The 115,343-nt window shown below is 52.2% G+C and carries 92 protein-coding genes, 8 tRNA genes and 1 pseudogene (1 of these 101 only partly in view); 59 read left to right on the forward strand and 42 right to left on the reverse strand.

What is annotated here, in order from left to right:
* Window positions 1-313: the 3' portion of a DUF4826 family protein gene (locus tag WKR14_RS08930; RefSeq protein WP_101055829.1), read on the forward strand. 122 nt of this gene lie to the left of the window's left edge; 313 of the gene's 435 nt are visible here — the last part of the coding sequence; its start codon lies beyond the left edge, outside the window; the stop codon is at window positions 311-313.
* A 251-nt stretch (window positions 314-564) separates the two neighbouring features.
* Here WKR14_RS08930 and WKR14_RS08935 read toward each other — a convergent pair whose 3' ends face one another.
* The 4 genes from WKR14_RS08935 to WKR14_RS08950 all read right to left on the reverse strand — a co-directional run bounded on the left by WKR14_RS08935 (window position 565) and on the right by WKR14_RS08950 (window position 4,188).
* Window positions 565-1,470 (reverse strand): ABC transporter ATP-binding protein, encoded by a 906-nt coding sequence (locus tag WKR14_RS08935; protein WP_101096761.1) that lies wholly within the window; start codon window positions 1,468-1,470, stop codon window positions 565-567.
* Window positions 1,467-2,309 carry an ABC transporter permease subunit gene (locus WKR14_RS08940; RefSeq protein ID WP_339087650.1) on the reverse strand — a complete coding sequence of 281 codons (843 nt, stop codon included), beginning with the start codon at window positions 2,307-2,309 and terminating at the stop codon, window positions 1,467-1,469. The genes WKR14_RS08935 and WKR14_RS08940 overlap by 4 nt, the downstream gene beginning before the upstream one ends.
* 150 nt (window positions 2,310-2,459) lie before the next feature.
* Entirely contained in the window at window positions 2,460-3,191 is a 732-nt protein-coding gene (locus WKR14_RS08945; RefSeq protein ID WP_370628790.1) for a YceH family protein, read from the reverse strand.
* Window positions 3,192-3,354: 163 nt separating this feature from the next.
* On the reverse strand, window positions 3,355-4,188 hold the full coding sequence (locus tag WKR14_RS08950) for a CvfB family protein (RefSeq protein ID WP_101055831.1): 834 nt from the start codon (window positions 4,186-4,188) through the stop codon (window positions 3,355-3,357).
* A gap of 276 nt (window positions 4,189-4,464) precedes the next feature.
* Here WKR14_RS08950 and WKR14_RS08955 point away from each other — a divergent pair, with 276 nt between their 5' ends.
* From WKR14_RS08955 to pdxH, 7 genes are all read left to right on the forward strand, one after another.
* Window positions 4,465-4,650, forward strand: a complete 186-nt coding sequence (locus WKR14_RS08955; RefSeq protein ID WP_248952686.1) for a hypothetical protein — start codon at window positions 4,465-4,467, stop codon at window positions 4,648-4,650.
* Between the two features lie 443 nt (window positions 4,651-5,093).
* Window positions 5,094-5,240, forward strand: coding sequence for a hypothetical protein (locus WKR14_RS08960; RefSeq protein WP_093983023.1), 147 nt, complete (start codon window positions 5,094-5,096; stop codon window positions 5,238-5,240).
* 107 nt (window positions 5,241-5,347) lie between these two features.
* Window positions 5,348-6,223, forward strand: a complete 876-nt coding sequence (gene speE / locus WKR14_RS08965; RefSeq protein ID WP_339087651.1) for a polyamine aminopropyltransferase — start codon at window positions 5,348-5,350, stop codon at window positions 6,221-6,223.
* A gap of 28 nt (window positions 6,224-6,251) precedes the next feature.
* The gene (speA, locus tag WKR14_RS08970; protein WP_335917692.1) at window positions 6,252-8,165 is read left to right on the forward strand and encodes a biosynthetic arginine decarboxylase; all 1,914 of its coding nucleotides are present in this window, start codon (window positions 6,252-6,254) and stop codon (window positions 8,163-8,165) included.
* Between the two features lie 52 nt (window positions 8,166-8,217).
* The gene (locus WKR14_RS08975; protein WP_044734378.1) at window positions 8,218-9,147 is read left to right on the forward strand and encodes an adenosylmethionine decarboxylase; all 930 of its coding nucleotides are present in this window, start codon (window positions 8,218-8,220) and stop codon (window positions 9,145-9,147) included.
* Between the two features lie 31 nt (window positions 9,148-9,178).
* Entirely contained in the window at window positions 9,179-10,108 is a 930-nt protein-coding gene (gene speB / locus WKR14_RS08980; RefSeq protein WP_039033398.1) for an agmatinase, read from the forward strand.
* A gap of 121 nt (window positions 10,109-10,229) precedes the next feature.
* Window positions 10,230-10,868, forward strand: a complete 639-nt coding sequence (pdxH, locus tag WKR14_RS08985) for a pyridoxamine 5'-phosphate oxidase (RefSeq protein WP_339087652.1) — start codon at window positions 10,230-10,232, stop codon at window positions 10,866-10,868.
* Window positions 10,869-10,926: 58 nt separating this feature from the next.
* Here the strand turns inward: pdxH and WKR14_RS08990 are convergent, their stop codons facing one another.
* The 7 genes from WKR14_RS08990 to WKR14_RS09020 all read right to left on the reverse strand — a co-directional run bounded on the left by WKR14_RS08990 (window position 10,927) and on the right by WKR14_RS09020 (window position 17,298).
* Complete coding sequence (locus WKR14_RS08990; RefSeq protein ID WP_025009621.1) at window positions 10,927-11,142, reverse strand: cold-shock protein; 216 nt, start codon at window positions 11,140-11,142, stop codon at window positions 10,927-10,929.
* 314 nt (window positions 11,143-11,456) lie between these two features.
* Entirely contained in the window at window positions 11,457-12,596 is a 1,140-nt protein-coding gene (locus WKR14_RS08995; protein ID WP_339087653.1) for a cupin domain-containing protein, read from the reverse strand.
* 123 nt (window positions 12,597-12,719) lie between these two features.
* Complete coding sequence (gene purB, locus WKR14_RS09000) at window positions 12,720-14,090, reverse strand: adenylosuccinate lyase (RefSeq protein WP_096141855.1); 1,371 nt, start codon at window positions 14,088-14,090, stop codon at window positions 12,720-12,722.
* 28 nt (window positions 14,091-14,118) lie between these two features.
* Window positions 14,119-14,736: a high frequency lysogenization protein HflD gene (gene hflD / locus WKR14_RS09005; RefSeq protein WP_028781430.1), complete on the reverse strand. Its 618-nt coding sequence runs from the start codon at window positions 14,734-14,736 to the stop codon at window positions 14,119-14,121.
* A 3-nt stretch (window positions 14,737-14,739) separates the two neighbouring features.
* Window positions 14,740-15,855: a tRNA 2-thiouridine(34) synthase MnmA gene (mnmA, locus tag WKR14_RS09010; RefSeq protein WP_096141856.1), complete on the reverse strand. Its 1,116-nt coding sequence runs from the start codon at window positions 15,853-15,855 to the stop codon at window positions 14,740-14,742.
* Between the two features lie 167 nt (window positions 15,856-16,022).
* Window positions 16,023-16,475: an NUDIX hydrolase gene (locus WKR14_RS09015; protein WP_286998513.1), complete on the reverse strand. Its 453-nt coding sequence runs from the start codon at window positions 16,473-16,475 to the stop codon at window positions 16,023-16,025.
* A complete protein-coding gene (locus WKR14_RS09020) occupies window positions 16,468-17,298 on the reverse strand; it encodes a pseudouridine synthase (RefSeq protein ID WP_226565561.1) in 831 nt (276 codons plus the stop codon). Before WKR14_RS09020 ends, WKR14_RS09015 begins: the two co-directional genes overlap by 8 nt.
* Window positions 17,299-17,624: 326 nt before the next feature.
* On the opposite strand from WKR14_RS09020, the gene WKR14_RS09025 reads away from it, so the two are divergent.
* Complete coding sequence (locus tag WKR14_RS09025) at window positions 17,625-19,850, forward strand: NADP-dependent isocitrate dehydrogenase (RefSeq protein ID WP_226565559.1); 2,226 nt, start codon at window positions 17,625-17,627, stop codon at window positions 19,848-19,850.
* A gap of 99 nt (window positions 19,851-19,949) precedes the next feature.
* Here the strand turns inward: WKR14_RS09025 and cspD are convergent, their stop codons facing one another.
* Entirely contained in the window at window positions 19,950-20,156 is a 207-nt protein-coding gene (cspD, locus tag WKR14_RS09030; protein WP_025011178.1) for a cold shock domain-containing protein CspD, read from the reverse strand.
* 397 nt (window positions 20,157-20,553) lie between these two features.
* Here cspD and clpS point away from each other — a divergent pair, with 397 nt between their 5' ends.
* Both clpS and clpA read left to right on the forward strand, forming a co-directional pair.
* Entirely contained in the window at window positions 20,554-20,862 is a 309-nt protein-coding gene (clpS, locus tag WKR14_RS09035; RefSeq protein WP_025011177.1) for an ATP-dependent Clp protease adapter ClpS, read from the forward strand.
* Window positions 20,863-20,896: 34 nt separating this feature from the next.
* Window positions 20,897-23,155, forward strand: a complete 2,259-nt coding sequence (gene clpA / locus WKR14_RS09040) for an ATP-dependent Clp protease ATP-binding subunit ClpA (RefSeq protein ID WP_101055839.1) — start codon at window positions 20,897-20,899, stop codon at window positions 23,153-23,155.
* A 191-nt stretch (window positions 23,156-23,346) separates the two neighbouring features.
* On the opposite strand, the gene infA is transcribed toward clpA, so the two are convergent.
* From infA to aat, 3 genes are all read right to left on the reverse strand, one after another.
* On the reverse strand, window positions 23,347-23,565 hold the full coding sequence (infA, locus tag WKR14_RS09045) for a translation initiation factor IF-1 (protein WP_005500725.1): 219 nt from the start codon (window positions 23,563-23,565) through the stop codon (window positions 23,347-23,349).
* 80 nt (window positions 23,566-23,645) lie between these two features.
* Window positions 23,646-24,356: an arginyltransferase gene (locus WKR14_RS09050; protein ID WP_339087654.1), complete on the reverse strand. Its 711-nt coding sequence runs from the start codon at window positions 24,354-24,356 to the stop codon at window positions 23,646-23,648.
* Entirely contained in the window at window positions 24,346-25,056 is a 711-nt protein-coding gene (aat, locus tag WKR14_RS09055) for a leucyl/phenylalanyl-tRNA--protein transferase (protein ID WP_101055841.1), read from the reverse strand. Before aat ends, WKR14_RS09050 begins: the two co-directional genes overlap by 11 nt.
* A gap of 53 nt (window positions 25,057-25,109) precedes the next feature.
* Between aat and WKR14_RS09060 the strand changes: the two genes are divergently transcribed.
* Window positions 25,110-25,589, forward strand: coding sequence for a glycine zipper 2TM domain-containing protein (locus WKR14_RS09060; RefSeq protein WP_101055842.1), 480 nt, complete (start codon window positions 25,110-25,112; stop codon window positions 25,587-25,589).
* Window positions 25,590-25,665: 76 nt separating this feature from the next.
* Here the strand turns inward: WKR14_RS09060 and WKR14_RS09065 are convergent, their stop codons facing one another.
* Window positions 25,666-26,019, reverse strand: coding sequence for a hypothetical protein (locus WKR14_RS09065; RefSeq protein WP_101055851.1), 354 nt, complete (start codon window positions 26,017-26,019; stop codon window positions 25,666-25,668).
* Window positions 26,020-26,256: 237 nt separating this feature from the next.
* On the opposite strand from WKR14_RS09065, the gene WKR14_RS09070 reads away from it, so the two are divergent.
* On the forward strand, window positions 26,257-27,009 hold the full coding sequence (locus tag WKR14_RS09070) for a Nif3-like dinuclear metal center hexameric protein (protein WP_101055843.1): 753 nt from the start codon (window positions 26,257-26,259) through the stop codon (window positions 27,007-27,009).
* Window positions 27,010-27,204: 195 nt separating this feature from the next.
* Here the strand turns inward: WKR14_RS09070 and WKR14_RS09075 are convergent, their stop codons facing one another.
* Genes WKR14_RS09075 through WKR14_RS09090 form a run of 4 tightly spaced genes read right to left on the reverse strand, consistent with a single transcriptional unit; the run spans window position 27,205 to window position 32,314 of the window.
* A complete protein-coding gene (locus tag WKR14_RS09075; protein ID WP_025890142.1) occupies window positions 27,205-27,525 on the reverse strand; it encodes a YdbL family protein in 321 nt (106 codons plus the stop codon).
* Between the two features lie 30 nt (window positions 27,526-27,555).
* Window positions 27,556-27,729, reverse strand: a complete 174-nt coding sequence (locus WKR14_RS09080) for a YnbE family lipoprotein (protein ID WP_224866993.1) — start codon at window positions 27,727-27,729, stop codon at window positions 27,556-27,558.
* Window positions 27,730-27,767: 38 nt separating this feature from the next.
* Complete coding sequence (locus WKR14_RS09085) at window positions 27,768-31,442, reverse strand: YdbH domain-containing protein (protein WP_339087655.1); 3,675 nt, start codon at window positions 31,440-31,442, stop codon at window positions 27,768-27,770.
* A gap of 23 nt (window positions 31,443-31,465) precedes the next feature.
* Window positions 31,466-32,314, reverse strand: coding sequence for a D-hexose-6-phosphate mutarotase (locus WKR14_RS09090; protein WP_339087656.1), 849 nt, complete (start codon window positions 32,312-32,314; stop codon window positions 31,466-31,468).
* Window positions 32,315-32,519: 205 nt separating this feature from the next.
* On the opposite strand from WKR14_RS09090, the gene WKR14_RS09095 reads away from it, so the two are divergent.
* The 6 genes and pseudogenes from WKR14_RS09095 to WKR14_RS09120 all read left to right on the forward strand — a co-directional run bounded on the left by WKR14_RS09095 (window position 32,520) and on the right by WKR14_RS09120 (window position 44,575).
* The gene (locus tag WKR14_RS09095; RefSeq protein WP_339087657.1) at window positions 32,520-34,319 is read left to right on the forward strand and encodes an acyl-CoA dehydrogenase C-terminal domain-containing protein; all 1,800 of its coding nucleotides are present in this window, start codon (window positions 32,520-32,522) and stop codon (window positions 34,317-34,319) included.
* 112 nt (window positions 34,320-34,431) lie between these two features.
* A complete protein-coding gene (locus WKR14_RS09100; RefSeq protein ID WP_165564965.1) occupies window positions 34,432-35,769 on the forward strand; it encodes an IS4 family transposase in 1,338 nt (445 codons plus the stop codon).
* A gap of 83 nt (window positions 35,770-35,852) precedes the next feature.
* Window positions 35,853-36,278, forward strand: coding sequence for an HIT family protein (locus WKR14_RS09105; RefSeq protein ID WP_189577836.1), 426 nt, complete (start codon window positions 35,853-35,855; stop codon window positions 36,276-36,278).
* A 780-nt stretch (window positions 36,279-37,058) separates the two neighbouring features.
* Window positions 37,059-39,611 (forward strand): annotated as a pseudogene (locus WKR14_RS09110) (TonB-dependent receptor plug domain-containing protein).
* Between the two features lie 1,247 nt (window positions 39,612-40,858).
* Window positions 40,859-43,411, forward strand: coding sequence for a TonB-dependent receptor plug domain-containing protein (locus WKR14_RS09115; RefSeq protein WP_234556633.1), 2,553 nt, complete (start codon window positions 40,859-40,861; stop codon window positions 43,409-43,411).
* A 141-nt stretch (window positions 43,412-43,552) separates the two neighbouring features.
* Window positions 43,553-44,575 (forward strand): IS110 family transposase, encoded by a 1,023-nt coding sequence (locus tag WKR14_RS09120; protein WP_226565805.1) that lies wholly within the window; start codon window positions 43,553-43,555, stop codon window positions 44,573-44,575.
* A gap of 252 nt (window positions 44,576-44,827) precedes the next feature.
* Here WKR14_RS09120 and WKR14_RS09125 read toward each other — a convergent pair whose 3' ends face one another.
* Window positions 44,828-45,745 carry an IS5 family transposase gene (locus WKR14_RS09125; RefSeq protein WP_248952531.1) on the reverse strand — a complete coding sequence of 306 codons (918 nt, stop codon included), beginning with the start codon at window positions 45,743-45,745 and terminating at the stop codon, window positions 44,828-44,830.
* A gap of 864 nt (window positions 45,746-46,609) precedes the next feature.
* On the opposite strand from WKR14_RS09125, the gene WKR14_RS09130 reads away from it, so the two are divergent.
* The 4 genes from WKR14_RS09130 to WKR14_RS09145 all read left to right on the forward strand — a co-directional run bounded on the left by WKR14_RS09130 (window position 46,610) and on the right by WKR14_RS09145 (window position 51,545).
* Complete coding sequence (locus WKR14_RS09130) at window positions 46,610-47,122, forward strand: fimbrial protein (protein WP_226565804.1); 513 nt, start codon at window positions 46,610-46,612, stop codon at window positions 47,120-47,122.
* 113 nt (window positions 47,123-47,235) lie between these two features.
* On the forward strand, window positions 47,236-47,919 hold the full coding sequence (locus WKR14_RS09135; RefSeq protein WP_226565803.1) for a fimbrial biogenesis chaperone: 684 nt from the start codon (window positions 47,236-47,238) through the stop codon (window positions 47,917-47,919).
* A gap of 75 nt (window positions 47,920-47,994) precedes the next feature.
* Window positions 47,995-50,523, forward strand: a complete 2,529-nt coding sequence (locus WKR14_RS09140) for a fimbria/pilus outer membrane usher protein (protein ID WP_339087658.1) — start codon at window positions 47,995-47,997, stop codon at window positions 50,521-50,523.
* Window positions 50,514-51,545, forward strand: a complete 1,032-nt coding sequence (locus WKR14_RS09145; protein ID WP_248952534.1) for a fimbrial protein — start codon at window positions 50,514-50,516, stop codon at window positions 51,543-51,545. Before WKR14_RS09140 ends, WKR14_RS09145 begins: the two co-directional genes overlap by 10 nt.
* Before the next feature lie 194 nt (window positions 51,546-51,739).
* Here WKR14_RS09145 and WKR14_RS09150 read toward each other — a convergent pair whose 3' ends face one another.
* Window positions 51,740-53,833 (reverse strand): hypothetical protein, encoded by a 2,094-nt coding sequence (locus WKR14_RS09150; RefSeq protein WP_339087659.1) that lies wholly within the window; start codon window positions 53,831-53,833, stop codon window positions 51,740-51,742.
* Window positions 53,834-54,420: 587 nt separating this feature from the next.
* Window positions 54,421-56,163, reverse strand: a complete 1,743-nt coding sequence (gene ggt, locus WKR14_RS09155) for a gamma-glutamyltransferase (RefSeq protein WP_287590204.1) — start codon at window positions 56,161-56,163, stop codon at window positions 54,421-54,423.
* Between the two features lie 92 nt (window positions 56,164-56,255).
* On the opposite strand from ggt, the gene WKR14_RS09160 reads away from it, so the two are divergent.
* Window positions 56,256-57,437: a GNAT family N-acetyltransferase gene (locus tag WKR14_RS09160; RefSeq protein WP_339087660.1), complete on the forward strand. Its 1,182-nt coding sequence runs from the start codon at window positions 56,256-56,258 to the stop codon at window positions 57,435-57,437.
* Here the strand turns inward: WKR14_RS09160 and WKR14_RS09165 are convergent.
* The 3 genes from WKR14_RS09165 to WKR14_RS09175 all read right to left on the reverse strand — a co-directional run bounded on the left by WKR14_RS09165 (window position 57,434) and on the right by WKR14_RS09175 (window position 60,470).
* Complete coding sequence (locus WKR14_RS09165; RefSeq protein WP_025011125.1) at window positions 57,434-58,048, reverse strand: LysE family translocator; 615 nt, start codon at window positions 58,046-58,048, stop codon at window positions 57,434-57,436. The two genes, WKR14_RS09160 and WKR14_RS09165, sit on opposite strands and share 4 nt — an antisense overlap.
* Before the next feature lie 149 nt (window positions 58,049-58,197).
* Window positions 58,198-59,238 (reverse strand): 4-hydroxyphenylpyruvate dioxygenase, encoded by a 1,041-nt coding sequence (gene hppD / locus WKR14_RS09170; protein ID WP_159353072.1) that lies wholly within the window; start codon window positions 59,236-59,238, stop codon window positions 58,198-58,200.
* A gap of 71 nt (window positions 59,239-59,309) precedes the next feature.
* On the reverse strand, window positions 59,310-60,470 hold the full coding sequence (locus tag WKR14_RS09175; RefSeq protein ID WP_339087661.1) for a homogentisate 1,2-dioxygenase: 1,161 nt from the start codon (window positions 60,468-60,470) through the stop codon (window positions 59,310-59,312).
* 244 nt (window positions 60,471-60,714) lie between these two features.
* Here WKR14_RS09175 and WKR14_RS09180 point away from each other — a divergent pair, with 244 nt between their 5' ends.
* Window positions 60,715-61,629, forward strand: coding sequence for a LysR family transcriptional regulator (locus tag WKR14_RS09180; RefSeq protein ID WP_208135882.1), 915 nt, complete (start codon window positions 60,715-60,717; stop codon window positions 61,627-61,629).
* Window positions 61,630-61,747: 118 nt separating this feature from the next.
* A complete protein-coding gene (locus tag WKR14_RS09185; protein WP_039033374.1) occupies window positions 61,748-62,542 on the forward strand; it encodes a TIGR00266 family protein in 795 nt (264 codons plus the stop codon).
* A gap of 160 nt (window positions 62,543-62,702) precedes the next feature.
* On the opposite strand, the gene WKR14_RS09190 is transcribed toward WKR14_RS09185, so the two are convergent.
* Together WKR14_RS09190 and WKR14_RS09195 are read right to left on the reverse strand one after the other, a co-directional pair.
* Complete coding sequence (locus WKR14_RS09190) at window positions 62,703-63,023, reverse strand: hypothetical protein (RefSeq protein ID WP_039033373.1); 321 nt, start codon at window positions 63,021-63,023, stop codon at window positions 62,703-62,705.
* Window positions 63,020-63,484 carry an EVE domain-containing protein gene (locus WKR14_RS09195; RefSeq protein ID WP_101057052.1) on the reverse strand — a complete coding sequence of 155 codons (465 nt, stop codon included), beginning with the start codon at window positions 63,482-63,484 and terminating at the stop codon, window positions 63,020-63,022. The genes WKR14_RS09190 and WKR14_RS09195 overlap by 4 nt, the downstream gene beginning before the upstream one ends.
* 143 nt (window positions 63,485-63,627) lie before the next feature.
* On the opposite strand from WKR14_RS09195, the gene WKR14_RS09200 reads away from it, so the two are divergent.
* Together WKR14_RS09200 and WKR14_RS09205 are read left to right on the forward strand one after the other, a co-directional pair.
* Window positions 63,628-63,978, forward strand: coding sequence for a DUF6508 domain-containing protein (locus tag WKR14_RS09200; RefSeq protein ID WP_101057050.1), 351 nt, complete (start codon window positions 63,628-63,630; stop codon window positions 63,976-63,978).
* A 331-nt stretch (window positions 63,979-64,309) separates the two neighbouring features.
* A complete protein-coding gene (locus WKR14_RS09205) occupies window positions 64,310-66,031 on the forward strand; it encodes an AMP-binding protein (RefSeq protein WP_101057048.1) in 1,722 nt (573 codons plus the stop codon).
* Window positions 66,032-66,093: 62 nt separating this feature from the next.
* On the opposite strand, the gene WKR14_RS09210 is transcribed toward WKR14_RS09205, so the two are convergent.
* Entirely contained in the window at window positions 66,094-67,083 is a 990-nt protein-coding gene (locus WKR14_RS09210; RefSeq protein ID WP_101057046.1) for a cytochrome-c peroxidase, read from the reverse strand.
* A gap of 345 nt (window positions 67,084-67,428) precedes the next feature.
* Here WKR14_RS09210 and WKR14_RS09215 point away from each other — a divergent pair, with 345 nt between their 5' ends.
* From WKR14_RS09215 to WKR14_RS09225, 3 genes are read left to right on the forward strand one after another with little or no spacing between them, the layout of a single operon-like run.
* Entirely contained in the window at window positions 67,429-68,196 is a 768-nt protein-coding gene (locus WKR14_RS09215) for a substrate-binding periplasmic protein (protein ID WP_101057044.1), read from the forward strand.
* A gap of 52 nt (window positions 68,197-68,248) precedes the next feature.
* Window positions 68,249-69,277: a M14 family zinc carboxypeptidase gene (locus WKR14_RS09220; RefSeq protein ID WP_229839785.1), complete on the forward strand. Its 1,029-nt coding sequence runs from the start codon at window positions 68,249-68,251 to the stop codon at window positions 69,275-69,277.
* Window positions 69,270-70,046, forward strand: coding sequence for an alpha/beta fold hydrolase (locus WKR14_RS09225; RefSeq protein ID WP_224866959.1), 777 nt, complete (start codon window positions 69,270-69,272; stop codon window positions 70,044-70,046). Before WKR14_RS09220 ends, WKR14_RS09225 begins: the two co-directional genes overlap by 8 nt.
* Window positions 70,047-70,111: 65 nt before the next feature.
* Here the strand turns inward: WKR14_RS09225 and WKR14_RS09230 are convergent, their stop codons facing one another.
* Complete coding sequence (locus WKR14_RS09230) at window positions 70,112-70,519, reverse strand: YccF domain-containing protein (protein WP_101057038.1); 408 nt, start codon at window positions 70,517-70,519, stop codon at window positions 70,112-70,114.
* Window positions 70,520-70,867: 348 nt separating this feature from the next.
* Between WKR14_RS09230 and WKR14_RS09235 the strand changes: the two genes are divergently transcribed.
* The gene (locus tag WKR14_RS09235) at window positions 70,868-71,806 is read left to right on the forward strand and encodes a 1-aminocyclopropane-1-carboxylate deaminase/D-cysteine desulfhydrase (protein WP_165564974.1); all 939 of its coding nucleotides are present in this window, start codon (window positions 70,868-70,870) and stop codon (window positions 71,804-71,806) included.
* Window position 71,807: 1 nt separating this feature from the next.
* Here the strand turns inward: WKR14_RS09235 and WKR14_RS09240 are convergent, their stop codons facing one another.
* Complete coding sequence (locus tag WKR14_RS09240) at window positions 71,808-72,044, reverse strand: hypothetical protein (protein ID WP_339087742.1); 237 nt, start codon at window positions 72,042-72,044, stop codon at window positions 71,808-71,810.
* 315 nt (window positions 72,045-72,359) lie between these two features.
* Entirely contained in the window at window positions 72,360-72,533 is a 174-nt protein-coding gene (locus WKR14_RS09245; RefSeq protein ID WP_100145745.1) for a hypothetical protein, read from the reverse strand.
* A gap of 513 nt (window positions 72,534-73,046) precedes the next feature.
* On the opposite strand from WKR14_RS09245, the gene WKR14_RS09250 reads away from it, so the two are divergent.
* Window positions 73,047-74,618: a mechanosensitive ion channel family protein gene (locus tag WKR14_RS09250; protein WP_248952541.1), complete on the forward strand. Its 1,572-nt coding sequence runs from the start codon at window positions 73,047-73,049 to the stop codon at window positions 74,616-74,618.
* 85 nt (window positions 74,619-74,703) lie between these two features.
* Here the strand turns inward: WKR14_RS09250 and ilvN are convergent, their stop codons facing one another.
* The 3 genes from ilvN to WKR14_RS09265 form a co-directional block, all read right to left on the reverse strand.
* Window positions 74,704-75,201, reverse strand: coding sequence for an acetolactate synthase small subunit (ilvN, locus tag WKR14_RS09255; RefSeq protein ID WP_039033365.1), 498 nt, complete (start codon window positions 75,199-75,201; stop codon window positions 74,704-74,706).
* Window positions 75,201-76,922, reverse strand: a complete 1,722-nt coding sequence (locus WKR14_RS09260; RefSeq protein WP_224866963.1) for an acetolactate synthase 3 large subunit — start codon at window positions 76,920-76,922, stop codon at window positions 75,201-75,203. The genes ilvN and WKR14_RS09260 overlap by 1 nt, the downstream gene beginning before the upstream one ends.
* Window positions 76,923-77,407: 485 nt before the next feature.
* On the reverse strand, window positions 77,408-78,574 hold the full coding sequence (locus tag WKR14_RS09265; RefSeq protein ID WP_189577801.1) for a multidrug effflux MFS transporter: 1,167 nt from the start codon (window positions 78,572-78,574) through the stop codon (window positions 77,408-77,410).
* A 601-nt stretch (window positions 78,575-79,175) separates the two neighbouring features.
* On the opposite strand from WKR14_RS09265, the gene WKR14_RS09270 reads away from it, so the two are divergent.
* Window positions 79,176-80,963: a SulP family inorganic anion transporter gene (locus tag WKR14_RS09270; protein WP_045283769.1), complete on the forward strand. Its 1,788-nt coding sequence runs from the start codon at window positions 79,176-79,178 to the stop codon at window positions 80,961-80,963.
* 55 nt (window positions 80,964-81,018) lie between these two features.
* On the opposite strand, the gene WKR14_RS09275 is transcribed toward WKR14_RS09270, so the two are convergent.
* Window positions 81,019-81,663, reverse strand: a complete 645-nt coding sequence (locus WKR14_RS09275) for a glutathione S-transferase (RefSeq protein ID WP_248952542.1) — start codon at window positions 81,661-81,663, stop codon at window positions 81,019-81,021.
* Window positions 81,664-81,969: 306 nt separating this feature from the next.
* On the opposite strand from WKR14_RS09275, the gene WKR14_RS09280 reads away from it, so the two are divergent.
* From WKR14_RS09280 to WKR14_RS09290, 3 genes are all read left to right on the forward strand, one after another.
* Entirely contained in the window at window positions 81,970-82,950 is a 981-nt protein-coding gene (locus WKR14_RS09280; RefSeq protein WP_248952564.1) for a rhodanese-related sulfurtransferase, read from the forward strand.
* Window positions 82,951-83,250: 300 nt separating this feature from the next.
* Window positions 83,251-84,753: an alkaline phosphatase gene (locus tag WKR14_RS09285; RefSeq protein ID WP_146508158.1), complete on the forward strand. Its 1,503-nt coding sequence runs from the start codon at window positions 83,251-83,253 to the stop codon at window positions 84,751-84,753.
* Window positions 84,754-84,767: 14 nt separating this feature from the next.
* On the forward strand, window positions 84,768-86,405 hold the full coding sequence (locus WKR14_RS09290; RefSeq protein ID WP_101057259.1) for an alkaline phosphatase: 1,638 nt from the start codon (window positions 84,768-84,770) through the stop codon (window positions 86,403-86,405).
* A 3-nt stretch (window positions 86,406-86,408) separates the two neighbouring features.
* On the opposite strand, the gene WKR14_RS09295 is transcribed toward WKR14_RS09290, so the two are convergent.
* Window positions 86,409-86,588: a hypothetical protein gene (locus WKR14_RS09295; protein WP_101057261.1), complete on the reverse strand. Its 180-nt coding sequence runs from the start codon at window positions 86,586-86,588 to the stop codon at window positions 86,409-86,411.
* A 57-nt stretch (window positions 86,589-86,645) separates the two neighbouring features.
* Between WKR14_RS09295 and WKR14_RS09300 the strand changes: the two genes are divergently transcribed.
* Complete coding sequence (locus WKR14_RS09300) at window positions 86,646-87,527, forward strand: hypothetical protein (RefSeq protein ID WP_208191726.1); 882 nt, start codon at window positions 86,646-86,648, stop codon at window positions 87,525-87,527.
* A gap of 44 nt (window positions 87,528-87,571) precedes the next feature.
* On the opposite strand, the gene ppx is transcribed toward WKR14_RS09300, so the two are convergent.
* Both ppx and ppk1 read right to left on the reverse strand, forming a co-directional pair.
* Window positions 87,572-89,062, reverse strand: a complete 1,491-nt coding sequence (ppx, locus tag WKR14_RS09305) for an exopolyphosphatase (RefSeq protein WP_257580045.1) — start codon at window positions 89,060-89,062, stop codon at window positions 87,572-87,574.
* A 16-nt stretch (window positions 89,063-89,078) separates the two neighbouring features.
* Window positions 89,079-91,214: a polyphosphate kinase 1 gene (gene ppk1, locus WKR14_RS09310; RefSeq protein ID WP_373296840.1), complete on the reverse strand. Its 2,136-nt coding sequence runs from the start codon at window positions 91,212-91,214 to the stop codon at window positions 89,079-89,081.
* 475 nt (window positions 91,215-91,689) lie between these two features.
* Here ppk1 and yegD point away from each other — a divergent pair, with 475 nt between their 5' ends.
* Complete coding sequence (yegD, locus tag WKR14_RS09315; RefSeq protein ID WP_101057266.1) at window positions 91,690-93,063, forward strand: molecular chaperone; 1,374 nt, start codon at window positions 91,690-91,692, stop codon at window positions 93,061-93,063.
* A gap of 37 nt (window positions 93,064-93,100) precedes the next feature.
* Window positions 93,101-93,592, forward strand: coding sequence for a CreA family protein (locus WKR14_RS09320; protein ID WP_101057268.1), 492 nt, complete (start codon window positions 93,101-93,103; stop codon window positions 93,590-93,592).
* Window positions 93,593-93,715: 123 nt separating this feature from the next.
* On the opposite strand, the gene WKR14_RS09325 is transcribed toward WKR14_RS09320, so the two are convergent.
* Entirely contained in the window at window positions 93,716-94,135 is a 420-nt protein-coding gene (locus WKR14_RS09325; RefSeq protein WP_101057270.1) for a hypothetical protein, read from the reverse strand.
* A 553-nt stretch (window positions 94,136-94,688) separates the two neighbouring features.
* Here WKR14_RS09325 and WKR14_RS09330 point away from each other — a divergent pair.
* The 17 genes from WKR14_RS09330 to WKR14_RS09410 all read left to right on the forward strand — a co-directional run bounded on the left by WKR14_RS09330 (window position 94,689) and on the right by WKR14_RS09410 (window position 104,467).
* Entirely contained in the window at window positions 94,689-96,866 is a 2,178-nt protein-coding gene (locus WKR14_RS09330) for a prolyl oligopeptidase family serine peptidase (RefSeq protein WP_101057272.1), read from the forward strand.
* Window positions 96,867-96,994: 128 nt separating this feature from the next.
* Window positions 96,995-97,396 (forward strand): tol-pal system-associated acyl-CoA thioesterase, encoded by a 402-nt coding sequence (ybgC, locus tag WKR14_RS09335; protein ID WP_025011952.1) that lies wholly within the window; start codon window positions 96,995-96,997, stop codon window positions 97,394-97,396.
* Complete coding sequence (tolQ, locus tag WKR14_RS09340) at window positions 97,386-98,075, forward strand: protein TolQ (protein ID WP_025011953.1); 690 nt, start codon at window positions 97,386-97,388, stop codon at window positions 98,073-98,075. Before ybgC ends, tolQ begins: the two co-directional genes overlap by 11 nt.
* Entirely contained in the window at window positions 98,072-98,509 is a 438-nt protein-coding gene (tolR, locus tag WKR14_RS09345) for a protein TolR (protein ID WP_071237975.1), read from the forward strand. Before tolQ ends, tolR begins: the two co-directional genes overlap by 4 nt.
* Window positions 98,510-99,469 carry a cell envelope integrity protein TolA gene (tolA, locus tag WKR14_RS09350; RefSeq protein ID WP_101057274.1) on the forward strand — a complete coding sequence of 320 codons (960 nt, stop codon included), beginning with the start codon at window positions 98,510-98,512 and terminating at the stop codon, window positions 99,467-99,469.
* A gap of 9 nt (window positions 99,470-99,478) precedes the next feature.
* A complete protein-coding gene (gene tolB / locus WKR14_RS09355; protein WP_071237977.1) occupies window positions 99,479-100,804 on the forward strand; it encodes a Tol-Pal system beta propeller repeat protein TolB in 1,326 nt (441 codons plus the stop codon).
* Between the two features lie 24 nt (window positions 100,805-100,828).
* Entirely contained in the window at window positions 100,829-101,368 is a 540-nt protein-coding gene (gene pal / locus WKR14_RS09360) for a peptidoglycan-associated lipoprotein Pal (RefSeq protein ID WP_071237978.1), read from the forward strand.
* Between the two features lie 26 nt (window positions 101,369-101,394).
* Complete coding sequence (ybgF, locus tag WKR14_RS09365; protein ID WP_071237979.1) at window positions 101,395-102,123, forward strand: tol-pal system protein YbgF; 729 nt, start codon at window positions 101,395-101,397, stop codon at window positions 102,121-102,123.
* A 137-nt stretch (window positions 102,124-102,260) separates the two neighbouring features.
* Window positions 102,261-102,336, forward strand: a tRNA-Lys gene (locus WKR14_RS09370).
* A gap of 27 nt (window positions 102,337-102,363) precedes the next feature.
* Window positions 102,364-102,439 (forward strand) — tRNA-Lys (locus WKR14_RS09375).
* Between the two features lie 34 nt (window positions 102,440-102,473).
* A tRNA-Lys gene (locus WKR14_RS09380) sits at window positions 102,474-102,549 on the forward strand.
* 37 nt (window positions 102,550-102,586) lie between these two features.
* Window positions 102,587-102,662 (forward strand) — tRNA-Lys (locus WKR14_RS09385).
* Between the two features lie 29 nt (window positions 102,663-102,691).
* A tRNA-Lys gene (locus WKR14_RS09390) sits at window positions 102,692-102,767 on the forward strand.
* 36 nt (window positions 102,768-102,803) lie between these two features.
* Window positions 102,804-102,879, forward strand: a tRNA-Lys gene (locus WKR14_RS09395).
* Window positions 102,880-102,907: 28 nt separating this feature from the next.
* Window positions 102,908-102,983, forward strand: a tRNA-Lys gene (locus tag WKR14_RS09400).
* 19 nt (window positions 102,984-103,002) lie between these two features.
* Window positions 103,003-103,078: transfer RNA gene (locus WKR14_RS09405), tRNA-Lys, on the forward strand.
* A gap of 219 nt (window positions 103,079-103,297) precedes the next feature.
* Window positions 103,298-104,467, forward strand: coding sequence for a DcaP family trimeric outer membrane transporter (locus WKR14_RS09410; protein WP_339087662.1), 1,170 nt, complete (start codon window positions 103,298-103,300; stop codon window positions 104,465-104,467).
* Window positions 104,468-104,909: 442 nt separating this feature from the next.
* Here the strand turns inward: WKR14_RS09410 and acs are convergent, their stop codons facing one another.
* A complete protein-coding gene (gene acs, locus WKR14_RS09415) occupies window positions 104,910-106,862 on the reverse strand; it encodes an acetate--CoA ligase (protein ID WP_248952548.1) in 1,953 nt (650 codons plus the stop codon).
* Window positions 106,863-107,189: 327 nt separating this feature from the next.
* On the opposite strand from acs, the gene WKR14_RS09420 reads away from it, so the two are divergent.
* Window positions 107,190-110,618, forward strand: coding sequence for a PAS domain-containing hybrid sensor histidine kinase/response regulator (locus WKR14_RS09420; RefSeq protein WP_339087663.1), 3,429 nt, complete (start codon window positions 107,190-107,192; stop codon window positions 110,616-110,618).
* A 70-nt stretch (window positions 110,619-110,688) separates the two neighbouring features.
* Here the strand turns inward: WKR14_RS09420 and WKR14_RS09425 are convergent, their stop codons facing one another.
* On the reverse strand, window positions 110,689-111,471 hold the full coding sequence (locus WKR14_RS09425; protein WP_339087664.1) for a phosphatase PAP2 family protein: 783 nt from the start codon (window positions 111,469-111,471) through the stop codon (window positions 110,689-110,691).
* 330 nt (window positions 111,472-111,801) lie between these two features.
* Here WKR14_RS09425 and WKR14_RS09430 point away from each other — a divergent pair, with 330 nt between their 5' ends.
* Window positions 111,802-115,026, forward strand: coding sequence for a S41 family peptidase (locus WKR14_RS09430; RefSeq protein WP_339087665.1), 3,225 nt, complete (start codon window positions 111,802-111,804; stop codon window positions 115,024-115,026).
* The last annotated feature ends 317 nt before the right edge of the window (window positions 115,027-115,343 follow it).

The raw sequence follows: 115,343 nt of genomic DNA on the forward strand, positions 1-115,343 counted from the left end.
CAAAGTGGTACCGGCAGAAAGCCGTTATCTGGCGCCTTATGTAGCCATGTGGAAAATCGAATCCAAACAGCCCAGCCACAAGACCTATTGGGTGATGTCCGGTGACTTGCCTTCCGACTATGTTGATGTCAGCGTAGCAGCCACTGCCCGTGAAGCCTTGCGTCACTTTTCGCTGACCTGGCAGCTCAAGGCCGAGAACTTAGTGCAATCCGGTGCCACCAAAGACCCAACCCAGGCCAAGTTTGCCCAGTTGCTGGTCTCCAGAGCCGAGAGCCTGTACAAGATCCAAGCGGACGATAAGCTCTGGGGGTGATGTCGCAATCAATTTCTCACTCTCGACTTTGACGATGAACTTCTGATAGTCATAGTGACGCCAATAGCCTTGGCAGACTGTTGCTCCCTTCCCTGAGAGGTGTTTCTGCAGAAGTTCGAAAATGCGGTGGCAGATGTGGGGAACTACCAGTAAATCTGTGTCTTAGAGGCTGCTTTTGGATACCCCTAAAACAACAACCCAGCCTATGCTGGGTTGTTGTTTATCAAAGAGAGCTTCTAAGTTCAAAGGCGTCAGGCTGCGCCGTCGAACAGGGTATCTTCCAGTGTGCGGCCTCGCATCAGGCTGCGATATTGCCAGCCATTCTGCTTGAGTAGCTGCAGCAGTTCGATATCCAAGGTGTCCTTTTCCGGTTGGTAACGGATAAGGTAGTTTTGTTTGCCCTTGGCCGAGACCTCGTAAACACCTTCAAGGGCGTAGAGTGCCTCCAGCAGTTTTTCCTGATCACAGTGTTGCATCTGCAGCGTCAGATAGGCTTCGGCGCTGCTCTGCTGCATGGTGACCGACTGGCTCAGTTTACCTTTGTCCAGATACAGCACTCTGTCACAGAGCTTTTCCAGTTCATCCAGATTGTGGGAGCTGATAATAAAGGTAGTGTCTGCGCTCAAGGATTCTACCAACTCGCGAATTTTGCGGGCGTTGGCGGGATCCAGTCCGGCCGTGGGTTCATCCAGCAGCACCAGCTTGGGGTTGCCTATCAGCGCCTGAGCTATCGCGGCGCGTTTCCCCATACCATGACTCAGAGAGTTGGGTTTTTGATTGGCGACGTCCTCAAGGCCTACCAGCGCCAGCACCCGCATGGATTCAGCTTTGGCAGCTTCAGCGCCCATACCCTGCATGCGGGCAAACAGGCTGAATTGAGTCAGCAGGCTGAAGCCGGGATCCAGGGCGGCGTCCTGGGGCAGGGCCGAGATCTGTCCTAAAAGTCCGGTGCTGCCCGGGCGCTGTCCCATCACAGTGATTTCACCACTACTTGGACGTATATAACCCAGCAACAGGCTCATCAATGTGGTCTTGCCGGCACCGTTTGGGCCGACCAAGGCGATGGGACTACCGGGCTCCAGTTGCAAGTCGACGCTATCCAATGCCCGCTTGCTGCCGTAGAGTTTGCTCAGGCCGTTACAGTTAATCAGACTCATAGATCACCTCGCTGCATCATGGTGCGGCCTATTGCCAATAATCCAATGGTTTGCAGCAGTGGCAACCAAGCACTTGACAGTGCCGTTAGCGGCTGGGCATTGAGCATGGCATCTATCTGTGCGCCGGGCACCAGATAACCGATGAAAGAGAGCATGGGCAACTGGGCATTAATAGTTGCCATTACTATCATCATGACGGCAAAGAAAAGCACCGCGAATACGCTGGCTAGTCTGGCCGAGCTGGCCCAGAGTGAGAATAGCGCCATCAGGGCGGTGTAGGGCAGCAGGATCAATACCAGATTGAGCGTCATCATCAAGCCGGAAGTCAGCGCGGGTAGCACCAATGCCATATCCCGGCTCATGGTCAAAAATACGGTTGCTATGACTGTGATGGCAACCAACAGCAATTGGATCAACATCATGCCGAGGAAGCGGCCGAAGAAGAGGGCATCGCGGCCCGAACGCAGGCAGAGAAAGCGCAGTGTGCCGCGGTTTTTGTCCGAGGCGAACTGATCGCCGCAGATAAGAATGCTGAACATGGGGAACAGGTAGAGACTGATGACCCAATAGACGGCTTGCTCGGCAACCGGCCAGGCAAACAGTTGATCCAACGTGCCTTCACCGAAGGCGCCGGTAACAAAATGCTTGAAGTCCGGGTTCAACAGAAAGCTGGCGGCACCTCGGACCGGATAGGCGAGGATCAGCAGCCACACCAGGGCGAAAGCTATCATCGCCAGGGTGCCACGGCGGTGGAAAATCAGTTTATAGAGTTCAAATCCCGCGAGTTGCAGGGCGTTTTTCAGCCCTCCGGGATGAGTGCTGTGAGTTGCAGTTGTCATGTGGTTCCTTGTTTTGCTCCAAATATGGAGTCCTTGCAGCGACAGGTGCAAGCACTGGGTTGCCGATAAGACGCCAGCCTAACACCATGAGGCCAGGCAGACCAACGCCTGGCCGCTATTTCAAGCCGTAGCTGTCGTTTTTACGGTCAATTATGCCAGTTGCGCCTTAAGCTCGGCCAATTCCTGTTTTAGTAAAGCCAGCTCTTGCTTGATTGTCGTCAGCTCTAGCTCAAGCAAGGCTATCCGGCTTTGGCTCGCCGTTTCTGGCTCACTTTCGCACTTTCTTTCGCGTTCACCTTCACGGTGAGCTGCAGCTTGATTGGCAATCTGAGAGGTATCTGCGCCGCCGGAACTTTCAGATACACCATCATGCTCGGTGAAGTTCTCGGCAAAGCGTATCTCACGTTTGCCCGGCTCCCTGGCCAGTTGGCGGATAAAGCCTTTGTCTTTCAACGCTAGCAGGGTTTGCTCCACTTGTGGCAGGCCGTCAAATTCAAACAACCGCTGAGCCCGGCTTCTGAGCTCACCAGCGGTTTGGGCGCCGCGCAGCAGCAACAAACACACTATCGCCAGCTCTGCGGGGGAAAACTGCAGCTCGCCAAATTCTGTGTTACAGAATCTGTGGCGGTATTTAATGACCCGGCTGCCAAAGCCGGATTGCTCACTCAGCAGACGTTTTTTACTCAGGCTGTCCAAGGCTTGCTGCACTTCAGATTCGTTCAGTTCCATCACGGGATCGCGGCTGGTCTTTTGATTGCAGGCTTGGGTCAGTGAGTTGAGAGACAAGGGATAAAGATCCGGAGTAGTGACTTCTTTTTCCAGCAGGCAGCCAATCACTCTGGCTTCGATGGCATTGAGTTGCAACATAATTGACAGTTCCATTCAAGGCAGATGTCGGCCAACTGACCGACATTTTACTCAGTGTTTTTGAGTTATATCAGAGCCTTGAGCAGATGTCGCGGTTTTCCTCGGCTGCGCCTTTCCTGAATAGGGCAGGCGCGTTATTTTTGCTCAATTCTTTGCCAGTGCTTTGTCAGTTCTTTGTTCAATTACTGGCGTGGATACCGTCATCTTCGATGCGCAGTTTTCCGGCCTTGAACAGGCCGCCGATGGCTTTCTTGAAGGCCTTCTTGCTCATGCCAAGTTCGGCGTAGATCACCTCGGGCGAGGTCTTGTCGCTGTAGGGCAGGAAACCGCCGGCCTGGGCCAGCTTCTTCATGATCCGCTGTGATTGCTGATCCAACTCCTGACGGTCAGCCTTTTGCAGGGTCAGATCCAGTTTGTTGTCGTGACGCACCTGCTTGATATAACCCTTGAGCTTTTGGCCAAACTTCAGCTTACGGAACACTTCATTTTGATAGATGACGCCCCAATGCTTGTTGTTGACTATCGCCTTGTAGCCGAGATCTGTGGTACCTGCAATGATAAGGTCAACCTGTTGACCATTCTTGTACCAAGCCGGGCTCTTATCGACAAACTTATCGATTTTGGACGAAGCGACAATCCGTTCGTCGGCGCGGTTACGGTGAACATAGACCAGGTAACTGCGGCCTTCTTCTGCCTGCTTGTGCTGCTCACCGAAGGGCAGCAGCAGATCTTTTTCCAGTCCCCAATCGAGGAAGGCACCGACCCGGCCAATGGAAACCACCTTGAGATAAGCAAACTCACCCACCTGAGCCAGGGGCTTTTTAGTGGTTGCGATAGGCATGTCGTTGGAGTCCAGATAGAGGAACACCTCCAACTTGTCGCCAACCTGACAACCCTTGGGCACCACTTTATTGGGTAATAACACCTGTCCCAACTCATGAGCGTTGAGGTAAACCCCGAAATCAACCTGTTTGACCACTTCCAGGGTGCAACTTTGACCTATTTCTGCCATCTGTTTTTGAACCTGATTAACTTTGTTTCAGCTGCGGCGGATTATAACGGATTGCGCCCACCTATGCCCGTGCCTTTTTTTAGGGAAGGTACGAATAAGTCCTCGTGGCCTTCTCTTTTGTAGGGCGTGGCTTGCACAGCAATTGGCGTTCAAGGCATCTGACTGAAGGCATGCCGGGGCCTGTCGAAGTCAGACTTCCCTAAGTTTAAATAAGACTAAAGTTAGCGCTGCTTTTTGCAGCAGAACTGGTTAAGCTGAAAATAAAAACCTTTGCCTATGTTCTCTATCTGGTCCGTCAGCCTGCTGGCACTCTTGTATCTCGCGCTGTTGTTTATCATCGCCTGGTGGGCGGATAAATATAAGCCCAAACGCTTTCGGGCGCTGTTTTACAGCCTGACACTCGGCGTCTACTGCACCTCCTGCGTCGTGGTACTTTGTCCAGCTTCTATTTGGTTGCCGTGATTTGCGCTCGAATCGCCAGGCTTCACGATAACAACCCTTTGTTTGAGGGTGAGTTTTCACCCTCAAATTCCCCAAGGGGGCTGCATTGAATCAAACTAGGTACCCAAAGCGGTATCTGGCCATCAAAATAGGGGGCCTGTGTATTTAAAAAATCTTGAACAGATAAAATCGGCTTTCAAAGCTCAATTTATTGATATAAATCGAAAAAAGCTCGCTTAAATGGCATGGGTGAACATCGCAACTGTAGTTTATATTTCAAGGCCTTGGATAAACTGTGATTCGTGCTTGCATTATGGGGCACAGCAAGGTTTAATTGCGCCGTTTTGAAGGTACATTCAGTCCTGACAGGCAAACGTGAGTAACAGGGTTATTATGGTTCACGAGTCATTAACCGTGTAAATGAACAAAGCACCATTTACACGGGGTTAAGAGGGTTTTAGCTAATGCACAGCCATTCATTTGCCGCACTGGTTCGCCAAGTGCCACAACACAGGTTTTCAACCATTGTCAGCTATGACAATACCGGCTTGAAACATCTCACGTTAATCCGCATCAATTCCGGCCGCGAACAGGCCAATAGTCCCAACTGAGCCCGTCGTCCATCTACGACGATACATTCACTCGGCATTCATTTTTGAATCGCCGAGGACGGGTTATTTGTCCACCCTTACATTCAACACCAAGAGTTTTAGGTTAAATGCAAGCCAAGAATATTTACTACGAGACACTGCATCCGGCATATGGGCAGTATTTTGAGGTGGAAAAGGTGCTGTTCGAGCAAAAGACCGAACAGTGGCACCTGAGCATTTTTGAAAATGCCGCTATGGGACGGGTCATGGCGCTCAATGGTGCCATCCAGACCACTGAGAAAGATGAGTTTGTCTATCACGAAATGTTGACCCATGTGCCTATTCTGGCCCACGGCGACGTCAAGCGGGTGCTTATTATAGGCGGCGGTGACGGTGGCATGCTGCGGGAAGTGGTCAAACATAAACAGATTGAATCCATTACCATGGTGGAGATTGATGCCGCCGTGGTGGAAATGTGTAAAAACTATTTTCCAAACCATTCCCAAGGTGCCTATGATGACCCCAGAGTCAACTTGGTGATCAGCGACGGGATGGATTATGTTAGGCAATCACAGCAAAAATTTGATGTGATTATCTCTGACTGCACAGATCCCCTTGGTCCGGGAGAAGTGCTGTTCAGTTCCGACTTTTACGAGGGCTGTAAGCGTTGTCTCAATGAAAATGGGATTTTTGTCGCTCAGAACGGCGTGCCTTTTATGCAGCTGGATGAAGTGCAAAATACCGTCAGACGCATGAGCTCTTATGTGAAAGAGTGTCGGTTCTATATGGCGGCCGTGCCTACCTATGTGGGTGGCAGCATGGCCTTTGCCTGGGCAACCGATGATCTTGAGGCGCGTCAGCATAGCCTGGCGACTCTCGAAGAGCGTTTTGAGCGGGCCGGTATTACCACCCGTTATTACACGCCGGCTATCCATCAGGCAAGCTTTGCGCTGCCGGCGTTTGTCGAACAGGCGGTCGCGTCAGCGATGACGGTTACCGCATAACCCATTTTTTGATAACAGGCTAACGAACATGAGTGATTGGTCTATTGACGATGCCCGCGTCGGCTACAACGTCGCATACTGGAGCCAGGGATTTTACGGGATCAGCGATCAGGGTGAGGTGACAGTGTCACCGGATCCTTTGAATCCGGACAGCAAAATCGGCCTGAACGAACTGGCCAAAGACATGGTGAAGGCCGGTGTTAACCTGCCTGTGCTGGTCCGTTTCCCGCAGATTTTGCACCACAGGGTCGATAGCCTGTGCCAGGCCTTTAATCAGGCGATTCAAAAGTATGAGTACAGCGAGGACTATCTGTTGGTTTATCCCATCAAGGTGAACCAGCAGCAGACAGTGGTTGAGGAAATCCTCGCCAGCCAGGTCAGCAAAGAAGCCCCGCAACTTGGGCTTGAAGCCGGCAGTAAGCCTGAGCTGATGGCGGTACTGGCCATGGCACAAAAGGCCAGCTCAGTCATAGTCTGTAACGGCTACAAGGATAAAGAATATATCCGCCTGGCACTGATAGGCGAAAAGCTGGGCCACAAGGTCTACATAGTGCTGGAGAAGATGTCCGAGCTTAAGATGGTACTGCAGGAATCCCGCGAGCTGGGGGTTACTCCGCGTCTGGGTCTGCGCGCACGCCTGGCGTTCCAGGGCAAGGGAAAGTGGCAGGCCAGTGGCGGTGAAAAGTCCAAGTTTGGTCTGTCTGCTGCGCAGGTGCTGCGGGTGGTCAACGAGCTCAAGAGTGCCGATATGCTGGATTCGCTGCAGTTGCTGCACTTCCACCTGGGTTCGCAAATCGCCAATATCCGCGATATTCGCCACGGTGTGGGTGAAGCGGCGCGCTTCTACTGTGAGCTGAGAAAACTGGGGGCCAAGGTCAACTGTTTCGACGTGGGCGGCGGCCTGGCAGTGGACTATGACGGTACCCGCAGCCAAAGCAACAACTCAATGAACTATGGCCTGAGCGAATACGCCAACAATATCGTCAGCGCCCTGAGTGATGTCTGCGCCGAGTACGAGCAGCCGGTGCCGAGGATTATCTCTGAGTCCGGCCGCTTCCTGACGGCGCACCACGCCGTACTTATCACGGATGTTATCGGTACCGAGGCCTATTCCCCTGAGAATATCCAGCCACCGGCAGAGGATGCCCCACAGCTGCTGCAAAACATGTGGCAGTCCTGGAGCGATATCCGCGGCCGCGCCGATTCCCGTGCCCTGATTGAGATTTTCCACGATACCCAATCGGATCTGGCCGAAGCTCACGCTCTGTTTGCTCTTGGGCAACTTAGCCTGGAAGAGCGCGCCTGGGCGGAGCAGACCAACCTGCGTGTCTGTCACGAGCTGCAGGGCTTGATGAACAACAAGAACCGTTATCACAGGCCCATCATTGATGAACTCAATGAGAAACTGGCCGACAAGTTCTTCGTCAATTTCTCGCTGTTCCAATCGCTGCCGGATGCCTGGGGTATAGATCAGGTGTTCCCTGTGTTGCCGCTGACCGGGCTGGATACCGCGCCAGAGCGCCGCGCCGTGATGCTGGATATCACCTGTGACTCGGACGGCATGGTGGATCAGTATGTGGACGGGCAGGGGATTGAAACCACACTGCCGGTTCCTGCCTGGAGTGCCGAGAGCCCGTATCTTATCGGTTTCTTCCTGGTGGGGGCTTATCAGGAGATCCTCGGTGACATGCACAACCTGTTCGGTGATACCAACTCGGCTGTGGTGCGTCTCGATGAAAGCGGCCTGGCCAACATAGAGTCTGTGCTGTCCGGTGACACTGTGGCCGATGTGCTGCGCTATGTGAACCTGGATGCCGTGTCCTTTATGCGCACCTATGAAGAGCTGGTGAATCAGCATATTGCCGAAGACGAACGCACCTCGATCCTTGAAGAGCTGCAATTGGGTCTTAAGGGTTATACCTATCTGGAAGATTTTTCATAAGGTCGGTGCATTCAGCAGGCCCTTCGGGGCCTGCAACAAGTAGAGATAAAAGATGTTTTTTGAAGGTTCAGAAAAAAAAATTGAAGTGATAGTGACGCCGGCTACGCCTTCGCTGCGCTCACTGGGAAAGCCCTTCTGGGAAGAGATGGTGGCCAAGGCCAATGCAGAAATCCTCTCTTCCGTCAGCAATGATTATTGCGATGCCTATCTGCTCAGCGAGTCGAGTCTGTTTGTTTGGGACGACAGGTTTTTAATGTTGACCTGTGGTACCACTACACTGGCGCGCTCGACCCTGCATTTTATCGACTCCCTCGGCGAAGAGGCGATAGCCTTTGCGACTTTTCAGCGCAAAAACGAATATCTGTCGCACCTGCAGGCCAGCTCTTTTGAGCAGGACTTGCAGGCGTTGAGAGAGAAACTGTCCGGCGTGGCGTACCGTATCGGTCATCTGGATTCCCATCACCATTACCTGTTTTGCAGTGACAAGGCCTTCAGCGCCGAGAGCGGTGATGCCACCAGTGAGCTGTTGATGTATCACATTCGCGGTGAAGCGGCCGACTATCTGCGCTCCGATAACCAAAGCTGCGCCGGGGTTCGCCAATTGCTGGCACTGGAAGAGATGCTGCCCGGATTCCAGTTTGATGACTTTCTGTTTGAGCCCTTTGGTTATTCCATCAACGGCATTCGCGGCAAAGAGTATATGACTATTCATATCACACCGCAGGAAAGCAGCTCTTATGTCAGCTTCGAGACCAATCTGGATCTCGCCGCACAACCGATAGATATCTTCGCCCGTTTGCTGGCCATTCTCAATCCCGGCAGCTGGGATGTCATCGGCTTCAACGCCCAGTTGGACACCCGTGGTTACCCTGAACATTTATGTCTGGGAAGTTGCTCTTTGTCCCTGGAGCAGGGTTATAATGTTGGCTTCAGTCACTATCAGCAGATGTGCCACGAAGTGCTGATCCCTGAGTCCATGTAAATATCGGCATTAGCCAAGTTTTGGAGTATTTATGACCACTTTAGCAGATAAACCTGATTACTCGCTTTATTCAAATGCGTTTGGTTATTTGCGTCAGCCACTGGATTTCAAACCGCTAGAAAGCGATGCGGATGTGGTGGTAATAGGTTTGCCTTTCGATATGGCCGTTACCGGTCGCAGCGGTGGCCGTATGGGGCCCGGAGCTATCCGCAATGCCTCGACCAATTTGGCCTGGGAAGAGAAGCGTTGGCCTTGGGATTTCAGCCTCAGCGAATATATCAAGATAGTGGATGCCGGCGATCTGGTATTCAACTGTGGTGATGCCGCCGACTTTACCGAGCGCACCGAAAACTTTGCCAGCAAAGTTCTGGCCTCCGGCAAGACACTGCTGAGCTTTGGCGGCGATCACTTTGTGACCCTGCCGCTGCTGCGCGCGCATCACAAACAGTTTGGCAAGATGGCGCTGCTGCACTTCGATGCTCACACCGATACCTACAGTGAAGGCAGCAAGTTTGACCATGGCACCATGTTCTATCATGCCCCCAACGAAGGCTTGATCGATCCGGCCCATTCTGTGCAGGTGGGGATCCGCACCGAATACACCAAAGAGGGCCACGGTTTTCAGGTGATTGACGCCGCCATGGCCAATGATATGACCGCCGATGAAATCGTGGCGCAGATCAAGGCGCGGGTTGGCGATATGCCTTTGTATGTGACTTTTGATATCGATTGCCTGGATCCTGCCTTCGCGCCGGGAACCGGTACTCCGGTATGCGGCGGTCTCACCAGTGATAAGGCGCTGAAGATTATCCGTGGTCTCAAGGGCCTCAACATAGTGGGTATGGATGTGGTTGAAGTGGCACCTGCTTACGATAGCGCCGACATTACTGCGCTGGCGGGCGCGACGCTGGGCCTGGAAATGCTGCATGTCTGGGCTTTGTGTCAGGGCAAAGTCAAGTAAGCCGCTTTACGTTAAGCCAACGCTTGTCGTTGGCTTTTCTTCTTGTATAGAGCCCCCCTAGCTAGGCTGGGGGTTCGCTTTCGCTGGGGCACTGCGCCCGGCTCAGGGACAAGGATAGACAATGACAGATTTGAGTGATATTCGCCGCGAATACACCCGGGGCGGCCTCAGGCGCGCCGATCTGGCCGCCGAGCCCATGGCGCAGTTTGAGCGCTGGATGGCGCAAGCCAAGGATGCACCTTTGACGGATCCTACCGCCATGGTGGTGGCCACAGTGGACGAAACCGGGCAACCGTTTCAGCGGATAGTCTTGCTGAAGCGTTTTGATCAGCAGGGTTTTGTATTCTTTACCAATCTGGAAAGCCGTAAGGCGCAGCAGATTGCCGTCAACGCCAAGGTTAGTTTACTGTTTCCCTGGCATCCGCTGGAGCGCCAGGTCGCCGTGACAGGTGTCGCCGAAGCCCTGTCTGCTACAGAGGTATTCAAGTACTTTGTCAGCCGTCCGAAAGATAGCCAGATAGCGGCCTGGGTCTCGAAACAGTCGAGCAAGCTTAGCGCCCGTCAGGCACTCGAGAGCAAGTTTGCCGAGATGAAGGCCAAGTTTGCCAAGGGCGAAGTCCCCTTGCCCAAGTTTTGGGGCGGTTACCGCATAGTGCCTTCCAGTGTGGAATTCTGGCAGGGCGGTGAGCACAGGCTGCATGACAGATTCCTCTACAGCCGCACAGATGGTGGATGGGAGATTAATCGTCTCGCACCTTGATGGCGCTATGGCATAACAAGAGGGACGGCATCTGCCGTCCCTCTACTTTATCCGTCAACTATTTTAACCGCACTACGTTTTCCGCCTGCAGCCCCTTTTGGCCTTCTGTCACGCTGAAGCTGACCTTCTCACCCTCTTTCAGGGTGCGACGGCCGCTGCCTTGAATGGCGCGGTAATGGACGAACACATCGGCGGCGTTTTCCTGGGTTAGAAAACCAAAGCCTTTTTCATCGTTGAACCATTTAACGGTTCCTGTCACTTGTTGCTCTGACATAGTTTCCTCTTTCAGTCACTTAGCCTGGGCTGTAGCTTTGTATAAGTATTTGTAGGGTAAAGGGGATTTGTTTCACTGGTTTGACACTCTGATGATCCTTGAAAACCAGAGTTTTTTGCGCTCAGCAACAGGTTTTTATAGCAAGAGTGGGGCTGAAAATAACTGGCTGATAGAGATTGCCAGGGATAGAGTCAATATCAATCCCATCAAGAGTGAGGGAGTAGCATTCTGCAGGTTTATGGGTTGAGAATGCTACTCTTATGAGCCGAGAGCAGGGCTGATATTTTATTTAGTACAGAAAGACTGACTCAATCTCACTCTTCACTGAGGTAGAAGTAACCTTTTTCTAGCAGGTCACACAGCAGCGCTGCTATTGCCTCATCATCCAGCAATGACTCAAGGTTTGCAGCATTTATGCTGGTGCGATTGGCAATAAATTGCGCCTGCTCTTCACTGCCTTGCGGCAATTCAAAGGCTTCCCCATTGATAAACAGCCGGCAGTTGGGATCGTTTTCCAGCATGAGAATTTTAAGCCCACCTATGCGCTTGAATACAGCGCCTTCGGCCGCAGCTTCTCTGAGCTCCTCGGTACTCATAGGCTCACCCTGGCAAATATCCAGATCAAAGCGATTCTGACTCAACAATTTGCCCAGCACGCCCTGATAATAGTCAGGGTTCTCAGTCAGCTCTTTCAGCAGCGCCATCATCCCCTGTTGCTGGCTCTTGGCGATCAGCGCAGGTTGCCCGGCTTCTTCACTCGAAGTGAAACGTTTGTGGCCGAGATCCTGATCAAGCATAAAGTCGGCCATTTCGCTGATAAGCTCTTGCTGACTCGGTGCCCGGAAGCCTATTGAGTAGGACAGTGCCAGGGTCAGAGTCTCGCCCCTGTGAGGAAAACCGGGCGGAATATACAGCATGTCGCCGGGCTCCAGCACTGTATCTATGATGGGCTCAAAGTCCTCAATCAAAGGGGTATTGGGGTTATTGCCGCGCTTGGCGTATTGGCCCTTGGCACCCACTGTCCAGCGTCTGCGCCCCTCGCCTTGAATGATAAAGACATCATAGTTGTCTATATGGGGGCCGACACCACCACCCGGCGTGGCAAAGGACACCATCAGGTCATCGAAGCGCCAGTCCGGCAGGAAACGGAAGGCTTCCACCAGACCCTGAGAGTCCGGATACCAGTGGTTGACGGCCTGCACCAGCAGTTGCCAGTTTTCTTCACTGAACTTGTCATAGTCTTCAAATGGGCCTGAGATCACTTCCCAGTCCTGCCCCTTGGTGATTACCACCCGTGAGGAGATCTCCTCTTCACAGGCGAGGCCCGCCAGCTCATCGGCGGCGATAGGATCGACAAAGTCCTTGAAGGCTTGTCTGATCACCTTGGGTTGTTGCTGCCACACCTCTTTAACAAAGGCATCTCTGTCAAGAGTCAGCTGGTAAGTGTTCGTCATCTGTTATCCAATCCTTAAACCGTTTCAATGGCCAGTCAGTTATCCCGCTTGCAACGGCATAAACCCCGGGGAGAAAAAAGGCGGTACTGGAAACCAGTACCGCCTGCGACAGCCAAGAGGCTATCAGTTCAAATCATCGACAAAGGCTTCGGCGCGGCCTATGTAGTTGGCCGGCGTCAGTTGCTTGAGTTCGTGTTTCACGTTCTCAGGCAGTTCCAGACCGTCGATAAAGGCAGCCAGCTGCTGACCATCGATACGCTTGCCACGGGTCAGCTCCTTGAGCTTCTCGTAAGGCTTTTCGATGCCATAGCGGCGCATGACTGTCTGTACCGGCTCGGCCAGTACTTCCCAGTTGTGATCCAGTTCATCGCGCAGGTGCGCCTCGTTGACTTCCAGCTTACTGACACCCTTGAGTGTGGCCTGGTAGGCGATCAGCGAGTGGGCGATACCCACACCCAGATTACGCAGCACTGTGGAGTCGGTCAGATCGCGCTGCCAGCGGGAAACCGGCAGTTTGCTGGCCAGATGCTGCATCAGGGCGTTGGCTATGCCCAGGTTACCTTCCGAGTTTTCAAAGTCGATAGGGTTAACCTTGTGCGGCATGGTGGATGAGCCGATTTCACCGGCCACTGTCTTCTGTTTGAAGTGACCCAGGGCGATATAACCCCAGATATCACGGTCAAAATCAATCAGCACGGTATTGAAACGGGCCACGGCATCGAACAGCTCGGCAATATAGTCGTGCGGTTCAATCTGAGTGGTGTAGGGGTTCCAGTTCAGCCCCAGGCTGGTGACAAAGCGCTGTGACAGCTCATGCCAGTTCACTTCTGGGTAGGCGGACAGGTGGGCGTTGTAGTTACCCACGGCGCCGTTGATCTTACCCATGATCTCAACCGCTTCAATTTGTTTGAGTTGGCGTTCGAGACGTACGGCCACGTTGGCCATCTCTTTACCCAGAGTCGAAGGCGAGGCGGGTTGGCCGTGAGTACGGGACATCAGAGGCACAGTCCTGTAACGTCTGGCCAGCTCTTTAACGGCATCGACCAGCTTCTGGCAGTATGGCAGCAGTACCTGTTCACGGGCTTCGGTCAGCATCAGGCCGTGGGACAGGTTGTTGATGTCTTCACTGGTGCAGGCAAAGTGCACGAACTCGCCTATGGCGGCCAGCTCGGCATTGTCGGCGATTTTTTCCTTGATGAAGTATTCCACCGCCTTAACGTCATGGTTGGTGGTGGCTTCGATGGTTTTGACTCTCAGGGCATCGGCTTCGCTGAAGTTGTCGCGAATATTGTCCAGCAATGCCAGAGCTTCTTCACTGAAGGGGGGGACTTCTTCGATTTCAGGGCAGCTGGAAAGCAGTTTCAGCCAGTTGATTTCGACCTGAACACGATACTTGGTAAGACCGTACTCGCTGAATATCCCCCGAAGTTCGGCGGTTTTACTACCATAACGCCCGTCTACCGGTGAGATAGCAGTCAGTGCGGAAAGATCCATTATAAGCTCCTTGATGAACTTGGCTTTATTATAGGGTGAGGCTTTTCTTAGCTGTATCGACGATCGCCTTGCGGGCAAACACCAGATGTCTGCGTTTACCGCCGAGTTGACGCCAGAGTACGGCACTGCGCATTGCTGCCAGCAACAAGGCGCGTATTTTATGTTGGACCAGTGGCCGCTGCAGTATGTTGGGATTGCCCGAAATCTGGATCTTGGGCCCCAAATTACTGATGATATCGCTGTAGATGCTGGCCAGGTTGGCGATAACCTGCTCGTCGGTTATGGCAAAGTGGCTAAGTTGGCGATGCACCTGATTGATGCGCTCAGACAGCATCCCCAGAGCCGCCTGGTTGCGGCTCAGTTTACGCTCCAGCGCCAGAATGCCGACCAGATAGCGGGTGATTTCCACATCTTTCTGGGCGCTGTCACCCAGTTGGTTGATAATCCACTTGTAGCCGTTGGCCAGCACGACTTTGTCGGGATAGATCTCATCGATATTCTCGGGATCTGTCACCATAATGCCATCGAGTGCCGCAGCCAACTGCTGCGGATCGCTTTCCCCGTGGCGGGCTATGTATTGCACCTGGGCGATTGCCTGCAATATGCCGGCAAATGCCATAGTGCGGTCATGCAATTGCTCGCTCAATGATTACTCCCTAATCAGGGTTTCTATGATGCCGCCACCCAGGCAGACTTCACCGTCGTAGAATACTGCCGACTGCCCTGGCGTGACTGCCGCCACAGGTTCGTCGAAGATCACTCTCAGTTCATCGTCACCCTGGATATAAACAGTGCAGGGGATATCCTGCTGGCGATATCGGGTCTTGACCGTGATTTTTGCGCCATCGGCAGGGCCTTGTCTGTCTACCCAGTGCAGCTGCCTGGCCGTGAGGCCAACCGACATGAGTCTCGGATGCTGGCCGCCTTGGGCGACAATCAATACATTACGTTTCAGATCTTTGTCGACCACATACCAAGGATTGTCGTTGCTGTTTTTCATGCCGCCAATTCCAAGGCCCTTGCGCTGGCCCAGCGTGTGGTACATCAGCCCCTGATGCTCGCCTATCACTTCACCGTCGACACTCTCGATTTTACCCGGTTGCGCGGGCAGATAAGTGCCAAGGAATTCAGTAAATTTGCGTTCACCGATAAAACAGATGCCGGTGCTGTCTTTCTTGTTGAAGGTGACCAGCCCTTGCTCTTCGGCAATGCGGCGAACTTCGGGTTTTTCCAGTTCACCTACAGGGAACAGGCTGCGAGCCACCTGTTGGTGACTCAAGGTGTAGAGGAAGTAGCTCTGATCCTTGTTGCCATCTATGCCGCGAAGCAGCTGGGTTTTACCATCGGTATCACGGCGGCGCACATAGTGGCCCATGGCGATATAGTCGGCATCGAGAATGTCATCGGCAAACTCAAGGAAGGCTTTGAATTTGATCTCCTTGTTGCACATGATGTCCGGGTTAGGCGTGCGTCCCGCCTTGTACTCGGCCAGAAAATACTCGAACACATTGTCCCAGTATTCGGCGGCGAAGTTGACCGTGTGCAACTTGATGCCCAGCTTGTCACAGACAGCCTGGGCATCTTTTAAATCTTCGGCGGCAGAGCAATATTCGTCGGTGTCATCTTCTTCCCAGTTCTTCATGAACAGGCCTTCTACCTGATAGCCCTGCTGGAGCAGCAGATAGGCTGAAACAGATGAGTCGACACCGCCGGACATGCCGACAATGACTTTTTTTCCTGATGCATTGGGAGTGTTAGCTGTCATAGATCCTAAAACCGTTGAATTCATTCATGAACGCCCGAAAAGAGAACTGCTGCTTGTGCCCGGTTGTGGCAGGCCGTTATTGGCGCGACGCTGGGGTGGACAAACAGCCATAAGGCACTCAGTTTCTGCGGGGGCGTATTCTATCACGCCTTGGTGCCCAGAGCTAATCACAACAGCGCGCTATTGAGCAAAGATAACGGCAGCCGTTGTCCCTGCAAATAGCTCTCCAGTGTGGCGCTGACCAAGGGGCTGCGAAGCTTGGGGCCCAAGGCTGTGATTTCATCCATACTCAACCAATGGGTGGCCTTGATGGCGACGTCCAACGGCTTGGCATTCTGACACTGGGTCAGGCGAGCACAGAAGGTAAAACGTAAAAAGGCCAGCTCCTTGGAAGCGCTGAACTGATCTATTCGCACTAGAGCTTCAGGGGTGACTGTCAGGCCGGTTTCTTCCTGCACCTCGCGGCGACAGGCGTCGATAAGGCTTTCATTTGCTTCCAGGTGACCGGCCGGTTGGTTAAATTTCTGTTGGCCGTCAATCAACTCTTCGACTAGCAAAAAACGCTTCTCTGCCTCAATAATGCAGGCCACTGTGACATTGGGGCGATAACGTTCAGTCATGGAGAAGCTCCTTGATGGCCGCCTCAGAAAGAGTTCGATATTCACCGGGCTGCAGGCATTGCCCTTGCTCGGTATCCAGGCTGAGATTGCCTATGGCATAACGTATCAACCTCAAAGTGGGAAACCCGACATGGGCTGTCATCCTTCGCACCTGACGATTGCGCCCCTCGCGGATACAGATCTCCAGCCAAGTGGTGGGGATATTGCGCCGCTCACGAATGGGCGGATTACGTGGCCACAAAGATTCGGGTTGTTGCAGTCGCCGGACTTTTGCAGGCAGGGTGGGGCCATCTTTCAGCTCGATTCCCTGACTCAAGGCTTGAATCGCGGTGTCATCGACATCGCCTTCCACCTGTACCCAGTAGGTCTTGAAGGTGTGCTTGTTGGGCTGGGTCAGCTTGGCCTGCAGTTGACCGTTATTGGTGAGCAGTAACAGACCCTCGCTGTCTCTGTCCAGGCGACCGGCGGCATAGATACCGGCGATGGGCAGCAGATCTTTGAGCGTGCGCCGTCCGCCTTCGTCGGTAAACTGGCATAACACATCGAAGGGTTTGTTGAGCAGTACCACCTGGGTTTCTGCAACCGAGAGTGGTGTTACCTTTGGGCGGGGTTTTTGAGGACCGGTGCGCTTTTTATTCAGGCCCTGTCTCTTGTTAATGGGGCTCTTGTTACTGGGACTCTTGCTACTGGAGCTCTTGCTGTTGGGGCTTGGTTTGGTGGAGCGCTGACTCTTCTCTTGGCCAAATTCTTTACCGCCAGGGTCCTTTGAGTGACTGGGCTGGCGTTTGGGTTTACGTCTTGGTTGGGAGGTTGGCGAATTCATTGAGATATCCTGGCTGCTTGAGCTGTGTACTCTGACTATTTGCCAGAGATATGCCAGAGTGTAACACCTATGTCCTGCTTGGCGGCAGGGTGGGTTGGTGACTTTTATCCGAGTGTACCCGGCACTCGCCTATAGTGGCATTTGAATCTTGGCTGGAATGCTCTATGATGTTCGCCAAATTGTGATCTGTAACCAATTTTTACGCCCGTCAACCGGATCTATATCGACTGTGTACAACGGCGCTATCCTGGGCGGAAAGAGGCAAGGAAATTAAAGAATAACAACACTTATAACAACTCATTTTTATAAAAAGCGTAGGACTGAAAATGACTGATAAAACCCCCACTATCATCTATACGCAGACAGATGAAGCGCCGGCTCTGGCGACCTTATCTCTACTGCCTATCATCAAAACCTTTACCCAGGCAGCCGGCATCAATGTCGAAACCCGCGATATTTCTCTCTCCGGCCGTGTGATTGCCGCTTTTCCCGAGCGTCTGACCGAAGCGCAGCGTATCGGTGATCATCTGGCTGAGCTTGGTGAGCTGGCGACCCAGCCCGAAGCCAATATTATCAAACTGCCCAATATCAGTGCGTCCATTCCTCAGCTGCAGGCTTGTATCAAAGAACTGCAGGCCAAAGGTTATGATCTGCCTGACTATCCGGCGGAAGCCAAAACCGATGAAGAGCGGGAAATCAAGGCTCGTTATGACAAGATCAAAGGCAGCGCGGTAAACCCTGTACTGCGTGAAGGGAACTCAGATCGCCGCGCCCCGACTTCGGTCAAGAACTATGCCCGTAAGCACCCGCATTCAATGGGTGCCTGGAGCAAGGACTCCAAATCTCATGTGGCTCATATGCAACAAGGGGATTTCTACGGCAGCGAGCAGTCCGTCACCCTGAAAGATGCCGATACTGTCAACATAGTGCTGGAACAAAATGATGGCGGCCAACTGGTGCTCAAGCAGGGGCTTGAGTTGCTGGCCGGTGAAATCATAGATGCGGCCGTTATGAGCAAGCGTGAACTGACCGCCTTCTTCGAGCGCGAAATTGAAGCCGCTCGCCAGGAAGATGTACTGCTGTCATTGCACCTGAAAGCCACTATGATGAAAGTGTCCGATCCTATTATGTTCGGCCATGCGGTGAAGGTGTTCTACAAAGATGTATTCGCCAAACACGGTGAAACCTTGCGTGAGCTGGGTGTGGACGTCAACAATGGTCTGGGCGATGTTTATGCCAAGATAGCCAAGTTGCCGGCCGAGCAGAAAGCGGCCATTGAAGCCGATATCGCCGCCGTCTACCAGAGCCGCCCTGAGCTGGCGATGGTGAACTCAGACAAGGGCATCACCAACCTTCACGTGCCAAGCGATGTGATTATCGATGCTTCCATGCCTGCTGCTATCCGCTCCAGCGGTCAGATGTGGGGCCCGGATGGCCAGTTGAAAGATACCAAGGCGCTGATCCCGGATCGTTGCTATGCCGGTGTTTACCAGGAAACCATCAGTTTCTGTAAGGAACATGGCGCCTTCGACCCTGCAACCATGGGTAGTGTGCCAAACGTGGGACTGATGGCGCAGAAGGCTGAAGAGTACGGCAGCCATGACAAGACCTTTGAAATCCCTGCGGCCGGTACGGTTAAAGTATTGGACAAGGCTGGCAACGTGCTTATGTCCCACGCCGTTGAAGCCGGTGATATCTGGCGCATGTGCCAGGTTAAAGACGCGCCTATCCGTGACTGGGTCAAGCTGGCCGTACGCCGCGCAAGGCTGAGCAACACCCCGGCGGTATTCTGGCTGGATGAAAATCGTGCCCACGATGCCCAAGTGATCGCCAAGGTGAATGCCTACCTGCCTGAGCATGATACCGATGGGCTTGAGCTGCACATCATGTCACCTGAAAAGGCGGCCCGTTTCTCCCTTGAACGTATTAAAGCCGGTAAAGATACAATTTCGGTAACAGGTAACGTGCTGCGTGACTACCTCACCGACTTGTTCCCTATCCTTGAGTTGGGTACCAGTGCCAAGATGCTGTCAATCGTCCCGCTGATGAATGGTGGCGGTCTGTTTGAAACGGGTGCCGGCGGCAGTGCGCCCAAGCATGTACAGCAGTTTGAAGAGGAAAACCACCTGCGTTGGGATTCTCTGGGCGAGTTCCTGGCGTTGGGAGCTTCACTCGAACACCTTAGCCAGACGACGGCCAATGCCAAGGCTCAGGTGATGGCTGATTGTCTGGATCAGGCGATTGGTCAGTTCTTGGATAACAACAAGTCACCATCCCGTAAGGTGGGGCAGTTGGATAACCGCGGCAGTCATTACTTCCTGGCGCAGTACTGGGCCAGTGCGCTGGCCAAGCAGGACAAGGATGCTGAGCTGAAAGCTTATTTTGCACCTCTGGCCGAAGGCCTGGTGGCCGCTGAAGAGCAGATAGTGGCGGAACTCAATGGTGCTCAGGGGGCCGCCGTTGAACTGGGTGGCTACTATAAGCTGGATCCTGTTAAAGCCGAGCAGGCTATGCGCCCAAGTGCCAGCCTGAATCGCCTTCTGAGCGCTTGATACTGAAAGTTGAATGAGGGAACGCTCCCTCATTCAGTTGCCAAGCAGGCATTAAAAAGGCGGGGATGACCCCGCCTTTTTTCATCTCTGTTCACCCGGTTATTTAACTGGAGAGATAGCCGAGGCATGCATACCCTTCGGGCCCTTCTCAACTTGAAATTCAACAGGTTGGCCTGCTTTTAGAGTTCTGTAGCCTTCCATTTCAATGGTTGAATAGTGCGCAAAAACATCCTCACCACCTTCATCAGGGCAGATAAACCCGAATCCTTTGGCGTTGTTGAACCATTTAACAGTTCCGCTTGCCATACTTCCACTTCCTTCTATTGTCTGCTTCCCAGTAAGATAGTACAACTTTTGAGCACTTCAGCAGGTGCTCAGATAACAGAATGTAAGTAGTGTTGCTGGATGTCAAGTTGAAATTAACAAAAAAACAACATCGCATATGGTTTCGCTGGAACCTTAGTTTGCCACTGGGATCTTTTCTTTAATGGAAGTGTCTGGATATTTACTCGCTTTAATTATATTGAATCAATTTTAACCGATTGAAAAATAAGCATGAGTTAGAAACGCCTTAGACAAGCGCCGCCACGCCAGAGTATAGTGTGACAAAGGGCAATACCGCCCAGGGCCCGCCAAGCGGTACTTTGAAACATGGCCGGGCATAGTGTTGGTAGAAGCCAAGTTGAGAGGCTAATATTGAATCATGGGTAAGACTGGACAGATAGAGCGCGTGGAGGAAGGGGTTGAGCAGGAACTGCAACCACCTCCAATGTATAAAGTGATTCTGAACAACGATGACTACACCCCAATGGACTTTGTTGTGGAGGTACTGCAGCTGTTCTTTCGCAAGAACGAACAGGAAGCCACGGACATTATGTTGACCATACATCATCAGGGAAAAGCGGTTTGTGGTGTTTACCCATTTGGGATAGCCGAAACCAAAGTGGTTCAGGTGAATCAGTTTGCAAGACAAAACCAACATCCGTTACTGTGTTCGTTAGAGGAAGCTTAACCAGCCTGTCTCTGTAGTTTTTTAGGGGGTGCGTATGCTGAACAAAGATCTTGAAGTGACCTTGAACCTGGCATTCCAACAAGCCAGAGATGCCCGTCACGAATATATGACGGTTGAGCACCTACTGCTGGCGCTGACCGATAACCCCGCCGCAAGGGATGCCTTGCTCGCCTGTGGCGCCAATATCGACCGCCTCAAAGAGGAGGTCGCCAACTTTATTACCCAGACCACACCCATTATCAGCGATCCCGATGATGAGCGTGAGACTCAGCCGACACTGGGTTTCCAGCGGGTGCTGCAACGGGCAGTGTTTCATGTGCAGTCGTCAGGCCGCAATGAGGTGACCGGCGCCAACGTATTGGTGGCCATTTTCAGCGAGCAAGAGTCCCAGGCGGTTTATCTGCTGCGCCGCTACGATATTACCCGTCTGGATGTGGTGAATTATATTTCCCACGGCTTTGCCAAGAACGATGAGGCCGATGCTCCGGGGTCGCAGGAAAGCTTGGAAGATCAATCCGAAGCCACAGAAGAGCGCAGCATGTTGGCTCAGTTTGCCAGTAATCTCAATGAGATGGCCAAGCAGGGCAAGATAGATCCGCTTATCGGCCGCGACAACGAAATCGAACGCTCGATTCAAATTCTTTGCCGTCGCCGCAAGAATAACCCACTGTTGGTGGGCGAGGCTGGCGTTGGAAAGACTGCCATTGCTGAAGGTTTGGCTTATCGGATAGTCAATGAGTCTGTGCCTGAGGTGATAAGCGAAGCGACCGTCTACTCTCTGGATCTCGGCGCGCTGTTGGCCGGCACCAAGTATCGCGGCGACTTCGAGAAACGCTTCAAGAGTCTGCTTAAAGAGCTGACAGCGGATCAGAATGCGATTCTGTTCATCGATGAAATTCACACCATTATCGGTGCAGGGGCGGCATCCGGTGGGGTAATGGATGCCTCCAACCTGCTCAAGCCCTTGCTCTCCAGCGGTAATCTGCGCTGTATGGGGTCCACTACTTTTCAGGAATATCAAAGTATTTTTGAGAAGGATAGGGCACTGGCGCGGCGCTTCCAGAAGGTGGACATCCACGAACCTTCAGTGGCTGAAACCACCAAGATACTTCAGGGGCTTAAGAGCCGTTATGAAGAACATCACGGGGTGCGTTACACTCACGCAGCCTTGGCCAGCGCCGCCAGCCTGTCGGATAAGCATATCAACGATAGGCACTTGCCGGACAAGGCCATAGATGTGATAGACGAAGCCGGCGCGCGGATGGCGATGATGCCACAGAGCAAGCGCAAGAAAACCGTGGGTCAGAGCGAGATTGAAACCATTATCGCCAAGATTGCCAGGATCCCGGAAAAAACAGTGACGTCCTCTGAGAAGGACTTACTGAAGAACCTGGAGCGCAACCTGAAGATGGTGGTGTTCGGCCAGGACAAGGCGATAGAGAGCCTCAGTGCGGCGATTCGGCTGGCTCGCAGCGGTCTTGGCAATGAAAACAAACCTGTGGGGAGCTTCCTGTTTGCCGGCCCCACCGGGGTAGGTAAGACAGAGGTGACCAACCAGTTGGCAGCATGCCTCGGGCTCAAGCTTATCCGCTTCGATATGTCCGAATATATGGAAAGCCATACTGTATCGCGTTTGATTGGCGCGCCTCCTGGTTATGTTGGTTACGATCAGGGCGGTTTGCTGACAGATGCCGTGATCAAGACGCCTCACTGTGTGGTGCTGCTCGATGAAATCGAGAAGGCGCATCCGGATATCTATAACCTGCTGCTGCAGGTAATGGATCACGGTACTTTGACCGATAACAATGGTCGCAAGGCGGATTTCCGTAATGTGACTTTGGTGATGACCACCAACGCCGGGGTACAGGAAACTGTGCGTAAGTCCATAGGCTTCAAACAACAGGATCACAGCTTGGATGCGATGTCGGAGATCAATAAGGTGTTCTCACCTGAGTTTCGCAACCGACTCGACTCCATCATCTGGTTCAACCATCTGGATATGACCATCATTGCCAAGGTGGTGGATAAGTTCCTGGTCGAGCTGCAGGCACAGTTGGATCAGAAAGGGGTGACGCTGGAAGTCAGTGATGAAGCCAGAACCTTGTTGGCCGAGAAGGGTTACGACAAGACCATGGGGGCCAGACCTATGGCCAGAGTGGTCAAGGATCTGCTGAAACGACCGCTGGCCGATGAAATCCTGTTTGGCAAACTTGAGTCCGGTGGCATCGCTCATGTGGATGTTAAAGATGGCGAACTGGAGATCAACACGGAAGCGCCGGAGAAGATCTCTTGATAAGCTGAATTGCAACAAAAAAATGGCTGCCAATGGCAGCCATTTTTATTCTGAATCCTGACCCTTATCCGACACATTGATGCCTGGATAGACAACGGCAGGCCAGGTGCGCCTGCTGCGCAGTGGGTCGCCCCCATGGGCTCACCAGCAAAAAAACCGGCACAGCCGGCTTTTGAGAAATAACTGGGATCTTAGCGTGAGCGGAAGACGATACGCCCTTTGCTCAAGTCGTATGGAGTCAGCTGCACAGTGACCTTGTCACCGGTCAGGATTCGGATGTAGTTCTTACGCATTTTACCGGAAATGTGAGCAGTCACAACGTGACCGTTTTCCAGTTCAACCCGAAACATTGTATTTGGCAAGGTTTCAAGGATAGTCCCTTGCATCTCAATGTTGTCTTCTTTCGCCATTAATCAGTTATCCCGTTAGCCTCGAATGTAAAAAACCGCCGTATCATGCCGCAAATTACAGCGGCTGTAAAGGGGAGGCCTCAGTGATTGTCGCTTTTCTGCCAGCCCTGAACGCCGAGGATCTCGTAGGGGCGGTAGAGTCGCTTATAACCCATTTTGTCGTGGTTATCTATTTGATATCCCAAATAGAGAAACGATTTCGACATTAATTTGCCCAGGCGGCATTGCAGCAGCACCAGCAAGATCCCGAGGGATCTATCGCTGTAGTCCGGGTCAAAGTAGCTGTAGATGGCTGATAGGCTCTGGGGCAGGAGATCGGTTACTGCCACGGCAACCAGTCGCTGACCATGCCAAAGTTCGATAAACACCGGACTGAGCCACTCACAGGCGAGAAAATGACGGTACTGTTCTTCGCTCGGAGGATACATGGGGCCGTCACTGTGGCGGGCACAGATATAACGCTCATAGAGAGGATAGTGAGCCGGGGTTTCCTCGGTCACAATCCGAAAGTGCAGGTCACGGTTTTTGGCCAGGGTGCGTTTTTGTCTTTTGGACAGGCGAAATTCATCCAGGGGAACTCTGATGGGTTGGCAAGCATTGCAATGGGGGCAACGGGGCTTGTAGATGGCGCTGCCACTGCGGCGAAACCCCAGTGCCAACAGGCGCTCAAACAGTGACAAGTCCAGCTCATCTTCCTGGATCATCAATAACTGCTCCTGTTGTCCGCTCAAATAACTGCAGGCGAAGGGTTGGCTGAGGCCTATGGCAATGGCATGGTTATCAGAGTTCAAGCTTGACCTCGTCGGTTTGCCAGCAATCCTTGGCGAGATTGCCGTCCCTGAACTGTCTCAAGAGTATGAGAAAATCTTTGCGCTTTAAACTCTTGGCTCCGAGGCTCTCAAGGTGTGGGTTCATCACTTGGGCATCGATAAGCCTGAAACCCTGCTTGAGAGCGTATTGATGCAGGGCGATAAAGGCCGCCTTGGAGGCATTGGTTTTGCGGTGGAACATGGACTCGCCACAAAACACCTGACCTATGGCAAGGCCATACAGGCCACCTATCAGGCGACCATTGTCCCAGACCTCGAAGGAGTGGGCATGACCCAAGTGGTGCAGTTCCTGGTAGGCCAGACGTATCTCTCCGGTTATCCAGGTGCCGGGCTGATCTTTTCGCGGCATGGCGCAGCCAGCCATCACATCGGCAAAGGCTCGGTCGATGCTGAAAGTCCAATCCTGCTTTTTCAGATACTTGCGTAGACTGCGAGAGATATTGATGCTGCCCGGAACAAAAACCGCGCGGGGATCCGGTGACCACCAGAGGATGGGATCTTGGCTATTAAACCAAGGGAAAATTCCCTCGTAGTAGGCGTTGAGTAACCGCTTGGGATGCAGGTCGCCGCCGATGGCCAGCAGGCCATTGGGATCCGTCAGTGCCAGCTCAGGCGACGGGAAAGGATCCAACTCATGATTTAAGAAAGACAGTAGGTTCACAATTGCGTATGATTCTGCTTAGGGCCTTCTTATAAGTTAGCGGAAAAACAGCTATGTGGAAACTGATACTGAATGCAATGCTGCTGCTCTCATTATCCCTTGCAGCGGGAACCCAGCCCCTCTATGCCGGTTATGACAGAAACCAGGCACAACCGGTTGAAAAAGTGCTCTACGGCCAGGTGGAGTCGGTACGGAAAATCACCGAAAAACAGCTGATGGAAGACAGAAATCGCGGCTGGAAAACCTTTGGCGGTGCCTTGCTCGGTGGCGTGATTGGTCATCAGTTCGGCGGTGGCAGTGGTCAGGATGTGGCAACCGTTCTGGGCGCTCTGCTCGGTGCCGGCATTGGTCATCAATATGGTGGTGATGGTTATTATCGTGAACTTAAACTGGTGGAGTTGATGATACGCCAGGAAGATGAAACCCAGGTGATGATTATTCAGGATGAAGATCCCGGTATGACCTTTAAAGTAGGCGATGAAGTGCGGGTGGTTTATCTACAGGGCAGCGTCCGGGTCGACTTGGCTATGTGATTGATTGTGTGGGCTTAGAGCCAATAACAGACAAAACAAAGGCGCCGTCAGGCGCCTTTGTTTTGGATAGAGGCAATTAAAAACCGCGAGGCAACTTGTGATTACCGGCTGCCAGTTTTTCACGCCACAGCTCTTTGGGGGTCTTGCCCCCTTGACTGCCGGATTTGGCAGGCGTTGCCGACTTGGTTTTTGCCTTGGTAGCTGGCTTTGCAGCAGGCTTGGCCGCCTTGGTTTTTTCCTGTTTGGCTTCAGCCTTCGCCGGTTTGGCGTTATCCGCCAACATCTGTTCCAGTTCAGCGAAACGAAGTGATTTACCGCCATCGATTTTGTACCAGCTGCCATTTTGCTCAATGGTCACTGCTTTGCCCTGTTGTTCACTGAGAGCTTGCTGCAGTGTGCTGATAACTTCTTCTTTGGTCAGTTTTGCCATAATCATAACCTGTTTATTTTTAGAGTTACTTGAAGGTTTGCGATAATTTTATAAGTCAAAGGTCGGCAATGTCCAATTTGCCGACCAAAAAGCAACAAACTTGTGTCCAAGGGCGCAGCTTTTGGTCGCTTTGGGGTCTGAAACCGACAATCTGGCTTAAGATTTGTGACCTCAATCCTTGGGCTTGCTGTGCTAGAATAGCGACATATATCTGCAACAGAATCGACAGGGAACCCTATGCAAAGAGAGGAACTCAGACAATATCTGCACGAGTTTTTACAACTGGACAAGTTTCGCGATTATGCCCCCAACGGTCTTCAGGTTGAAGGCAAGGCCGAAATTCGCAAGATAGTCACAGGTGTGACCGCTTGTCAGGCATTGATTGACCGGGCCGTTGAAGCCGGTGCCGATGCCCTATTGGTGCACCATGGTTTCTTCTGGAAAAATGAACCCGAAGTACTGACTGGAATGAAACAGCGCAGGATTAAGACCTTGCTGCTCAACGATATTAACCTGTTCGGCTATCACTTGCCGCTCGATGCCCATCCCATGCTTGGCAATAACGCCGAATTGGGCCGGGTGCTTGGGGTCATTGAGCCTGAGGCGGTAGAAACCGTTGCTCAAGGTTTGCTTTGGCAAGGGGGGCTTGACTCACCCATGACAGCCAAAGACTTGAGTGCCTTGCTTGAGCAGTGTTTGGGACAAGTCCCCCTGCATCTGGATGGTGGTGACAGAAGCATACAAAAGCTTGCCTGGTGTACAGGTGGTGCCCAGGATTATATCGATACCGCAGCGGCACTGGGGGTTGATGCTTTTATCAGTGGTGAAGTCTCTGAGCGCACCTTCCACAGCGCCGTGGAGCAGGGGATCCATTACTTCTCTGCCGGCCACCATGCTACAGAGAGGTTTGGCATCAAGGCACTGGGGGAACATTTGGCGCATGAGTTTGAGTTGGAGCATGAGTTTATTGATATTCCCAACCCTGTATGACAAGGCGGTATAGGATGGCAGTATTGTGTGGATTGCTTGCTGTGCATCACTGCCAGACGTATGTGAAGCTTACAGTCTGTTGAGAGAGACTTACCAAGGTTCAATTGAACGAAACTGGAAGCCAATCCAGTAAAAGAAAATGCCGTTCAAACTGATTGAACGGCATTAAACATCCGGTTGATGCTATCGGGTTTGTTATTTACGAACCCACTTGCCGGAAGCGTCCTGCACTATATGGCCTTTGTCGGCGGCAGCAATCGCCTTGGCGCCGGCGAGTTTGGCAACATCATCCACTGAAATCCCGTTTTGACGGGCGATTTTTTCATAGTGTGCCCGGCGTTTGGCATTGATATCCTTAACCAGTGCCGTCACCTCGGCGCTGGATTTGACCACGCCCAAATAGCCGTTTTGCTGTTCACCCACCAACCCTTGGCTCTTGGCGTCCTGCAAACCTATGGCAAAGACGCAGAAACTCATCAACAGGGCGGCAGTCAGGGTCATCAACTTGGTTTTCATCTGTGTTTTCCTTTCGCGAATTCTGGCACCTTAGAAGAGTTCATCATTGGTCAGCAGCTGATCCAACTCTTTATCGACCTTAATGCGAATTTCATGTTCGATTTTCACATTCAGGTTGATAACGATTGGCTTATCCGGTGGCTCAATCTTGACCGTTGGGGTACAAGCCGACGCCAGCAGCAAGGCTGCAGCCAGCGGCAGCAGAAATTTAGTCTGTTTCACATTCATGTCCTTTTGTGTCTTCACTGCATGGAAGCTTCAATTTGGGTTTGAAGCTTGTCACCTATGGTCAGACTCCTGAGGAGCTGCAGCATGTTCTCCTCATGAGAGTAGTTCAAGTGGATAGGGCGTTCAATCCCCTCGGCCTTACCTTTTACTTCAACCTTGAGCCAGGCCTCACCATCCGGTGCCATATCGTAAGTGCTGGCCAGGGTAGAATATTGCAAGTGTTCGAGGGTGGAAAAGGCAAAGTCCAGATAGGGCTGGCCGGCGCGCATTTGGGCTACAGCCGGATTATTGCCGATCTTGATAAGTCCGCCTGGGGCACGGGCCGCCAGGCGGCCACCTTTGACCGACACCTGGCCGTCGGTAATAAATACCGGCAAGACACCATCGAAAATACCGTCGGCGTAGATGCCTTCCTGAGGCTGGATGGCCAACAATTCTTCCAGGCTCAGGCCCTGCAACACCAAATAGGCATTGGATGGCGCGTTGAGCCGCAAGCGGAAGCTGGGCAGCAGCATTTGTCCCTTGAGTAACTCGCCTTGGCCGCGCACCTGAATATCGGCATCCCGAAACCCGGGCAACAGCTTGGCTTGAGTGCTTTGGTTGTTGTCGAGTTCAGGGGTCAGGCTGAGCTGGCCTTCTAAACCCAGGTTGGTCAACAGCACTCCGGGGTTGAAGGCCTGTACCGAAGCCTTGAGCTGCTGACAGTTGAGTTCGGCCTCTGCCGGCGCCTTGGCTTCCTTGTCAAGGGTCAAACGGCACAATGCCGACAGGTTGGCGCCTTCAAATGGTAACTGACTGATACTGCCGGAGAGATCCGACAGCAGCGGGTTGAAATCCAGTTGCAATTGCAGCGCTCGCCCAAGCCCTTCGAGCTTGAGGTCGGCAATCATATGGGTCTCGCCCCTGAGTACCAACTCAGGAGGCAAGGGCAGGTTCTTGGCCGCCAGCGCCTTGATATCAGCGAGATCCGTATCCAGGGTCCAGCGACTGTTCAAGCGATAGCCAAGCGGATCTTTGGCCCGCTTGGGCCAGATGGGCATAAAGTCGTGGCGGCTGTGAAGCGGGATATTATCCAGTTGCCAGTTTTCTTCACTGATAAGACGGTTATCCTGCCAGTCAATGGTTTGGCTGAAGCTGCCATAGCCCAGATTGAGCAGGGTTTCGGTACGAGGTCCGAGCTTGGTATGCCGGGTTTGGCTTAAGTTGAGCCCATCGAAGGCTAGATTCAGACGACTGGCAAAACGCTCATCCAAGAGTTGGCTCAAGAGTGGCAAGTGCCGTTTTTGATTTAGGTTGGCATCCAGGGTTCGACTGAGCCCGGGGCTAAGGAGCGAGGTTTGGGCAATCGACAGTGCCAGCGGCCCGCTTTTAGCCTGCAATTCACCCAGCTGGCTGCTGATTGCGGGCAAAGACAGCTTAAGTTTACCTTGGTTGAAGCTGCCACTGAGAGGGTCCAGCAGTGACAACTTAAAGCCCGAGAGTTGGATACTTTTATCCTCTATACCGGCTCGAATGGCGCCTGTGCTGAACCCGGGATTGGCCGCGAGGCTAAAGTCCAGTTGTTGCCCTTCGCTTGTCGACTCCAGTGCCAGCTTACCGCTAAGCGTCATTGATGCGCCCTTATTGAGTGAGGCGCCCTCATTGAGTTGCAATTCAGCAGCAGCCGACTGCCAGCGAAAACCGCTCGGCAGGGAGGCTTCAAGGCGCCAGTCTGTGCTTGCTTGTTCCAGTGGCAACTGCTCAAGGTTAAGTTGCAGGCCTTGAATGGCCTGTTGCAGCGCCAGTTCGAGTCGCTGCTCGGCCGACAAGGGCTTTGAGTTTGGTGAGCTTGAGCTTGATAAACCAGAGCTTGATAAACCAGAGCTTGATAAACCAGAGCCCGGTGAATTTAACCCTTGAGGTTTGGCGCTTTGCGGCAAAGAAACAGAAGTGTCTTGCTGCGCTCTTGCAGCCTTTGGCAGTTGCAATTGCAGGTTTTCAAGGGTCAGCAGCAAACTCGGCCGCTCGCCACTACTGAGCGCTGCCGGGCTCAATTCCGCAGCACTTGGCTGATTAATTGGCGTACCGAACGACGCTTGTTGCTTCTCTGTCATCAGGGCGGGCAGTAACGGCCGCACTGTCAGACTCGGCAGCGACACTCGCATGGATGTCTCATTGCCCGTTGCCGCATTGCCCGTTGCCGCATTGCCCTTTGAATCTTTGTCCTTGGCGGGTTTGAGCTCGGCGTCGAGGCCCTGATCAAGTGTCAGCTCAATTGCGGCGATAAGGGGTTTTACTTGTTTTTTTTCAGCTGGCTCTTGCGCCAAGACTTGCTGCAGCTGCGCCAGTTGTGACTCGAGTTCCGCGGCCTTGGTTGCTGATGTTTGTGCGGATGTTGCTGCGAGCAAGGCAAGCAGCGCTTGGCGCTGAGCCGGAGTGGTTGAAAGCGTGAGTCTCAGTGGCGCCAGCTCAAAAATCTGCTCGCTGGTGGAGCCCGAGAAGCGAAAGCGCAACCCTGCGCCGTCACTATCTTCAACCTCAGCCTCAACCTCAGCCTTGGCATTTGCACTGGGGTTGGCACTGGCCTTGGCACTGAAACTGGCAGCAGCGTTGGAACTTGGGCACAGAGGGCTATCGGTCAATGAATTGTGTGCCTTAGCTTCCACAGGCAGCGGCGTTATCTTAAGCGCCACTTGCTCGAGTCCCGGCATGGCAATAGTCGGCGCCAACCAGCAATGGCGCGAGTCTATGTTGCCTTGGGTCAAATCCAGAGTCAGTTGTGAGAAGAGATCTCCGCCAAGGCTCGGCATTAGCTCGGCATTCACTATTTCATCAAGTTTAAAGGCGCTGATGAGGGGCGCTGCGGCCGGATCCTGCTCAACACTTGCCAGCGCCTGCTGCAGCGCTTTGAGATGCAGTTGACTGGTCAGTCGCCAGGCGGGGGCACCGTTGGCGAGTTTGGCTTTCAAGTCGGCGGTTAATGCCAGCAGGGGCGTCTCTTGTCTTGTTTGAGTTCCTGAGTGAGTCTCTTGTTGCCCTCCTTGTAACCGGGTGGCCAGCTCAGTAACCAGTTGCCCGGAAGGGCTTAACTGCAACTTTTGCAGCAGCAGAATAAAGCTTGGGGGATTAGCTGCCTTATCCAAGGCCAGCGACGTACTGGGTGTATCGGATACGCCCGCCTCGGGTTGCAGGCTTATTCGGGTCGGCCCCAGGGCTATTTCGGGCACAGAGTTCAAGTCCAGCGCCAGACTCTGACCGCCATCATCACCGCCGGGCAAGAGTAGTTCAGGGGTCAAACTAAAACCGGCGTCTTGATAGCTGACTTTTTGAAGTTGCGCCATCAACCAGTCGGTGGAGCCAGGGGGCGGCGTCGATGCTTCGCCTGTCAGCAATTGCCAAATCCGCTTTGCACTGACAGACGATTTGAGCTGGAGCCTGAGTTGATGAAACTCAAGCTCGCTGCCCTGGTAATCAAGCTTGAGATAATCGAAACTCAGTCTGTCCCAGCCTTCAGGCGCCAGGCGCAACTCGTCGATACGAATATCTTGTGCAGCCAGATATTGATTAATATGCGGCAGCAGCCACTGCGGCCTTTCATACAGGGACCAAGCCAGCCCCACCAGCAGGGCACCCGGAAGCAGCACCAGCAGAAGCAACAGGCCAACAGCCCATACTGTCAGGCGTTTCTTGCTTGGGAGTCGATACCTCATTGGTGTTTCCCGGCCTTGGCCGCTCACTCCTGCCAGCGGATTTCTGTGGTCAGAGTGTGGCTCTGTTTGGGGCCGAGCACCAGTTTATCTTCCAGCACATTGGCGGCCTCCAGGCAGACCATGGACAGGTAATCCTGCTCTTGGAAACGGGCCAGCCGCTTGGACTTGTCTATCCAGGGATTCCAAAGTACTGCCGAGTGGCTCTGCTCACGGCTGACAAGAATAGTGCCGTTGGGGGTATGCAGTTTTTGCAGCTCGGACAAGCCGGTGTAAACCCGGTCAGTTTCGCGCTCAAAGCGTACTTCGTCCTCGACTTGTGCATATGGGCCTTCGCCAAACTCGATATATTGGCTGCCGGCAAAGCCTGTGGCGCGCAGCTGGTGGATATCGCCGATGGGGAAATAAGTGTGCAGCGCCTGGGTCAGCGTCACGCTCTGCTCACCCAAGTTGCGGTTAATCAGGCTGACCCTGAGGCTGTCGCTGAGGACAAAGTCCAGCCGCACCTCGGTATCGTGGGGCCAGTACTCTTTGTCCTCGTCGCTGAGTTTAAGGACAAAGCTCAGCTCTACCCGTTCATTACTGATATGAGTTCGCTCAAGTTGCCACAGCCGGGTACGGGCAAAGCCATGCTGGGGCCAGCCCTCATTGGCATGCATGCCAAACCAGGGCCAGCAGACGGGAATACCGCCGCGAATACCACTGCCCGGCAGATAGTCATCGGCAGGAGAAACCCACAGCAGCGGCGCCTTGCCCTTGGGCACAAAGCTGTCTATCTGGGCACCCTGTAAAAAAATACGGCCGTAGCAGAGTGGGGTATCGATTTCGATATAGTCCAGACCATTGGGGTGTTTGCGGGTGTTGACGCTGGCCATGCAGGATTCCTTTAGCGGGCGAACAGGATAATGCCCCTAGCTTACAAAGTTTTACAGCCCGAGATAAGGGGCTGTTCAAGCGAATTTACGCAGAGCGCTGTTCTTGTATTAAAAAAAAGTGATATAAAACTGGTCAGAGGTGCTGAGTTTTTACTCAGAATTGGCTAAGGTGAGACATCAATCACAGGGAAAAGGAAATAAGCATATGGCAAGTTATCAGCCGCCGATGCGGGATTACCGCTTTATTCTTGAACAGTTACTGGATATTTATCAGCAGCCAAAGCTGCAGGGGTTCGATGAAATCGACCCTGAGTTGGTCAATGCCATTCTCGAAGGCATGGCCGATTTCAGCACTGGGGTGATGCTGCCGCTCAACAGTGTCGGCGATCTGCAGGGCTGTCGTCTGGAAGCAGACGGGGTGAAAACCGCCGAGGGCTTTATCGATGCCTACCGCCAGTATGTGGACAACGGCTGGCCAACGCTGACCTGCGATCCCGAGTTCGGCGGCCAGGGCCTGCCGGAAGTGGTGGGTATCTTTGCCACCGAAATGCAGACCTCCTCCAACATGGCTTTTGCCATGTATCCCGGGCTGACCCACGGTGCTTACAGTGCCATTTTTGCCCATGGTTCCGAGGCACTCAAGGCCAAATATCTGCCCAAACTGGTGAGCGGCGAGTGGACCGGCACCATGAATCTGACCGAATCCCATGCCGGTACCGATCTGGCGCTGCTGCGCACCAAGGCCGAGCCCAGCACTGACGGCTGCTATCTTATCAGTGGTGAGAAAATCTTTATTTCCAGTGGCGATCACGATCTGGCCGAAAATATAGTGCACCTGGTCTTGGCCAGGTTGCCCGATGCCCCGGCCGGAGTGAAGGGGATCAGTTTGTTCGCCGTGCCCAAGTATTGGGTCAAGGAAGATGGCAGCCTGGGCGAGGCCAACAATGTTAAGGCCAGCGGCCTCGAGCATAAGATGGGCATTCACGGCAATTCCACTTGTGTGATGCTGTTCGACGGCGCCAAAGGCGAGCTGGTGGGCGAACCCCATCAAGGCCTCAGAGCCATGTTCACCATGATGAATCAGGCGCGCATGGGGGTTGGGGTTCAGGGGCTGGGCGTCTCTGAAATCGCTTACCAGAACGCGCTGGCCTACGCCAGAGAGCGGGTTCAGGGAAGGGCACTGTCCGGCACCAAGGCACCGGAACAAAATGCCGATCCTATTCTGGTACACGGCGATGTGCGGCGGATGCTGCTGTCGCAAAAAGTCTTCAATGAGGGCGCCCGCGCCCTTATCGGTCAGCAGGCGCTGTGGCTCGATGAAGCCGAGCGCCATCAGGATGCCGAGCAAAAGGCCAGAGCCAAAGCGTTGGCGGCGCTGTTTACCCCTGTGGTCAAGGGCTTTATCACAGATAGAGGCTTCAGCGCCTGTGTCGATGCCCAGCAGGTGTTTGGCGGCCATGGTTATATCCATGAGTGGGGGATGGAGCAGTTTGTCCGTGATGCCCGTATCGCGATGATTTATGAAGGTACCAATGGCGTTCAGGCCCTGGATCTGGTGGGGCGCAAGCTGATGGGTGACAAGGGCGCGGCGCTGAAACTCTGGGCCGCAGAGGTGGAGGCCTTTATCGAAGGCGCCAAACCCAAGGCCGCTCAAGAACCCCGGTTTGCCAAAGTGCTCGAAGGTTTGGGCCAGGCGGCAACGGATCTGCAGCGCGCTACCCAGTGCCTGATGGAGTTGGCGATGAAAAATCCCGATAACCTGGGCGCGGCCTCCATGCCTTATATGCAGCTGTTTGGCACTGCTGCGCTGGCGTGGATCTGGGCGCGGATGGCCGAGCTGGCGCTCGATGGACTGGCAGATGATGCCGACGGTTTCTATGCCGGCAAACTGGCCTCGGCGGGTTTCTTTATGGACTACTATGTCAGCAGCGCCGGTGGCTATCGGCGTCAAATCGCCGCGGCCAGTGAATCCATCATGGTCTTCGACGACAGTTACTTCGGCTAAGCTTCAATACCAAAGGGTCGGTGCAACCGCAATGTAGATCAGATAAGGATCGGTTGACCGATCCTTCTGATGAGAGACAATCGGAAACCTGTTTGTAGGTTTCCGATTTTTTATGTCTATTCAAAACTGCTTTGCCGACTTTCTTGAAGAGAGTCCTGTTGATGTCGCTCAGCTAACCACCTTCTCCGAGCATATTCCTGACGAGTGGATTGCTAAAGCGGTAACACTTTCCGATAAAGCGACGATTCGTCGACGTCGCTTACCGAGTGATATGGTTCTTTGGCTTATTGTTGGAATGGCGTTTTTCCGCAACGAACCGATTGCCGAAGTTGCACGGCGAATGAATGTCTGTGCCGAGGGGTTGGCTAATGAGGAGCTGTTAGCAAAAAGTGCTTTAACGCAAGCAAGGCAACGCCTTGGCAAAGCAGCCCCAGAATGGTTGTTTAGGCAATGCAGCCATAGGTGGGGGTTAGAGCGTTACCCTGAGGATACATGGCAAGGTTTGCAAGTCTTTGCTGTGGATGGCGCGCTTTTTCGAACCGCTGACACACCGGAACTAAGAGACCATTTTGGGTCAGGTAATACATCCAGCGACAGACAGACGCCTCATCCAGTATTAAGGGTGGTGACCATGATGAATGTTCGCTCTCATGTCATTGTCGATGCCGCTATAAGCCCTTATCGTCGAGGCGAAATTCCTCTTGCTATGCCCTTTATTGACTCCTTACCGGATAATTCCGTGACCTTATTGGATAAGGGTTTTTATGGAGCAGGCTTACTTCTTTCTCTCCAAAATAGTGGTGCTAACAGACATTGGTTGTTACCGGCGAAGAAAGGGGTGAAATACACCCTGCTGGACGATGAAGAGAGTGACGACATGCGAGTCGAAATGAAAGTCTCTCCACAAGCACGCAAGAAAAATCCTAACCTACCTGAAACATGGCAAGTGAGAGCCGTGACTTATCAGGTACAAGGTAAGCCAAAAACCGTATTTACGTCTCTTCCCAGAGAGCAGTACGATGCGGGAGCAGTCGCGGCGCTTTACCACGAGCGATGGGAAATTGAATTAGGGTATCGAGACATAAAAAGTTCGATGCAACACAATGCGTTAGTGCTGAGGAGTAAGACAGTCGAACTTGTCTATCAAGAGTTATGGGGGCTGCTGCTTGGTTATAACTTGGTGAGACGAGAAGCGAGCCAAGCGGCAGTAGAGCATGGTCGAATGCCCAATGAAATCAGCTTTAAGTACGCTTGTCAGTTCATCGCAAGTCAGCTCAAAGTCATGAGCAAAGCGGTGTCACCAGGTAATACGCCGAAGCGTCTAAACAGTCTGCGAGGAGACTTGTCCATCCTCTTTATAGACAAACGCCCTAAGCCAAATCGGCCTAGGGCGGTAAAAATATCAAAGACCCGATACCCTGTTAATCACAAGGCAGCTCCGCTTAAGTGAACTACGTTGCGGTGCAACCGGCCCTTTTTTGTGGTACACCAATAGTTTCCAAGCCAATCGGTTCGTCAGTATGGAGTGACAAGATGGATCTGAATTACGACAACAACAATATTTTCGCCCGCATTCTTCGCGGCGAGTTGCCCTGTATCAAACTCTATGAAGATGAGCATACTCTGTCTTTCATGGATATCATGCCGCAAACCAAGGGCCACTTATTGGTGTTGCCCAAAGAGCCGGCCGTGACCCTGTATCAGTTGTCTGATGAAGCGGCGGTGGCCTGCATGCGTACCGTCAAACTGATGGGCAAGGCAGTGGAAAAGGCCATGGGTATCCCGGGCTCTACTGTGTTCCAACACAACGGCAGCGCCGCCGGTCAGAGTGTGCCCCATGTACATTTTCATGTATTGCCCGGCCCGCTTAAAGGCCTGATGGAGCACGCGGCCCATCAGGGGGATATGGATGAGCTGCACACCATAGCCGACAGAATTCGCGCTTGTATTGGATCTTGAGAGTTATTTTCTATGAGGCTGTTGACCCAATCAAAACTTGAAGAAAAAGAGGATAAAAAGTTCCATTAGTTCTTCTTGTTACTTGTTAAGTTGATATTCCCAGTACTTATCCAAATAAAGCCTTGGCTCAAGTCGAGGCTTTCAATTTGCGCTCTTTATCATGTAGAGCATTATCATCTTCAATTCTCGCTTTAATTTAACAAATCATCCTGATTTTTGGCTTGATGGTGATTTGTTTCTTGAAACATACCCGTTTCAGGCAGCATAAAAAACTACTTCTCTAGTTAATCACTTGCTTTAATATTATACACTTCTATAACAACTGTGTTGTTTGTATCATTTTGGTAGCGCTTTAATCTGACTGAATAGGCTCATTTTATGCGTTGTTAACCTTTGCCTGTGATTTGGGGAAGCGGGATTGCCTAAAGAAAGTTTTGGTGTCTCATTGTGATGTATCAGCATTGAAACAAATTGTTTTGTGATCCAGATCACACTTTAATGCTCCGGCTATGTTAATTAATGTGTTTTAAATTAACGAAAAATCAAAGTCAATTTTTAGGTTTTTCACCATAATTGGCTGCATATTTATTCGCTTTTGGATTGGTGGGCCATAATTGCCACAAAATAAAACATTGGTAAAACATAAATAAAACATTTTGGTTTTTGTCAGATGAAAATCCTGTTATTGACGCTATTGAAACGAGGCGACAGTATCTTGGCAACGCTGCATTAATAAGTGCGGTGAAAATAAAAACAAACCAAGAAGTAAGGGAGTTTAAAATGATAAGAACCAATAAGCTGACCAGCTCAGTAAGATTGGCATTATTTGCTGCAGTCTCAACGTCAGCTGCATCTGTCTCTCAGGTAGCTTTTGCTGCCGAAGAGGGAGCCAAGGTAGAGCGTATTGAAGTCACCGGCTCACGTATCCAGCGTCAAGATATGGAAACCGCTTCACCAGTGACAGTGATCAGTGCCGACGCCATTCGAGCGGAAGGTTTCACTTCAGTGGATCAATTGCTGTAGGCTCAAACTTCCATGGCCGGTGCTGCAGTGGGTTCCAGTACCAATAATGGAGCCGATGGTGTGGCTCAGGTTGATCTGCGAGGCATGGGCGCTGAGCGCACCCTGGTACTGCTCAATGGCCGCCGTATGGTCAATTCCGGCTCCGGTGCCGATAGCGCAGTGGATTTGAACTCTATCCCAGTGGCTATGATAGCTCGGGTAGAAATTCTTAAAGATGGGGCTTCTGCAGTATACGGCTCTGACGCCATCGCCGGTGTGGTTAACATTATCACCAAGAAAGACTTTGAAGGCTTTCAGTTGGATTTCAACGGCAGCGGAACCGATAAAGGCGACGGTGAGAGCGGTGAGCTGAGTTTGTTGTATGGCTTCAACACAGACAATGGTGGTAACTACACTTTTGGTGCGGCTTATTCTGACCGTCGTGGCGTAATTCAGGGGGATCGTGATTGGACCGAACCAGGTGCCAGTTCCTTTATTCCTACCGGCTCTCTGAACGGAATGGTCAAAGACGCCAACGGTAATTGGGTCGAGCGCAGCACAGGTTATGATTATACTCAGGATAGTTGGTTCCAAACGCCTAGTGAGCGTTATAGCTTGTTTGCCAACATGATCCAGGAGTTGGGCAATGAGTTGGTGCTGACAGGTGACATACTGTATACCAAGCGTAAGTCCGATCAGCAAATGGCGGCTCAACCAGCCGATATCATGCTGGGTGTCTGTGGCGAGGAAGGTATTGATGCTTCTCGCTGTCTCACGCTGGATCAATCCATGCTGGATGCCGGTATCAAGGCAGATAAGACCGGCCGTGTTAACTACCGTCGCCGTACCAATGACGTAGGGCCTCGTATCTATAATCAGGATGTCGATACGCTGCGCGCCTCGATTGCCCTGCAGGGCACGCTGGATGTTCATACCGGCATGACTTGGGATCTGTCTTACACCTACGGCAAGAACAAGGCCGATACCTGGGTTGAAAACTCCATCAATGCCAAAAAGATGGAAAACTCAGTTTACAACAATCAAGGCGCCTGGCTCAGCGGTGCACCCCTGACCCAGGAGATCATCAACGATATAGGCTTCACCGAGCGTAACGATGGTGGCAACGAACAACATTTGGTTGCCGGTGTGTTGAGCGGTGAGCTGTTTGATCTCGATGCCGGTCCGGTCAGCTTCGCTATCGGTGCCGAATACCGTTACGATAGCGGTTACTTTAATCCGGATCCTGTGATTGTCGCCGGTGAGGGTACAGCGGCCCAGCAAGATCCTACCGATGGTAATTATGATGTGATCTCTGTTTATCAGGAGGTTAGCGTACCTTTCAGCGACAAGCTGACCGGTGAATTTGCCCTGCGTTTCGATGATTACTCCACTTTTGGTAAGGCATCGACCTGGAAGATAGGCCTGACCTATGAAGCGACCGACGACTTAATGCTGCGCGCCGTGGCGGCTACCGGTTTCCGTGCGCCAAACGTCAGTGAGCTCTACGGTGGTAACACAGGATCGTACGACTATCTGACCGATCCATGGGGCAACGAGCAAGACCCACAGATTTTGGTGAACTATACCTCGGACGAAAACTTGGAACCTGAAGAGTCTGAGTCTTACACTGCCGGTCTGGTTTACTCACCGCACTTTATTGACGGCATGTCTTTGACCCTGGACTACTGGCGTTTTCGGGTAACCAATGCCATTACTCGTCTGGATGCTCAAAAAGGCCTGAAAGATTGTTACGCCGGCAACCAGCTTGCCTGTGATACCTTCAAGATTACTTCTGACGGCGATCTATCTGACTTTACCAATCCGCTGACCAACGTAGGTAGCCAGAATACCAGTGGTATCGATTTCAACCTGGCTTACAGCTTCGAAGGCCTGGGACTGGACTGGAAGATTAACAACGACCTGACCTACCTGTTGGAGTTTGAGCAGGATGGCGTTTCTTATGATGGTACCATTGACGGTAACTTTGGCGCCTATGCGGAAGTTCGCAATAACTTCAGTATTCAAGCCAGTCGTGGCGACTGGAGCCTGATGTACTACAACCGTTATATCGGTAAGATGGATGATATTTATACTGACTATGATCAGAATGATAATCCGTTTACAGCGGTTGCCAAGGCTGATGCCGTTATGTATCACAACATTGTCGGCACCTATCACTTCACTGATGGTTTGACAGCCTCCTTGGGTGTAAAGAACCTGACAGATGAAGAACCTTCATTTGTATCCAATGGCAGTGATGCCGGAACTGTCCCTGAGGTTTATGACACCATAGGTCGTCAAATCTACGGTGGTGTAACTTACAAGTTCTAAGTCATCTCATAAAATGCCAAAGCGCCTTCGGGCGCTTTTTTTTGGGTTTAATCTACGGCAGTAGGAAATGTCGCTCTGACCTTAAAAAGAAGTCGGCGCGATCTCGATAATTATAATCCCATTCGCAGCAGTCGTTTGATTTTGTTATTCATCTCTCGCCATAGTTATTATGTCACCTATGGGCCGCTGAAATGCATATTCCAAGCAGGTAATTTTTGAGTGGTTGCTCAAACTGTAATGAGTGCTTGGATGCTATTTCCCTTGGGCTAAATTATTCAAGTTTTCAGCGAATCATATGCGGAGGTACAGTCCTATCCTGTCTATTGTGCGTCTTGCAAAGGCGCAGGGCTATTTATTGTGAACCACGCCTTGCATCCAAGGCTTGTAAGCCCGCAAAAAGCACTCATGGGCCTTTTCGTATCTTCTTCACTGATGTTTTGGTTCAATCCAACTTTTTCATCAGATAACCGAGGGCTATTAATCGCCTCTTCTTTACTTTACGAGCAAGCACCTACGGCCTTGATTGAACCGTTAAGGGGCGGTTTGTGCTCTCTTAATGGCGTGGCTGGCTAATCCGAGCTCGCAAATGAAATGATATGGCTCTTGGATCCCTTCATTTTGGGACAATCCCCCCCGTTCCCTCAAATCAAAGACATTATTTATATCCATAGTAGCTTGAGAGGCTTGATTAGAGACACATTTACCCTGGTATACAGGCTTGAAGTGCTCACTCTAAAAGAATAATTACAACAGCATAAAAAACTATTAGAGAAAAGCATAGATAAGATGAAGTAAAACAAGTTGCTAACATAACTATGTTGCATACCGTTTGTAATATGACCTGGCGAACAGAGAACTCCATGCAGGTATACCTAAAAGAGCAGGTAGTCAAACACCCCAATGAAGTATTCCGTTTCGTGATATTGGTCTTGTATTCTGTATAAGGGCGATGCAAGTCACGTTTTTGATTAATGATTATGTTACTTAAATGGGGTGCTTTTAACAAAAAATCAAAATTATTTTTTGACAAATCCACTTATTTAAGTTTGCAGTTATATACCAATTGCAGGGCAGTTGAAGTTCACTCAAAAAATAAACAATCTGATTTCAATTTGGAAACAATAAAGCCTTGGTTAGATTAAAACTCTGTTATTGACGGTTTTGCAACCAGGCGACAGTATCTTTGCTCGCCGCTCCTAAAGAGGTCGGCGAACATAAAAACAATTCAGGAAGCAAGGGAGTTTATTATGACAAGAACCAATAAGCTGGCCAGTGCGGTTAAATTGGCACTGTTTGCTGCTGTGTCAACGGCAGCAGTATCTGTCTCTCAGGAAGCTTATGCTGCAGAGGAGGGCGACAAGGTTGAGCGTATCGAAGTCACAGGCTCACGTATTCAGCGCCAAGATATGGAAACCGCTTCTCCTGTAACAGTGATCAATGCCGACACTATTCGGGCAGAAGGTTTCACTTCGGTCGATCAATTATTGCAGGCACAAACCTCCATGGCTGGTGCGGCTATTGGCTCAACCACCAATAATGGTGCCGATGGTGTAGCTCAGGTCGATTTGCGAGGTATGGGCGCTAAGCGCACCTTGGTACTGCTTAATGGCCGCCGTATGGTCAATTCCGGCTCCGGTGCCGATAGTGCAGTGGATTTGAATTCTATTCCTGTGGCTATGATTGCCCGGGTGGAAATTCTCAAAGACGGGGCTTCTGCGGTATACGGTTCCGATGCCATTGCCGGTGTAGTTAACATTATCACCAAGAAAGACTTTGAAGGCTTACAGTTGGATTTTAACGGCAGCGGAACCGACAAGGGTGACGGTGAAACCGGGGAATTGAGTCTGTTGTATGGTTTCAACACAGATAATGGCGGCAACTACACTTTTGGCGCGGCGTACTCTGACCGTCGTGGCGTGATCCAGAGTGACCGTGATTGGACAAAGCCTGGTGCCAGTTCTTTCATCCCAACCGGTTCTCTGGCCGGTATGGTCAAAGACGCCAACGGTAACTGGGTTAAGCGCAGTACTGGTTATGATTTCACCAAAGACAGTTGGTTTCAAACGCCAAGCAAGCGCTACAGCCTGTTTGCCAACATGATTCAGGAGCTGGGCAATGAACTGGTATTGTCAGGTGACATACTGTACACCAAGCGTAAGTCCGATCAGCAAATGGCGCCGCAGCCTGCCGATATCATGTTAGGAGTTTGTGGTCAGGCAAGAGTGAATCCTAACCGTTGTATTACCTTGGATCAGTCTATGTTGGCTGCAGGTATAAAGGCGGACAAGACAGGGCGAGTCAATTATCGTCGTCGTACCAATGATGTTGGGCCGCGTATTTATAATCAGGATGTCGATATTCTGCGTGCTTCTCTTGCTCTGCAAGGCACGTTGGATGTCAATACAGGTATGACTTGGGATTTGTCTTATACCTATGGCAAGAATAAGGCCGATACCTGGGTTGAAAACTCTATCAATGCTGAAAAGATGACAAACTCAGTTTACAAGAATCAAGACGCCTGGCTCAGCGGTGCGCCATTGACCCAAGAGATCATCAATGACATAGGCTTTACCGAACGTAACGACGGTGGTAACGAACAACATGTGCTCGCCGGTGTATTGAGTGGTGAGTTGTTTGAGCTGGCAGCCGGTCCTGTTAGTTTTGCTATCGGAACGGAATATCGCTATGACAGTGGATACTTTACCCCGGATCCTGTGATTGTCGCCGGTAAAGGGACAGCTGCTCAGCAAGACCCAACCGACGGTAACTATAATGTTATTTCAATCTATCAGGAGGTTAGTGTACCTTTCAGCGACAAGCTGACCGGTGAATTTGCCCTGCGTTTCGATGATTACTCTACTTTCGGTAAGGCGTCTACCTGGAAGGTAGGACTGACCTATGAAGCGACCGATGAACTTATGCTGCGCGCCGTGGCTGCCACAGGTTTTCGGGCGCCAAATGTCAGTGAACTCTATGGCGGTAACACAGGATCTTACGACTATTTGGAAGACCCGTGGAAGAATGCCCAAGATCCACAAATTTTGGTCAACTATACCTCAGATCCGAATCTGAAGCCCGAGGAGTCAGAGTCCTATTCTGCCGGCTTGGTTTATTCACCGGGTTTTATTGATGGAATGTCTCTGACCTTGGATTACTGGCGTTTTCGGGTAACCAATGCCATTACTCGCCTGGATGCGCAAAAAGGGCTGAAAGATTGTCATGCCGGTAAACAGGTTGCGTGCGAAACTTTCAAAATCACACCATCCGGTGACTTATCCAAGTTCACCAACCCGCTGACCAACGTGGGAAGCCAGAACACCAGTGGTATCGACTTCAACCTGGCTTACAGTTTTGAAGGCCTGGGGCTGGACTGGAAGATCAATAATGACCTGACCTATCTGCTGAAATTTGAGCAGAATGGTGTGGCCTATGACGGTACTATTGACGGTAACTTTGGCGCCTATGCAAAGGTTCGCAATAACCTCAGCATCCAGGCAACTCGTGGTGACTGGAGCCTGATGTATTACAACCGTTATATAGATAAGATGGACGATATCCATACCAAGTACGATAAGAATAATAAACCTTACACAGCGGTTGCCAAGGCGGATGCTGTTCTGTACCACAACATTGTCGGTACCTATCACTTCACCGATGCCTTGACAGCTTCTCTGGGGGTGAAAAACCTGACAGATGAAGAGCCTTCATTTGTATCCAATGGCAGTGATGGAGGAACTGTTCCTGAGGTTTATGACACCATAGGTCGTCAAATCTACGGTGGTGTAACTTATAAGTTCTAGGCCATAGAACAGTGCCAAAGGGACAATGCCGGTCAGCATTTAATCGACTGGTATTGTCCTGATGGGCGTTGTTAATGGTATGGACGCACCTCCCCTCCGGCTCACATACTGAAGGGGAACTCTTAAACCGAGGTCCATATCATGAAAGCCACTGTTACTTTAGGTATCGATTTAGCTAAAAACTCCTTTTCGCTACATGGAATTTCAGCTGATGGTACCGTCACCATTAAGAAATCCGTCACTCGAGTCAATCTAGCTAAGTTCATCGCAAAGCTTGAACCCTGCCTAATCGGTATGGAGGCTTGTGCAGGCGCCCATTACTGGGCTCGAAAATTCACACATTTCGGGCATGAAGTGAAATTGATGCCGCCTCAATACGTAAAACCTTACGTCAAAACCAACAAAAATGATGCTGCAGATGCTGAAGCGATATGTGAAGCCGTTACACGCCCCAATATGCGGTTTGTCCCGGCTAAATCTGTCGACCAGCAAGCCATATTGTCTGTTCATCGAGCTAGAGAGTTATTAGTGCAGTCAAAGACTGCCCAGACCAACCAAATTCGAGGCCTGCTTGCGGAGTTTGGTGTTGTTATTGCTAGAGGTAGAGGTCCATTCAAAGAACAACTCCCCGATATTATCGAGGATGCTAGCAATGAGCTGCCTTGCGTAATACGCGAAACCTTGCAGTGCTTACTAGAGCTAGTTGAAAAACTGTCCAAAAAGATTACCGTCCTAGAACGTACAATTCAGGCTTGGAGCCGACAGTCTGCTGACGCTAGCCGGCTAGAACAAGTCCTGGGTATCGGGCCTATTACTGCAAGTGCACTTGTTGCGACCGTCGGCAACGCAAAACATTTCAAAAACGCGCGACAGTTGGCTGCTTGGCTTGGCCTAGTCCCCCGTCAGCACTCTACCGGAGGCAAAACCGTATTGCTTGGGATAAGCAAGCGGGGTGATGGCTACGTTCGAAAACTGTTAGTCCACGGAGCTAGAGCCGTTGTAAGTCACAGTAAAAGAGCCAAAAGCGGGTCTTCAGAGTGGCTCAACTCCCTGTTAGAGACCAAACATACGAATACAGCCATCGTGGCTCTAGCTAATAAAAATGCACCGATTGCTTGGGCATTGCTCACCAACCAATCTGAATATGTACCACAGAGCAATTAGTAGTTCGCATGCAATAATTGTCCAATGGAACCACAGGTAAGACCGTGACCAGTCAAATCTGTTTTGATCAAGGGAGTTAATCACTCCGCGTTGTTGTAAAGAACCTGGTCAGCGGAAACCATACAGGGGCTTTAGACCTCGGATATATGGCTGCAATAATGGTTTTAACTGACGATTATTTGCGAAACCGGTGCGTCCATATATGATCAAATTATTCGCTTGAACGCAACAGCCCCTAGGCTTTCAGATGCTTTACGAGATTTTCTGGCGAACAGGCATACCCAGTCTTATGACTTTGTTTAATGCCTTAACCCCAGCCAATGCCTCACTCACTTGCCCGTTATAGTCATGCAAACTTAATTTGGCGCTAATGAGTTGTTTGTAGCGATACATGGCGGTCTCAGATAAGGAACGCTGATGGTAGTGATTCATCAATTTCCATTGCTTCAACTCTCCGGCCTTAAGTGCATCCACTGCTTCATTTCGAGGATGCCCTGGTTCCCAGTATCCGGCATTTGAGCGAGGTGGACTCGTTGGCTTCGCCTGCTTTCGTCGCAATAATTTATGACAAGCTTTGGTATCGTAAGCCCCGTCAGCGGAGACTTGTCTAAGCTTGCGTCTTAGGGGAGCCAGTAACGCTGGAAGTACTTCATTATCTGCTACAGTTTCAAGGCTTGTTTGCGCACCGATAATTTCATGTGTAGCGGCATCGATAGCCAAATGAAGCTTGCGCCAAACCCGACGTTTTTCTTTGCCATGCTTACGCATTTTCCATTCACCTTCGCCATACACTTTGAGGCCTGTGGCATCGACGACAACATGCGCTACCGCACCTCTTGAGGGATTGCGGTACTTGACGTTCACCGTCTTGGCGCGTTTACTGATACAGCTGTAGTCTGGAGCAATTAACGGTATTTTCATCAGCTGAAACAGGGAGTTGATGAACCCTTCGGTCGCACGTAATGACAGCTTAAAAATCCCTTTGAGCATCAAGGCGGTTTCGATGGCGGTGTCGCTGAATTGAAAGCCACGGCCACGACCGCCGTGATGCTTTGTGCAATGCCAAGCGTTAACCGCTGCCTCGTCCAGCCAGAAGGTAACCGAACCACGGTTGACTAATGCCTGATTGTATTGCTTCCAATTGGTGATATTGCGTTCTGACTTACCCATGAAACTGACCGAAGACCTGTTATGCAAGATCAGATCATGGAAAGCAAAAAAGGTTCCGCTTATTTAGGCAACAACGCCGAGTGGTGCACTTCGGAGTTGAATTCGCGACTAGTCGGAAAACGTTGTTTCATTTTTGGATTTATAGTAGTTATTATGTTGCGTTTGAGCATTTGTGTGATTGCCTGAGTAAAAACAATTAATCCTCAATATAATAGAAAATAGTATGATTTCTTGTTGCATTGCTTTCCTGATGCAGGATGTAAATTCTGTTTTCATCCTGTCTTGGTGGTGATATCAACTGTGAATACGGGTTTCTATAGCGTTAACATTTTCTCGGTTTGGTATTTTTGGTGTTTTTTATCGCCTCATACTTGCAAGGTTAATATTATTTCATTTTCGAGTTTAAGTGGTGTTGATATAAGATGCGCTCTCTTAAAAGCCCTCGTGACAATACAAGAAAGTATTATTGGTGTATTGCTAATTGTTGATGGTTTCTGCCTAACATCTCATTTTTAAGATTGAAAAATTAGAATTTATTTCTATTTTAATCTTGGCTTTAGGAATGCTGCAGTTTGTAGCATATTCAATTACGGTTTCAGTTTTATTGAACTTGAAGTGTTGAAAGGATTTTTGTTTTCATCTGTTGCGATATAAATACGGTAGCGTTTTTATGTTCAGCAGGATAGTTTTATAATTACTTGATAGCCAGTTATGTACTTAATTCATGTTATCTTTAACAGTTAATTTTGATTGTTGGCACTAACTTTTGTGTGTTTTTACTTTTACAACTGTCTAACGATGATTGATTGGTATCCGCCAATTTAAATAAGTTTGAGCTTTGCTCAATTTTTAATGAAGGAAATAATGATGAAGAAATTACTGTTTGTTTTACCTGTGTTCGTCTGTTCCACTGTCTTTGCTGTGGATGGTACAGTGAATTTTACAGGGAATGTAATTGGGGTTGCATGTGAAGTAAATCCTAGCTCCCAAGTTAATAATGTGAAAATGGGAGATATTAGTTCAGCTATCTTCAATGACGTAGGAGATACAGCAGCGCCGACCAGGTTTGAAATTGCGATAACAGGTTGTGATGATTCACTGCAAAAGGTCAATGTTCGTTTTGATGGGCCGACAGACAATAATAATAGCAGATTGTTGGCTTTGAGCCAAGGTGAAACTGCTGCGAAGGGGCTCGCCATTGCGCTTTACGAAGACGATGCAACAACGCTTATTCCATTGGCTTCAGCCTCAAAGAGTAAAGACTTGGAAGGTGGTGCTGCTACCCTGTCTTATGTGGCCAAGTATATGGCCACAGCTGACAGCGTAACGACAGGTAGTGCCAATGCAACTACTAACTTTACCCTGAGCTACAACTGATAAGCCTCTGTTTTTAGGTATTTACCTTGAACTAAGAGGGCAGGGAAGCCCTTATTCATTTGTATAATATTTTTATTAAGCGCTACTGCAAGTGGTAAATAAAATTGAGTGAAATGATGAAACTTATAAAAGTATTGTGCCTCGTGGGGAGCCTTTTCGGGGTTGTACAGTCTGCCTATGCCGGTGTTGTGGTTGGCGGAACTCGGGTTGTCTATGATGGCGCTAAACGTGAAACTTCTATTTCAGTGAATAATCCTGAAAAGGTTAACCCATATTTGATTCAATCCTGGGTTGATGAAGATAATCTCCATAGTGGGAAGGCGCCATTTATTGTTACGCCACCCTTGTTTCGCTTGGATGCTGGGCAGGAAAATATATTACGTATTGTCTATACCGGTGGTCAGTTACCAGCAGATAGAGAGTCGGTATTTTGGTTGAACATTAAGTCAGTGCCGTCCTCCTCTGAAAATGATAATAATCAACTGCTGATAGCGGTGAAAACCCGGATTAAACTCTTTTATCGCCCTGTGGGTTTGGAGGGTAAAGCAGCTGCCGAGGCTTATAAAAAACTAGTGTTTACTCAGAGTGAAGGTAATTTGATAGTCAGTAATCCTACTGCTTATCACGTCTCACTTTATTCGTTGACGGTTGATGGTGAAGAGATAGAAGACGCCGGCATGGTTGCACCAAAGTCAGATTTTAGTTGGTTATTACCGAATAAGCATGTCACACAGGTTCGTTGGCAAGCTATTAATGATTTCGGCGGTGTTTCTCAGGAAGTCAGTTTATTATTATGATTATTAGTGTTTAATTGGAACTATTTTTTCTTTTGATGAGTAGATAGTCTTTTTATTTAATTTTGGAAGTTTGTTATGGCCAAGCGATTGATGCCTAAAATGATAAATGTTGAGCCGTATTGGAGTAAAGGTAAGGCTGGAACGCTGATCATAGTCGCAGTTACAGTCTTTTATGGCTGTAACTCTTTATTGGTCATGGCTGACGTTTATTTCAATCCTGCGGCTCTTGAAATTCAGGGTGATGGACAGGCTGTTGATTTGGCTGGTGTGTTGTCCCAAGGGAAACAGCTGCCCGGCACCTACCTTGTCGATATCTATTTAAATGACAGCTTTATCGAAAGCCGCAGGATAAATTTTAGGCTGTTTAATGAGCGCTTAATTCCTGAGTTGGATCTTGTTCAGTTAAAAAAAATGGGAGTTAAAGTTGATGCTTTTTTAGAGCTTAAAAATATGCCATTGGATGCGCCGTTGATGAACTTGGGTCAGTATATTCCGGCAGCCAGTAGTGAGTTTGATTTTAGTCAACAGCGATTGAATATAAGTATCCCTCAGGCAGCATTGAATAATCAAATTCGCGGTCAGATAACACCTAGTGAATGGGATCAAGGCGTGACCAGCGGATTTATCAACTATAGCTTTAGAGGTGGCAACACTGACAACAAAGGTGGTGACTCAGCCCATAGTCAGTTTATTAGTTTACGCAGTGGCGCAAACTGGGGAGCTTGGCGTTTCCGAAATTCTTCTACCTATATAAATGCTACGGAAACGGATTCGCAGTGGAATACCATCAATACTTATGCTGAACGAGATATCCATGCTATTCGTGGACGCTTGACTCTCGGGGAAAGTTTTACATCTTCAACTTTGTTCGACAGTTTGCCCTTTTTAGGTGGACAATTGACATCAGATGAGAGCATGTTGCCTGAAAGTCAGCGTGGATTTGCCCCTGTGGTGAGAGGTATTGCTCGTAGCAATGCACAGGTGACCATTCACCAAAATGGCTACATTATTTATCAAACTTATGTCGCGCCGGGAAAGTTTGAGATCACTGACTTATTTCCAACTTCGTCCAGCGGTGATCTGGAGTTGACCATTACTGAAGCGGACGGCACTAAGCAGCATTCGGTGCTACCTTATTCTGCCGTACCAATAATGGTGCGGGAAAAAAGCTGGCGCTATGCGCTGGCGGCGGGACAGTACCACTCGACAACGGTAAATGCCCTTAAAACCAATTTTAGTCAGGGAAGTTTGGTATATGGTTTGCTCAATGACACCACTATTTATAGTGGCTTTCAATTGGCAGATAACTATCAAGCTCTCGTATTTGGCGTGGGCCGCGGTTTGGGTGAGTGGGGTTCTGTGTCCCTTGATGCTACTGGCGCACGTGCAATGACGGGAGATGATGGTAACAAAAAGGGCCAGTCATACAGGGCTCAGTATGCGAAAGAGGTAAAGGCCTCTGGCACATCCATGACTTTAGCGGGATATCGTTATACCAGTAGCGATTTTTATGACTTCAGTGAAGTGAATGAACCGGCAGATTGGAGCATCTATTATAAAAAACAACGGCGTTGGCAGTTGCAGGTCAATCAGTCTTTGGGCCGCTGGGGCAATATGTACATTTCCAGTTATCAACAAAAGTATTGGCATAGAGACGGTTTTGATCACAGTGTCAGTGCCGGTTATAACCTCAGTGCTGCTGGGGTTAATTACGGCTTAAGTTACGCCTATAACCAACAACCCTATGGCGGTCACTCTGAACGACAGCTTGCTGTGAATGTCCAGATCCCCTTGAATATTGGCGGCCGTAATAATTGGACGACCTTCAACCTCAACAATAATAGTCATGGTGATAGCTCGCAACAATTTGGAATTGGAGGGACTACTCTGGAAAATGATAGCTTGAGCTACAATGTGCAACAAAGTTATGCCAACCGTTATAACGGAGCCAGTGGCAACCTGTCTGCCAACTATAAGAGTCGTTATGCCAATCTTAATGGTGGGTACAGTTATAACGATCAACTAGCACAACTGCACTATGGTATTGACGGCGCCATTGTAGGTCATCCATACGGTATCACTTATGCCCAGCCACTGGGAGACACCATGGCGCTGGTGAAAGCCAGAGGAGCCGGTGATGTCAGGGTTCAGAATGGTACAAATATTTTGACTGATGCCAGAGGATATGCGGTAGTGCCATATGTTACCCCCTATGCCAAAAACCGCATTGCCTTGGATACGCAAACTATGGCTGAAAACCTGGATATGGATACCAATGTTCGTACGGTTATCCCAACTAAAGGTGCTCTGGTTCTGGCTGATTATAAAACCTTTTTAGGAAGTCGGGTGTTGATGACATTTACTTATCAGGGAAGCCCTGTGCCGTTTGGGGCTCAAGCCATACTCTTGATGGCTGATGGTGAAGAAGGCAGTCGCTCAATTGTTGGTAATGATGGGCAGGCTTACTTCAGTGGTGTGCCGCAGAATGGTCAGGTCCATGTTTCCTGGGGAGATAAAGCCAACTATCAATGCAGTGCGCCCTACGGTTTGCCTGAGTTGGATGTTGAGGTGGCTGTACGTATGGTGGAAGTACAATGTCTATAAACAATTGTCCTATTCAAATTAAGGTTTCATTAAAAATGAAAAACAAACTATTCGGCTTGCTGGCAGTATTGACTTTACTGCCCTTGCCGACACTGGCTAGTTGTAGTTTTTTTCCTGGGTTTTCTGCTACTGACAATGTATCAATCAGTTTTAAGCCAGTGCTAGTGCAGCGAGACACCCCTATAGGCACAGTGCTGGATTCGGTTTACAATGAGTCTCTTCTAAACCGAGCAGAATTTATTAAGTGTGATCGGCCATTGGTAACTGAATGGAATAGTGTTGCAAGGAAAGTTATGTATAGTAATGAAGAGTTACTAGAGTCCGGTGTTCCAGGGATCTCAATTCGAGTAATTACACCTGGAGGTAGATATAGTAAAGGGCGCTATGAAGGTCCTTTTCCTAGACTAATGACTAATCAGACTGGATGTCTCGGAACTATAGCTTACGCCAAATTGTGCGGAGAAAACTTCGGTCCGTTAAAACTTGAACTGGTTAAAACAGCTGAGGTGACAGGTTCAGGTCAAATTTTTTCGGGAGTAATCGTCAAAGCCGCTGCAACAGGCGTGACTGATGTATACACCTATAACCTAACCGCTTCGTCAGTCCAGACTGCCGCCTGTTCGGTAAAAAATACTGCGATTACTGTGCCATTGGGGAATGTTTATGAAAATCATTTTTCCGGAGTCGGCAGTACATTGGCAGAACAGGCTTTTACTATTCCTCTTGATTGCAATGCGGGAACTAAAGTAAATGTAACCTTGGATGCGATTAAAGACAGTTCAGGTGAAAAAGGGGTTATTGCATTGAGTGATGTTAATAATCAAATCAAAGCTACCGGAGTGGGCGTACAACTAAGATATAAAGATGCCCCTGTTACTTTGGGCGAGCCGATAAAGGTCGGCACAGCTGTAACTGAAGGGAGTTACAATGTGCCTTTAACGGCTAGGTATTATCAAACTGAAAGTAAAATTGGCCCTGGGATCGCCAATGCGGTTGCTACCTTTACCATGATCTATAATTAACGACACACTCTATTGTGCTTATTCATCTGACGTCAGTTCTGACTAGGCCTGTTTGCTGGATTGATAGAAAAGACTTAATCCATGTAGTTGATTGTTCGTGATATCAAAAAAGCCGGTCAGCAAATTGCCAACCGGCTGGGTTGAGTTCGCCGCATCATTGCTTTTTTCGGTCAAACCACTGACTTTGAGCTGCCTTAATCGTTATTTCCTGTCCCTGTCCATTGGATATTGGCTTTAATCTCTTCCACCAAACCGGCATCCTCTTCGGTAATATGACCTATAACACTGTAAATTTTGCCGACAACAGGCTGCTCGATATTGAATTGCGCCTGGCAGTATTCGATACCATTTTCTTCACCGGGGAACAGATAGGCTGGAATGCGATATTCCATACCTTGGTAGCTGAGGTTGAGGTTGTAAAACTCTCTTACCTCATCACAGCTGAAGTCGGTGTTGGGCACATCGAAGTAGAGCCCCACCTTGGCGCCGCCATTATCCGCCGCAGTCATCTGCATGGTCAGGTGACCGAGCTGATAGGTTGCTTCTTTGGCCGCCGGAAGTTCAGCGGTAAACATACGACCTTGGGCATCGTCATCAGACTCAATATCCAGACGTTTTTCTACATCATCGGCGTTGGCAAACAGAGTGTAGCGACCGCCCCACATTTGGGCGACTTTGGCTCCTTTACCCACTCCTGCTATGGCGTCGGTCAACGTGATGGTTTCCTGATGTTCAACACCTTCATCATCGCCGTACTCCAGCACCATTTGGCCTAGTTCATTGATGATATAAGTGGAAACTTCCACGGTTGCAGTAGCGGAGCATTCGCTGAGGTTGTCTTGAGTGCGGACATTACGCAGCACAGAGCCGTTTTTGAACTCCAGAGTGTCGCACCATACTTGCATCACACCGTCGTCGTGCTCGTTTGCAGAACCCCATTCTGTGGTGAACCAGGTTTTGCCTTCCAGCGGATGTTTGGGCTCTGGTTCGACACCGTTATCGGCAACCTTGACTTTAAGATCGACTCTCACAGGCGCATGTTTGCCGTCATTGACTGTCACAGTGATCACAAAGTCGCCGGCAACCAGAGGCTTGCCGGACAAACGCAATGAGTCACCTTGCTCAATTTTCAGGGCGATACCTTGCATATCTGTCATGGCGCTGAAGGTCAGTTGATCTTTATCCTGATCGCCAAACAGCTCATCCAGGTCAATCACCTGATCGATTTGATTGCCCACTGTCAGCGCCATGCGTGCCAGTTCAGCTTCCAGTTCGGCTTTTTCAGCCGGGTTGATGACAGGAGCATGGTTGATACTGCTGACTTCAATCTCAATTTCCAGTGGGTAAGAGCGGGCGCCCTTACTGTCGGTGGCGTAAGCGTGCAGCTCTATTTCACCGGCTATCTTAGGTGTGCCGCTGAGTACGCCTGTTTTGGCATCGAATGCCAGGCCCAGGGTTTCCAGTGCTATGTTGCCATCTTCCTCCATCAGGCTCAGAGTGAAGCTGTCGTTGTCCTTGTCGGCAAAAGCGGCTGACAAATCTACGGCAGTCATCGGCTGACCCAGTTCCACTTCAATTTGGGTCAGCTTGTCCAGCTCGGCCTGGTTCAAGGCAATATGAGGCCTGTGATTGGATTCTACACCGCCTTCTGGGGTGATCACCGGCTCGTAGTCGTCGAGTTTGTCACCGGCTTCCACCTTGGCAGCCACATCTTCAACCAAGAGTTGCAGATGCGCTTCAGCCAGGCCCTGATGGCTAACCAGCGTCTCGCCGACAATGTTCAGCGCTTGAGCGACCCTGTTGGCACTACTCTTGGCCAGATAGTCACCAAACAGCAGCTCTGGTTCGGCTTTAAGTTCAGCAAATTGAGCCGACACAGCTTGTTCGGCATCCGCCTTGGATACACCTTGGTTGGCGTCCATATGCTTGACAACCAAGTCGGTCAGCGGGCTGATCACCTGGCTGTTGGCATCTTTGCTTGCCGGGGCCTTGAGCTCAAAGGTTTTTTTCACCAAGCCGCGGCTTTCATCCATGGTTTTGTCGGCAATGGCCTTAACACACAGTGTTTGTCCCTGATATTGGCCATCGATCCGGGCAATACCGCCTTTGCCGGTTGTCGCCACTTTGGTTTGGCAGTTTTCGCCGGCATAAACGTCGGCATTCACCAGATAACCATCAATGGCTGTGACCGAAAATGATTTGGCTGTGGGGTTGTCATTGTTGTCGCTGCCGCCGCAACCGGCCAGTGCCAGTGCAATTGACGCTGCAAGCAAAGTCGTCTTCTTCATTCTCTATCCCAAAATAATTAGAGCGCCTTGATTACGCCCATCCACCTTTTTAGATACAAAAGTTCCATTTAAAGGGATGCAGATGATAACTTTGATAAACAAAAGATAAATTGATTGGGTTCACATAAAATTCCTGATTAAAAACAGTGTGATAGGTTTAATTTTGAGCTGTGGTTTAATTTTGGACACATATTGGCGTCATAATCGCCAAAAGTGCCGCTATCTGAGTTTTTACTTGTCAGAAGCAAGGAATTGTGCCGCCTGAATGGATTGATAAATGCTTATAAATAAGAGGGTTATTGATGGCTTGTTAATTGCCTCTCGGGTAGCAGAAATGAAAGTTCTGGATTGAATTAGCGCGTATTTAGCCCACGCCAAGGCGCTGAGGTTAAGCCGCCGGTTTGTTAAAAGTGAACCTTGGTTCAGTGTAAAAAAAACAGCTCCGCAAGAGTGGCATCTGCGGAGCTGTTCTAAATGGAACTGTTTTAAATGAGAGTTAAGCCGAATTTAATGCCCGTTGCTCACTACCTTGTTTCAGAAACCTGTCTAAGGAGTTTTTTCAGTCGCTTAGGTTTTGGTAACTGGGCTCAGTAGCCTGCCGCTTCGCTGCCGGCGCGGCGCGGGTCAGATGCACCAAATTTACCTTCTTCGGTCACCATAATGCTCTGGGTGCTGCCCATGGAACTTTTGACCTTGACCTGGTGGCCCATGGCTTCCAGCAGCGCTATGGTGTCACCATTGAGGCTGCGCTCTACCCGAATTTCATCCGGCAGCCACTGGTGATGCATCCGCGGTGCAAAGCTGGCTTCGGCTATATTCAGGTCGTGGTCAATCACATTCATGATGATCTGCAGCACTGTGGTAATGATCCTGGCGCCCCCCGGGCTGCCGGTAACCAGAAACGGCTGACCGTCTTTCATTATCATGGTCGGGCTCATGGAGCTCAGTGGCCGCTTGTTGCCCTGTACCGAGTTGGCTTCACCGCCCACTAGGCCATAACCGTTGGGCGTGCCGGGTTTGGCTGAGAAATCATCCATCTCATTGTTCAGCAAAATCCCTGTACCATCGGCCACCAGCCCAGAGCCATAACTGAAGTTGAGGGTATAGGTGTTGGATACCGCATTGCCCCATTTATCCACGACCGAGTAGTGAGTTGTCTGGTCACTTTCATAGGGGGCCAGCTTGCCGGGTTTGACCTGGCTTGAAGGGGTGGCGTGCTTGCTGTCGATGCTCTTGGCCAATGTTTTGGCATAATCCGGGCTCAACAGGGCTTTAACCGGCACAGGATAGAAATCCGGATCGCCGAGATACTCGCTGCGATCGGCATAGGCCCGTCTCATGGCCTCGGCCATAAGATGCAAAGTGGCGGCGGTGTTATGGCCCAGATCATGGATGGGGTACTGCTCGAGAATGTTGAGGATCTCTATGATATGAATACCACCCGATGATGGCGGCGGCATGGAAACCACCTCATAGCCTCGATAGTGTCCGCGCACCGGCTGGCGCTCTATGGCCTGATAGTTGTTGAGATCCTCTAGGGTCATGATGCCGCCGGCGGCCTGAATGGCACTCACCAGTTTCTCGGCGGTTTCCCCTTGGTAAAATCCTTTGCTGCCCTGTTTGGCAATCAGCTCCAGCGAGTGAGCCAACTCAGGTTGCTTGATGATTTCGCCCGGTACAAAGCTGCTGCCATCAGCCTTGTAGAAGATGGCGGCAGAGCTTGGCCATTGGGAGATGCGGCGCTTAACTCCATCGAGGGAGTTGGCCAGATCTGAAGTAACGCTGATCCCTTCCCGCGCCAGTTTGATCGCCGGGGCTATCACTTGTTCCCGTTTCATGGTGCCATACTTGGACAGGGCCAGCTCCATGCCCATCACAGTGCCGGGAACGCCTACCGCCAGGCCGTGCTCGCGGCTGAGTTTATTGACCGCATTGCCCTTGTCATCGAGGAAGATATCCCTGTGGGCCTTGGAAGGCGCCATCTCCCGATAATCTATGGCTATGGTCTTGTTTTCCTTCGCCAGGTGTACCAGCATGAAACCGCCGCCACCTATATTGCCGGCCCGGGGCAAAGTCACTGCCAGGGCATAACCCACGGCCACAGCTGCATCTACCGCGTTGCCGCCTTGCTTGAGAATATCTACCCCGATACGGGAAGCCAGTGCCTCCTGGCTGGAAACCATGCCATGCTTGGCCCAAACGGGCTGGGCTGTGGCCATTTCACTGTAAATCGAGGATTCATTGGCGGTAACTTGTGGGCTGTAACTCAGGGTGGAGGCTGTTGGCAGCGCCAGAGCGACGGCGAAGATCAGCGGTTTTATCAGACGCACTATATTTCCTTATACTGCTTTTGCTTAAGTTGCTATGCAATGTGCCGCCAATTATCCTTGATTGCAAGTTTGCCTCGGCATATGGAATAAATTTGGACAATAAGCACTGGCAGTGGCGTTTTGCCGCCGGCATTGATGAGATCCCCGCCGCCGAGTGGGATCTGTGTCTGGCTGACGATGGCCAAACAGAGCCGGACAACCCATTTTGTCTGCATGCTTTTTTGAAGGCGCTGGAGCAAAGTGGCAGTGTTTGCGCCGTAGCCGGCTGGCAACCCATGCATTTACAGCTGTTTTGCAACGACAGGCGTTTGGCTGTGATGCCTCTCTATCTCAAGGATCACTCCTGGGGCGAATATGTGTTCGACTGGGCCTGGGCCGATGCCTATCAGCGCCACGGTGAAGCCTATTATCCCAAGCTGGTCTGCGCCATTCCCTTTACGCCTGTCAGCGGCCCAAGACTCGGGATAGCGCCTGAGGCCAGGGCGGCGGCCGCTGATATCCAGCAGGCGCTGGCGAAACTGTTTTGGCAACTGCTCGAAAGCTACTCCTCCTGGCATTGGCTGTTTGTCAGCAAGGGGCAACTTGATTCATTGCGGCATTTGCCCCAGACCTTGGTGCGGGAAGGCACGCAGTTTCATTGGTTTAACCGGGGTTACAGCCAGTTTGATGATTTTTTGGCGCGGCTCAACTCGAAACGGCGCAAGAATATTCTCAAAGAGCGCCGCGCCTTGGCTGACTTGCAGTTTGTCTGGCTCAGGGGCGATGAGCTGCAAGATTGGCACTGGCAGCTTTTCTATCGCTGCTATCGGCAAACCTACCTGAAACGCTCCGGCCATGGGGGATATCTTCAGCCCGACTTTTTCAAGCAACTCGGTAAGTTGATGGCGGCCGAGGTGCGTTTGCTCCTGGTTCACCGCTTGGGTGAAACGCCGCAACAGGCGCTGGCATGCGCGCTTTATCTGCAGGGGAAAGATACTCTTTATGGCCGCTATTGGGGCGCACTTGAGGAGATCCCGGCGCTGCATTTCGAGGCCTGTTACTGGCAGGGAATAGACTATTGCATCAAGAACGGCCTCAGTTGCTTTAACGCCGGTGCCCAGGGGGAGCACAAGCTTATCCGCGGTTTTGAGTGTGTCACCACCTATTCGCTGCATGGCATAGCGCATCCAGGCTTTCGGGAGGCGATAGCCGATTTCTGTCAAACAGAGGCCGGCAATAACCGCTTGTATCAAGCGCAGTTGCAGCAGGCCTTACCCTACAAAAAGGGCGATTAACCCAGCGCCAGCCAGACACCGACCCCCAACATCAGGCTGCCGGCTATCCGGTTGAGCAGACGGACATTGTTGCCACGGCTCAAAAATAGCCTCAGGCTCTTGCCGCCATTGGCATAGGCCAGCATGCAGATGAGCTCGGTACACATGATAATGCCGATGAGTGCCGTTAGTTGCGGTGCCATAGGTTGCTGCAGATTGATAAAGGGAGGCAGCAAGGAAATCATAAAGGCCCAGCCCTTGGGATTGGCAATGGCGGTGACAAAGCCTTGGGAGATCAACGCCGTGCGCTTGATACTTCGGGGTTGGTCCAGATTGGCCATCTTGCCCTTGGCCCGCCACATATTGATGCCGAGCCAGATAAGATAGGCACCGCCAAGATATTTGAGCCCCTGGAAGATCATTGGATGTTTCAACATAACCGTGGCCACACCCAGCACGGCCGCCAAAGCCACCAGGGCGACTCCCACGAGTTCACCCAGCATCATCCACAGAGTGCGGCGCACCCCAATGCTCATCCCCAGTGTCATGGCCAGGGTCATGCACATTCCCGGGGTAACGGAAACAAAGAAAAAGGTTGGAATAAAAGCGGCGAGCAGGGCGTAGTCTTGCATTTTGGGTACAGCTGTCTCTCAAAAAGGGAGATCAGTCTAATGAAATCCTACCGGGTGACAAAGTAAAAAATTGCAGCGCTCAATACACTAAGGCGGAAAACAAGAGACCGATCATCAGATCGGTCTCAAAAGGGTGATTTCGCTAACGGTTACAGCACGCCACGCTTCATTTGATCGCGCTCGATGGATTCGAACAACGCCTTGAAGTTACCCTCGCCAAAGCCGAGGTTGTTCTTGCGCTGAATAATCTCGATAAAGATGGGGCCGAATAGGTTTTTGGTGAAGATCTGCAGCAGGTAGCCACTGTCATCCCCGTCCACCAGAATTTGATGATGCTTTATCTTGTCACGGTTTTCCGTCACCTGCGGCACCTTGTCGAAGATGGTGTCGTAGTATTCAGGGATGATGTCCAGGGTCTCGATTGAGGTTCCTTCCATGGCATCGAGCGAGGCGACGATATCCCGGGTGCGGAACGCCAGATGTTGCACGCCCGGGCCGTTATATTCGCGCAGGTACTCATCAATCTGGTTTTTGTCGTCACCTTTGCCCTCATTGATGGGAATACAGAAGCTACCATCGGGAGAGCGCAGAGCGTAGGAGACCAAGGCGGTTTGTACGCCGCTGATATCGAAATAACGCACTTCGGTGAATCCGAAGATATCCTTATAGAAATCAGACCATTGTTCCATAGTACCCTTGTGGACATTGTTGGTTAGGTGATCCACTTCCATAAAGCCTTTTTCAGGGACTATCACAGGGGCAGGCAGGTCGATAAAGTCTGTCTTGTAGATATTATTCTGCTCGCCGAAACGGTCGATGAAGTAAATCAGGCTGTCGCCTATACCATAGATTGCCGGGTAGGGCAGATCAGTGTGGGCCTGATCTGCCGGGCGGGCGCCGCGGGATACCGCCAGTTGCAAGGCATAGTTGGCATCTTCTACCCGCCAACCCATGGAGCAGATGGCCGGGCCATGGTGCTTGGCAAATTCGGCGCTGAAGCCTTGACGCTCCTTGTTGAGCAGAAAGTTAATGTCGTTCTGCTTGTAATAGAAAATCTCCCTGTCCTTGGCTTTTTTCAGCATGGAGAAACCAAAGTCGATAAAGACCTGGTGCATGAAATCACTGTCCGGGGTTGCAAACTCGGTAAATTCGATACCGAGCAGTCCCAGTGGATTCTTTTCGCTTGCCATTTCTATGTCCTCTTCAATGATGTTGCTTGCGGCCATTCTCTGATGGCCTTGCTGGATATTTGTTTCCGGGCTCAGCGTTCGAGCCAGGAGCGGTTGTAATCAGTACTCATGCAGCTCTGCACATGGGTGGTTAACTGCAGCGGGGCAAAGGTGTCCACCATAACGGCGTATTCATAGGTGTCTTTCTTGCCGATGGAGGCTTCGGTGCGCCCGGGCTGTGGCCCATGAGGCACGCCTTTTTGATGCAGCGTCAGGTAACCGGCTTCTATGCCGGTGCGGCTCATAAAGTCGCCATCCACATAGTAGAGCACCTCGTCACTGTCGATATTGTTGTGGTAGTAAGGTGCCGGGATCGCCTTGGGATGGAAGTCGTAAGGTCTGGGAACAAAGTTGCAGATAACAAAATTGTGGGCGGTAAACACCAGATGATCTAAGGGGGGCAGGTGAATCTTGCCTACCTTGGGCGCGTACTCTGTGATGTTGAAGGCCCAGGGGTAGACAAAACCGTCCCAACCCACCAGATCAAAAGGATGCCATTCCAGCTGAGTCAGTTGATATTTGTCGCCAAACTTGCTGACCAGTTGGAACTCCCCTTGCTCGACCCTGGCCTCTGTCAGTTCGGGTACCCGGATATCCCGCTCGCAATAGGGCGCCGACTCCAGCAACTGGCCATAGTCATTGCGAAAGTGTTTGGGGATCTCCACCATGGAGAAGGATTCGATCACCAACAGGCGCACATTACTGTAGTCCTTGAATTTCAATTGATAGGTGGTGCCGCGGGGGATCACCAGATAGTCCCACTTTTGTACTTTGAGCTTACCGTATTCACTTAAGAGCTCGCCTTCACCCTCGTGGATAAATACCACCTCGTCGGCGTAGGCATTACGGTAAAACAACTCGGTATCCTCGGTGACTCTGGCAGTATAAATCGCCAGATCCTGATTGAAGAAAATCTTGTTGCGGGCACAGAAGAAATGCCCCTGCCTGTCGGCCTGTTTGCTGTCCAGCTTATAGTTCTGTACCAGGGAGTCCTGCCACACTTCACCATGGCTAAGCTCAAAAGGCTCAACGGTTAACGCCTTGGTAGGCATATTGTGGTGGTACTTGTTGGAATAGATATTGGAAAAGCCATGGGTTGAAAACAGCTCTTCACGGTAGAGTTCACCGGATGGCTTCTCAAATGCGATATGGCGCTTGTTGGGAACCTGCCCCTGTTTTACATAAAATGGCATCTGACTCTTCCTTGGTGGCGCTTGCTGTTAACCTTCTTTGGGAACCTTCGGCGGCCACTGTTGTTATTCTTGTTCTCTTTGCACTCTTTTCTGCCGGAATTGCCGGTCGCTGGCAGCGCAAATGAGCCGTTTTTGTGATCTATCTTTCAATTTAGTTGCGCGCTTGTACAAAAAAAAGAATAATTATTCGGCATACTCAATCTAAAAATTTGATTGTCTTGTTGGATTTACAGGAGTGTAAACCTTGCGTATCGATATCGACGCCTTCAATGTGCTTAAGGTGGTGGTGGAAGAGGGCAGTTTTGCCAAGGCGGCAGAGCGTCTGCACAAGGCGCAGTCGGCGGTGAGTTATCAGATAAAGAAACTGGAACAATATCTTGGCGTTAATCTGCTTGACCGTAATCAATACCGGGCCGAGCTGACTCACGAAGGGCGGGTTATTCTGGCCGAGGGACAACGTTTGCTGGCGCATCTTGGCAATATAGAGCATCTGGCCAGCCGTTTCAGTGAGGGCTGGGAGCCCAGATTGGAGCTGGTGATAGACGGCGCCTTGCCGATGGAGCCTATCATGACCGCCCTCAAGCGCATGACAGAGCATAAGATACCGACCAAAATCCAGCTCAATATGGAGTTTCTCGGTGGGGTACAACACAGGTTTGAGCGCGACAGCGCCGATCTTATGTTGGTGAAAGACTATCGCAGTGGCCCCAGTTACCACCCCAAGCCCCTGCCTGCTATCACCAGCGTGTTGGTGGCAGGTAAAGACCACCCCTTGACTTCGCGCCGCGGCATTACCCTGTCAGAATTGCAGCAACATGTGGAGCTCACCATCGAAGACTCATCACCGGTCAAGAGCCAGCGCGATGAGCTGCAGTTCGGCGGCGACAAGGTCTTTTATCTCTCCGGTTTCATCATGAAAAAGAACGCCTTGCTCAAGGGCCTGGGTTTTGGCTGGATGCCGGACTTCCTGATAACCGAAGAGTTGGCTTGTGGTGATTTAAGTGAGCTGGACTTTGTCGGCGGCAGCCGTTTTCGTTTTATTCCTCAGTTGGTGTCGACGCTGGAGCGGCCTCTTGGCCGCGCAGGAAGGCTGTTTACTGAGCTGATTCTGGAGGAGTTTGAGCGCTTTAAGGGGGATAATGCCAGCGGTCTGGGTTGAAGCATTCTGTTACTTTTTACTCAAATCACATCCGTCTCCTCACTTGCTGTTTTGACATTTTATGTCATAGACTGAGTGCCAGGTCATTCAGACCCTAAACCATTGAGGGGGAGTTTCAATGAGCAAGAACAGCCATGAAGTGGATTATGAGATCAAGGGCGAGAGCATGCAGCTGGTTGAGGTGGAGCTGGATCCCGGTGAAACCGTGATCGCCGAGGCGGGCGCCATGACTTACATGGAGGAAGGGATCAGTTTTGAAGCGCGCATGGGCGATGGCTCAGAGCCGGATTCAGGATTCTTTGGCAAGTTGATGGGGGCCGGTAAACGTATGCTGACAGGTGAAAGCCTGTTTATGACCCATTTCAGCAATCAGGGCCAGGGCAAACGTCGGGTGTCGTTCGCCGCACCTTATCCTGGCACTATTCTGGCAATCGATCTCGATGAGGTCGGCGGTGAACTCATTTTACAGAAAGACAGTTTCTTGGCCGCGGCTATGGGTACCCAGGTGACCATGAGGTTCAATAAGCGCCTGGGAACCGGTTTCTTCGGCGGTGAAGGCTTTATTTTGCAGAGCCTCAAGGGTGATGGCATGGCCTTTATTCACGCAGGTGGCACTTTGATCCGTAAAGAGCTCAAGGGCGAAACCCTGAGAGTGGATACCGGCTGTCTGGTGGGCTTTACCAACGGCATCGATTACGACATCGAGAGGGCCGGCTCTCTCAAATCCATGGTGTTTGGTGGTGAAGGTTTATTTTTGGCGACACTTTCAGGCCATGGCACAGTGTGGCTGCAGAGCTTACCGTTTTCCCGTATGGCCGACAGGATCATTGCCCATGCGCCTTCCGCCGGTGGCAGTGACAGGGGCGAGGGCTCAGTGCTTGGCGGAATTGGCCGTATGCTGGATGGGCGCTAAAGCGCTATTGGCGAAACTACCGGCAGAGGTAGCAGTAAAGATTAAGGTAAAGATAGCAGCGAAGAAAAGCAGTCAAGCGCTTAACTCATTTTGCAAACAAAAAAGCCATGGTTTCCACCATGGCTTTTTGCTTTTGAACTTAGGGCTCTTGATAAGGGTATCAGTGTTCCAGGATCTCAATGATCCTGCGGGTCTTGTCGTGCAGCTTGAACAGTGTGCCTTCAATGTCGACCGTTATCAGGCCATCATTGCCCAGGGGCACAACTACTCGGCCGCGAGCATAAATATCATTATCAAGAATATCGCCCCTGTGATAACGCTTTTGCCAACCTGGAGGCAAAGGTTCACCCCGAGCGGCTTTCTTTTGCAGTCCAGGGGGTAAATCTTTATGGTCTTTATCCTGCTTGGCCAAAACGGCCGGACTGGCCAGCAAGGCTCCCAGGCTGATTGCTACCAAGGTTTTGGATAATTTGTTTGTCATAGTTTCTCTCCTGCGAGTAGAAGAATACGTTGCCATTCCTGCTCTGTGACCGGTTGCACGCTCAGCCTGGCCCCTTTTTGTACCAGATACATATGTCCGAGCTGCGAGTCTGCCTTGATCTCTTTCAAGCTAACTGTTCTGGCAAACTGACGTTCAAAGCCGATATCCAGCTGGAACCAGCGCGGTGACTCTGGGCTCGACTTGGGATCAAAGTAGGGTGACTCAGGATCCCAGGCCGTGGTATCGGCTTTGGCCTCTCCGACGACTCTGGCAGTGCCCACCACGCCCGGCGTTTTGCAACTGGAATGATAGAACAAAATGGCGTCGCCGATTTGCAGTTCATCGCGAATAAAGTTGCGGGCCTGATAATTGCGGATCCCGCACCAGGGTTCCACCTTGACCCGCTGTAGATCGTCGATACTGAATTCATCGGGTTCGGATTTCATCAACCAGTACTTCATGCTGGCACTCCTTGAGAGTTTTTACCAGAAAAGCTTACCAGCCTGTTAAGCACTTATTCAGTAAGGCAAGGGCAGACTGACTTCATTAGATTGGTAGATTATGCATTATTGTGATAATCGATGTAAAAGATTAGGAGTCGCCTATGGCCTCACTTAGCCTGACAGCTTTAACTGCTGATTATCAAACCTATCGTCATGATTTTGCCCGCGGGGAACTGGATTACGACCCCGCGACAGTCCATAAATTTGTTGCTGAAATGAAGCGCCAAGGCATGCTGCTCAACGAGTTCAGTTGGGATGATTGGTATCAAAACAGCCATATGGTCGACAGGCCTGAATATATCGCCGATGCTTCCTTGTATGAATGCCGCTTGCTGCTCAGTGCCATGGCGCGCTTAGAGCGTTTCAGCCCGGGTGTCCTGCAGAATATGCGCCGCCAGGGGGTCATGTTGGCCTTACTGGAAAGAATGCAGCAACTGCAAAAGGCAGCCTGAGAATATCCCGCGGCTGATCTTATATCGTCCATTTTGCTGCCATGATCCCGTCATCGGCAGGCTTTTTATTAAGGGCTCCTTTGGTGGCCCTTATGGTTTTTGAGCCATTATTCTTTAGTCTAAAAGCCGGTTTCCTTGCTTGTTATTCCAATGCGCCATTCGTTAGAGTCGTTATGAACCCTGCGCCCAGGCCGCAGTGAAAGCCGATCATTGCCGCTGCTTTTGATACTTTTCAGATGCCGCCAATATGGCTTCACACTGTGAGGGGAGGGCCGCCGGCTCAGGGTGACAGACTCTTCCTATAACGATAAAACAACGCACGGAGGCTTAGATGTCTGCCAACAAGACAAGCAAGCAACTCAATGATTTACCTCTGTCACAGAGCCGTTATCTGGGGCACAGTAATACTCCCTTGATAGACAAGACCATAGGTCAGTATTTGCAGGATATCTGCAACCGCTATCCAGACAATACAGCTGTGGTGATGCATCATCAGCAATTGCGCTGGAGTTATGCGCGCTATCTTGAAGAGATAGATAAGTTGGCCACAGGCCTGCTGGCGTTGGGTATCGGCCCCGGGGACAGGGTCGGGATCTGGTCGCCTAATAATATCGAGTGGTGTCTGACTCAGTTTGCCACCGCCAGAATTGGCGCCATCATGGTGTGCATCAACCCGGCTTATCGCCCGGAAGAGCTGGAATATGCACTTACCAATGTGGGCTGTAAGGCTCTGATCACTCACGATAAGTTTAAGTCCAGCGATTACCTGGCGATGCTGAATGAGTTGGCGCCGGAACTCAGCGATGCCGAGCCTGGTAAGCTGGTGTCCAGTCGTCTGCCGGAACTGCGCTGCGTTATTCGCACCGGTAGTGACAAGACGCCGGGCATGCTGAATTTCCCCGAGGTATGTGCCATGGGCTCTGAGGCGGAATATGCCGATCTCAAAGGCATAGGTGAACGTTTATCGCCCCATGAGGCCATCAACATCCAGTTCACCTCAGGCACCACGGGTAACCCCAAAGGCGCCACTCTGACCCACCATAATATTCTCAACAACGGTATGCTGGTGGCCGACGCCATGGGCTTTGGCCCGGATGATAAGCTTTGTATTCCCGTGCCCCTGTATCACTGTTTCGGTATGGTGCTGGGGAATCTGGTCTGTCTGGCCAAAGGCGCCACGGCGGTATTCCCATCCGATGCCTTTGACCCTACTACTACCCTCAAGGTGGTTGAGCAGGAGCGCTGCACCGGATTGCATGGGGTGCCGACCATGTTTATCGCCGAATTGGAGCTGGCCAATTTCCAGGATTATGACCTCAGCAGCTTGCGCACCGGGGTGATGGCCGGGGCCACCTGTCCTGAGGAGTTGATGAAACGGGTGCATAAGCTAATGCATATGACGGAAGTCGTTATCGCCTACGGCCAAACGGAATGCAGCCCGATCAATAACATGACAGAGGTGGAATCTTCATTCGAGAAACAAGTCACTACCGTTGGCCGGGCACTACCCCATACCGAGGTGAAGATCATTGATGAATTCGGTGAGATTGTGCCTGTAGGTCAGCCGGGTGAAGTGTGTAGCCGAGGTTATTGTGTGATGCAGGGTTACTGGAACGATCCGGCCAAAACCCAAGCCACCATAGATAAAGAAGGCTGGCTGCATTCGGGCGATCTCGGAGTGATGGACAGCGAAGGATATGTGCAGATAGTCGGTCGCATCAAGGACATGATTATCCGAGGTGGAGAGAACATCTATCCGCGGGAGATTGAAGAGAAACTCTACACCCATAGTGAAATTCAAGACGCTGCAGTATTCGGGGTACAGAGTGAAAAATACGGTGAAGAGGTGTGCGCCTGGATTAAGATACGTCCCGGCAGTACTGTCACTGAAGATGAAATCCGTCATTTCCTGACCGAGAAGGTGGCTTATTTCAAGGTGCCGCGTTACATCAAGTTTGTTGAACAATACCCTATGACGGTCACAGGCAAAATCCAGAAGTTCCGCATGCGTGAGCTGATGTATGAAGAGCTGCACCGGGATATCAATGGTTGAGTTATTTAAACCGCAACAGTAAAAGAGAAGCGCCGCATTGCGGCGCTTCTTTATGGTATGAATTACTTGCCGAAAGGAATCGGCCTTGGAGTGTCCTTGTTGGATGGAGGCAGAATGGGCATTTCTACCTTGGGCTGTTCGCCGGTCAGCGACTTGAGGAAGGCCACCATCTCTAGGGTTTCTTTCTCGGTCAGCTTCTGACCCAACTGGATATCCGACATGGTGTTGACCGCCTCTTCCAGCTCCCAAACACTGCCGTCATGGAAGTAGGGGTAGGTGAGTTCAATGTTACGCAGTGTCGGCACCTTGAACACCATCTTGTCGGCTTCTTTACCCGTTACTGCCTTGCGGCCTTCAGCAGGGTTATCCGTGTGGAAAGGCTTGATAAGTCCCATTTTCATATACATGGTGCCACCGACCGCCGGACCATTGTGGCAAGCGACACAGCCCTTGTCCTTGAACAGCTGATAACCCGCTTTGGCTTCGGCGCTGATGGCATTTTTGTCGCCTTCCAAATACTTGTCAAAGGCGCTGTTGGGGGTCACCAGCGTCTTTTCAAAGGCGGCAATTGCATCTGTGATCCTGTCAATGTTGACCTCTTCAGAGCCGTAAACCTGCTTGAAGCGGGCGCGGTAAGCCGGCATGGAGGCAACGGTTTCGGACGCCAGTTCATGAGTAAAGCCCATCTCCTTGGGGTTGGCTATAGGACCTGCAGCCTGTTCCTTGAGATCTTTGGCGCGGCCATCCCAGAACTGTGCCAGCATATAATCGGCGTTCAATACGGTAGGTGAGTTGATAGGGCCTTCTTGCCAGGCATGACCGATAGAGGTTGGCAGGGCATCTACCCCTCCGATGGAAAGATTGTGACATGAATTACAGGAGATAAACCCGGACTTTGATAATCTGGGTTCGAAGTAAAGCATTTTTCCGAGTTCGACTTTTTCCGGCTCGGTGATTTTCACCGGCTTGATAATTTCGATAGGCTCAGCCGCCTGAGCCGCAGTCATCCCGAGGGCTGCAGTTACAGCCATGACCAGTGCTTGATATCTCATTGCTATCACCTCTAATAGGCTTACTTTGTGTGTGGTTATTTACCCATCATAGTGATAGAAGAAGAGCTTTGACAGATGTTAATATCGATTGGCTCTATCGTTGATTTAGATAGATTTTTTGTGATGATTGCCGCGGTTTTAGCCTCTAATTTTAGCTATCTTACCTAAATCGAACTTTTTCACATTTTCATCTCTCGTCACACTTTGGTTTAAAGTGTGCGGTAAGCTGTATTTTTGTGTGTCCGGCGCTGATTGAGACTGGTCGCTGCCAGACATCGACAAGCTATACTCTGTTAACTTCCGGAATGCTTATGGGGTTGGCCTTGGCAAGAATGGAGTGACATTATGGCAAAAACAGCTATCACCTTTTTCGGCCGTTCCGCGCTGTTCATACTCTTGTTGTTGTTACTTTATAGTGGCAGCCCTGTGGCTCGCGCTGATACCCTGCAGTTGAGCTCGCTTAATTGGCCTCCCTACAGTGGCCAAATGCTGCAACAGCAGGGAGCCTGTGTTGCCGTGGTCAAGGCAGCGCTTGCCGCCATGGGCCATGAACTTAAAGTCAATTTCTACCCCTGGAGTCGGGCGATAAAGTTGGCAGGCATGCCCGGCTCTCCCTATCTTGGTTATTTTCCCGAGTATTATCACCAAAGCGATAAGTTTATCTTTTCCAAGCCATTGGGCTTTAGTCAATTGGCCTTGGTGGAGCAAGTCCAGCGGCCCGTGAGCTGGCAACAGTTGCAGGATTTGCAGCGTTACAATCTCGGGGTGGTCAAGGATTATGTTAATACCGAGAGCCTGGATCGGGCCATGGACTCAGGCCGGCAACCCTTCGAGCTGGCCAATTCCGATGAACAAAACCTTCGCAAATTGGCGGCCGCCAGAATTGATGCCGTGGTGATCGATGCCAATGTTTATCGTTATCTGCTGCGGCAACAGGGGATGGAAGAGTTGGAGGGCAAGCTTAAACTGAATCGGCAATTGCTGGCCAGCAAAGGCTTGCTGGTGGCTTTTCGAAATTCCGAAGAGGGGCAACGTTGGCGGGATATTTTCGACCAGGGATTGGCCCGAATTGATGCCAAGAGCATATTGGAGCAACACTTAAAGTATCATTGAGTTGTCATCCAAAGCGGTTAAATTGAGCACTTTACCCCAGATGGACGGGTCTGTGACAGAAAGTGCCTATGAGCTTGAGCTGCTTGCCGAGCTGGAGCATAAATACCAACAACACTTGAATGCTCGGTCTTTGGCCCAAGTCGGCTTTGCCGATAAGACGCACGATGTGCGGGCGCTGGAGCTGGGAAACCCAAACGCCAGGGTGCCCACTGTGCTGTTCGTCGGCGGCGTTCATGGGGTAGAGCGTATCGGCAGCCAGGTGATACTGGCGCTTCTTGGCAGCCTGTTGACCCGCTGCAGTTGGGATAAACATCTGCAGCTGATGCTAACCCAGATACGGCTGGCGTTTGTACCTGTGTTGAATCCCATCGGCCTTATCCGGGGAACCCGCGCCAATGGCAATGGGGTCGATTTGATGCGCAATGCTCCCATAGATGCCCGCGGCTCAGTGACTTTTATGGTCGGCGGTCAACGGCTTTCCCGCCATCTTCCCTGGTATCGGGGCCGCAGCAATCAATTGGAAGTCGAGACCCGGGCGATAATTGACTACAGTAATGAACTTATGGCCCGCGGTAGCAGCTTGATTGTGCTTGATGCCCACTCAGGTTTTGGCCTGGTGGACCATATCTGGTTTCCCTTTGCCTGTAAGGATACGCCTTTTGCCCGCTTGGGGGAGGTGTATCATCTAAAGCAGTTGTTCGAAATGAGCTACCCCCATCATTGTCACTATCATATTGCGCCCCAAAGCCGCTTCTATCGCACCCACGGTGATATTTGGGATTATTTGGTCAGTTGTAACCCCAAAGTGCCTTTTCTGCCCTTAACGCTGGAAATGGGCTCCTGGGCCTGGGTCAAAAAGAACCCCAGACAATTGCTGCGTTTCTCCGGTTATTTCAATCCTCAAAAGCAGCACAGGCTGCAGCGAATTTTGCGGCGCCACTTTACCCTGATGCAGTTTTTGCTCGATGTGGGGTATGCTCAGGTACTGGAGCAACTGCCTGAACTTCATCGGCATCACCTGGATTATCAGGCACGAAACTTTTGGTATCCACAAGCGGCGGAGAAACCAAGTCATGACTGAGCAGCAAACCTGGGTGTTGATCCGCGGCTTGATGCGGGATAAACGTCATTGGCAAGCCTTTGCCGATAATCTCCTGGCGGCGGGGTTTAGGGTGGAGCTCATCGATCTGCCTGGAAATGGCGATAGGGTGTCGGATACCAGCCCCTGGGCTATTCAGGATTATGCCGACTTTGTTGCAGATGAACTGCTGCGACGCAAGGTGGGTAAATGCCGAATATTGGCTATCTCCATGGGCGCTATGGTGGCCATGGCACTTGCCGGGAAAAATGACGCTGAAGCCGGCTGCCAAAAGGAATTTCAGATTGAGGGGCTGTTATTGCTCAACAGCAGCGCCGCCGATCTTTCGCCTTGGTATCAGAGATTTCGGCTGCAAGCCCTGCTACACGCCCTGTGCTCCAGAGTCAAAGGCGAGGGCATTCAATGGCGCGAGGCGACGATTCTTGCGCTTACCAGCCTTGCCCATGCCAAAGACAAGCCTCTGTGCCGTCACTGGAGCCAACTGGCGCTTGAGGCCAAAACCACACTCGCCAATGGCCTGCGACAAATTGTTGCCTCGGCCCGCTTTCGCTCTCCAGCTAAGCTGTGGGTGCCGGCGACCATTGTTTATGGCTGTGATGACCGCCTGGTTTCGCCCAAGTGCAGCGTTCGCCTGGCAGGTAAATATCGGCAAAAGCCGGTTCCTTTTTGCCGCTGCGGCCATGATGTGGCGCTGGATAGGCCTGAGTTATTGTTGGAGTTGGTGCAGCGCTTGAGTCGACAAACGTCTTAGACTTGCTTGGGTAAAGCCGGAGCCCAGGTCGAAATCGAAGCAGATATCCGACCTGGGCTTTGTGATTAATGAGAGGCGACCACTGTCTTGCCTATGGGCGTTAAAGAGAGCAAGGCCAGTTTCAGGTGCTGAATGCCAAAAGGTATGCCTATGATGGTGACAAAGCAGGCCAGGGCGTGGGTCAGATGGCCTATCGCCAGCCAAATTCCGAACAGCAGGAACCAGATGATGTTGCCGACCATACCCAGGGCGCCGGTGCCTAAGTCTTCGCGGCCAGAGAGCCTTTCGCGGCTGATATGTTCTTGACCGAAGGGCCAGAATGCCAGTTCACCTATGACAAAGCAGGCGCGGCCGAATGGGATACCTATGATACTGATAAAACAGAGCAAGCCGACAAACCACCAGGCTAGTCCCATGACAAAGCCGCCAAGAATAAACCAGGCAATATTAAAAATAAGACGCAAAATAGCCATTGAGTGCTCCTTTAAATGGCAGATCAGCCGCACAGTTTTGCTGTAAAGCTTGGGGATATTTCGAGTAATAGCCAGAAGCGTGCCATAATTATAACCTGTTGAATAATATTGGATATTGCTATTTATGAGCCTAGGCGGATGGCGGCGATTGGTGATTTATACCAATAAGTAGCGATAATCATCACGGAGGGGAGCCGCAATGGATTAGCCTCCAAGCCATCACTTGGTTGGCATAAAGCCAACTGGTGCCTGTGAGGATTTGTGGCCTGAATCCTGTCCTCCTTGGCGGCAAACACATACAATAGCCATCCTTTGCACACCTTAGCCTTGAAATATATCGCCACTGCCATGTCTTTAGCCGATTTCAAACTGGATAAAACCCCGGTTCAAGCCTTTGAGTTTCGAGGCCATCAGCTGTTTATCAAGCGCGATGATCTGCTTCATCCCAGTTTCAGTGGTAATAAGGCGCGCAAGTTCCGTTATTTCCTCGACCACGACTTTCCCGGTATCAAGCGCCTGATAGGTTATGGCTCGGCCCAGGCCAACTCACTCTACTCTATGGCGGCGCTGGCCGAGCTCAAAGGTTGGCAGCTGGACTTTTATGTGGATCACCTGCCGGAATGGTTGCAGCAGCAACCCCTGGGTAACTATCGCGCCGCGTTGGAATTGGGCGCACGGGTGATTGCCGTAAAGAATACGCCCAAGGCCGAGTTGATGACCGGCATGACCCTGGAGGACTTTGTCAGGCAGCATATTGTGCCTGAGTGTGAGCACAGCCTGTTTGTTCCCGAAGGGGGCCGCTGTAGTTATGCCGAATACGGCGTGGCTCAGTTGGGCGCCGAGATTTTACAGTGGCAGCAGCAACAGGCTATCGCTAATCTCAAACTGTTTTTGCCATCGGGGACAGGTACAACGGCACTGTTTCTACAGAAGTATTTTTGTGAGCAACAGGCTGATATTGAAGTGCTGACTTGCGCCGTGGTCGGCGGAGACAGTTACCTCAAAACCCAGTTGCTTGAGTTATCGCCCGATGAGGCATTGCATCCAACTATTGTTACACCCGAACGCAAGTATCATTTTGGCAAGTGTTACCCCGAGTTTTACCAACTTTGGCAAGAGCTGGAGCAAAGCGGTATCCGCTTTGAGCTCTTGTATGATCCGCTCGGCTGGCAAGTGTTGCTCGACTTCTTGCGACGTGAGGGCCGCAGCCAGGTATTGTATCTGCATCAGGGGGGGCTCCTTGGCAATGAGTCCATGCTTCCCAGATACAGGCGTAAATACGGCTGATTCAGACCAGCTGGTTACGCTTGAGGATCTTATGAGTGCGCTCAGCCAAGCGTTGCAAGGATTTGAGATCGACAAGCCCAGGCACCTCGTCATCGAGACGGGATTCCCAAAAGCATACCTCAGTGTCCAACATCTCCAGCATTTTCTTGGAGCAACCCAGGCATTTCCCGCCGCATAGGCTGGCTTCCGGCAAATTTAGTGGAATACGGCGCCGGATCTCGCTCAGCAATGAGCGCATCGCTTCCGTGGTATTCGGTTTAATGGAGCCGGGTTTAGTCGCGCGGCTTTTAGCGGCTGTGATGGATTGATTCAAGACAACACCGACAGATAAGTTTGTTAAGCATCAGCTTAATTCAAGTGGAAGGCTTGGATAATGATCTGGCGCTTGATTTACCTGTTTATCGCCATTTGGTCAGGCTGCTTCCCGGGATCACGGGAAAAGGCCTTGACCAAATGTGATGTTCTACCCGATTGCTGCTGGATAACAGTCCAATCTGCCTGAGCGCTCGATACAGTGAGAGGATAGGGGTATCGAGTGGGTATTTCGACAGTCTTACTTATTGGCGCTCAGCAACCACTTCATAAACTTGAGGGTTTCTGTACGCTTTGAGAAGGTTTGCTTCTTCTTGCCTTTGCTGTCGGTAAAGGCGATTGAGTTTTTGTTGATGGAAATTGAATCTACAGGAAAACTTACTGCGATTTCATGTCCGTTTACTTTGTATGACATAGGCCACACTCCTTATTTTCTGTTAGCGCCGATATTGGCGTATACAATCTTAACTATAGAAAATCCTTAGCATTTATTGCGAAAGATGCGTTGGTTGACTATTGAATGTACCCAGTTTGTCAGCCTTTATCAAGCCCCCGACAGACTGAAGTGCAAAAAGACACTCCGGGTGTCAGTAGAACATCAGACCATCGCCGCAGCACAGAGTTCACCACAGCTGTGTGACATTTCAATTAAACTCAGGAATTGTTAACTGAACGGATTTACTTAAGCGGCCTGGAGCGAGATGGGGCGAGCTGAGGGTACCTTAATATCGCCGGCAATTATATCGACAGTTGGCTATAAGTCAAGCAGTATAAATACTGAGCCGATATATCCGGAACTACATGTTTCTGCTAGTCTTTTTTGTTGAAGGTGCCAATAACTCCCTGGCGCACTCTGGCTTGAACACAGCTTGAAGTGCTTACAGCGGATGGATTGGTACCTTATCTTATAGTGGCAAGGAGCGCGTTAATGAATAGAGTGTTGATTGGCATAGGGTTATTTATTCTGTTGCTCTGGCCAGGGTTGTGCCCGGCGGCCGAACCTGCACCGGAAACGCCAAGTGAGCAAAGTGCTGCAGCGGCTTATGAGTACCGTGACCCCTTGTTCAGGGATACCCCCAGAGGTGCCTTGCAGGGCTTTATGCAGTATGCCAGAGAAGGGGATTATCAAACCGCGGCCGAGTATCTGGATCTGCGCTTTCTTCCCGCCGGTATGACAGTGGAGCAGGGGCCGCTCTATGCCAGGCAGTTGCTGGCGATTATCGAGCGTAATCTCTGGCTCAACCCGCAAGAGCTGGATGATACCCCGGAGGGCAAAACTGACGACAAGCTGCCCGCCTATCGGGAGGGATTTGCCCGTTTGGAAGCCGAAAAAAAGGCCTATCAGCTCCTGTTGCAGCGGGTGCCTAGCTCTGAATACGGCAGTCTGTGGAAGGTTTCCAATGCCACGGTTGCCAAGCTCCCAAAACTTTACCAGGCCTTGGGCTATGGCCCTGTGGTGGAGTGGTTTATCGAGCACATTCCTGAAGGACGCCTGTTTACCCTGAATCTGTGGGAATGGGCCATGATGCTGGCCTATCTGGCGCTGGCGTTCTTATTCGTGGTACCTGTGACCTGGTTGCTGCAATGGCCGCTTTCACGTTCATCACACCCGCTCAAGGCTGAATTGGGCGCCTTTATTCGTGGCCCTCTGCGATTCTTTGCCGCTGTGGCACTCGATAGAGCCATGCTTGCCAACAGTACCTTGAGTGGCGCTATGCAGGAGATAGTCAACACAGGCTTTTTCTTTATTCTGGCCACAGTTTGGTTGATATGGGCGCTGGTGGGGCTGGCACAGAGCAGCCTTAGGGAGCGCTGGATAGCCAAGGGCAACAAACAGGCTGCCTCCTTGTTGCGACCTCTTGGAAATTTTCTGCGGGTGGCACTGCTCAGCCTGGCGACCTTATTATGGCTTGAGCACCTGGGTTTTAATGCCGGTACCATACTGGCCGGGATGGGCATTGGCGGGCTGGCAATCGCCCTGGCCTCGAAACAGTCGATAGAAAACCTGATTGGCACCATCACTCTCTATTCGGCGGCGCCTATCAAGGTTGGTAATATTGGCAATTTCGGCGGCGTTCGCGGCACAGTGGAGGAGATAGGCCTACGCTGTACCCGCATCAGAACGCTGGATCGTTCTGTCATTCATATGCCCAACGCCAAGTTGGCCGAAATGGAGATAGAGAATATTTCAGAGCGGGAGAAAATCCGTTTTAAGACAGATATCCGTCTCGATTACAGCACTGATGCCAAACAGTTGCAGGCGATAATCAATGATATCAAAGCCTTGCTAAAGCAGCATGAGAAGGTGGATGAGTCACCGATGCGGGTCACCTTCAAGGGTTTTGGCAACGCCGGACTCGAGTTGAATGTACTGGCCTATGTCGGCACCACCAGTTTACCGGTTTATCAGGAAGTCGCCGAGGAGTTGCAGTTGGGGATCATGGCGATAGTCGCCGAGCACGGCAGTAAGATGGTACCTGTATGGCCGGTTTCACCTTAATGCTACTCAGATTCCGTATTGGTTCGGTTTGAAAATACCGCTCACGGTAAAGTGAACGGTATCAGCAGGGTCTTCAGTCCTGGATTCAAGCTCGCATCGCTTTTTCACCCCTGGCAAGGCCTACCACGCCGGAGCGGGACACTTCTACTACCTTGGTGACCTCGGTCAGCGCGGCAATAAAGGCGTCCAGTTTATCGCTGGTTCCCGCCATCTGTACTGTGTAGAGATTGGCGGTCACATCGACAATTTGGCCGCGGAAGATATCGGCGGTGCGTTTCACCTCTGCCCGCAATGCGCCGCTGGCCTTGACCTTAACCAAGGCAAGTTCCCGCTCCACATGGGTGGATTCTGTGATGTTGGACACCTTGAGCACATCGATAAGCTTGTGCAGTTGCTTCTCTATCTGTTCCAGAATGCTTTCATCGGCCTCGACTGCGACTGTCAGCCGGGACAGGGTAGGGTCATCTGTGGGTGCCACCGTTAGGGTTTCAATGTTATAGCCGCGTTGGGAGAAGAGACCGACAACTCTCGACAAGGCGCCGGGCTGGTTTTCCATCAATACAGATATGATTCGACGTCTCATCAGCTTTTCTCCGTCTTGCTCAGCCACATTTCATTCATAGCGCCACCGCGAATTTGCATCGGGTAGACGTGCTCGGTTTCATCGACACTGATATCCACAAACACCAGCCTGTCTTTCATGGCCAGGGCTTGTGCCAGTTTGCTCTCCAGCTCATCCAAATGGTCGATATTGATCCCCACATGGCCGTAGGCTTCGGCGATTTTGGCAAAATCAGGCACTGAGTCCATATAGGAGTGGGAGTGGCGGCCCGAGTAGATCATGTCCTGCCACTGTTTCACCATCCCGAGGAAACGGTTGTTGAGATTGATGATTTTCACCGGCACATCATATTGCAGTGCGGTGGAAAGCTCTTGAATATTCATCTGAATCGAGCCGTCACCGGTGACGCACACGACGGTTTCATCCGGCATCGCCATCTTGACCCCCATGGCGGCCGGCAAGCCGAATCCCATGGTGCCCAGGCCGCCTGAGTTGATCCAGCGCCGCGGCTTGTCGAAAGGATAATAGAGGGCGGCAAACATCTGGTGCTGGCCAACATCCGAGGCCACATAGGCATCACCGTTTGTCAGGCGATAGAGGGTTTCTATCACTTGCTGGGGCTTGATCCGTTCGGCATTGCGCTGATACTCGAGGCAGTTGCGGCTGCGCCAAGAAGCAATTTGTTGCCACCAGTGTTGCAGCGCCTCGTCATCCTGAGGCGTTACCTTGTCTTCATCCAGTAATTGCAGCATCTCGTTCAGCACCTTATCGGCCGAGCCCACAATCGGAATATCCACCTTGATGGTCTTGGAGATGGATGAAGGGTCGATATCTATGTGCAGTATGGTGGCATCCGGGCAATATTTGGCGACATTATTGGTGGTTCTGTCATCGAACCTCACCCCAATGCCGAAGATTAAGTCTGAATGGTGCATGGCCATATTGGCTTCGTACAGACCGTGCATCCCCAGCATACCCAGGTTGTTGTGATGAGAGCCGGGAAAGGCGCCCAGCCCCATAAGCGTATTGACCACAGGCAGTTTCAGTCGTTCGGCCAGTGTCAACAGCTGCTGGTGGCAGCCGGAGATAATGGCGCCGCCACCCACATACAGCACAGGTTTTTTGGCGGCCATCAAGGCCTGTAAACCCCTGCGGATCTGGCCCTTGTGACCCGAAAGCGTCGGGTTGTAGGAGCGCATCTTAATCTCTTCCGGGTATTGATATTCGTGCAGTATCGCCGGGTTGAGGCTGTCTTTGGGCAGATCCACTACCACAGGGCCTGGGCGGCCGCTGGCCGCGATATAGAAGGCTTTCTTGATAATGGTGGGAATTTCGGTGGGATCTGTCACCAAAAAGCTGTGTTTCACCACAGGGCGGGAGATCCCTATCATGTCGCATTCCTGAAAGGCATCATTGCCGATCAGGTTACTGGGCACCTGGCCCGAAAGCACCACCAGAGGGACTGAATCCATGTAGGCGGTGGCGATGCCGGTAATGGCATTGGTCGCTCCCGGGCCGGATGTCACCAACACCACACCGACCTTGCCCGTGGCTCTGGCGTAACCATCGGCCATGTGCACGGCCGCCTGTTCATGACGGACAAGAATATGTTCGATATCGGATTTTTGATGCAGGGCATCGTAGATGTCGAGAACTGAGCCACCCGGGTAGCCGAATATATGTTTTACGCCTTCGTCAATTAACGAACGCACTATCATGCTGGCGCCTGAAAGCATCTCCATTTGGTACTCCTTGATAAGATACCGTTACGGTAAACAGTAACTTTTACAGCGACGGTTATCGCTCTAATTCGGGCCGGAAGGGTAGTTCCGGCCAGCTGTCGACCCGGCCCTGGGGGCTCACTTCCCTGTAGGGAAGGGGTCTCTGTCACCAATGGACAGAATTTCATCATATTGGAAAGAGAGAAGTTTTCAAGCCCCTGGAAGCGGCTTTTTTATGAGCATGAATAAATTTCATTTTTGCCGCCGAAAAGCGGCCTTGATTGCGGTAGGTTTTTGCTAACGTGTTATTGATTAAATATTGAATTTATTGTGTTTTATTCTAAATTAAGGATCTTTTTAGACTTTGGTCTAAAGCGCCGCTAATTCCTGGTGTATGAACCCAGTCTTTGAAAATTGTGGTTCTTTGGGTTGCGGAAAGTCTACAAACGGCGCTTTTCGCTCAAGCGGTTTCAAACGCTTGAGCGTGATTTACCGCCAGCTTTATTTTAGGAACCGGTACTGCGGCATTCTGGCATTGGGTGGCGACTGACAGCGAACTGGCACAGACCCACCAGTAGCACAGAGGCCAGCATCAGCGCGGCAAAGGGCACGGCAGTACCTGTGTAAAACAGCGCCAGCAGCGGTCCTGCCAGAGCACCAAAGCCAAACCTCAGGGTGCCGATAACCGCGGTGGCGGTGCCTGTTTCCTGCTGAAACTTCATCAGTACTATGGCATCGGCGTTAACCGACATTATCCCCAGACATCCCATCAGGGGGATCAGCATGGCCACGGTAAAGTGGTAACTCAAGTCGAGCAGGTTCACCAGTAACAGCCCGGTAGCGGCGATACTGCCGAGCATAGTGGCGGCAACCAACATGCGTCTTGAACCATAGCGACCAACAATGCGTGAGTTGATAATATTGGCCAGCATCAAGGCGCCTACGTTGGTACTGAATAGTATGGCAAACAGTGACTTATCCAAGTTAAATACCGACATATAGACAAACGGCGAGGCTGTCAGGTAGCAGAAAAAGGCGAATGAAGTCAGCACGCCGCTGCCAATATGCAGCTTAACCCCGGGCCGGGTAAAGACGGTGGCATAGGCGCCAAAGAATGACTTGCGGCTGCGCTCGGCGCCTTGCATATCCGATGGCAAACGCAGTTTCAGCAATACCAGCATGAGCAGCAGCAGGGCATAGAAGGCGAGAATAAAGAAAATCAGATGCCATTCACCCAGTTCCAGAATTAGGCTGCCTATGGATGGAGCCAGCAGCGGCGCCAGCATCATTATTAGGCTGACATAGGACATGCCCTTGGCCGTATTGTCACCATAGACCTCCTTGATATAGCCGGGGATCACCACGGTAGCGGCGGCGCCGATAAAGGCCTGGACAAATCTTAGACTTAAAAACATTTCTATCGTTTGCGACAGCGCCAATCCCAGGCTGACCAACATAAATCCCGATAGGCCAATGATCACCAAGGGACGACGACCGAAGCGATCGGCCAAAGGCCCAAAGGTAAGCATACCCAGAGAATACCCGGCCAGATACAGGCTCAGAGACTGCTGCACTGTAGTGATATCGGAATGGAAACTTTCGGCTATGGTGGCCATGGCCGGCAGATACATGTCGATAGCCAAAGGCGTTATCGCCACGATGGCCGACAGCATGGGAATAAGCAAGGCCAGATGCAGCCCTTGGGGCGTGCGCCTGGTTATCTGGGGTTGGGTATCCAATTTAACCTCATTATATTGGCCAAAAAGCATTGGATGCTTGGTCAGGAGTGTGACTCACGCCACGAAAAAGGGCTTGGGGTTTATGTTAAGTCGCGGCGGCCAATAAGGGAAGGTGCAAATAAGTCCTCGTGGCACTCTGGCTTGCACAGCAATTGGCGTTCAAGGCATCTGACTGAAGGCATGCCGGGGCCTGTCGAAGTCGGATAACGCAGAAAGCCGGTTGCTGTGAAAGCCCCGAAGGGCGTGGCTTACAGGTCTGCCTGCTGTGTTGTGCTTCTTGCAAAGGACTAGGCCATTTGCTGCGAACCACGCCTTGCATCCAGGCCCGTAAGCCGACGCAGAGCACACATGGGACTTGTTTGCGCCTTCCTTAGCCAATCCCCCAGAGTCGTTTCTTTACATTACTGACAAACAAAAGCGGAAATGTGAATAGTGAGAATATTTTATTTCGCCCTGGATGACTTCCTGGCATAAGCTCACTACATTATCCACTCAGGACAGTATGCGCTTAAATTGATGGAGTTGAGTGCTGAATATGAGAGTTAATTTTCCACAATGGAACACCAGGGAGTTGCTGACTCAATCACTTCCCGGGCTGGCAGGATTGCTGCATTACCAAAAAGAATGGTTGCGGGATGATCTGCGTGCCGCCTTGTCGGTAACCGCAGTGGCCTTGCCTGTGGCCATCGCTTATGCCCAGCTTACCGGGGTAAGCGCCGTTGCCGGGCTATACTCCTGTATTTTACCTATGTTGATTTATGCCTTGTTTGGTACATCGAGGCAACTGATAGTGGGTCCGGATGCCGCAACCTGCGCCGTGATAGCTGCTGTGGTGACGCCACTGGCCGCCGGAGATGCCAAGGTGCACTGGCAGTTGGTGATGACCATGACCCTGATGACGGGCATTTGGTGCCTGCTGGCCAGTCGCTTTCGGCTCGGGGTGCTTGCCGAGTTTCTCTCGCGGCCGATTTTGATGGGGCTGCTCAACGGGGTGGCGATAACCATTATCGTCGGCCAGTTCTCGAAGATTTTTGGCTTTAGTTTCGACTCCCGCTATTTGCTGGAGCGCCTGGCAGGCGGCGCCGAGTATCTGTCGCGCACCCACTGGCCAACATTGGGCATGAGTCTGGCCACCTTGCTGGTGTTCCTGCTGGTCAAGCGTCTGCGGCCGCAACTGCCTGCCTCCATGGTAGCGATTGCGGTGGCCGGATTATTGGTATGGCTGTTTGATTTGCAGCAGTATCAACTGGCGGTGGTCGGCACTATTGAAGGGGGGCTGCCGGAGTTTCAGGCACCGGTATTTGATTTGGGGCTCAGCCGTGAACTGGTGATGCCGGCGCTTAACCTTGCCATGGTGAGCTTTGTCTCCATGATGCTGACGGCGCGCAGCTTTGCCGCCAAAAACGGCTACGATATAGATCCTGATAAGGAGTTTCGCGCGCTTGGATTTGCCAATATCGCCTCGGCGCTGTCTCAGGGGTTTGCCATCAGCGGCGCTGATTCGCGCACCGCGGTTAATGATGCCAATGGCGGCAAGTCGCAGTTGGTGTCTGTGATAGCGGCGCTGCTGATAGCCCTGGTGGCCCTGTTCCTGACTGCGCCGCTGCAATATATCCCTTCGGCGGCGCTCGGGGTGGTGCTGGTTATCGCATCGCTCTCTTTGATTGATATCAAGGGGATCTGGAAGCTGAGAAAGCGTGACAACGGCGCCTTTACCCTGGCGTTGATCACCCTGTTGGCCGTGCTCTTTATCGGGGTGATCCCGGGGATCACCCTGGCAGTGCTGCTGGGCTTGTTCCAATTTATCCGGGTAGTGATGAAACCCTCGGAGCAGCTGCTCGGTGTCGATCGCAAAGGGGTGCTGCGCAGTATCGACCGCAGTGACAAGGCTACGGCGATCCCGGGGATCATGATCTACCGTTTCAACTCACCCTTGACCTATTTCAACGCAGGTTATTTCAAACGCCAGTTGCTGCTCAGGTTAAAAGAGCAGCCCGAGCCGGTGGATTGCGTGATAGTCGATGCTGTGGCCTGTTTCAGTCATCTGGATATCAGTGTGATGGCCATGATTGCCGATTTGGCGCACCTGTTGAAGCGCCGCGGTGTCAGCCTGGTACTGGCGGGCCGTAAACGTCAACTGCTCAGCTGGTGTGAAGCCAGCGGTATAGATGTGGCGGAGGATGGTTTGATCATCAGGCCTGATTTGGCCTTGGCGGTGCGTATGCATCAAAACTACAAACAAGCGGTCGCTGAGGGCCAGGCCCCCGAAGTGCGGCGTTTGGCCGGCGATGATACCAGCGCCCCCAGACCGTCACACCTGTAAAACCTGGCGGGCTCCCGATAGCACGCAAACGCCTGCCAAGATTGCTCGGCAGGCGCTAAAGTGGCTGTTGCTCGCCGCTTTCCAGCCACAGTGGCTTGGGTTTCATGGCGCGGATAAACCAGGGGTGCTCGAGCCAGGCCTGCAGCCATTGAGTCAGACAGGGCAGGGGGGCTGCATTGAACCTGGCTCTATCCACATGGGCAAATTGGCGCACAAAAGGGAAGATTGCGAGGTCCGCCGCGCTCATACGCCCGAGCAACATGGCTTGCTCTTGCTGCCCTTGAGCCTCAGCCAGTCTCTGCTCCAGTGGCAGCAAGTATAGGAGCGCTTGTTCGAAATAGCTTTGCTGGCTGAATTCAGGGTAACGGTCAAAGTATTTGTATCTGTCCAGCAAGGGCTTGAATGCCCTGTCATTGGTCGCTATCAGGGTTGAGATAAGGTTTTCTTCCTCAGGATTTTGCGGCAGCAATGAGTGGGGATCGGCTTGCGCCAATGCCCAGAAGAGGATATCCAGACTCTCGTCAAGCACCCTTCCACCGTCGAGTTGCATCACAGGCACTGTGCCCTTCGGCGATAGGGCCAGCATCTCATGCGGCTTATTTTTCAGCAGAATTTCCCGCACCACAACAGACTGGTCGGCGGCAATCAAGCCCAGTCTGGCGCGCATGGCATAGGGGCAGCGGCGAAAGCTGTACAGCATAGTTTGACTGCTTACTTGAGTCACAAGAGTCCCTTGGCATTTCAATAAAACAGCCATTGTAGGAATGACTCGGGTGACAGGCAAGGTTGCTGTCCATAACGGCATATAGAGGATTAAGTCGTTACGATACGGCTACTTGATTCAGAAATCGCCTAATAACCCTACTTTTGCTGTCTATTTGCGCTACTGTGATTGGGATAGAATGGCGCCCCCATTTTGGGAGGCCGATCACCTAAGGAAGGTTCCAGAAGGTGAGGCTGTTATGCACTGGAAATTAGGTTCCAGCCAGCAGAAGTTGAGGTAATGATGTCCAAAATAGTTGTATGCGCTTTATATAAGTTTGTTTCCCTGCCGGATTATGAGGCTTTGCGTCAGCCGTTGCTCGAGACCATGGAAGACAATGGCATTCGCGGCACCTTGCTGCTGGCTGCCGAAGGCATTAATGGCACAGTGGCCGGCTCGGAAAGCGGCATCAATACCCTGATGGCCTGGTTGGATGCCCAGAATGGCCTGGATAATATCGTCTCCAAGCGCTCATTTGATGATGAGATGCCGTTTTACCGCACCAAGGTCAAACTCAAGAAAGAGATAGTCACCATGGGTGTGGAAGGCATAGATCCCAGAAAAGTGGTCGGCACCTATGTCAAACCCAAAGACTGGAATGCGCTGATCTCCGATCCCGATGTGCTGCTGGTTGATACCCGCAACGACTATGAAGTGCAAATTGGTACCTTCAAGAATGCCGTCAATCCCGAGACCGAGACTTTCCGCGAGTTCCCAGAATATGTGAAGCAGCAGCTGGATCCGGCCAAGCACAAGAAGGTAGCCATGTTTTGCACCGGCGGGATCCGCTGTGAGAAGTCCACCGCCTACCTTAAGCAACAAGGCTTTGATGAGGTGTATCACCTTGAAGGTGGGATCCTCAAATATCTGGAAGAAGTGCCCGAAGAGCAGAGTCTGTGGCAGGGAGAATGCTTTGTCTTCGACAACCGGGTTTCAGTGGATCATCAGTTGCAAAAAGGTCAGTACGATCAGTGTAATGCCTGCCGGATGCCGATAACCGAGGCCGATATGCAGAGCCCGGCCTATGAGCAGGGTGTCAGCTGTCCCCATTGCATAGATAAGCTGGATGAAAAGCAGCGCCGGCGATTTATCGAGCGTGAGCGGCAGATGCAACTGGCCAAGCGCCGCGGTGAGGCTCACATAGGCGCCGATGTCAAAGAAGTGATCCATAAGCGCCGTGAGCAGAAACAGCGTCAGAAAGAGCAGGCCAAGCAAACGTCCTGATAGCGCTAAGAAATCTAATCATCGAAGGAGCCCATTGGCTCCTTTTTTGATATGCAGATGATTTAGGTTCCTCCAGTCACTATGGTTTTTCGAGCCGGAACAAACAGCAGCCTTCCCCCCCACTCAATCCCCATTCAGGGGTCTTGAGCCCCAAGCCGGTTTTTCCTTTGATTTGTGCTGCCCAGCCAAAGCCCTTCACATAACTGCAATCTTGATTAACCAAATTTGTCATCTGGATCTTCGACAATCAGGCCGCACTACCTTTACTTGTGACCAATTTACTTCAACCCAATACGGATGATGAAAGTGATGAAAAATAGATTAGCTGCGTTGATCTCTTGCAGCCTGGTAACCATGGCGGCCAACAGCGCCGTGTTGCCCAGTGTTCAAACTGACAGCCATTGGTATAAGGAAAGCGCCCAGCGGGTGTCAGACAAGGCTAGATTAGAATCAAAAGCAAAAGCCAAAAACGTCATTTTGTTTGTCGGTGACGGTATGGGGATCTCCACCTTGACTGCTGCGCGTATCTACCAAGGGCAGCAGCTGGCCGGTAACCAGGGTGGTGAAGAGAATTTCCTGAGTTTTGAGAAGTTTGACCATACCGCATTGATCAAGACCTATAACACCAACCAGCAAACACCGGACAGTGCAGGCACCATGACGGCCATTGCAACCGGGGTAAAGTCCAAAGCGGGGGTGATTTCGGTATCCGAACAGAGCCTTCGTGGCAACTGCCTGTCATCCAAAGGCAATGAGCTGGTGACTCTGGTGGATCTGGCCAATGCCAAAGGCTTATCTACCGGTGTGGTGAGTACTGCACGTATCACCCACGCCACTCCGGCAGCAACCTATGCCCATAGCCCGGAGCGTGACTGGGAATCTGACGCCAACTTGCCTGCCGAGGCGGTAGCCAACGAGTGTAAAGATATCGCCTACCAGATGGTGATGCGCGATAAAGACAATGCCCTGTCAGTTGCCCTGGGCGGCGGTCGCCGCGCCTTTATCCCTGAAACCGTGACAGATGGCGAGAACAAGAAAGGGCAACGTAAGGATGGCCTGGACTTGACCAAGGCTTGGGTCGACAACCTGGACAACGCCGCCTATGTGTGGAACAGCACAGAGTTTGACGCCATAGATGCCGGCACTACAGATCACCTGCTGGGCTTGTTCAACTCCTCCCACATGGAATATGAAGCGGACCGCGCCGATGATGTGGGCGGCGAACCTTCATTGACCGAGATGACAGCGAAATCTCTCGAGATTTTGCAGAAGAATGACAAGGGCTATCTGCTGATCGTCGAGTCGGGTCGTATCGACCATGGTCACCACGCCGGTAACGCCAAGCGCGCCCTGGCCGATGCGGTGGAACTCTCCAACGCCGTTAAGGCGGCGGTCGAAAACACCAACCCGGAAGAGACGCTCATTCTGGTCACCGCCGACCACAGCCACGTGTTCACCATCGCAGGTTATCCGAAGCGGGGTAACCCTATTCTGGGTCTGGTGCACGGCGTGGATGGAAACCTTTCTACTGCCCTCGATGGTAAGCCATACACTACCTTGGGTTACACCAATGGCCCGGGCGCCGTTGTGGGGAACCGTGACGACCTAACCTCAGTGGACACTCAAGACAAAGACTTTATGCAACAAGCTCTTATTCCTATGGGAAGTGAAACCCACGCTGGTGAAGACATCAGTCTGCATGCCACAGGCCCCGGCGCCAACCTGGTGCAGGGTGTGATGGAGCAGAACGTGATTTTCCACATTATCAATCAAGCCCAAGAGCTTGGCGGTACTAAGTATTAATTGGGAGCAAGGAAATGAATAAGAAATTACTGGTACTGTCTTTGGCCGCGATTCTCGGCTTGGCGGCCTGTGGAAGTGACGGTGACAACGGCAAGGACGGCAACGCAGGCACTCCGGGCACGGATGGAAGCAACGGCAGTGACGGAAAAGACTGGACCGCCGTTAATCAATGGTATGTCGATGGTCAAAACCGCGTCACCAAGGCGTCCAATATGAGCAATAACACCCAGGCGGGTGCGGCGAAAAACATCATCTTGTTTGTCGGCGATGGCATGGGCGTTTCAACTGTGACGGCGGCGCGGATCCTCGATGGTCAGCTTAAGGGGCAGACCGGAGAGGAAAACTCACTCTCCTTTGAGACTCTGCCTTATCTTGGCCTGGCCAAGACATATAATGTCGATGGTCAAACCCCGGATTCGGCCGGCACCATGACGGCCATGGTCACCGGGGTAAAGACGGACGTTGGCGTGATCTCACAGGCTGAAGGTGTTGAGCGCGGTGTTTGTTCCTCCGCCAGCGGTCAAAACCTGGTGACTTCGCTGGAGCTGGCCGCCATGGCGGGTATGGCTACCGGTGTGGTTTCAACGGCACGTATCACTCACGCGACCCCGGCGGCCACTTATGCCCATGTGCCGGATCGCGACTGGGAAGCGGACAGCAACTTGCCAGCCGAAGCCGTCACCAACGGCTGTAAAGATATTGCCGCCCAGATGCTGGACTTCAATAACGGCAAAGGGATCAATGTGGTTATGGGCGGTGGTCGCCGCGCGTTTATTCCCAACACCACTATCGATCCTGAAGGCAAAGCAGGTAAGCGTAACGATGGTCGCGATCTGACCGCTGAGTGGCTGTCCCAGTACCCCAACGCCAGTTACGTTACCGACCGTGACAGCTTCCTGGCGATGGATACCGGCAGCACAGAGCATGCGCTGGGGCTGTTTAACTCCTCTCATATGGAATATGACTACGACAGAGTCGAGACCGGTGTTACCGGCGAGCCTTCTCTGGCAGAGATGACGGCCAAGAGTATCGATATTCTGAAAAAGAACGACAAAGGCTTTGTCCTGATAGTTGAAGCCGGTCGTATCGACCATGCTCACCATGCCGGTAATGCGGCCCGCGCCCTGCACGACACCATAGCCTTGTCTGAGGCGGTACGTGTCGCCATGGAGAAGACTTCGGCCAATGACACCTTGCTGATGGTTACCGCCGACCACAGCCATGTGTTCACCATCGCCGGCTATCCGACCCGAGGTAATCCTATCCTGGGCCTGGTGAAGAGTAACGATGCCAACGGTCAGCCGTCGGTCACCAACTCTACCGATGCCAACGGCATGCCTTATACCACGGTTGGTTATGCCAATGGTCTGGGCTTTGGCTCGCTGGCGACCGGTGGCGATGAGCGTTACAACTATGCCGCCGAGCCTGGTCGGGTGGATTTGAATTACATAGACACCCAGAGTGTGGGGTTCCATCAGGAGGCATTGGTGCCGCTGGAAAGTGAAACCCATGCGGGTGAAGATGTGGCCATCTTCGCTCGCGGCCCGGGTGCCAGCCTGGTTCAGGGTACGGTTGAGCAGAACCACATCTTCCATGTGATGAACTTTGCCGGTGACCTGGTCAATAAGGCCGAGGCCGCCGCGGCGCAATAAAGTTTAGCGTTTCGCAGCCTGATGCCCCTGCTTATCCCTAGGTTCAAGCAGGGGCATCAGGCTACTTCTTTGGTTTTGGTCTTTGGTTTTAGTCTTTTGTTTTAGAGTCATATCAGTAGGTTTATTATGTCCCGTGTAACATTCAAGCCAGCGTTTCCCTTTTTTCCCCGCGTAGCGCTTCATATCGCTCCTCGCACCGCTCATTGCACAGCCCCTCGCGTTCTTGGTCGCCCACTCACATTGTCAATCACATTGTCACTCACGCTGTCACTCACTTTGGGGATCACAACTTCTCTGGGGCAGTTTGCCATGGCCAATACTCAGTCTGTCAGCAACCAGCCTGGCAGCCAGGAGCACGCCCATGTCAAAGCGGGCGGCTCAATTGGCGATGATGCTAATGTTTGTGCCGCCAACCCCGGTCGTTTTCAAGCCAGCTATCAGATCACTGTTGGCAGCGGTGATCAGGCCAGGCAGCAGCAACTGACCCTGACGCGCTTTGACGATACCATCATCTATCAACGCAGCCCTGTCAGCTACGAGGCTTGGCATAAAAATGGTGAGTATGTGCGTTATTTCCCCCAGGAGAAACGCTCTATCAGCTATCGCCGTGGTGACCTCTTGGCGCTGAATATTCACACCGATCTCGATAGGCAGTTTCATCTGATATCGCCTGCAGCCTTGAGTCAATTTGAAAAGGGCCAAAGCCTGCAGGATAGCTGCTTCACCCGTCAGAGCTATTCCCTTAAGAGCAAGAGTCATGAACAAAGCCATAGTCATGACGCAGGTCATGAAGAAAACCATAGTCACGCGAACAAAAGCGCCTCCGAGCCGCAGTCTTTGCAATTGAGCTGGATAAGCGAGCTGGAGCTGCCGGCCGAGATGACTATCACTCAAGGTGAGCAGCGTATTGTTTATCGGCTCAGCAAGCTGACGCCTGTGAGCCAGGAGAGTTTCAAGCGGCTTACCTCAGGTTTCCAGGACCTCGACTTTGCCGATGTGGGCGACAGTGAGTCTGACCCTTTTATTGCCAAGATGATCACCCAGGGCTTTATTCAACATGGCAGCTCAGGCTTCTACTCGGCAGATGGGCAGCAGCTTGAAGGCGGGCATCACAGCCACTGATTAACCCCCAGTTACCGATATAACAAGGGCCTAGTCACAGGACGTCAGTTATCGGCATAACTTATCTGCAGCTCAAAACCCAACGGGGCGAGCTGCTTTTGCTCCCGCTGCAGGTCTTTGGCAAACAGGCTGATGCGTTGACGCGGCTCGGGCAGGCTTATCTGCATCCCTGTTGCCGTGGGTTTTACCCGGGTGATTTTCAAGCTGCGGGCGATACGGCCGAGATTCAGCAACACGGCGAGGCGCAGCAGCGCCATTAAACGGATTAGGCGTAATTTCTGAGCGGGCTCCAGTTGTGCCAGCGCCTCCAGGTTGGGTTTTTTGCGCTGGTTGCCAATCAGCAGTGCCAGCAGCTGTTGCTGCTCTTGGCTGAAACCGGGCAGATCGCTATTGGCTATAATGTAGGCACCGTGTTTGTGGTGAGCGCGGGAGTTGATATGGATCCCTATCTCATGCAGTTTCACCGCATGTTCCAGCAGGGAGCGCCAGGGCTCGAGTTGCCAACAGTCGGCCACGGCATCAAACAGCTGTTTGGCGGAAGTGGCCACCTTGGCGGCATGGTTCAAGTCCACATGATAGAGTTTGGCCATGCTCTCGACAGTGCGACCGCTGACATCACCGAATTGGCTGATCCCGGCAAGTTCGTAAAGTACGCCTTCGCGCAGTGCCCCTTGCGCAAACTGCAACTCGGTGACCGGCAGCCTCTTGAAGAAGCTGATCAGGATAGCCAGCCCCGCCGGTAGCAAAGGCGCACGTTTGCTGTCCACCTGCGGCAGTTCAATCTGATCCACATGCCCCCAGTCGAGCAACTGCTGCTTCAACTGCTTGAGCCTGGGCAGAGTGATGGTTTCATCGTTGAAGAAGTGCTGCATCGCCTCGCAGATGGCCTTGACACTGCCTGAGCTGCCAAGAGTGAGATCCCACTGGCCACTGAAATATTCCTTGGCCAGTGAGGCAAACTGTTTATCGGCCGCTGCTTGGGCGGCGCGAAAGGTCTCCAGTGTTAGCTTGCCGTCGACAAAGTATTTCTGGTTGTAACTGACGCAGCCACAGCGCAGGCTGGAGAGTATCTGCGCCTGAGTCTTGTGGCCAAGCACCACTTCGGTGGAGCCTCCGCCGATATCTATGATGAGGTTGCGCTCTGCCAACTCCTGGCTGTGGGCTATGCCCTTGTAGATAAGGCGCGCCTCTTCATGGCCGGATACCACTTCGACCGGGTAGGGCATAATGGCCCTGGCAGCCTCGATAAAGGCCTCACGGTTACGGGCGACTCTCAGAGTGTGGGTGGCCACCAGTCTGACTCTGGCCTGATCCAGAGTGGAAAACCTGAGGTTGAAATCCTTGAGGCAGGCGAGACCGCGCGCTATAGCGTCATTATCCAGCCTGTTGTCCTGATCCAGCCCTTCGGCCAACTGTACCAGACGTTTCTCTTTATGCAGGATCTGAATGCTGCCATCCTGCTCGCGGGCTATCACCAGATGAAAGCTGTTGGAGCCCATATCCACAGCGACAAAATGCTTGGGTGTTGCAGTCAAGGTGGTCCTCATTTTGCTATTGTGTCGGTTCCTGGGGCTTGGCCAGATCCAGTTGCCGCTGTTTTTCGTAGTTGCCCAGATATTGATGTATGGCTATTTGGGATCTTACCTTACGCTTGTTGCCCCGCTTACGGTAGGGGTTGGATTGATCTTTGTTGATCACCCGCGCCTTGATGTTGTCGGCAAATTGCAGCGCCAGGGTATCGAGGATCATCTGCTTCAAACCGGGATCATATACCGGGGTGCTGACTTCAATACGGTTATCGATATTACGCCCCATCCAGTCGGCAGAGCAGAGAAAGAGTTTGTTTTCGCCGCCTGAGTGGAACAGCATCACCCGCGAGTGCTCGAGGAATCGGTCCACTATGCTGACGACCTCAATATTGTTGCTGATCCCGGGAATATTGGGAATAAGCGCGCACATACCGCGAATAAGCAGACGGATTTTGACGCCGGCGCTGGACGCTTCATATAGCTTTTGGATCATCGCCTCATCCACCAGATTGTTGAGCTTGAGGGTGATGGCGGCCTTGATGCCGCTCTGGGCATTGATGATCTCCTGCTCGATAAGGCCGGTCAGCTTCTGGCGCGCATCATAGGGTGAAACTATCAGGTGCTGGAAATTATCTCGTCTGTAAGGGTGCTCAATCAACTCAAATACCTGTTCTATCTCGGCGGCAATTTCCTGATTGGCGGTAAACAGCGAAAGGTCGGTATACACCCTGGCCGTGCCCTCGTTAAAGTTGCCCGAGCCAATGTGGCCATAGAGGCGCATTGCGCCGCCTTCCTCACGGCCGATAAGGCACATTTTGGCATGGACCTTCAAGCTTGGGATCCCATGGTGCACCTTGACACCGGCTTCGGCGAGCACCCGGCTCCACTCTATATTGGCCTGCTCATCGAAACGGGCCCTGAGTTCAATCACTGTGGTGACCTGTTTGCCGTTTTTCACCGCATCTATCAGCGACTGGATGATATGGGACTTTCTCGCCACCCGATAGAGGCTGATTTTGATGAACTTGACGGCAGGATCATAGGCCGCCTGGCGCACCAGCTCGGTAAAGTGGGAAAACTTGTGATAGGGGTAATAAAGCATGATGTCGCCGCGGCGAATGGCGTCAAACTTGTTGGCACAGACACTGAATCCGGCCGAGTCCAGTGCCGGAAGCTTGTCGTTTTCCAGGTATTTGCGCCCTGGATTGGGAAAGCCGATAAAGTCCTTGAAGCTGTGGTAACGGCCGCCGGGGATCAGGCACTCGGTATTGGAGATATTCAGCTGCGCCGTAAGCATGCTCAGCATATGCTCCGGCATCTCTTTGTCATACACCAAACGTACCGGCTCGGCGGTGAGGCGCTTTTTCAGGCCCTTGGTGAGCTTTTCCAACTGGCTCTGTTCCAGCTCATCGGTGAGATCGAAGTCGGCGTCGCGGGTCAGCTTCATGGAGAAGACTTCAATCTCTTCATATTCGAAGAAAGGGGAGAATAGCTCATCGACACAGTGCCTTATGATGTTGTCTAGCAAAATTAAGTGTTTGCGGCGCTTTGAGGTTTCAGCCGGCAGTTGGATGAAACGCGGCACATTTTTGGTGGGCACTTCCACCAGGGCGTACTGACGCTTTTCCCGGCTGTAGAGGCACACCGCCAGATAGGTGGTGTCATCGTTGAGTTGTTTGAACAGCTCGGAGCGGTTGCTGAGGATAAGCGGAGTGATGTGGCGCTTGAGCTGATCCTTGAAGTGCTTTTTCAACCATTGGCTGTGAAAATCGCTCAGTTGTTTCTCATTGATGAGAAAGATGCTGTGTCTTGCCAGTTCCCGCATTAACTCGCCGTAAATGGCGTCGAAACGCTCTTGCAGTATCAGGACCTTGGTCTGGATCTTGGCCATCAAATGGCGACTGGAGTTGCGACCTTCCTGCAGGCTGGATAACAGAATCGAGCGGCGCACCGCAGCAACCCTGACCCGGAAGAACTCATCCATGTTGTTGGAAAATATGCCCAGAAAGCGAACCCGTTCCACCAGAGGAACCAGAGGATCGGCCGCTTCCTGCAAGACTCTTTCATTGAAAGACAACCAGGAAAGCTCCTTATCCAGAGAAAATTTTTCGACGGACGGTGACACGGTAAAGACTCCTCGTGAGCAGACGCCGGGCATAGAGAAAGCCCGGCAAATATACAATAACACTCTGATATCCGCTTGTAATCAGAGAATAAAGGCGGGGCGCAGTTTCTTGGTTTTACGCTATTTGGGCCCGGCCCAGGTTTGAATTCGGGGTTGCGCCGGCGCTTAGGAAGGTGCGAACAATTCCCATGTGTGCTCCGCGTCGGCTTACAGACCTGGATGCAAGGCGTGGTTCCAGCAAATGGTTTTAGTCCTTTGTCCTTTGCCAGAACGCAAGAACGCAAGAAGCGTTCCCTAAGGGTAGAGCGAATTTATGTCGAAAGAATGACAATCCCCCTCTTTGGTCAAAGAGAGCGATATTGACGATTGGGTTTTCTGCCCTGCTTATGCTATGTTGCGCTCTTTTTTCTCGGCCGGTTTCCTGGCCGGGAGCGGGCGCTGAGGCTTTGTCTTCAAAGCAAAAAGCGGCGCCCGGGCCACTTAGAGCCAGCGAAAGCAGGAGGACGGAATGTTTGCAGGTTTTGACTATGGCAGTGCCAACTGCGCCATTGGCGTAATGGATGGGGGCCAGACCCGGCTCTTGCCTCTGGCCGAGGATGGCAACTATATGCCATCGACTATTTATGCCATGGAGCGCGAACTCATTTCCGAGTCTGTGCTGCAGCGCTTGCCTTTGGCGGCCCAGGCTGATTTCAAACCCAAACGTACTGCCGAGCTGAGTCGCGCCCGAATGGCGCGCCTGGAGCTGGACTTGCTTGCCAACGAGCAAGCGGTATTCATCGGCAATCAGGCGATTGAAACCTATATGGAGATGCCGGAAGAGGGCTTCTATGTTCGCTCGCCCAAGTCCTTCCTCGGCGCTTCGGGCCTGCTCAGCAATCAGATGGCGCTGTTTGAAGATATCGTCACCCTGATGATGCAGGAAATTCATACCCGGGCGCAGCAGAGCCTGAAACAGGCTATTTCCCAGGTGGTGATCGGGCGGCCGGTTAACTTTCAGGGCATTGGCGGCGAGCAGAGCAACAAGCAAGCAGAGGCTATTTTGACTCTGGGGGCCCGGCGCGCCGGGTTCACCGATGTGGCTTTTTTGTATGAGCCTATGGCGGCTGCCCTTGAGTTTGAGTCGACACTCACCCGGGAGCAGCGGGTGCTGGTGGTGGATATTGGCGGCGGTACCAGCGACTGCTCCTTTGTACGCATGGGGCCTGAACTTAAAGACAAGAAAGATCGCAGTGACGACTGCCTGGGCCACAGTGGTCAAAGGGTAGGGGGCAACGATCTGGATATCGCCCTGGCGATGGCCGGTTTTATGCCGCACTTGGGGCTCGGCAGCGCCTTGAACACAGGCAAGCCTATGCCAAGGCAACCCTTCTGGAACGCGGTCGCCGTCAACGATGTCAGTGCCCAGCGGGAATTCTCTGCCTTGAGTAGTCGCAAGTTGATCGAAGAGCTGCAGCGGGATGCCAAAGAGCAGGCGAAACTTGCGCGCTTATTGAAGGTGCAAAAAGATCAGCTGGGTTATCGTTTGGTGCGCAGTGCCGAGCAGCTTAAAATCGCCCTGAGCGACAGTAAGCAAGCCGCTATGGATATAGGTTTTGTCGAAGCGCCCAAACCGCGGCCCTTGACTGTGAATGTCGATGCCGCCACCTTTGTGGCCGCCATCGATGAATCGCTCGAAACGGTGCACAAACTTATCACCCAGGCTTTGACGGAAGGGGGATGTCAGCCGGATGTCATTTATCTCACAGGTGGCAGCGCCAAGAGCCCGTATATTACCGAGCAGATCCGCGCGCGTTTCCCTGATGTGGCTTTGGTCAGTGGCGATCACTTCGGCTCTGTGGTGGCCGGCTTGACCCGCTGGGCCGAGCGCCTGTACCGTTAGTCGCAATTATTGCACTTTGATTGAAAGAGGACTCTTCATGGCACTGAAAAAAACGCCACTCTTGGCCGCGTTGGTCGCTACTGTGGCGACAAGCTTGCTCGCCGGCTGCGGCGATGATGTAGGCAAGGTCAGCCTGGGCGTATTTACCACCAAAGATGTGATCATAGATGCCAAGACAGATCCCAAACTGCCCGGTGTTACCTGTCATATCAGTCGCATAGAGGCCAATCTGGATTTTGCCGACCCATCGGATATGAGTATCAGCTGTCGCCAGACAGGGCCGATAACCAAGACGCAACTGGCCGGTATTGAACTGGGGAAGAAGGGCGAGATAGTGTTTACCGAGTCCTTGAGCATCTTGTTCAAGAGCCTCAAGGTGAGGCGTATCTATGACAGTGAACACCAGACACTCCTGTATCTGTCCTATTCCACCAAAGAAACCAACGGTAGCCACAAGCACGCCCTGTCCACTGTGCCGCTGTGGGGAACCGACGCCTACGAGCCAAGGCCACAGGCGTTAAACAGATAGTTCCGGGGGGCAGGTAAGAGTCACCAGGGAATAGGCTTTTGCTTCTTTTTCATTGCACTATCTTACATAGAGGCGGTGATGGCTAGAGGAGACTTGGTCTGCTCCCTGTTCAGCTAGCCTTAATTAATTTGAATGAAGGTTATCAGCCCCTTGATTCTGCTTTATGCCTCGCCATAGCAGTAGGCCACCGAGTATCAGCACCAAAGTAATCACGGGCCCACCGACCGTATAATCGTTTAAGGCGATCATCGGCGGCAACTGGGCCTTGTCTTGGTATGCTGCATCGGACACTAGGATTAGAAGCGCCAAACCTGCTGCCGCCAACAAGGCGATACCGCTGGAGCGGCACCAGTTACGGCGGCGGTTGAGAAAACCGGCGAGGGTGAGGCTGACAGCCGCCAGCAAGGCGCCGAAGATAACCATAAAGTATTTTGCCGGTTGTTGCTCCGGCAGGCTCTGGAAGGCACCAAAAATACAGACATAAGTTGAAAAAGCGCCGACCAGCAGTAACAGGTAAGCAAGCAATATACGCAGCAGTGACATACGGGTCCTTGTTGTCTTTGGGAAAGGTGGCGATTAAAACATAAAAAAAAGCCCACTTGAAACAAGTGGGCCGCAAAAATTAAATCATTGCAATCAACAAATTGAAGGAAGGAAGTCAAGCATAAGAACCAGGGAAAACTGCCATGAAAACTACACAACAGTTTTGAAGTTCTTGGTTTTCATATTTACCGGGGTAAATACTTCCTGAAAACGAGGCATATTTTAGTGACAGAATGTGTCAGCAACAAGCGAGAAAAACTACGTCATGAGATAAATAAAACTAATGCTACAAAGGTGATGTAAATCACGTAAATGCAGTTATAGCCCGCGTTTCGCTTCTTTAATCAATGTCGCTGCATAAATTTGCAATTTATATAATTAATCCTTGTTGCCGTTTTATTAACATTTGTCATTGTTCAATCCTTGCACAGATTGTCATTTGACGATTGTGTCGGTTTTTTTTGCTTGTATAGTACTTTGCAAGTCGCTGCGTTTGCATTTTTTGCTAAAACGCCGCTGTACGCCTCTTTATTTAGTCGGACAGGAAGTTTCCATGACAATAACTACAAAATTGGCTCGCCCTATGCTTTTGGCGGTTGGCTTGAGCCTGGCGCTCGGCGCCTGCCAGAGCACAGATACTCCAAATGGTCAGAATGCGCTGGCTACCGTTAAGTCCCAGTATCCGGCGACCCGCGCCGAAGTGCTGGTTGAAAACATTCACGGTGTTCAGGTTGCCGATCCTTATCGCCACCTGGAAGAAAGCACTCCGGAAACCGAAGCCTGGGTCAAGGCTCAGCAGGTTTTTGGACAGGAGTATCTGTCGGCTATCCCCAACAAGCAGGCGGTAGTCGACAGGATCACCACCCTGTGGAACTACGAAAAAATCTCTGCTCCTTTCGAAAAGGGTGACAACACCTTCTACTACCGCAACGACGGTCTGCAGGCCCAGTCAGTGCTCTATGTCAAAGACAAGCAAGGTAATGAGAAGGTGTTGCTGGACCCCAACGCTTTCTCCGACAAGGGCACAGTTGCCCTGTCCGGCGTGTCAGTGAGTGACGATGGCAAGGTGCTGGCCTATGGTGTCTCTGAGTCCGGCTCCGACTGGCAACAGTGGCAGTTTATGGATATTGCCAGCGGCAAGCTGCTCAGCGACAAACTGGAGTGGATCAAGTTTTCCTCTGCCGTGTGGGATCACGCCAATGAAGGCGTATTCTATGCCCGCTATGATGCCCCGGCCGGCGGAGACAAGATGGCCGATGTCAACTTCAACCAGAAGGTTTACTACCATAAGCTGGGCACAGATCAGAGCCAGGACAAGCTGGTTTATCAAAGGCCACAAAACAAGGACTGGGGCTTTGGTATCGGTGTTTCTGAAGACGGTGACTATCTGCTGCTGTCCATCTCTCAAGGGACCGACAGCCGCAACCGCTTCTTCTATAAGTCACTCAAAGATCCCAAAGCGGAAGTGGTCGAGCTGATTTCCGAGTTGGAAGCCGAGTACAGCTTTATCGGCAACGACAAGTCAGTGTTCTACTTCAAGACAGATCTCGATGCCCCCAACGGCAAAGTGATTGCGATAGATTTGCGCCGCCCGGCCAAAAAAGACTGGAAGACAGTGATTCCTGAGACAAAGGACCCTATCGCCAGTGTTGGTATCATCAATGATCACCTGGTGGTGAGCTCACTGCATGACGTGCTGGGGCAGCTGTCCATCTACTCCATGGGCGGCGTCAAGCGCCAGGACGTGACTCTGCCTGGCAAAGGCAAGATTGCCGGCCCATACGGCAAACGCAGCAAAGACTACTTCTATTACACTTTCAACAGCTATGTGCAGCCGCAGACCACCTATAAGTTTGACTTCAAGACAGGTGAGTCCGAGCTGTACCAGAGCCCTAAAATCGCCTTCAATCCGGATGATTACGTATCCGAGCAGGTGTTCTACACCAGCAAGGACGGTACCAAGGTGCCGATGATGCTGTCCTATAAGAAAGGGCTGAAGAAAGACGGCACCAACCCGACACTCCTGTACGCCTATGGTGGTTTTGCCATCTCCATGACCCCAAGATTCAGCCCGGCCAATATCGCTTGGTTGGATATGGGCGGCATCTATGCTGTGCCCAGCCTGCGTGGCGGCGCTGAATATGGTGAGAGCTGGCACCAGGCCGGTATGTTCGACAAGAAGCAAAATGTGTTTGACGACTATTTTGCCGCTGCCGAATACCTGCTGGATCAGGGCTATACCAACAAGAGCAAGCTTGGCGCCTATGGCCGCAGTAATGGTGGTTTGTTGATGGGCGCCGCCGTGACCCAAAGACCGGATCTGTTTGCCGCCGTGCTGCCCGCCGTTGGGGTACTGGATATGCTCAGATTCCACAAGTTCACCATAGGCTGGGCCTGGACCAGTGAATACGGCAGTGCCGACAATGCAGAGCAGTTCCCGGCGTTGCTGGCTTACTCGCCATATCACAACGTCAAGTCTCAGGCTTATCCTGCGACCATGGTGATGACAGCCGATCATGACGACAGGGTGGTGCCGCTGCACAGCTTCAAGTTTGCCGCCATGATGCAGGCCAAGCAACAGGGGGATCAGCCGGTTATCATGCGTATCGAGTCCAATGCCGGTCACGGTGCAGGTAAACCCACGGCGATGAAGATAGATGAAGCGGCTGATATCTTCACCTTCCTGTGGCACAACTTTGGCTTGACCCTGCCGAGCAAAATCGACGGTTAAGCTTAAGTTAAGCCTTGAAAAAATAAACTGGGGCCTGCGGGCCCCTTTGCTTTTTCCGCCATTCACAAGCGGATTGTGGATAAGGTATAGTAGGCCTCACTTTTGGCGCATTAAAAGCAAGTGGAAGCATGTTTCGTTGGCCTATCACTGTCTATTATGAAGACACAGACGCGGGTGGGGTGGTTTACCATTCCAACTATTTGAAATTTTTTGAAAGAGCCCGAAGTGAGTGGCTCAGGTCTATGTCGGTGAGCCAAACCGCCCTGTTGCAGCAGGATATCGCCTTTGTGGTACGCCACGCCGAGCTGGATTTCTGCAAGGCGGCGCGATTTGAGCAGAACCTTTGGGTGGAAACCCGTGTCTCAGAAGTGAAGCGGGCATCTTTGGTGTTTGAACAGCGCCTGGTAGATGCCGAGGGTGAGTGTTATTGCGCGGCCAGCATTTTGGTTGCCTGTATTTCGCTCGAGCGCATGCGGCCATTGGCCATTCCCCAACACATTTTGCAGGAGTTTAAAAAAGGTGGAAGCTGAGATTTCGTTTATTGGATTATTCATGCAGGCCAGTCTGTTGGTAAAACTGGTGATGCTCACCTTATTGTCTCTGTCTATCGCGTCCTGGGCTGTGATTATCCAGAGGCGCAAACTCCTGAAAGCGGCCAGGCAAAATGCCGAACGCTTCGAAGAGAAATTTTGGTCCGGTGTGGATCTCAATCGTTTATACCAGGAGCTGTCGGCTCGCCAGGAAAGTAACTCAGGGCTTGAGTCCATGTTCGTATCCGGTTTTAAGGAATACGCCCGCCTCTCAAAACTGAACGGTCGGGTGCCAGAAGCCATTATGGATGGCAGCTATCGCGCCATGCGGATCTCCCTCTCCAAAGAGCTGGATAAGCTGGAAACCCATCTGCCACTCTTGGCAACCATAGGCTCCACCAGCCCCTATATTGGCCTGTTTGGGACAGTTTGGGGGATCATGAACTCCTTTATCGCCTTGGGCGCGGTGGAAAATGCCACCCTGGCCATGGTGGCACCGGGTATTGCCGAAGCGCTTATTGCTACCGCCATGGGCCTGTTCGCCGCCATTCCTGCGGTTATCGCCTACAACAGATTCTCTACTCAGGTGGAAAAGGTCGAGTCTTCCTACGCCAACTTTATGGAAGAGTTCTCCGGCATATTGCACCGTCAGGCATACAGCGATAAGGAAGCCGTATGATGCAGGGATATCAGCGCAAGCGGCGTCGCCCCGTCGCTGAAATCAATGTGGTGCCCTATATCGACGTGATGTTGGTGCTGCTGATCATCTTTATGGTGACGGCGCCGATTGTGACTCAAGGGGTGAAAGTAGACTTGCCTCAGGGTGAGGCCGAGCCGCTGCCGGCAGACAGCAAGCCGCCTGTGGTGGCCTCCATCAATGCCGAGGGTGAATATTTTCTCGACTTGGGTGGCTCACCCAATAATGAGGTGCTGGATCTGGAAGAGATCAGCACCCGGGTCAGCGCCATCATCCAAATGGAGCCGGATCGCCCCGTGGTGGTCAAGGGCGATCGTGCCATTCCCTACGAGCGGGTAATTCAACTGATGGTATCGCTGCAACATGCCGGCGTGCCTTCGGTCGGTTTGATGACAGATTCGCCAGAGGAGAAGTAAGTGGCTGGGAAATCTGATTTTACTGTCCCCTTTATCATCTCAGCTGTGCTGCATATTGGGGTTATTGCGATTCTGGCCATGGGCGTGGACTTTCATGACAAGCCAAAGCCGCAGCCCACCCAGGCGCAATCTGCGCCTGTGCAGGCCGTGGTGGTCGATCAGCAGAAAGTGGATGACTATGTCCAGAAGCTGAAACAGGACAAGGCCGCCGCCGAGCGCCGCGAGCGCGAACGGCAGCAGGAGCTGGATCGCCAGGCCAATGAAGCCAAGAAGGCCCGCGAGCAGGAGCAGGAACGGATCCGCAAGCTGGAAGCCGAGCGCAAGCAAAAAGAGCTGGAGACCCAGAAAGCTGCCGACGCTGCCAAGGCTGCCAAGCTGAAAGAGCAGCAGGAGAAAGAAAAAGCCCAGAAAGCCGAGGCCGAGCGTAAGGCCAAGGAGCAACAGCGTAAAGAAGCTGAAGAGGCTGCCTTGAAGGCCGAGCAGAAACGCAAGGCTGAAGAAGCCGCCGCCAAGAAGGCGGAAGAGGAGCGCAAACGCAAAGAGGCTGAGCGTAAGGCCAAAGAGGAAGCCGAGCGTAAACGCAAGGCCGAGGAAGAGGCCCGTCGCCGTCAGGAGCAGGAGTTGGCCGAGGCGCTGGCCGCCGAGCAAGCCGCCTTGTCTGCTACCCGCAATCGTCAGGTCATGAGTGAAGTCGACCGTTACCGGGCGATGATCACCGCCACTATTCAGCGCAATCTGGTGGTGGACGAGTCGATGCGCGGCAGAGTCTGTAAGGTTAAGGTGCGTCTGGCCAAAGACGGCTTTGTCACCAACAGCCAGATCATTGAAGGGGATCCTGTGGTATGTCGCGCCGCCAAGGCCGCTATCAATAAAGCCGGGCGTTTGCCGGTTTCCCAGGAGCCCGATGTGTATCAGCTGATGAAAGAGATTAATTTAGAAGTTAGACCGGAATTCAACTAAGGGAGCCCCATGAAACGAATTGCCAAGAGTCTTATCTGTTTGCTGGCCGTGCTGGTGCTACCGGCGAAGGCGGCACTGGATATAGTGATCACCGAAGGGGTGGACGCCGCGCGTCCCATTGCCGTGGTGCCTTTTGTTTGGCAGGGCGCCGGGCCTGCGCCAGAGTCGATTTCGGATGTGGTGATGTCTGATTTGACCCGTAGCGGTACCTTCAAGCCTCTGGATGAATTGTCATTGGGCCAGCGCGCCATCAGCAAGATGGACGAGTTCAATGCCGCAGCCTGGAAAAATGTCTCTGCCGAAGCCGTGGTGATGGGCTATGTGAAACCCTATGGCGCCGGTAAGTATCTGGTGAGCTTTGATTTGGTGGACTTGGTCAAGGCGCAGATGCAGTCCGGTGGCCCTCAGTCCCGCAGCGAGCTCTTGCTGGATAGCCGCGAAACCGTTATCAGCGAAGCGCAGTTTCGCCAGTATGGTCACAGGATCAGCGATATAGTTTATGAGAAACTGACCGGGATCCGCGGTGCCTTTTTGACTCGCATCGCCTATGTGGTGGTGAATCACCAGGAGAAGAATCCCTACCGCCTGATGATTGCCGACTACGACGGCTACAACGAACAGATGCTGCTGCGCTCGCCTGAGCCTTTGATGTCTCCTGCCTGGTCTCCGGACGGGCGCAAGCTGGCCTATGTCAGTTTTGAAAACAAAAAGGCCGAAGTGTTTGTCCAGGATATCTATAGCCAGAGCCGCACCAAGGTTACCAGCTTCCCCGGCATCAACGGCTCGCCAAGCTTCTCGCCCGATGGCAGCAAGTTGGCGCTGACTCTGTCCCGCGACGGTCAACCTGAGGTCTATGTAGTAGAGATTGCCACAGGTGCGCTCAAGCGGATCACCAACCACTATGCCATTGATACTGAAGCCACTTGGTTCCCCGATGGCAAGTCGCTGCTGTTCACTTCCGAGCGGGGTGGCAGGCCCCAGCTATATCAGGTAGAGTTGGCCTCAGGCAAGGTGACTCGCCTGACATTCGAAGGTGAGTGGAACCTGGGGGGAACTGTGACCCCTGATGGCCGCAGTATGATTTTCGTCAACAGAACCAACGGCAAATACAATATTGCCCGTATGGATCTGCAGACGCGTTTTATGCAGGTGTTGACCTCAACCCGGCTCGATGAATCACCTAGTGTGGCCCCTAACGGCACCATGGTAATTTATGGCACTACCTATAACGGCAAGCAGGTGCTGGCAGCGGTATCTGTCGATGGCCGTTTCAAGGCGCGGTTGCCTGTGGGGCAGGGCGAGGTGAAATCACCCGCTTGGTCACCGTTTCTATAACTTATATTTCAGAAGGATAACATGATGGATCTCAACAAGTTGTTTAAGGCAATCGTAATCGCTGCGCCATTACTGGCTCTGGGTGCCTGTAGCTCAACTTCAGAATCAGAAACGGACGCCAGCGGTTCGACAACTTCCGGCAGCGAGTACGGCAGTGGTGCTGGCGGTGTGGAAATCGGTGGTGCCAATCCGGTTTTGAGCCCGGAAGAGCAGCAGCGCCTCAAGTTCCAGGAACTGCGTAAAGAACACATCATCTACTTTGATTTTGACCGCAGTGAAGTGCAAACAGAATTTGCTGAAATTCTGGAAGCCCACGGCACTTATCTGGTTGAACATCCTAACGTACGCGTGTTAATTGAAGGCCACGCCGACGAGCGTGGTACTCCAGAGTACAACATAGCTTTGGGTGAGCGCCGCGCCAAGGCTGTAGCCAAGTACCTGCAGGGTATGGGCGTACTGCCAAGCCAGATGAGCATTGTCAGCTATGGTGAAGAGAAGCCGCTGGATATGAGCCACACAGACGAAGGTTTTGCCAAGAACCGTCGCGCTGTGCTGGTGTACTGATCCCGGCATTAGAGGGATATTGAAGAATGAAGAAAGCCGTTATTATCACGGCCATGCTTCTGGGAACTGGGGTCGCTTATGCGGCCCCAGCGCCCGTTGAAGACATTGGCGGCGGTTCCAGTGAGGATCGCATCGCCCGCCTTGAGCGGATCATCAAGGCTCGTCAGCAAGCTGAATTTGAGACCATGCGCAGAATGGATACTCTGCAACAAGAGGTGCTGGAACTCAGAGGCTTGACCGAACAACAGAACTATCAGATCAACCAGATGTTGCAGCGTCAGCGCCAGCTCTATGACGAAATCGCCAACTTGCAGAGCAAACCGGCGGCGCCCGCCATCAGTCAAACTTCATCCAATGTGGTGGCCAGCTCCTCTTTGTCCGAGACCGACAGCTATCAAAGGGCGGTCGATCTGGTACTGAAAGAGCGCCAGTACGACGCTGCAATTCCGGCATTTCGTGACTTTATCAAGCAGTATCCCAATTCGGGCTTTGCCGATAACGCCAACTATTGGCTCGGGCAACTGCTCTATAATAAGAATGAATTTGCCGACGCCAAAACTGCTTTTGCCAATGTGGTCGATAACTTCAAGGAATCGGGTAAGCGGGCCGACAGTCTGGTTAAACTTGGGCTGATCGCCGAGAAAACCGGCGATAAAACGGCGGCGAAGAACTACTATCAGCAAGTGGTGAAACAGTACGCAAACAGCGCTGCAGCAAGGATTGCACAGCAGCAACTGGCGGCAATTAAACCATGATTTAACTAAAAAACATCCGCCCAGTTTGTTTTTCATGCAAACGACAAAAAATCGGGAATTTACACTTGCATGAGAATCACAAAGCGGTATTATAGGCGCCCTCAGCACGGCACTGCCTGCTGGGGCGAAACTTGAATGGGTCGTTAGCTCAGTCGGTAGAGCAGTTGGCTTTTAACCAATTGGTCGAAGGTTCGAATCCTTCACGACCCACCAACTTCATGTTTCGTAAACCTTTTTAGTGGGTCGTTAGCTCAGTCGGTAGAGCAGTTGGCTTTTAACCAATTGGTCGAAGGTTCGAATCCTTCACGACCCACCACTGATTTATTGCGGTCTGCCTCGGCAGTTATGTCGGGTCGTTAGCTCAGTCGGTAGAGCAGTTGGCTTTTAACCAATTGGTCGAAGGTTCGAATCCTTCACGACCCACCATCGCAATTCAAATCAAACAATCTGGCAGTATATCCGTGGGTCGTTAGCTCAGTCGGTAGAGCAGTTGGCTTTTAACCAATTGGTCGAAGGTTCGAATCCTTCACGACCCACCACTTGCCTGAGAATAGGGTGACACCCAAATGGGTCGTTAGCTCAGTCGGTAGAGCAGTTGGCTTTTAACCAATTGGTCGAAGGTTCGAATCCTTCACGACCCACCATTTCTCAGCGTGCTGCAACAAGGTAGATCTTCCTGCGGGTCGTTAGCTCAGTCGGTAGAGCAGTTGGCTTTTAACCAATTGGTCGAAGGTTCGAATCCTTCACGACCCACCATCAGGAAAGATAGACCACAACATTCAGTGGGTCGTTAGCTCAGTCGGTAGAGCAGTTGGCTTTTAACCAATTGGTCGAAGGTTCGAATCCTTCACGACCCACCACTGAATGCTCCATCTGTATGGGTCGTTAGCTCAGTCGGTAGAGCAGTTGGCTTTTAACCAATTGGTCGAAGGTTCGAATCCTTCACGACCCACCATCCAGAATATCTTCTGCAGAAATATTAAGTCTGATATCTCCAAACAACATAAATAACCAAGCTAATTTAGCTATAGCTTTTCTACTTTTGTCTCATAGACCTATTGCCAATGTTTCAATTCTGTTAAACATCGGATAGTGCTTCTTGCTAGCTCAATCTGTCTCGGCTGTTGTGCGTTTTGCCGGGTGGATTGGCATAACAACAAGGAGACAATCCAAGATGAAACAAGCAAGACTCACAGGGGGGTGCGCTGCAACCCTTCTGGCACTGGGCGGTTTGGGGACGGCTCAGGCATCGGTATTGGACAAGACTGACATGCAGTTTGGCGGCTATCTCAAGGCCGATATCATGTTCAGTGATTACAGCAATGGTGCACCCGACTCCAACAACGTCTCACGTCAGTTTTACGTGCCCGGCGCCATCTATGGAGTAGATGGCAACGGCAATCAGGTGACCGACTTCCAGGCTCGGGAAACCCGTTTTAACTTCAAGACGGTAACAGATCTCGACGGCCATACTCTCACCGGTTTTATCGAGCTGGACTTCATGACGCATACTGATGGTGATGAGCGGGTATCCAACAGCTATTCACCGCGCATTCGTCACGCCTTTATCAGCTATGACAACTGGACCATAGGCCAGACCTGGACCACCTTTATGAACCCGGGAGCACTGCCGGAAAACCTCGACTTTGTCGGCGCCACCGAAGGTACGCCCTTTGCCCGTCAGGCGCAGTTGAGATACAGCAATGGTGGCTTTCAAATCGCCATCGAAAACCCGGAAACCACCATTACCCCCTATGGCGGCGGCAGCCGGATCACTAGCGGCAACGGGGTGATGCCGGATCTTATCGCCCGTTATAACTTCAAAACTTCAGGTGGCGCCAGTTTTTCTGTGATGGGGATGCTGAGGCAGCTCGAACTGGAGACTCGTATCGCTAATCAGGATATAGACAGCACTGAGCTCGGCTATGGCGCCAGCGTGGCCGGGATCATCCCTGTGGGCCGAGATGATATCCGTTTCACCGCCACCTATGGCGAAGGCCTGGGCCGCTATGTGGCGCTGAACTTTGCCAATGGCGCGGTACTGGACAACAATAACGATCTGCAGGCGATAGAATCCTACTCAGGCTTTGTGTCTTATCGTCATTGGTGGAACGAGCAGTGGCGTTCAAGCCTTACCTTGTCCGCTTTCAGCGCCGATAACGACGTGTCTCTGACCGGAGGCACGGCTAACAAGGAATCCTATTCAGGTTATATCAACCTGCTTTACTCGCCGGTGAAGGCACTGACCTTTGGGGTAGAGTATATGTATGCCAAGAACGAGCGGGAAAATGGCACAGATGGTGAGCTTAACCGGGTCACCTTCTCGGCCAAATACGTGCTCTAACCCTTGTTGCGACCGGGAGCTGTGACTCCCTATTTATACACTTAGCCAAGCCACCTCAGGGTGGCTTGCTTTATTCGGTAGCTACCTAAATATCCAGGCAATGGCGAAATCTGCCTCAAAGGTTTAGGGGCTGTAATAAATGACATGGTTTTCCTTCATTACAAATTCCGGTCATAGAGGTTCATCAACGGCATAAACGGGCTATGACCGATTTAGTTGCTGATTGTTGCGTCTAGCTTGCCAAACACTAATTCGCTATTCATGCCATTGATAACATGTGAAAAGTCATTCTTCACATGTTAATGCTTCGGGGGCAACAGGAGAGATAATTGAAATGTAGGGGCAGCTTACATAGGTAAACCGTTTAAGCCGCTCCAGGGGATTTAAGCTGAAAGTAAAAAAAATGCCCCTCCAGGAGGGGCAATGAGGAGGAAGTACGCTTTTACTCTGTACGGTTGAGCCGCGACTCAATCAGAGTATCAATCACGGCTGGGTCGGCCAGAGTTGATGCATCTCCAAGGTTGGTAATCTCGTTGGCCGCAATTTTGCGCAGGAAGCGGCGCATGATCTTGCCGGAGCGGGTCTTGGGCAGGCCGCCGGCAAACTGGATAAGATCCGGGGTCGCCAGGGCGCCAATCTCTTTGCGCACCCATTGTCTCAGCTGTTGTCTTAGCTCTTCGGTGGCTTCTATGCCCTTGGTCAGTGTGACATAGGCGTAGATCCCCTGGCCCTTGATGTCATGGGGATAACCTACAACGGCGGCCTCGGCCACCAGATCGTGCGCCACCAGTGCACTTTCAATCTCGGCGGTACCCAGACGGTGACCGGAGACGTTAATCACGTCATCGACCCGACCCGTGATCCAGTAGTAGCCATCTTCATCACGGCGGGCACCGTCACCGGTAAAATACATGCCGCGGAAGGTTTTGAAGTAGGTCAGGGCAAAGCGCTCATGATCACCGTAAATTGTGCGCATCTGCCCCGGCCAGGAATCCAGCATCACCAGGTTGCCCTCTGTGGTGCCGTCCAGAATATTGCCCATGTTGTCGACCAGCGCAGGTTGCACCCCGAAGAAGGGGCGGGTGGCCGAGCCAGGTTTGGTATCCGTGGCGCCGGGCAGCGGGCTGATTAGAATGCCGCCGGTTTCGGTTTGCCACCAGGTATCGACAATCGGGCAATGTTCATGACCAATCACCTCGTGATACCAACGCCAGGCCTCAGGGTTGATGGGTTCGCCCACAGAGCCCATGATCCGCAGCGAGCTGCCGTCAAACTGGTCAAACTGCTCCTTGCCTTCAGCCATCAGGGCTCGGATAAGCGTAGGCGCCGTGTAGAGTATGTTTACCTGATGGCGGTCAATCATCTCGCCCAGGCGGGCAGGGCTTGGGTAGTTGGGCACACCTTCGTGGATAAGCACTGTGGCGCCATTGGCCAGCGGGCCGTAAATCATATAGCTGTGGCCGGTGATCCAGCCCACATCGGCGGTGCACCAGTAGACTTCGCCTTGCTTGTAATCGAACACATATTCGTGGGTCATGGAGGCATATACCATGTAGCCGCCTGTGGTGTGCAGCACTCCCTTGGGGTTACCGGTGGAGCCTGAGGTGTAGAGTAGGAATAGCGGATCTTCGGCGCCCATCTCTTCCACTTCGCAATGCTCGGAAGCGGTTTCGGTCAGCGATTCCCACCAGACATCACGGCCATCGACCCAGTTGATATCATTGCCGGTGCGTTTGAGCACTATCACCTTCTCAACCGTGTTGACATCCGCATGGGAGAGCGCCTCGTCGATATTGCGCTTGAGCGGGATAGCCCGGCCGCCGCGCAGGCCTTCGTCTGCAGTCAAAATCACCTTGGAGCGGCCATCTATGATGCGTGAAGCGATGGAATCCGGGGAAAAGCCACCGAATACCACGGAATGTACGGCGCCGATGCGGGCACAGGCCAGCATGGCGATAGCAGCTTCCGGCACCATAGGCATATACATGGTGACCACGTCACCGCGGCGCACGCCCTGGCTCTTGAGGGCGTTGGCAAATTTGCACACTTCTGTGTGCAACTGGCTGTAGCTCAGGGTGCGTTGATCTTTGGCATCATCGCCTTCCCAGATGATGGCGGTCTGATCGCCAAGTTTTTCCAGATGGCGGTCGAGGCAGTTGGCAGAGGCATTCAGCGTGCCGTCGTAGAACCAGTTGATTGATAGGTTGTGATCGTCAAATGAGGTTTTCTTGACCTTGGAATAGGGCTTGATCCAGTCGATACGCTTGCCATGTTCACGCCAGAAACCTTCGGGGTTAACCACGGACTCCTGGTACATTTTCTTATATTTTTCATCATTTACCAGTGCATTGGCCGCAATCGCTGCGGGCACTTTATAAAGAGACTGAGTACTCATTGGGCTTCCCCTTGTTTTTATCATACGTGAGCCAAAGTATGGGTTGCTTGGCTGTGCTGTCTCTATTAGACATTGGTCTAGTGATGAAAAAATGTTATTTATTAATCGGTTATTGCGTTTAAAACGCACAGCTTGAAGTGCTTGAGCCGACGTTGTTTTTTAAGGTTTTAGCGGGTTTAAATCGGTATCCAATAAAGGTTTTTTGCCCCCAATGGACGCCGAATAAGATGCAAATCGCCGCAGCGGTTCATCAAAGCCATTGGCTGGTGTAATCTAGCCGGGATAACAACAGTTGCCGACGGATACGGCGACAATAAAGAGAACCCTATGAATTTGACCCTTTTTGTGGCGGTGATCGCCGTCTGTTATGTCTGTTTGCTGTTCCTGCTTGCCTGGGGCGCGGAGCGTTGGTTCAGTGGTGTCACCCGCAGGTTACAGAAATGGATCTACGCCCTCAGCCTGGCGGTATATTGCTCTTCCTGGAGCTTTCTCGGCACGGTTGGCCAGTCGGCCAATGACTTTTGGTCCTATCTGCATATCTTTATCGGCCCCATCATCATCTTTACCCTGGGCTTTGGCATGTTGCGCAAAATGGTGGTGGTGTCCAAGGCGCAAAATATCACCTCGGTGGCCGACTTTATCGCCGCCCGCTATGGCAAGTCGCAGCCGCTGGCGGTGATCATCACACTCATTGCCCTGTTTGGCATCATGCCCTATATCGCGTTGCAGCTGAAAGCCATGGTATTCAGCCTAAGCCTGTTCCAAAGCCCGGATGATCCGCTCGATGGCGCCAAAGTCGCGCTTATCATTGCCGTGCTGCTGGCCATCTTCGCCATCCTCTTCGGCACCCGCAAACTGGATGCCACCGAGCATAACCCGGGGATGATGCTGGCTATCGCCTTTGAATCCTTGGTGAAACTGGCCGCCTTTGTGTTGGTGGGCGGCATAGTGGTCTTCGGGGTGTTCGGCGGCTTTGGCGACCTCTGGAACCAGGCCAGCGCCAAGGGGGTAATAGTCAATCCCAATCTAAGGCTTGAAGCGCTGATGCCCGAGCTGATAGTCGGCATGGCGGCTTTTCTCTGTATGCCGCGGCAGTTTCACGTCATGGTGGTCGAGGCTGAAGGCGAGCAGACTCTGTCCAAGGCGCGCTGGTTGTTCCCTCTCTATATCGGCCTGTTCGGCCTGTTTGTCGGGCCGCTGGCACTGGCGGGCAAGGTGCTGCTCGGCGACAGTGTCTCTGCCGATACCTATGTGATCAATCTGCCGCTGGCGCTGGACGCACCTTGGCTGGCGATAGTGGCGCTGCTGGGAACCCTCTCGGCCGCCACTGGCATGGTGATAGTGGCTGTGGTGACCATCAGCGTGATGATAAGTAACGAGTGGCTGGTGCCGGTACTCTTGCGTACCGGGCAGATCCGCCGCAAGAACTTCAGCCAGTTTTCCCAGCAACTGCTCTATGCCAGACGTCTCTCCATCGCGCTGATCCTGGCTTTCGGGTACTTCAGTTACCTGAGCTTTGACAGCAGCGATTCTCTGTCCAACCTGGGCATGCTGTCTTTCGGCGCCTTTGCCCAGTTGGCACCGGCCTTGGTGGGCGGGCTCTACTGGAAACACGGCAATCGCGCCGGGGTGTTTCTCGGCATGGCGGCGGGCTTTGGTCTGTGGGGCTTTTTGCTGCTCAAGGGCTCGGGCGTCTGGGAAGGCGTGCTGGCAGGTCAGTTTGAACTGTTAAAGGCGCTGAAGCCCAATGTCAACGATACCCTGTTGGCACTCGGCGCCAACCTGATTGGCTATATCGGCGGCTCTATCTGGCTGCGCGCCGGCTTGGTGGAGCGTATTCAGGCCAGCGCCTTTGTCACCCCGGGTGAACTCAAAAACACAGGCAATCGTAAGACGGGCCCCATCAGTCAGCAGGACTTGTTGATCCTGGCGAGCCGCTTTGTCAGCCCGACCCGGGCCTATGAGAGTTTTTCGCGTTTTTCTGCCGATGCGGTGCGCAGCGACAGCTGGCACAAGACCGCATCGCCCGAGCTTATTGCCCATACCGAGCACATGCTGGCCGGGGTACTGGGGGCTTCCAGCGCCTCTTTGGTGATGGACTCAGTGTTGCAGGGGCGGGATCTGGCCCTCGATGAAGTCTTCAGCCTGGTGGATGAGGCCTCATCGAAGATTATTCTCAGTCAGGACATGCTGCGCGCCGCCATAGAACACGCCTACGAGGGTATGAGCGTGGTGGACAAAGATCTCAACCTGGTGGCCTGGAACTACCGTTATGCAGAGCTTTACAACTATCCGGAGGATTTCCTGCAACCGGGCATGCCCATCAGCGAGGTGATACGTTTCAATGCCTCCCGCGGCTACTGCGGCCCGGGGGATGTGAACGAGCATGTCGAGCGCCGGGTACAGCATATGCGTAACGGCACCGCCCACAGCTCAGAGCGGCGCAGGCGCGATGGCAAGGTGATCAAGATTCAGGGCAATCCCATGCCGGACGGCGGCTTTGTGATGACCTTTACCGACATTACCCAATATCGTGAGCAGCAACAGGCGCTGGAGCAGGTTAACGAGACCCTGGAGGCCAGAGTCAAGGAGCGCACCTATGAGCTGGCGCTGCTCAACAGCAAGCTGCTCGAAGCCAAGGCCCAGGAGGAGATGGCCAACGCTTCCAAGAGCCGTTTCCTGGCGGCGGTAGGGCATGACTTAATGCAGCCGCTCAATGCGGCCAGGCTGTTTACCGCCTCTTTGAGTCAGTATCCTGGGCTTGACAGGGAAGGGCGGCTGACCCTCTCCCATGTCAACAGCTCACTGAAAACCGCCGGTGAACTGCTGACCGATCTTTTGGATATCTCCAAGCTGGATTCCGGCATGGTGGAGGTAAAACGGCGCGACTTTGCCATCTCCGAAGTGCTCAACGCCCTGGCGGTGGAGTTTGAGGCCATGGCCAAAGACTGCCAGATCCGCTTTGCCATGATGCCCTGCAGTCTGACGGTCAATTCAGACCCTTCACTGCTGCGGCGGGTGCTGCAGAACTTTCTCACCAACGCCTATCGCTATGCCAAGGGCGGACGGGTGCTGATGGGCTGTCGTCGCCGCGGCAGTGAGCTTGAGGTGCAAGTGCTGGATACCGGCTGCGGCATCGAAGCCGGGCAGCTTAGGGAGATATTTCACGAGTTCAAGCGCCTGGATAACCCCCATTCCAACAGTGTCAACGGCCTGGGGCTTGGGCTGGCGATAGCCGACAGAATAAGCAAAGTTCTGGAGCATGATATCCGTGTATCTTCGGTGCAGGGCAAGGGCTCTGTATTTGCCATTCGGGTGCCGCTTGGGGCCACTGTCAGCGTGCCGCAACCCAAGGCCATCTCTTCTGTGTTGCAGCCGCTCGCCGGGGTCAAGGTGCTGTGTATCGACAACGAAGAGGCTATTCTTGCCGGGCTCGAAAGCCTGTTGAGCCGCTGGCAGTGCGAGGTGATCTGCGCCCGGGATCTGAGTGATGCCAGGATCAAGCTGGGGCTCAAAGGGGTGGCGCCGGATATCATGCTGGCGGATTATCATCTGGATAAGGGCCAAAACGGCGTCGATGCCATGGATGAGCTCAGGGCGCTGTATGGACAACATCTGCCCGGCATTTTGATCACCGCCAACACCCGCAAGGATCTGGTGGAGGATGTCGAGCGCCGCGGTTACCACTATATGGCCAAGATGATTAAACCGGCGGCGCTCAGGGCTTTGATCTCAAGCCTGGTGAAGAAGGCGTAATTCAAAGGCTCAGTGAAATAGCCTATGGAAACAGGGCCTGATTAATAGCCGATAAATCAGGCCCCGTATTTTATGGGGTTATTTCTGCCTGTGCCTGTGTCTGTATCGGTGTCTGTGCTTGCGCCGGAACCCCGGCGTATCCTTCCACTCGCCAGGGGCGATAAGCCAGGCCATAACTCAAGGTCGCCATGGTCCAACCGATAAGGGCGCTGGCGATATCGTGGGATAAAAAGTGGGCGCCGCGAAACTCCTGACACAGACTGAACACGGCGCCTATCAGCAATACCGCGCCGAGTAACTTAAAGCGCCATTTCGGCTTCAAGACCAACGCCAGATAATAAAGTCCCACCCAGGCAAAGGCGCCGCTGGAGTGGCCGCCGGGGAAACACTGGCCCAATTCAGTGTCAACGCTCAGGCTTATGGGGAAGGGCAGATAAGGCTGCTGGCCACCAAATAAACTGAGATCCCAGGGGCAGGCAACATTGGTCATGCTCTTGCCGATACGCACCAAAAGCACGGTTGACAGGGCGCTTACAAACAGCATCAGCAAGGGCCGGCGCCAGCGCTTCATTGAGGCTTTGAAACTGCTTAAAACCAGGGTCGACAGCAACACAACTGCCGCCAGCACCACCAGATCCCGTCCTCCTGTGTGCAACAGTTTGTCTGTAACAAAGGCATGGCGCCAGGGCCAGGCCGTGTTGGTGCCCTCAAATGCCAACATCCACTGTGCCAGCAGCAGGTCGGCATTAGTGATGTGCAGCAAGATAAGCACGCCAAGCCCTACCGATAACGGCAACAGCAGATGATGTTTGAACCAGTGTTGAAAACTCAGCGGGTGGCTTGCAATGGGCATTGTGATTCCTGTGGCATAGTGCGAGTTGAGACAGAGTCGCAGCTGAGATCTGCGAAATAAAAAGCCTGAAAAAGTGGGCGTTGAATTCATGGCCCGGCTGGTGGATAGGCATTATTTTGGCCGGCTCAGATTAAGGTCTGCTTAAGGCCGGGGACTTTTGTCTCATTCGCCCGGAATGGCGTATTGCAATGAGTTGAAACAAAACCTTTTTTGCGTATTTTTTTACCACTGGTTATGTTACAGGGGTAGCTCTGCTATGGCGCTGGTTAAGTTGCGGTTTTGGCGGGGGATCCCCACAGGTTTGCTGGTATTCAAATACAAGGAACAGGAATGAAGCTCAATAAACTCTTTTGGCTGACGGCCCTTGCGCTCGGCAGCCCCAATTTGCTGGCTGCCGAGGCCAAACTCCTGCGGGAGCCGGATCTTCGCGGTGATACTCTGGTGTTTGCCTACGCCAAGGATATCTGGAAAGTGTCGCTCAAGGGCGGCGAGGCGGTGCGCCTCACCAGCTTTCAGGGGCAGGAGATGCAACCCAAGCTGTCGCCCGACGGCAAGTGGGTGGCCTTTACCGGCGACTATGATGGCAATCAGGATATCTACCTGCTGCCGATTGCCGGTGGCGAGCCCAAACGCCTGACCTTCCACCCGGATGTGGATCAGCTGGTGGGCTGGAGCCCGGACAGCAAGTCGGTATTGCTGCGCTCCGGCAGGGCCAATGCCCCGAGAGGCTGGCAGCAGCTGTTTACCCTGTCCATCGAGGGCGGCAATCCCAAGCCTTTACCCATGAACCGCGCCTTTGACGGCAGTTTCTCTGCCGATGGCAAGCAGCTGGTTTACCGCCGCGCCGGTCTTTGGGACCCGGGTTGGCGTAACTACCGCGGCGGCCAGAATCAGCCGCTCAGGTTGATTTCGCTCGATAGCCTGGAGGAAAAAGATCTGCCCTGGGACAACACCCAGGATCTCGAGCCCCAGTGGCACGGCGACTATATCTATTTCCTCTCCAACCGCTCTCAGGTCACCAATATCTTTCGGGTAGCGGTCAAGGGTGGCGAGCCGGAACAGGTGACTCATTACCGGGATGCAGATGTCAAAGGCTTTACCCTGGATAACGACACTCTGGTATACGAATACCGCGGTGAGCTGGTGAAAAAATCGCTGGCTAACACCAATGCCAACGACAAGGGCGAGGCACTGGCCATCAGCCTGCATGCCGATTTCCCCTGGGTGCGGCCACGCTTTGAAGAGGTCGAAAAGCAGATAGAGTCGGCGGCCATTTCGCCTACCGGTAAGCGCGCCTTGTTTGTGGCCCGCGGCGATGTATTTACTGTGCCCGTGGAGCACGGCGATGCCCGTAATCTTACGGAAAGCTCAGACAGCCGCGAAGTGGGCGCCGCCTGGTCCAACGGCGGCAAACAGCTGGCCTGGTTCTCCGACAAGAGCGGCGAATATCGGCTGGTGATAGCCGATCAACTCGGCAAGCCGCAGCAAGAGATCAAACTGGCCGAAAAGGGCTTCTATACCGGGCTTATCTGGTCGCCCGATGATAAACAGCTGGTGTTCAGCGATCAGCGCCAGCAACTCTGGCTGGCAGACTTGTCCAAGGGCAAGGCGCAGGTTATCGACAGCCAGCCGGTAGTGAACCCCGACTGGGAAATGGCCCCCAGCTGGTCGCCTGACAGCCGTTATCTGGCCTACAGCAAGCAGGATGACAGCTTCTTCCGCAGCCTCTACCTGTTCGATACCCGCAATAATCAGAGTAACAGAATTACCCAGGGCATGGCCGATGTGCGTTACCCAGTGTGGGACAGCGCCGGCGACAAGCTCTATTTTGCCGCCAGTACCGACTATGGCCCTCACGCCGCCTGGTTGGATATGACCTCGGTTGCCTTCACCCCGACTTACGGCCTCTATACCATGCTGCTCAATACCCGCACCGAGGCGCCCATGCTGCCAAAGAGCGATGAGGAAGAGGGCAGCGGTACTGAAGAGGAAGCCAAAGGCTCAGATGCGCCACCTGCGGTGCGAATCGATCTCAACGGTATAGCGCAGCGGGTGCTGCCTCTGGGTGAAAGCGGTAAAATCCACAGCCTGAGCGCCGGTAAGCCAGGTGAGCTGTTCTATATGCAGGACTTGGATGAAACCACAGAGCTTCGCAAGTACAGCACTGAGGAACGTAAGGCCGATACCCTGGCCGGTGATGTCGATGAGTATCATCTGAGCCACGACGGCGAGAGCCTGCTGGTGAAAATCGGCGACAACTGGCAGCAATTTGCCGGCGCCGCGCCCATGGGGGACGATGCCAAGACGCTCAACGTCAAGCTGACGGCCCGTATCGTTCCCAAGGCCGAATGGAAGCAAATCTTCCGCGAAGCCTGGCGCTTCCAGCGCGATTACTTCTATGTCAGTAATCTGCATGGTGCCGATTGGGATGCGGTATACAAGGAGTTCCAGCCACTGGTCGCCTATGTGCGCCACGGCGCTGACATGACCTATCTGCTCGATAACATGGGCGCCGAAACCTCTGTGGGCCACTCCTTTACCAATGATGGCGATCTGCCGGAAATTGCCGACAACCGCACCGGTCTGCTCGGCGCCGATGTTGAGGCGACCGACAAGGGTTACCGTTTCAGCCGCATCTATCGCGGCGAAAACTGGTATCCGGCGGACCAAGGCAGTGCGCCGCTGGCTCTCTATCCCCAGGTTAAGGCGGGCCAGTATCTGCTGGCAGTCAACGGCAAGCCGCTGGATAACACGGCCAACTTCTATCAGGCCTTCCAGGGGACTCTCGGCAAACAGACCCGTCTCAGCATCAGCCCGGATGGCAGCGACAAAAAAGCCTTTGAGGTGACTGTGGTGCCAACGGCCAGCGAACAGGCATTGAGACGTAACGCCTGGGTCGAGGATAACCGCAAACGGGTGGATGAAGCTTCCGGCGGCAAACTGGCTTATGTTTGGGTTCCGGACACGGGCGAGAACGGTTTCAGCTACTTCAACCGCTACTTCTTCGCCCAGAATCAGCGCCAGGGCGTGATCATAGATGAGCGCTTCAACCACGGCGGTTACATTGCCGAGTACATCATAGATGTGCTGCGCCGCGAGCGTAACGGCTACTTCAATAACCAGATGGCCGGCGATCACCCCATGACCAGCCCGGGCAGTGGTATCTGGGGGCCCAAGGTGATGCTGATCAACGAAGTCTCCGGCTCGGGCGGCGATATGCTCCCTTATATGTTCCGCTATTACCAAGTGGGCAAGCTGGTGGGTAAACGCACCTGGGGTGGCCTGGTTGGCATCTGGGGCGTTCCTTCCCTGATGGATGGCGGCCATATCACGGCGCCGCGTAGCGGTTTCTTCAGTATCGACGGCCAGTGGCGGGTAGAGAACGAAGGTGTGGCACCGGATGTGGAAGTTGAGCAGTGGACCAAAGACACAGCCAAAGGCATAGATCCTCAGCTGGAAAAGGCCGTCGCCATTGCCTTGGATGAGCTGAAATCTGCCGCGCCGGTGAAGCTGCCGCAGCCCGCCGATCCTGTGCGGGTGCCTCAGGTGAAATGACTTTGATTAAATCGCTCTGATGAAATAGCTCAGGGGAAACTAGCCCAATAACTTGCGCCGCTTGCCTTAGTCTTACAGGCAAGCGGCGCTTTCTATTAGGAAACTATCAAAACTCAGCCAATTATTTTGCAAAAAATAACCAAGACAGGCTTTTATGGCTTTTGTCGAAAACTTGACCTATGACTAATTGTTTTAATAAACAGTACTGGGTATTGTGTAACTAATTCAGTTGCTTATCTTTAGCCTTTACTTAAGCTGGAAGCTGTTGCATTTTTCTGTTTTCAGCGGAATTCAGGGACGAACAACCTTTGCGCCCG

It is taken from the genome of Shewanella chilikensis (assembly GCF_037953065.1).
Taxonomy (GTDB): Bacteria; Pseudomonadota; Gammaproteobacteria; order Enterobacterales; family Shewanellaceae; genus Shewanella; species Shewanella chilikensis.

What these genes read in the sequence shown, in the direction of transcription:
- infA (WP_005500725.1), bottom strand. Translation starts at nt 23,565, where the DNA reads ATGGCGAAAGAAGACAACATTGAGATGCAAGGGACTATCCTTGAAACC.
- clpS (WP_025011177.1), top strand. Translation starts at nt 20,554, where the DNA reads ATGGGTAAGACTGGACAGATAGAGCGCGTGGAGGAAGGGGTTGAGCAG.
- WKR14_RS09240 (WP_339087742.1), bottom strand. Translation starts at nt 72,044, where the DNA reads ATGCGCTCATTGCTGAGCGAGATCCGGCGCCGTATTCCACTAAATTTG.
- ybgC (WP_025011952.1), top strand. Translation starts at nt 96,995, where the DNA reads ATGTTTCGTTGGCCTATCACTGTCTATTATGAAGACACAGACGCGGGT.
- WKR14_RS09015 (WP_286998513.1), bottom strand. Translation starts at nt 16,475, where the DNA reads ATGACTGAACGTTATCGCCCCAATGTCACAGTGGCCTGCATTATTGAG.
- WKR14_RS09320 (WP_101057268.1), top strand. Translation starts at nt 93,101, where the DNA reads ATGGCACTGAAAAAAACGCCACTCTTGGCCGCGTTGGTCGCTACTGTG.
- WKR14_RS09025 (WP_226565559.1), top strand. Translation starts at nt 17,625, where the DNA reads ATGACTGATAAAACCCCCACTATCATCTATACGCAGACAGATGAAGCG.
- WKR14_RS08950 (WP_101055831.1), bottom strand. Translation starts at nt 4,188, where the DNA reads ATGGCAGAAATAGGTCAAAGTTGCACCCTGGAAGTGGTCAAACAGGTT.
- speA (WP_335917692.1), top strand. Translation starts at nt 6,252, where the DNA reads ATGAGTGATTGGTCTATTGACGATGCCCGCGTCGGCTACAACGTCGCA.
- WKR14_RS09260 (WP_224866963.1), bottom strand. Translation starts at nt 76,922, where the DNA reads ATGGAGATGCTTTCAGGCGCCAGCATGATAGTGCGTTCGTTAATTGAC.
- hppD (WP_159353072.1), bottom strand. Translation starts at nt 59,238, where the DNA reads ATGGCAAGCGAAAAGAATCCACTGGGACTGCTCGGTATCGAATTTACC.
- speB (WP_039033398.1), top strand. Translation starts at nt 9,179, where the DNA reads ATGACCACTTTAGCAGATAAACCTGATTACTCGCTTTATTCAAATGCG.
- WKR14_RS09290 (WP_101057259.1), top strand. Translation starts at nt 84,768, where the DNA reads ATGAATAAGAAATTACTGGTACTGTCTTTGGCCGCGATTCTCGGCTTG.
- speE (WP_339087651.1), top strand. Translation starts at nt 5,348, where the DNA reads ATGCAAGCCAAGAATATTTACTACGAGACACTGCATCCGGCATATGGG.
- WKR14_RS09225 (WP_224866959.1), top strand. Translation starts at nt 69,270, where the DNA reads ATGACTGAGCAGCAAACCTGGGTGTTGATCCGCGGCTTGATGCGGGAT.
- WKR14_RS08975 (WP_044734378.1), top strand. Translation starts at nt 8,218, where the DNA reads ATGTTTTTTGAAGGTTCAGAAAAAAAAATTGAAGTGATAGTGACGCCG.
- tolR (WP_071237975.1), top strand. Translation starts at nt 98,072, where the DNA reads ATGATGCAGGGATATCAGCGCAAGCGGCGTCGCCCCGTCGCTGAAATC.
- WKR14_RS09250 (WP_248952541.1), top strand. Translation starts at nt 73,047, where the DNA reads ATGAATAGAGTGTTGATTGGCATAGGGTTATTTATTCTGTTGCTCTGG.
- WKR14_RS09325 (WP_101057270.1), bottom strand. Translation starts at nt 94,135, where the DNA reads ATGTCACTGCTGCGTATATTGCTTGCTTACCTGTTACTGCTGGTCGGC.
- WKR14_RS09175 (WP_339087661.1), bottom strand. Translation starts at nt 60,470, where the DNA reads ATGCCATTTTATGTAAAACAGGGGCAGGTTCCCAACAAGCGCCATATC.
- WKR14_RS09150 (WP_339087659.1), bottom strand. Translation starts at nt 53,833, where the DNA reads ATGAAGAAGACGACTTTGCTTGCAGCGTCAATTGCACTGGCACTGGCC.
- WKR14_RS08945 (WP_370628790.1), bottom strand. Translation starts at nt 3,191, where the DNA reads ATGGAACTGTCAATTATGTTGCAACTCAATGCCATCGAAGCCAGAGTG.
- ybgF (WP_071237979.1), top strand. Translation starts at nt 101,395, where the DNA reads ATGAAGAAAGCCGTTATTATCACGGCCATGCTTCTGGGAACTGGGGTC.
- acs (WP_248952548.1), bottom strand. Translation starts at nt 106,862, where the DNA reads ATGAGTACTCAGTCTCTTTATAAAGTGCCCGCAGCGATTGCGGCCAAT.
- WKR14_RS09230 (WP_101057038.1), bottom strand. Translation starts at nt 70,519, where the DNA reads ATGGCTATTTTGCGTCTTATTTTTAATATTGCCTGGTTTATTCTTGGC.
- WKR14_RS09115 (WP_234556633.1), top strand. Translation starts at nt 40,859, where the DNA reads ATGACAAGAACCAATAAGCTGGCCAGTGCGGTTAAATTGGCACTGTTT.
- WKR14_RS09210 (WP_101057046.1), bottom strand. Translation starts at nt 67,083, where the DNA reads ATGAGATATCAAGCACTGGTCATGGCTGTAACTGCAGCCCTCGGGATG.
- purB (WP_096141855.1), bottom strand. Translation starts at nt 14,090, where the DNA reads ATGGATCTTTCCGCACTGACTGCTATCTCACCGGTAGACGGGCGTTAT.
- WKR14_RS09200 (WP_101057050.1), top strand. Translation starts at nt 63,628, where the DNA reads ATGGCCTCACTTAGCCTGACAGCTTTAACTGCTGATTATCAAACCTAT.
- tolB (WP_071237977.1), top strand. Translation starts at nt 99,479, where the DNA reads ATGAAACGAATTGCCAAGAGTCTTATCTGTTTGCTGGCCGTGCTGGTG.
- pdxH (WP_339087652.1), top strand. Translation starts at nt 10,230, where the DNA reads ATGACAGATTTGAGTGATATTCGCCGCGAATACACCCGGGGCGGCCTC.
- WKR14_RS09140 (WP_339087658.1), top strand. Translation starts at nt 47,995, where the DNA reads ATGGCCAAGCGATTGATGCCTAAAATGATAAATGTTGAGCCGTATTGG.
- WKR14_RS09420 (WP_339087663.1), top strand. Translation starts at nt 107,190, where the DNA reads ATGAATTTGACCCTTTTTGTGGCGGTGATCGCCGTCTGTTATGTCTGT.
- mnmA (WP_096141856.1), bottom strand. Translation starts at nt 15,855, where the DNA reads ATGACAGCTAACACTCCCAATGCATCAGGAAAAAAAGTCATTGTCGGC.
- WKR14_RS09280 (WP_248952564.1), top strand. Translation starts at nt 81,970, where the DNA reads ATGTCCAAAATAGTTGTATGCGCTTTATATAAGTTTGTTTCCCTGCCG.
- WKR14_RS09185 (WP_039033374.1), top strand. Translation starts at nt 61,748, where the DNA reads ATGAGCAAGAACAGCCATGAAGTGGATTATGAGATCAAGGGCGAGAGC.
- WKR14_RS08990 (WP_025009621.1), bottom strand. Translation starts at nt 11,142, where the DNA reads ATGTCAGAGCAACAAGTGACAGGAACCGTTAAATGGTTCAACGATGAA.
- WKR14_RS09125 (WP_248952531.1), bottom strand. Translation starts at nt 45,745, where the DNA reads ATGGGTAAGTCAGAACGCAATATCACCAATTGGAAGCAATACAATCAG.
- clpA (WP_101055839.1), top strand. Translation starts at nt 20,897, where the DNA reads ATGCTGAACAAAGATCTTGAAGTGACCTTGAACCTGGCATTCCAACAA.
- WKR14_RS08995 (WP_339087653.1), bottom strand. Translation starts at nt 12,596, where the DNA reads ATGACGAACACTTACCAGCTGACTCTTGACAGAGATGCCTTTGTTAAA.
- WKR14_RS09195 (WP_101057052.1), bottom strand. Translation starts at nt 63,484, where the DNA reads ATGAAGTACTGGTTGATGAAATCCGAACCCGATGAATTCAGTATCGAC.
- WKR14_RS09270 (WP_045283769.1), top strand. Translation starts at nt 79,176, where the DNA reads ATGAGAGTTAATTTTCCACAATGGAACACCAGGGAGTTGCTGACTCAA.
- WKR14_RS09075 (WP_025890142.1), bottom strand. Translation starts at nt 27,525, where the DNA reads ATGAAAACCAAGTTGATGACCCTGACTGCCGCCCTGTTGATGAGTTTC.
- ppk1 (WP_373296840.1), bottom strand. Translation starts at nt 91,214, where the DNA reads ATGCCCGGCGTCTGCTCACGAGGAGTCTTTACCGTGTCACCGTCCGTC.
- WKR14_RS09190 (WP_039033373.1), bottom strand. Translation starts at nt 63,023, where the DNA reads ATGACAAACAAATTATCCAAAACCTTGGTAGCAATCAGCCTGGGAGCC.
- WKR14_RS09285 (WP_146508158.1), top strand. Translation starts at nt 83,251, where the DNA reads ATGAAAGTGATGAAAAATAGATTAGCTGCGTTGATCTCTTGCAGCCTG.
- WKR14_RS09245 (WP_100145745.1), bottom strand. Translation starts at nt 72,533, where the DNA reads ATGTCATACAAAGTAAACGGACATGAAATCGCAGTAAGTTTTCCTGTA.
- WKR14_RS08960 (WP_093983023.1), top strand. Translation starts at nt 5,094, where the DNA reads ATGCACAGCCATTCATTTGCCGCACTGGTTCGCCAAGTGCCACAACAC.
- WKR14_RS09120 (WP_226565805.1), top strand. Translation starts at nt 43,553, where the DNA reads ATGAAAGCCACTGTTACTTTAGGTATCGATTTAGCTAAAAACTCCTTT.
- WKR14_RS09215 (WP_101057044.1), top strand. Translation starts at nt 67,429, where the DNA reads ATGGCAAAAACAGCTATCACCTTTTTCGGCCGTTCCGCGCTGTTCATA.
- WKR14_RS09070 (WP_101055843.1), top strand. Translation starts at nt 26,257, where the DNA reads ATGCAAAGAGAGGAACTCAGACAATATCTGCACGAGTTTTTACAACTG.
- WKR14_RS09425 (WP_339087664.1), bottom strand. Translation starts at nt 111,471, where the DNA reads ATGCCCATTGCAAGCCACCCGCTGAGTTTTCAACACTGGTTCAAACAT.
- WKR14_RS09085 (WP_339087655.1), bottom strand. Translation starts at nt 31,442, where the DNA reads ATGAGGTATCGACTCCCAAGCAAGAAACGCCTGACAGTATGGGCTGTT.
- WKR14_RS09265 (WP_189577801.1), bottom strand. Translation starts at nt 78,574, where the DNA reads ATGCTGTCGGCCATCGTGGCGATAACGCCTTTGGCTATCGACATGTAT.
- WKR14_RS09060 (WP_101055842.1), top strand. Translation starts at nt 25,110, where the DNA reads ATGTGGAAACTGATACTGAATGCAATGCTGCTGCTCTCATTATCCCTT.
- WKR14_RS09165 (WP_025011125.1), bottom strand. Translation starts at nt 58,048, where the DNA reads ATGCAAGACTACGCCCTGCTCGCCGCTTTTATTCCAACCTTTTTCTTT.
- WKR14_RS09090 (WP_339087656.1), bottom strand. Translation starts at nt 32,314, where the DNA reads ATGGCCAGCGTCAACACCCGCAAACACCCCAATGGTCTGGACTATATC.
- WKR14_RS09130 (WP_226565804.1), top strand. Translation starts at nt 46,610, where the DNA reads ATGATGAAGAAATTACTGTTTGTTTTACCTGTGTTCGTCTGTTCCACT.
- WKR14_RS09275 (WP_248952542.1), bottom strand. Translation starts at nt 81,663, where the DNA reads ATGCTGTACAGCTTTCGCCGCTGCCCCTATGCCATGCGCGCCAGACTG.
- ilvN (WP_039033365.1), bottom strand. Translation starts at nt 75,201, where the DNA reads ATGAGACGTCGAATCATATCTGTATTGATGGAAAACCAGCCCGGCGCC.
- WKR14_RS09020 (WP_226565561.1), bottom strand. Translation starts at nt 17,298, where the DNA reads ATGAATTCGCCAACCTCCCAACCAAGACGTAAACCCAAACGCCAGCCC.
- WKR14_RS09145 (WP_248952534.1), top strand. Translation starts at nt 50,514, where the DNA reads ATGTCTATAAACAATTGTCCTATTCAAATTAAGGTTTCATTAAAAATG.
- WKR14_RS09295 (WP_101057261.1), bottom strand. Translation starts at nt 86,588, where the DNA reads ATGAAGCGCTACGCGGGGAAAAAAGGGAAACGCTGGCTTGAATGTTAC.
- WKR14_RS09100 (WP_165564965.1), top strand. Translation starts at nt 34,432, where the DNA reads ATGTCTATTCAAAACTGCTTTGCCGACTTTCTTGAAGAGAGTCCTGTT.
- WKR14_RS09205 (WP_101057048.1), top strand. Translation starts at nt 64,310, where the DNA reads ATGTCTGCCAACAAGACAAGCAAGCAACTCAATGATTTACCTCTGTCA.
- WKR14_RS09330 (WP_101057272.1), top strand. Translation starts at nt 94,689, where the DNA reads ATGACAATAACTACAAAATTGGCTCGCCCTATGCTTTTGGCGGTTGGC.
- WKR14_RS09410 (WP_339087662.1), top strand. Translation starts at nt 103,298, where the DNA reads ATGAAACAAGCAAGACTCACAGGGGGGTGCGCTGCAACCCTTCTGGCA.
- WKR14_RS09095 (WP_339087657.1), top strand. Translation starts at nt 32,520, where the DNA reads ATGGCAAGTTATCAGCCGCCGATGCGGGATTACCGCTTTATTCTTGAA.
- WKR14_RS09430 (WP_339087665.1), top strand. Translation starts at nt 111,802, where the DNA reads ATGAAGCTCAATAAACTCTTTTGGCTGACGGCCCTTGCGCTCGGCAGC.
- WKR14_RS08935 (WP_101096761.1), bottom strand. Translation starts at nt 1,470, where the DNA reads ATGAGTCTGATTAACTGTAACGGCCTGAGCAAACTCTACGGCAGCAAG.
- WKR14_RS09105 (WP_189577836.1), top strand. Translation starts at nt 35,853, where the DNA reads ATGGATCTGAATTACGACAACAACAATATTTTCGCCCGCATTCTTCGC.
- WKR14_RS08940 (WP_339087650.1), bottom strand. Translation starts at nt 2,309, where the DNA reads ATGACAACTGCAACTCACAGCACTCATCCCGGAGGGCTGAAAAACGCC.
- WKR14_RS09065 (WP_101055851.1), bottom strand. Translation starts at nt 26,019, where the DNA reads ATGGCAAAACTGACCAAAGAAGAAGTTATCAGCACACTGCAGCAAGCT.
- WKR14_RS08955 (WP_248952686.1), top strand. Translation starts at nt 4,465, where the DNA reads ATGTTCTCTATCTGGTCCGTCAGCCTGCTGGCACTCTTGTATCTCGCG.
- cspD (WP_025011178.1), bottom strand. Translation starts at nt 20,156, where the DNA reads ATGGCAAGCGGAACTGTTAAATGGTTCAACAACGCCAAAGGATTCGGG.
- yegD (WP_101057266.1), top strand. Translation starts at nt 91,690, where the DNA reads ATGTTTGCAGGTTTTGACTATGGCAGTGCCAACTGCGCCATTGGCGTA.
- WKR14_RS09135 (WP_226565803.1), top strand. Translation starts at nt 47,236, where the DNA reads ATGATGAAACTTATAAAAGTATTGTGCCTCGTGGGGAGCCTTTTCGGG.
- WKR14_RS09235 (WP_165564974.1), top strand. Translation starts at nt 70,868, where the DNA reads ATGTCTTTAGCCGATTTCAAACTGGATAAAACCCCGGTTCAAGCCTTT.
- pal (WP_071237978.1), top strand. Translation starts at nt 100,829, where the DNA reads ATGGATCTCAACAAGTTGTTTAAGGCAATCGTAATCGCTGCGCCATTA.